We start from the raw sequence: 114358 nt of genomic DNA, 5'->3' as shown, positions 1-114358 counted from the left end.
CTTCAACCTGCATCCGCGCGCCAAGGAAACGATCACCGGCATCGCCGCGCACATCCTCGAACACATCCGCCTGACCGCGAGCCAGCAGCTCGGCACCACGGTGCGCACGGCGACGCTGGGGCGGCCGGTGCGTTTTCGCAGTTCGCTCGGCGAGGCCGGCGGCGAACAGGCGCTGGCGTTGCTGCGCGACGCCGCGGCCCAGGCCGGCTTCGATTCGATCGAGTTCCTCGAAGAGCCCGCGGCGGCCGCGTTGCACTATCACGCCGAAAGTCCGCAGCGGCACACGACTCTAGTTGTCGACATCGGCGGCGGCACGACCGACATCGCGCTGGCGGAAGTGGGCGGCGACGGCGCGCCGCGCGTGCACCGCGCCTGGGGCGTCGCCAACGGCGGCACCGACGTCGACCTCGCGCTGAGCATGGCCCAGGTCATGCCGGTGTTCGGCAAGGGCGCGAGCCGCATTCCGGTGCATCATTTTGTCGAAGCGGCGACGGTGCAGGACATGCCGCGGCAGCGCGATTTCCACAAGCGCGACTTCGGCCATGTGGATGCGCCGTTCGGCGCGCGCCTGCAGGCCCTGCAGCGCGACGGCGGCACCACGCGCCTGTACCGCGGTGTCGAGGGCATGAAGGTGCGCCTGAGCGCACACGACGAGGCCGGCCACGCGCTGGACTACATCGAACCGGGCCTGCGCGTGGACGCGACGCGTGCTGCGTTGGAGACCGCCAGCGCACGCTTTCTCGACACCATCGGCGCCTTGCTCGACGACGTGCGCGGAGATCTCGACGCGCCGCCGGACAGCCTGTTCCTGACCGGCGGCATGTCCGGCGCGCCTTACGTGCAGGCGGCCGCGCAGGCGCGTTTCCCGGATGCGCGCATCGTGCGCGGCGATCCGTCGCTGGGCGTGGTGTCCGGCCTGGCCGAGCACGCGCGCAACTGAGCGACTAGGGCCGGCTCACGCGCCGGCCCGCAACATGCGCGTGGAATAATCGGACCGCGCCGCACCTGCCGCGGCCGGGGAATCGTGCATGCGCAAATGGATCCTGCGGGCGGTGCTCGCGCTCGTCGTGCTGTTGGTCGCGGCCGCTGTGTTTGCCTGGCTGTCGATGCGCGCAAGCCTGCCGACACTCGACGGCGACCAGTCGCTAATCGGACTCACCGCGCCTGCGACCATCGAACGCGACGCCGCCGGCGTGGTCACGATCACCGCTGCCAGCGAGACCGACGCGATGCGCGCGCTCGGTTTCGTGCACGCGCAGGAACGCTACTTCGAGATGGATCTGATGCGGCGCGTGCCGTCGGGCGAACTCTCGGCGCTGTTCGGCGAACGCGCGCTCGAGACCGATCGTCGCAATCGCGTGCATCGCATGCGCGCGCGGGTAGAAGCCGATCTCGCCGCAGTCGCCGGTGATCGTATGCCGCAGCTGCAGGCGTATGCAGACGGCGCGAACTCTGGGCTCGCGTCGCTGGGCGTACGACCGTGGGCCTATCTGCTGCTGCGACAAACGCCGCAACCGTGGGCGCCGGCGGATTCCGCGCTGACCGGCTTCGCGATGTACTTCGATCTGCAGGACGCGACCAACGCGAGTGAGCTGGCGATGCACCGCTTGCGGCCTGCGTTGCCGCCGGAACTGTTCGATCTGTTCGCGCATGACGGCAGCCGTTGGGATGCGCCGCTGTTCGGCGCTGCACGTGGCGATGCGGTACTGCCGGGCGCGGGTGTTGTGGATCTGCGGTTGCTGGATGTGGTGGAGGGCGATGGCGCGCTTCGGGAACGTTCGCCGTTCGCATCCGTCGAGTCTTCGCAGGCCGGGGCCTCACACCCGGCATCTCGGCTGGCCCTCACTCCACCGTTTGTTTCACAAACGGTCCCCCTCTCTCCCACGTTGCGGGAGAGTGGCGTTGGTGCGCCGCCTGCGGCGGCGGACCTCAGGGCTGGCAGCAACAACTTCGCCGTCTCCGGTGCCTTGACGGCCGACGGTCGCGCCCTCATTGCCGACGACATGCACCTGGGTCTACGCGCGCCCAACATCTGGTTCCGCGCGCGCCTTCGCTATCCCGACCCACGTGCGCCGGGCGGACAGGTCGACGTCACCGGTTTCACCCTGCCCGGCCTGCCGGCGATCATCGTCGGCAGCAACACCCTCGTCGCTTGGGGGTTCACCAACAGCTACGGCGATTACCTCGACTGGCAGCGCGTGGTGCCCTGCAACGACGGCGCGCCTGCGGGCTGCACGCCGCTGAGGCGACATGAAGAGCGCATCGAGGTCGCCGGCGGCGCGCCCGTCACGCTGGTCGTCGAAGACAGCGACTGGGGCCCGCTGGTCCACCGCGAAGACGACGGCAGCGCGCTCGCCTTGCGCTGGACCGCGCATCAGCCCGGCGCATTGAATTTCGGCCTGGCCGACTTCGCCCACGCGCGCGATCTCGACGATGCGCTGGCCATCGCCGACCGCACCGCGACACCGACCCAGAATCTCGTGATCGGCGATCGCAACGGCCGCATCGCCTGGCGTCTGCTCGGCCCGGTTCCGGTGCGCGCCGCCGGCTGCGACGGCCGTACCGTTTCCGTGCCGCTGACGGCCGATGCCGCGACCGACGGGAACCGCTGCGCGCCGTGGTCCATCACGACCGGCGCCTCGCCGCTGCTGCGCTCGCCCGATACCGATCGGCTGTGGACCGCGAACAGCCGCGTCGTCGATGGCACGGATTTCGCACGCATCGGTGATGGCGGCGCCGCACTCGGCATGCGCGCCTGGCAGATCCGCGAAGGCCTGCAAGCGCGCACGCAGTTCGCCGAACGTGACCTGCTGGCGATCCAGCTCGACGATCGCGCATTGCTGCTGTCGCGCTGGCACGCGTTGCTAGACTCGATCGCGAACGAAGCGGGCGAAGACATCGCGCTGCGCGCCCTGGCCGATGCTTCGCGCGACTGGAGCGGTCATGCAAGCGTTGATTCTGTCGGCTATCGCCTGGTCCGCGCCTGGCGCCTCGCCGTGCACGAACGTCTCGCAGACGGCCTCGCCGCACCCGCGCGCGCCGCGCTGGGCGACGCCTTCGAAACGCCGGATCCGCCGAACTTCGAAGGCGTGGTCTGGCCGCTGGTCGGACAGCGTCCCGCGCATCTGCTGCCGCGCCGCTTCGCCTGCACACCGGACACGCAGCGCGGCGTCTGCACACCGGCCGACAACGGCTGGCAGGCACTGTTCGAAGACGCGGCCCGCGACGCGCGCGACAGCGTGGCCGGTGATGGCCCGCTCGCCGGACGCACTTGGGGCGAGCGCAACACCACCGCGATCTGCCACCCGCTCGCGTCGGCGATTCCGCTACTCGGCAAGCGCGCGCTGTGCATGCCGGCCGAGCCGCTGCCCGGCGACGGCACCGTGCCGCGCGTCCAAGGCCCGGCCTTCGGCGCCTCGCAGCGCATGGTCGTCGCACCCGGACACGAGGCCGACGGCATCACCCACATGCCCGGCGGCCAGAGCGGACATCCACTCTCGCCGTACTGGGGCGCCGGCCATGGTGACTGGGCGCAGGGTCGTCCCTCGCCGTTCCTGCCGCAGACGACGGTGCATACGTTGCGGCTCGTGCCCGAGGCTTCCCGCTGACACAGCTCACTGTCGCATCCGATCTTTCAATCTGAACCAGACTCTTCATGCCCGACCGCCGCGCGCAACTCGACACACTGCGGATCCACCTTGGTGCGCTCGTCGCGATGCTGCGACTTGACTGGGACTGCACGTGGACGCGCCACTTCGAGTCGTGCCTGTCCCGCGCCGAATTACTCGCGAAGGACGCCCCGGATCAGGACGCACTCAACGCGCTGTCCGGTGCGGTAATGCATGTCTTCGGCGGCATGGGCAGCTTCAACGACTACGCGCCGTGGCGGAACGGACAGGTCATTCGTGGCATGGAGGGGCTGGATGCGGCCAGTGGGGCTGTGTATGACGCCGCTCTTGAGTTGCGGCGTATCGACGCCTGAGATGTCGCGCCAGTTGGTGCAGCTTTCCACCGGATACGAGTGATCGCTGGCGGTGCGTAGCTCCAGCTTTGTCTTTGTCTTTGTCTTTGTCTTTGTCTTTGTCTTTGTCTTTGTCTTTGTCTTTGTCTTTGTCTTTGTCTTTGTCTTTGTCTTTGTCTTTGTCTTTGTCTTTGTCTTTGTCTTTGGCGCTGGCGCTGGCGCTGGCGCTGGCGCTGGCTCTGGCTCTGGCTCTGGCTTTGGCTTTGGCTTTCAGCCTTTGACTTGAATCGAGCCGTAGAGCGAGCCGAGCATCGCAGGGCGGCGGGGTCGAAGAGCAGCCCATGTCTGAGCGCAGCGAGTTTGGGCTGCGTGCCCCGACGTCCGAGAAGCGCAGGGGACCGTCGCGGCTGCATCGCGGCGGATCGCGTCTGGCGAAGGGACCTTTTGGTTCCTTTTGGGTCCATCCAAAAGGGACTCGCACGCGCAGCGGGCGAAAGCCCTGCACTTGCTTTTCGCTTCTCAGTCGTGGCGCTGGATTTCGATGCGCCGCCTGACGAAGTGCTCGCAAGGCGAAGATCAAGTACAGGGCTTCCGCGCTGTCGCGCGGCTTACTTTTGTCTTGGCAAAAGTAAGCAAAACCGTCTTCGCCGGACGCGAGCCGATGCGATGAAGCTGCATCGGTCCCCTCCGCTCCTCGCCTGACGCGGCACGCAGCCCAAACTCGCTGCGCTCAGACATGGGCTGCTCTCCGGCCACGCCAGGCTCCGGTGCTCGGCTCTCTTTACGGCTCGATTGAAGATCAAAAGCCAAGGCCAAGCCAAAGCCAAAGCCAAAGCCAAAGCCAAAGCCAAAGCCAAAGCCAAAGCCAAAGCCAAAGCCAAAGCCAAAGCCAAAGCCAAAGCCAAAGCCAAAGCCAAAAGCTAAAAGCTAAAAGCTAAAAGCTAAAGCCAAAAGCTAAAGCAACAAATCCCAGAACATACACCCCGGCAACAGCACATCAAACGGATTACCAACACACACCCTGCGTCACCACGATGGCGCAGCCCCATCAGAAAAAAACCCCGCATAAGCGGGGCTTTTCCAAGCGTGCAGACGCGATCAGTCGCGCAATTCGATCACATCGAACTCCGCCACCGGATTCACTTCCGCGTCGTAATCCACATCACTGCGCTCGAAACCGAACAGTTTGAGGAACTCGTGCTTGTACCCGGCGTAGTCGGTCAGCGCGAACAGGTTCTCGCTGGTGATCTGCGGCCACAGCGCCTTGCACTGCGCCTGCACGTCGTCGCGCAGTTCCCAGTCGTCGAGGCGCAGGCGCGCTTCGTCGTCGACTTCGGCCGGTGCGCCGTCGGCGCGGTACATGCGTTCGCGGAACAGGCGGTCGAGCTGGTCGAGCGTGCCCTCGTGCAGGCCCTTTTCCTTCATCACCTTGAAAGCGATGGCGATGTACAGCGGCAGCACCGGAATCGCGGCGCTGGCCTGGGTGACGACCGACTTGAGCACGGCGACGTTCGCACTGCCGCCGGTTTCGGCGAGCTGCGCATCGATGCGACGCGCGGTCGCGTCGAGGTCGGCCTTGGCCTTGCCCAGCGCGCCGTGCCAGTAGATCGGCCAGGTGATCTCGGTGCCGATGTAGCTGAAGGCCACGGTCTTCGCGCCGTCGGCCAGCACACCGGCTTCGCGCAGCGCGTCGATCCACAGCTGCCAGTCTTCGCCGCCCATCACGGTCACGGTGTCGGCGATCTCCTGCTCGGTCGCGGGCTCGATCGACGCTTCGATGATCTGGTCCTTGTTGGTGTCGATCGCGGTCGAGGTGTAGGCCTCGCCGATCGGCTTGAGCGCCGAGCGCTTCACTTCACCGGTACCGGGCAGCTTGCGCACCGGCGAGGCCAGCGAATAGACGACCAGATCGACCTGGCCGCCCATCTCGTTCCTGATCAGGTCGATCGCCTGCGCGCGCGCGGCGTCGGAGAACGCATCGCCGTTGATCGAGCGGCTGTAGAGACCAGCCTCCTTGGCGTAGCGATCGAACGCGGCCGAGTTGTACCAGCCGGCCGTGCCGGCCTTCTTGTCGGTGCCGGGCTTTTCAAAGAACACACCGAGCGTGTCGGCGCCGAAGCCGAACGCCGCGCTGATGCGTGCCGCCAGGCCGTAGCCGCTGGACGCGCCGATCACCAGCACCTTTTTCGGACCGTCGTCGCGAACGCCGCGCGCGCGCGTGGCGGCGATCTGGTCGCGCACGTTGTGGTCGCAGCCGGTCGGATGCGTGGTGGTGCAGATGAAGCCGCGGACCTTGGGATGGATGATCACTGTGCTGCTCGTGTGTCTGGAAACGTGACACCCAGTTTACGGGCTGGGGTCGCCGCGGTCCCGTACGGGGGTCAATGGTGGATCGGACCGGTCGCAGTTTCGAATCTACTCTGTCCTTCATCCGCGCGAACGAACGCACACGCGCGATTGACAGCACGCGGGCGCGCGGCTGAACTGTGCGTCGGATCTCCGCCTTGGATGCACCATGTCGTCTCGCTGGACCGACTCACCGCTGCGCTACGGCCTGGTCACGCGGGTGCTGCATTGGGGCATGGGCGCGTTGTTCGCGTGGCAGTTCACCGGCATGGGCGTGAAGCTCCTGCTCGGTCGCCATCCACTGACCGCCCTTCTCGTCGGCAGCCACAAGCCGGTCGGCACGCTATTGATGCTGGCAATCCTGCTGCGCGGCGCCTGGGGCCTGTCGCAATGGCGCAAGCGCCCGCCGCATCCGGCGACGCTGGTCGGTCGTCTCGCGCTCGCGGGGCATGCACTGCTCTACGCCCTGATGTTCTACGTGCCAACCGTCGCGCTGCTGCGGGAATACGGCAGCGGCCGCGGTTTCGCACCGTGGGGGATTCCACTGTTTCCCGCGACCGGCGAGAAGTTGGAGTGGCTGATGGCGCCGGCGAACCTGTCGCACGGCGTCATCGCCTGGACCCTGCTGGCCGTCGTCGCCGGCCACGTCGCGATGGTCGCGCTGCATCACTTCTTCTGGCGCGATAAAACGCTGGCGCGGATGGCGGGAAAGCTTTAAAGCCGGCGGCTGCAAACTGCTCGCACGATAAAGCTGCGGGCCTGCTGATCGTTCGCCCCCTCCCAACCCTCCCCCGCACGCGAGGGAGGGCTCAAGACTCAGGCTGCCACCGCCGCGTTGTGCACGCCGGCGACCGCGCGTCCCGATGGATCGGCCGCATTCGCGAACGCGGCGTCCCAGGCGATCGCAGCAGGCGACGAACAGGCGATCGACTTGCCGCCCGGCACGGTGGCCGCTGCAGCCGGCGACGGGAACACGCGCTCGAACACGCTGCGGTAGAAGTACGCCTCCTTCGTCAGCGGCGGGTTGTGCGGGAAGCGGCTCGCCGCAGCCGCGAGTTCGCGATCGCTGACCTGCGCCTCGGCATGCGCCTTGAGCCCGTCGATCCAGCCGTAACCGACGCCGTCGCTGAACTGCTCCTTCTGCCGCCACAGAATTTCGTCCGGCAGATGGCCGTCGAACGCGGCGCGCAGCACGCCCTTCTCCATGCGCTGATAGCCGTCGCTGCCGCGGTGGATCATCTTGTGCGCGGCGTCGAAACGCATCGCCACGTCGAGGAACTCGCGATCGAGGAACGGCACGCGCGGCTCCACGCCCCAGGCCATCATCGATTTGTTCGCGCGCAGGCAGTCGTAGTTGTGCAGCGCGTCGAGCTTGCGCACCAGCTCCTCGTGGAACTGCCGCGCGTCGGGTGCCTTGTGGAAGTAGAGATAGCCGCCGAAGATTTCGTCACTGCCCTCGCCCGACAGCACCATCTTCACGCCCATCGCCTTGATCCGGCGCGCGAGCAGGAACATCGGCGTCGACGCGCGGATCGTGGTCACGTCGAAGGTTTCGACGTGGCGGATCACATCGGGGATCGCATCGAGGCCTTCCTCGAACGTGTACTCGTATCCGTGATGCACGGTGCCCAGCGACTCCGCGGCGATTGCGGCAGCCGCAAGATCGGGCGACCCCTTGAGGCCGATCGCGAACGAATGCAGACGCGGCCACCAGGCTTCGCTGCGGTCGCCGTCCTCGACGCGATGCCGCGCATAGCGCGCCGCGACCGCGGCGACCAGCGAGGAATCCAGACCACCCGACAGCAGCACGCCATAGGGCACGTCGGTCATCAGCTGGCGGTGCACGGCGGCCTCGAAGGCCTCGCGTACGTCGTCGAGCGACACGTCCACGCCTTCCACCGCATCGAAGTCGCGCCAGGGCCGCTTGTAGTACTGCGTGAGCACGCCGGTCGCGCTGTCGTACCAGTGCCCGGGCGGGAACTGCGCGACATCGGCGCAGGTATCGGCCAGCGCCTTCATCTCGGATGCGACGCGCAGGCGGCCTTCCCGGTCATGGCCCCAGTACAGCGGCACCACGCCGATCGGATCGCGGGCGATGATCGCGCGGCCGCTGTCGCGGTCCCATAGCGCGAACGCGAAGATGCCGTTGAGTCGCTCGAGAAACGCAGACGGGCCGGTGCCGTCGGCTTCGTGCTCGCGGTAGAGCGCGCTGACCACTTCACAGTCCGACGCGGTCTGGAACGCGTACGGCACGCGCAGCTCGGTCTTCAGCGTCTGGTGGTTGTAGATCTCGCCGTTGACCGCGAGCACCAGCGCGCCATCCTCGGACAGCAGCGGCTGCGAGCCGCCCGCTGGATCAACGATCGCGAGACGTTCGTGCACGAGAATCGCGCGGTCGTCGACGTGCACGCCGCTCCAGTCCGGGCCGCGGTGGCGCTGGCGCTGCGAACACTCGAGCGCCTGCCGGCGCAGAACGGTTGCGTCGTCGCCGGGTTGCAGGCCGAAGATGCCGAAGATCGAACACATGGTGAAGCTCCTGGGATGTCGTGGATTGCGATGTCGGTGGAGCCGGATGCGGACACAAAAAAACCCGCATCGCGGCCGATGCGGGTTCGTGTTCCGGTGCCTGCGCGTCTTGCTTTACTGCTGCGCCTGCTCCCACACCCGCATCGGCCGCGCACGATTATTCGTGCGCAGTGCGTTGCGGTTGCGATTGTTGGCGGCGATGCGGGGCATGTGTTGCAACCTAAAGGCTCTGCGGTGGACGCGCAACCGTTGCGTGCGCAACGGCTGCATCTACCCGTTCAACGCACGCGGCGTCGGCGGGCGGCCATCGGGATCATTTGACCGGCAAGGCGTTGATCGGCGCCGCTGCTTCGGCAGCGTTCTTCTCGGCGAGCAGACGGTCGGGATCGACCAGCGACGGACTGTCGAGCACCTCGTCCAGACGCTCGCGATCGAGCTGTCCGGTCCAGCGTGCGATCACCAGCGTGCCGATACCGTTGCCGGTCAGGTTGGTCAGCGCACGGCCTTCCGACATGAAACGGTCGATACCGACGATCAAGGCGATGCCCGCGAGCGGAATCACGCTCTCGAACGCGGCCAGCGAGGCCGCCAGCGTCACCAGGCCCGCGCCCGACACACCGGCTGCGCCGTTCGACGAGATCAGCATGAAGACCAGCAGCGCGATCTGCGTGCCCAGCGGGACTTCGATACCGAAGGCCTGGGCGATGAAGATCGCGCCCATCGACATGTAGATCGCGGTGCCGTCGAGGTTGAACGAATAGCCGGTGGGAATCGTCAGCCCGACGACCGACTTCGGGACGCCGGCCGCTTCAAGTTTCGCCAGCATGCGCGGCAGTACCGTCTCCGATGAGGACGTGCCGAGCACGATCAGCAGTTCGTCGCGGATCATGCGGATGTACTTGAAGATGTTGAAGCCCGACCACCAGCAGATCGGTCCGAGCACCAGGAACAGGAACAGCAGGCAGGTCAGCCAGAAGCTCACCATGAAGTAGCCGAGCGAACCGAGGATCGCGCCGCCGTACTCGCCGATGGTGAAGGCCATGCCGCCCATCGCGCCCAGCGGGGCGAACCACATGACGATCTTGATGACGCCGAACATCACCTGGGCGATCGTGTCGAGCGCGGCGACGGCAGGTTTGCCGCGCTCGCCGAGCATCGTGATCGCGCAGGCGACGAGGATCGCCATCACCAGCACCTGGATCAGCTGGCCTTCGACGAAGGCACCGAAGAACGAGCTGGGCACCAGATGCAGCAGGAAGCCTGTGAAGCCGCTGCCCGCAGCTGCGCCGGCGCTGCTGAGCGTGCCCTCGGCTGCCGAGGCATCGAAGGTAGCGATGTCGAGGCCGAGCATGCGGCCCGGGCCCAGCAGGTTGATGACGACCAGGCCGATGCCCAGCGCGAAGACGGTGGTGACGTTGAAGTAGATGACCGTCTTGAGCGCCAAGCCGCCGGCCTTGGCGAGGTTGCCGAGTCCGGCGATGCCGACCGCGACGGTCGCGAAGATGGTCGGCGCGATGACGACCTTGACCAGCTTGATGAAGAGATCGGCCAGCCATTTCATCTGCGCGCCGACTTCCGGCGCGGCGAGACCAATGATGATGCCCGCGGCGATTCCGACCAGTACCCAGAAGTACAGGTGGTGCCACAGCTTCTTGCGCTTCGGCGCGGGCCCGGGTGTCGGGGCTTTGACAGCGTTCTGGGTGGGGGTATCGGTCTGCATGCCGCAAGCCTGCCAGATGAACAAGAATTGCAAACTCACACCATGGGACTAGGTGGCGCAGTCAGGTTCGTGCGGGAACGGCGTCGAAGGGCGTTCTTTTGCGGGGATTTTCAGGGATTTCAGCGGATCCGGCAGCCGTCGAAAAATGCATCAGGTGCAGCTGCATTGGGACGTCAGCGGAGGTAGGAACCGCATCCGTAGGATGGGTAGAGCGCAGCCAAAGCCATCGTCGCGCCGACTCGCGAAGCCCGCGGTGTATCTGGTGTCGCGATGCATCCGCGCTTGCCCATCCACCGGGCGGACTTGTGTCCGTGGCGGCCGGTCTTTCGACAAAGGCCGTCGCGGGCGCAGCTGATCGGTCAGGTAGACCCCGCTCGCAATCTCGAAGAGCGATGGGTTTCGCCGCGCTCTACCCACCTGCGTGCGCGGCCCGGCCTCGATGCGAGTTGTGAGACGCGTGTTCGAAACCGACCGGACGCCACAACGAAAACGGGCCGCTTGCGCGGCCCGTTTCCTTGTCACATGCAACGCTGGCGATTACTCGGCCGGCGTGCCTTCACCTTCTTCGACAGCCTTCATCGACAGGCGGATACGGCCCTGCTTGTCGACTTCCAGCACCTTGACCTTGACCACGTCGCCTTCCTTGAGCACGTCGCTGACTTTCTCGACGCGATCGTTGGAGATCTGCGACACGTGGACCAGACCGTCCTTGCCGGGGGAGATCGTCACGAATGCACCGAAGTCCATCAGCTTGACGACCTTGCCCTCGTAGATGCGGCCCGGCTCGACGTCCGACGTGATCTGCTCGATGCGTTCCTTCGCGGCGCGGCCAGCGGCGGCGTCGACCGACGCGATCGTGATCGTGCCGTCGTCCTGGATGTCGATCTGGGTGCCGGTTTCCTTGGTGATGCCCTGGATGACCGAACCGCCCTTGCCGATGACTTCGCGGATCTTGTCGGGGTGGATCTTGATCGTGATCAGGCGCGGCGCGAACTCGCTGAGTTCGGTACGGGCCGTGGTCAGCGCGCTGCTCATCTCCTGGAGGATGTGCAGACGGCCCTGCTTCGCCTGGGCCAGCGCGACCTTCATGATCTCTTCGGTGATGCCCTGGATCTTGATGTCCATCTGCAGCGCCGAGATGCCGTTCGTGGTGCCGGCAACCTTGAAGTCCATGTCGCCGAGGTGATCTTCGTCACCCAGGATGTCCGACAGCACGACGTAGTCGTCGCCTTCCTTGACCAGGCCCATCGCGATGCCGGCGACCGGTGCCTTGATCGGCACGCCCGCGTCCATCAGCGCCAGCGAGGAACCGCAGACCGACGCCATCGACGAGGAACCGTTCGACTCGGTGATCTCCGACACGACGCGGATGGTGTACGGGAATTCTTCCATCGTCGGCATCACGGCGAGCACGCCGCGCTTGGCCAGACGGCCGTGGCCGATCTCGCGACGCTTCGGACCCATCATGCGGCCGGCTTCGCCCACCGAGTACGGGGGGAAGTTGTAATGGAACAGGAAGTGCTCTTTGTACTCGCCGGCGACGGCGTCGATGATCTGGCCATCGCGCGCGGTGCCGAGGGTCACGGCGACGATCGCCTGCGTCTCGCCACGGGTGAACAGCGAGGAGCCGTGCACGCGCGGCAGGATGCTGACCTTCGATGCGATCGGACGCACGGTGTCGAGCGCGCGACCATCGATACGGACCTTGGTCTTGAGGACCGAGTCGCGCATCGTCTGGTATTCCTGCTCGCCGAATTCCTTCGACAGCTCGCTGTTCGACCAGGCGTTGGCTTCGGCGTGCGGCTGCACGGCTTCGAGGATCGCCTTCTTGACCTTGGAGATCGCGTCCTTGCGCTCGAGCTTGTCACGCACCTGGAACGCGCTGGCGAGCTGCTCGCCCACCGCGGTGCGGATGGCCGAGATCAGGCCTTCGTTGGTAGCCGGGGCCGACCATTCCCACTTCGGCTTGCCGGCTTCGGCGACGAGCTCGTTGATCGTGGCGATGGCGACCTGCATCTGCTGGTGGCCGAACATCACGGCGCCGAGCATCACGTCTTCCGACAGTTCCTTGGCTTCCGACTCGACCATCAGCACGGCGTTCGCGGTACCGGCGACGACGAGCTCGAGATCCGAATCCTTCAGCTCCGACACGGTCGGGTTCAGCAGGTACTGGCCGTCCTTGTAACCGACCTTCGCAGCGCCGATCGGGCCGTCGAACGGCGCGCCCGACAGGGCCAGCGCAGCAGACGCACCGAGCAGAGCCAGGATGTCGCCGTCGACGTCCGGGTTCATCGACATCACGGTGGCGATGATCTGGACTTCGTTGCGGAAGCCATCGGGGAACAGCGGACGGATCGGACGGTCGATCAGACGCGAGATCAGCGTCTCCTTCTCCGTGGCGCGACCTTCACGCTTGAAGAAGCCACCCGGGATGCGGCCACCGGCGTAGAACTTTTCCTGGTAGTCGACGGTCAGCGGGAAGAAATCCTGGCCTTCGCGCGCGGTCTTGTTGGCGACCGCGGCGACCAGCACCTGGGTGCCATCGCAGGACACCATCACGGCGCCGCCGGCCTGGCGCGCAATCTCGCCGGTCTCGAGCGTCACCGTCTGGTTGCCGTACTGGAAGCTCTTTGTCACTTTTGCCACGTTGGAATTCCTTGATGTCTCTTGCGATGAACCGTCCGGGACCCATGCCCCGGCGGGCGGACGCTGCCCACGCCCTAAAAAGAACCGCGGCGCATTTCTGCGCCGCGGTGGGTATCAGTCTTAGCGACGCAGACCAAGCTTCTCGATCAGGGCCTTGTAACGACCTGCATCCTTGCGGTGCAGATAGTCGAGCAGGCTGCGACGACGGTTGACCATCATCAGCAGGCCGCGGCGGCTGTGGTGGTCCTTCTTGTGCGTCTTGAAGTGCTCGGTCAGGTGCACGATGCGTGCGGTCAGCAGCGCGACCTGGACTTCCGGGGAACCGGTGTCGTTGTCGCCGCGCTTGTGGTCTTCGATGATCTTGCCGTTGTCGATGGTGCTGGTCATTTCATGCTCTCTGGACGCGGGTCCCGCAGAAGACAGCGACCGGTCTTGTGACCGCCGCGTACCGCCCGGACCGCCTGTGGATGGATGCTGCAGTGTGCCTTGAAAAAGGCGGCGAAATTGTACCGCCGGGCGGACAGCCGGACAAGGCGGCCATTCAGGCCCCGGTGTCGTTCGCGTCAGCGCGGCGGAACATGCGTTGCGGTTTCAGGCGACCATCCTCGGCCACTTGGCCCAGACCTTCGGCGCGGCCGGCCGGCCCGATGATGGCCACCTCGCGCACCGGTGCGTACGCGCCCGGCACATCCTGGCCGTTCTGCAGACGCGCGGCCTGGCGTGCATCGACGTGGACCTTCGGCCAGGCCAGCATGCCGGCTTCGATCTCCAGCAGGCAGGCTTCGAGCTGCGATTCGCCGCGCGCGGCCAGCGCCTGCAGGTCCTCCAGCGTCCACATGCGCGGATCGCGGAAGGGATCGACCCAGAGCCGGCGCAGCTCGGCCACATGCGCGCCACAGCCCAGCAGTTCGCCCAGATCACGGACCAGACTGCGCACGTAGGTGCCCGAACCGCACTCGACGTGCAGGCGCAGCTGCGGCATGCCATCGGGCTCGAGTACCCCGTCGAGCAGATCGGCCGCCGACTGCAGTTCGAATGCGTGGACGTCGACCGGGCGCACGTCGACCTCGACCGTTTCGCCGCGACGCGCCTTGGCATACAGCGGCTCGCCGCCGCGCTTGAGCGCGGAATAGATGGGCGGGCGCTGCTGGATGCGACCGACCAGCTGGCCGAGGGCGGCGTCGAGGGTTTCGATGGTCAGCGCCGGCACCGGGCGCTCGCGAAGGATCTCGCCGTCCGCATCGTCGGTATCGGTGACCTGCCCGAGACGGGCGACGGTGGTGTAGGCCTTGCGTGCGCCGAGCAGACCGCCGGCGATCTTGGTCGCCTCGCCGAAGCAGACCGGCAGCAGGCCGGTCGCCAGTGGATCGAGGCTGCCGGTATGGCCGCCCTTCTCGGCGCGGAACAGGTGCCGCACGCGCTGCAGCGCCTGGTTGGAACTCATGCCACGCGGCTTGTCGAGCAGCAGGATGCCGTCGAGCTTGCGGAACTGCGTGCGCGGACGGTCCGTCTGCCGACGCTTGCCGCGCGGGCGCGGCGGCGTCGCAGACGAGGCGCCGGCGTCAGTCGGCGGAAGGTTCGCCGACATCGCGCAGCAGATTGTCGATGCGCTCACCGCGATCGACCGAATCGTCGTAGTGGAAATGCAGCTCCGGCACGTGGCGCAGCTTCACCGCGCGCGCGAGGCGGAAGCGGATCTCGTGCGCGACGGCTTTCAGACCCTTCATCGCTTCGTCGGCGCGCTCGGACTGCAGCGCGGTCACGAAGACCTTGGCGTGGGCCATGTCGCGGGTGACCTCGACATCGGACACGCTGACCGACGGCAAGCCGTGTTCGGAGACTGCCTCGCGCACGAGCGTTCCGAGCTCACGACGGAGCTGGGCGGAAACGCGATCGGTACGGTGGAAGGATTTCGTGGGCACGGATGGGAAACCTGTTGCGATGGGACGGAAGAAAGTCTGAAGCACTGCGGATGAAGACGCCTTGGAACCGGTTCAAGGTCCGTCGCGAGCGCAGTCGGATGGTGCGTGGCGGCGCGCAGGAAGCGCAGCGTATGGGTGATACGTGAGCATTCCGAGCACCGTACGCGCGCCAGCCGGCAAGCGCAGCAGGACATTGACCGGTTCCGAGACGACGACGGCCGGGTCCGTATCTACGGAGCCCGGCCGCCGGCATTGCATCCGGCGCGTCCTTACAGGGTGCGCTGGACCTCGATGCGCTCGAAGCACTCGATCTGGTCGCCCGGCTTGACGTCGTTGTAAGCCTTGACGCCGATGCCGCACTCGGTGCCGTTGCGCACTTCGTCGACGTTTTCCTTGAAGCGGCGCAGCGATTCCAGCTCGCCCTCGAAGATGACCGTGTTGTCGCGCAGCACGCGGATCGGCTTGTTGCGCTTGACCACACCCTCGATGACCATCGAGCCGGCGACCGCACCGAACTTGGAGCTGCGGAACACATCGCGCACTTCCGCGGTACCGATGATCTCTTCGCGGATCTCCATGCCGAGGATGCCCGAGGCGACCTGCTTGACCTGGTCGATCACGTCGTAGATCACCGAGAAGTAACGCAGATCCAGCGCGCTGTTCTCGATCACCTTGCGCGCCGATGCGTCGGCACGGACGTTGAAGCCGATGATCGTGGCCTTCGCCGCGGCCGCCGAATTGGCGTCCGATTCGGTGATGCCGCCGACGCCGGAAACGATGACGTTGATGCGGATCTGTTCGTTAGACAGTGCGACCAGCGACTGCTTGAGCGCCTCGACCGAACCCTGCACGTCGGCCTTGATGACCAGGTTGAGCGACAGCTGCTGCTCGGCCTGACCCATCTGCGCCATGATGTCTTCCATGCGGTTGCCTGCGGCCTGCACCAGGCGCGTTTCGCGGCGTTTGGTGTCGCGCTGCGAGGCCACGTCCTTGGCCAGACGCTCGTCGGCAACGACGACGAAATCGTCGCCCGCATCCGGCACGCCCGACAGACCCAGCACCTGCACCGGGATCGACGGACCCGCCGTCGGCACCTGGTTGCCGGTTTCGTCGAACAGCGCACGCACGCGGCCGTACTGCACGCCGCAGACGAGGTAATCGCCACGCGACAGCAGACCGTTCTGCACCAGCACCGTCGCGACCGGGCCGCGGCCCTTGTCGAGCGACGATTCGATGACCGTACCGCTCGCGCGGCCTTCGGCCACGGCGCGCAGTTCGAGGATTTCGGACTGCAGCGAGATCGCATCGAGCAGATCGTCGACGCCGTCGCCGGTCTTGGCCGACAGCTCCACCATCTGCGTGTCGCCACCGAAGTCCTCGGCCACGATCTCGTGCTCGAGCAGTTCGTTCTTGACCCGCGACGGATCCGCGCCCGACTTGTCGATCTTGTTGATCGCCACGATCAGCGGCACCTTCGCCGCCTTCGCGTGCTTGATCGCCTCGACCGTCTGCGGCATGACGCCGTCGTCGGCCGCGACCACCAGGATCACGATGTCGGTCAGCTTGGCGCCGCGTGCGCGCATCGAAGTGAACGCCGCGTGGCCCGGGGTGTCGAGGAAGCTGATGACACCCTTGTCGGTTTCGACGTGATATGCGCCGATGTGCTGCGTGATGCCACCCGCTTCGCCCGAGGCGATCTTGGTACGACGGATGTAATCGAGCAGCGAGGTCTTGCCGTGGTCGACGTGACCCATGATCGTGACAACCGGCGGACGCGCGACCTGGTCGCCCTGCGTTTCGCCCACGTGTGCGATCAGCTCGCTCTCGGCGTCGTCCGCATCGGCACGCACCGGAATGTGGCCGAGTTCTTCGACGGCGAGCGCCGCGGTGTCGTGATCGATCGACTGCGTAATGGTCGCCATGACGCCCATCTTGAACAGCGCCTTGACCACGTCGCCGCCCTTCATCGCGAGCTTCTGCGCGAGGTCGGCCACGGTGATCGCTTCGCCGATCGCCACTTCGCGCTGCATCGGCGCAGTCGGACGCTCGAAGCCGTGCGGGCCACCGCCACTGCGCGACGGTGCATTGCCGCGACGCTGCGGACCACCACGCTGCGGCTTGCCGCGCGTATTGCTGGTGCTGCGACGGGCGCGATCGGAGGCGCTGAGGTGCATCTGCCCGGCGAAGCGCGCGGTCTTGTCGTCATCCTCGACGCCACTGACCATCGCGTGCGAACCGCGGTTGCCCTTCTTGGCACCGGCAGGCGCGTTGCGATCGTCGGCACGCGGCGGCGCGGGCGGCTTGTGGCCGTGACCGTGCGCAGCCGGCGGACGACGGGTTGCTTCAGCGGCTTCTTCCGGCGGCGCGGCGGCGGCGGCCACGGCGACCTGGCGCAGGCGCTCGGTCTCGGCTTCCGCTTCGCGCTTGCGCTGCTCGTTCTCGTCGGCGCGGCGCTTGTCGTCCTGCGCCAGACGCTGCTGCTCGGACAGGTTCTTCGCGCGCGACTCTTCGAGCTTGCGCAGGATCTCAGCGCGCTCGGCGTCCGGATCGATCGCACCACCCGCGTTCGGGCTCAGCGTGACCTTCTTGCGCACGACGACGTCGACCGTCTGGCGGTTCTTGCCACCACCGACCGTCAATTCCTGCTTGCGGCTGCGGTTGAGCGTGATCTTCTTCGGCGCAGCGATTTCCTCGACCGGGGCGTCGCCCTTGCCGTGTGCGCGCTTGAGGAAACCGAGCAGCTTGAGCTTCTCGGCACTGGTCACGCTCTGGTCGGGATCGCTGAACGGCATGCCCGCTTCGGACAACTGTTCAAGCAGTTTCTCGACCGGCGTGTTCACCAGTGCGGCCAGCTTGCGGATGGTGGTTTGTTGCGACATTCGTGATTCCGGTTCCTTGCGCGCCGCCGCGAAGTGCGGGGCGCAGTGGATTTGTCATTCTACCGCTGCATGGGATTCGTTCCGAACTGGATCGTCATCCGAGGCTGGCGGCCGCGTTCTGAGCCGGTGCAGGGCACCGGCCCGGCGCGACCCGTCAGCCTTCCCTTTCCAGGCGCGCGATCTCTTCGGCACGGGCGGCGAGGATCAGCGCGGCGGCGCGGGCCTCGTCGAGGTCCTCGATGCCGAACTCGACCACTTCGTCCGCGCCCAGGTCCGACAGGTCTTCACTGGTGCGGATGCCGTTGGCGGCCAGCGCGTACGCCGTCGCCTCGTCCATGCCCTCGAGCGCGAGCAGATCGTCCGCCGGCGCGTTCTCGTCGACGCCCTCTTCGACCGCGAGCGCGTCGTTGAGCAGCGAGTCGCGAGCACGGCCGCGCAGTTCCTCGACGATGTCCTCGTCGAAGCCTTCGACCGCCAGCAGCTCGCCGACCGGCACGTAAGCGATTTCCTCGACCGTGCTGAAGCCCTCGGCGACCAGGATGCCGGCGATTTCCTCGTCGACTTCCAGCTTCTCCTGGAACAGGGCGCGCGCCGATGCCTGCTCGGCATCCGACTTCGCGGTGACCTGGTCCTGGGTCATCACATTGAGCTGCCAGCCCGACAGACGGCTGGCGAGGCGCACGTTCTGGCCGCCCTTGCCGATCGCCTGGGCGAGCTTGTCTTCGGCGACCGCCAGGTCCATCGAGTGCTTGTCTTCGTCGACGACGATCGACTGCACTTCGGCCGGGGCCATCGCGTTGATGACGAACTGCGCCGGGTTGTCCGACCACAGCACGATGTCGACGCGCTCACCGTTCAATTCGTTCGACACCGCCTGCACGCGCGAACCGCGCATGCCGATGCAGGCGCCGATGGGATCGGTGCGGGTGTCGTAGGCCAGCACGGCGATCTTGGCGCGGTCGCCCGGATCACGTGCACAGGCCTTGATCTCGACCAGGCCCTGGCCGACTTCCGGCACTTCGAGCTTGAACAGCTCCATCATGAATTCCGGCGCGGCGCGACTGATGAACAGCTGCGGGCCGCGGGGCTCGCTGCGCACATCGAACAGGAAACCGCGCACGCGGTCGCCGGCGCGCACGACGTCGCGCGGGATCGCCTTGTCCTTGGGGATCAGCGCTTCGGCGTTGCCGCCGAGATCGACGTAGACGTTGCCGCGCTCGACGCGCTTGACCACGCCGGTGACCAGCTCGCCCACGCGATCCTTCCACGCATCGACGACCTGCTGGCGCTCGGCTTCGCGCACGCGCTGCACGATGACCTGCTTGGCGGCCTGGGCGGCGATGCGACCGAAGTCGACGTTCTCGATCTGTTCTTCGATGTAGTCGCCGACCTCGACGCCTTCGGCTTCGTCGATCGCGTCCATCAGGCGCAGCTGGCGGTCCGGCGACTCCATGACGATGTCATCGGCCACCACTTCCCAGCGGCGGAACGTCTCGTAGCTTCCGTCCTTCGAATCGATCGCGACGCGCGTCAGCACGTCCTGGTCCATGTAGCGCTTCTTGGCGGCAGTCGCCAGCGCGGCTTCGATGGCCTCGAGAATCACGGATTCCGGGACGCCCTTCTCGCTCGCGACCGCGTCGACGACCAGCAACAGTTCCTTGCTCATCTTTTCATTCACTCCGCACCGGTCGACGGATCCGCCGACCGCTTGTTGTCACGTGGTGTGTGGTTGGCCTTGCGGGTCGCGCCGGTGGCGCGGCCGTTGTCCTTCTTGTCCTTCGACGCGGCGAGGCCCAGCGCGGCCCAGTCGGGCACCACGCGGGCCTTCTCGATGTTGTCGGCCTGCACGGTGAACGCGTTGCCGTCGACATCGAACGTCACGGTGTCGCCTTCGACCGAAGTGATGCGACCGGTCAGGCGGCGGCGCCCATCCTGCGGCAGCTTCAGGCCGACCTTCGCGGTCTCGCCCTGGAACTGCGCGAACTGCGCGACGTTGAACAGCGGACGGTCAATACCGGGCGACGACACCTCGAGAGTGTAGTTGCCGGTGATCGGGTCCTCGACGTCGAGCTGCGCCGACACTTCGCGGCTGACCGCCTCGCAGTGTTCGATCGTCACGCCCTGGCCGCCCTCTCCTTCCGGATCGGCCTGGCCGACTTCGGCGCTCGCCGGCACATCGATGTAGATGCGCACGAGCGCGCCACCCGGCGCCGTCAGGTATTCGATGCCCAGCAGTTCGAGCCCGAGGGCCTCGACCGTCGGTGCCAGCAATTGCGTCAGTTGTGTCGCTTTGTCCGCCACTGATCCCTCGTCCGTTGCGTATCCGGTATCGCACGATCGTCGCTGTCGTGAAGCGCACCGCGTTGCCCCGGGCGCCTGCGGTTTTCCGATCGCGGAAAACGACAAAGGGCCCGATGGGCCCCTTGTCCGATACCACTGGATGTCGGCGCCGAAGCGAAGCAGTTGCTTCGGCAAAGCCCAGATTCTTCGCGTCGGATGCACCCGGAGGTGCGCCTTCTTTACTGCGTTGAATGTGGTAGCGGGGGCAGGATTTGAACCTGCGACCTTCGGGTTATGAGCCCGACGAGCTGCCAGACTGCTCCACCCCGCATCAGAAGCGGAATTATGAAGATTTCTCTTCGATATTGCAAGAAGTTTCGAACGATTCCGCGTCCCTCGAACTTCCCCCCGATCGCTGCGTTCGCAACGACCGGGCGCGCATCCTAACAGACTCAGGCGGCGAATGCCTGCTGGCACCACGCCATCAGCGGACTGAAGAACGGAACGACGACCAGCAGCACCAGCACATTGAGTGCGAACACCACGCGCATCGGCGTGCCGGGGCGCTGCGCCATCGGCGCTGCCTCGGGTGCGTCGAAGTACATGACCTTGATCACGCGCAGGTAGTAGAACGCGCCGATGACCGCGAACACGATGCCGACGATCGCCAGCCACAGCAGATCACCCTGCAGGGCGCCCTGCAGCACGGCGAGCTTGGCCCAGAAGCCGAGGAACGGCGGCACACCGGCGAGCGACGCCATGATGCACAGCACGAGGCCGGCCATCCACGGGCTGCGCTGGTTCAGGCCCTTGTAGTCATCGATGCGGTCGGCTTCGAAACCGTTGCGCGACAGCATGACGATCGCGCCGAATGCGGCCGCCGACATCACGGCGTAGCTGACGACGTAGAACATCGCCGAGGCGTAGCCCACCTCCCCGCCACCGGCGAGGCCGAGGAACAGGAAGCCGACGTGCGAGATCGTCGAGTACGCGAGCATGCGCTTGAGGTTTGTCTGCGCCAGCGCGAACAGGTTGCCGACCACCAGCGACAACGCGGCGAGGATCGACAGCAGGATCTGCGCCTGGTCGTGCAGCGGGCCGAGCGCGGTTTCCAGCAGGCGCCAAGCCATGCCGAACGCGGCGATCTTCGGCACCGAGCTGATGAAGGCGACGATCGGCGTCGGCGCACCGTGGTAGGTGTCCGGCAGCCACATGTGGAACGGCGCGGCGCCGAACTTGAACGCGATGCCGACGATCAGGAACACCATGCCGGTCAGCATCAGCACGCGGCCGTCGCCCGACAGACCGCCGATCGCATCGTTGATCGCAGGCAGCGACAGCGTGCCGGTGGCGCCGTAGATCAGCGACATGCCGAACAGCAACATGCCCGACGCCAGCGCGCCGAGGACGAAGTACTTCATCGCCGCTTCGGACGCGAGCTTGCTGTCGCGGTCGCAGGCGACCAGCGCGTAGGAACACAGCGCCAGCAGTTCCAGACCGACATAGACCATCGTCAGGTTGTTCGCCGACACCAGCAGCATCATGCCGGCAGTCGTGAACAGGAACAGCACCGGGATCTCGCCCTGATACAGGTCGCGCTCGCGCAACCAGGTCCAGGCGTAGCCCAGCGCCACGGCGCCGACCACGAGACCGGCAACCTTGAGCACATCGGCGCCGCCATCGCGCACGAACATGTCGGCGAGGATGCTGCCGTGACCACCGACGCCGAACACGATCAGCGCCGCGGCGGCAAGCATCGTCGCGACGGCCAACACGTGGGTGATGATCCGGCGGCGCGGGTCGATGAACAGGTCGAGCATCAGCAGGGCGAACGCACCCAGCACGATCACGAGCTCGGGCACGATCGGGCCCAGCTCGGCCAGCGTGCGGATGGGAGGCGTCATCGGGGCAGAAATCATCGCAACGGTGTCCTTAAAGCTTGCTTGCGGCGATCAGGTTCGCCAGTTGCGCGATGGACGGCTCCATCAGATCGGTCAGCGGCTTGGGATACACGCCGATCAGCAGCGTGCCGGCGGCGAACACGCCGAGCACCAGTGCTTCGCGGGCGTTGATGTCCTTGAGCGCCGCGACGTGCGCATTCGACACTTCGCCGTAGAGCACGCGCTTCACCAGCCACAGGGTGTAGGCCGCGCCGATGATCAGCGTCATCGCCGCGAAGAACGCGATCAGCGGATGGCTCTGGAACGCGGCCAGGATGACCATGAACTCGCCGACGAAACCCGAGGTGCCCGGCAAGCCGGAGTTGGCCATCGCGAACAGCACGTAGAACGCGGCGAACCACGGCATCACGTTGGCGACGCCGCCGTAATCCTTGATGTTCCGGGTGTGCATGCGGTCGTAGAGGATGCCGATGCAGGAGAACATCGCGCCGGAGATGAAGCCGTGCGAGACCATCTGCACCATCGCGCCCTGCAGACCCAACCGCGCCGCATCGGAGCCGTCGGGCACGTCGCGCATCAGCGCGAACGCGATGAACACACCCAGCGTCACGAAGCCCATGTGCGACACGGACGAATACGCGACCAGCTTCTTCATGTCCTGCTGGACCAGCGCCACCAGACCCACGTAGACGATCGCGATCAGCGACAGGCCGATGACCAGCCAGGCCCATTCGTGACCCGCATCCGGCGTGATCGGCAGGTTGAAGCGCAGGAAGCCGTAGCCGCCGATCTTCAACATGATCGCCGCCAGGATCACCGAGCCGCCGGTCGGCGCCTCGACGTGTGCATCCGGCAACCAGGTATGCACCGGGAACATCGGCACCTTCACCGCGAACGCGGCGAGGAACGCGAAGAAGATCCACATCTGCTCCGTCGACGACAGGCGCAGTGCGTACAGATCAGGCAACTGCCAGCTACCGGCCTGGATGTACAGGTAGATCAGCGCGACCAGCATGAAGACCGAGCCGAGGAACGTGTACAGGAAGAACTTCACCGACGCATAGACGCGGTTCGCGCCACCCCAGACACCGATGATGATGAACATCGGGATCAGCATGGCTTCGAAGAACACGTAGAACAGCATCGCGTCCACGGCCGAGAACACGCCGACCATCATGCCTTCGAGGATCAGCATCGACGCGAAGTACTGCGACACGCGCTTGGTCACCGAACCCCAGGCACCGATCAGCACGAGCGCGGTGGTCAGCGTGGTCAGGATGATCAGCGCAATCGAGATGCCGTCGGCGCCGAGGTGGTACTCGATGTCGAGCGACGGAATCCACTCGCGCCGCTCGAGGAACTGCAGACCGGCGTTGCCGTAGTCGAAGCCGGTGAACAGCGGAATGCTGAGGACGAAGACGAGCAGCGCGAACGCCAGCGATACCCAGCGCGCCGCGTCGGGGCGGCGTTCGCCCAGAGCGAGCACGCACGCACCGCCGAGGATCGGCAGCCAGATCAGGAGACTGAGAAGAGGCCAGTTCGACACGTATCGTATTCCGTCAGCGCCAGTACTTGATGAGGATGGCCAGAAGCACGATCAGGCCCACGATCATCGCGAAAGCGTAGTGGTAGAGAGCACCGGACTGCAGCCGGCGGACAACGCCCGAGACCAGACCGACGACGCGCGCCGGACCGTTGACGAAGACACCGTCGATCACCTTGGTATCGAACACCCGCGACAGCTTGCCCAGGCCGACACCGCCGCCGGCGAAACCGCCGATCCACAGGTCGTCCATGCCGTACTTGTTCTCGAGCACGCGGATGGGCAGGCGGAACACGTGCGCGGCCTTCGCCGCCAGCTCGGGCTTCCACCAGTACATGACGGTCGCCAGCACGAAGCCGGCGACGACCAGCCAGAACGCCGGCGCCATGAAGCCGTGCAGCGCGAACGCCGCCGGGCCATGCCACAACTCTTCCTTCAGCGCGGTCAGCACGTCGTTGGACGCCAGCACGTGGATCACGCCGTCGAAGAAGCCGCGCACTTCGTGATGGCCGGTCCAGTCGGTGCCGAACAGCATCGGACCCGCGGTGAAGTAACCGATCAGGATCGACGGGATCGCCAGCAGGATCAGCGGCAGCGTCACGACCCACGGGGATTCGTGCGGCTCGTGCGGACCGTGATGGCCATGGTCGTCGTCCGCATGGTCGTCGTGACCCGTCGCGGCAACCGCGTGACCGTGGCCATCGTCGTCCAACGGCGCGTGGTGGGCGTCGTGGCCGTGCGCGTCATGCGTGGCGTGGGCGTCGGACGCATGCGCGTCGCGGAAACGCTCCTTGCCGAAATACGTCATGTACAGCAGACGGAAGCTGTAGAACGAGGTCACGAACGCGCCCAGCAGCACCGACCAGTACGCGTACTGGAATACCCAGCCGCCACCGTCGCTGGCGTGCTTGGCCGCCTCGATGATCGTGTCCTTGGAATAGAAGCCGCTGAAGAACGGCGTGCCCACCAGGGCCAGCGTGCCGATGACGCTGGTCCAGAACGTGATCGGCATGTACTTGCGCAGGCCGCCCATCTTGCGCATGTCCTGCTCGTGGTGCATGCCGATGATCACCGAGCCTGCGGCCAGGAACAGCAGCGCCTTGAAGAACGCATGCGTCATCAGATGGAACACCGCGGCCGAGTACGCCGACACGCCGAGCGCGACGGTCATATAGCCCAGCTGCGACAGCGTCGAGTACGCGACGACGCGCTTGATGTCGTTCTGCACGATGCCGATCAGGCCGGTGAAGAACGCCGTGGTCGCACCGATGAAGAGGATGAACTGCAGCGCGGTTTCCGACAGTTCGAACAGCGGCGACATGCGCGCCACCATGAAGATGCCGGCGGTGACCATCGTCGCGGCATGGATCAGTGCCGAGATCGGGGTCGGGCCTTCCATCGAGTCGGGCAGCCACACGTGCAACGGCACCTGGGCCGACTTGCCCATCGCACCGATGAACAGACAGATGCAAACCAGCGTCGCGACCGACCACTCAAAGCCGGTGATCACTTCGATCGTCTGGCCGCCACCAATGGTGGTGTCAGCCGCAGCGAAGACCGTTGCGTAATCGAGGCTGCCGAACCAGTACAGCACGCCGGCGATACCGAGCAGGAAGCCGAAGTCGCCGACGCGGTTGACCAGGAACGCCTTCATGTTGGCGAACACCGCGGTGGGCTTCTTGAACCAGAAACCGATCAGCAGGTACGACACCAGGCCCACCGCTTCCCAGCCAAAGAACAGCTGCAGGAAGTTGTTGCCCATCACCAGCATCAGCATCGAGAAGGTGAACAGCGAGATGTAGCTGAAGAAGCGCTGGTAGCCCGGATCCTCGGACATGTAGCCGATGGTGTAGACGTGCACCAGCAGCGACACGAAGGTCACCACGACCATCATCATCGCGGTGAGGTTGTCGATCAGGAAGCCGACGTGCGCCGAATAGTTGCCGACCTCGAAGAACGTGTAGACGTTCTCGTTGAAGGTCGGCGCGCCCTGCATCAGCTGCCACAGCGTGTAGATCGACAGCGCGCAGCTGATCGCGACACCCGCAATGGTGACCGTGTGCGCACCGGCGCGGCCGACCTGGCGGCCGAACAGGCCGGCGATGATCGAGCCCAGCAGCGGCGCCAGAACGATCGCGATCAGCGTGGTCTGGGAAATCATGATCTCGGAAACAGCGTTCTCCATGCCCGGATCAGCCCTTCAACGTGTCGAGTTCGGCGACATTGATCGTGCGCCGGTTGCGGAACAGCGTGACCAGGATCGCGAGACCGATCGCGGCCTCGGCCGCGGCCACGGTGAGAATGAAGAACACGAAGATCTGCCCGGCGGCGTCGCCGAACTCGCGCGAGAACGCGATGAAGTTGATGTTGACCGCGAGCAGCATCAGCTCGATCGACATCAGCAGGATGATCACGTTCTTCCGGTTGAGGAAGATGCCCGCGACGGAGATGCAGAACAGCACCGCGCCCAGCGAGAGGTAATGGCCCAGCGCGAGGCCGGTGCCGAACAGCTCGGTCATTTCGCTTCTCCCTCGCCTTCACCCGGTGTGGGCTCGACGACCGGACGCACCGCGTCCATCTTGACCACGCGCATGCGGTCAGACGCCCGCACGCGGGCCTGCTCACCCGGATTCTGGTGCTTGGTACCGGGACGGCGGCGCAGGGTGAGCATCACCGCGGCGATGACCGCGACGGTCAGGATGACCGCGGCGACTTCGAACGGCAGCAGGAAGTCGGTGAACAAGCGGCGTGCGATCCACACCGTGTTCGATACGCCCGCCTCGTCGACCGCATCGGCGGCGAATGGCGCCATCTTCGCGCGCACGCCGATCAGGGTGACGATCTCGACCAGCATCACCACCGCAACGATCAGGCCGACCGGCAGATAGCGAACGTAACCTTCGCGCATCGGCGCAACGTCCACGTCGAGCATCATCACCACGAACAGGAACAGCACCATCACCGCGCCGACGTAGACCAGCACCAGCGCGAGGCCGAGGAACTCGGCACCGACCAGCAGCCAGGTGCAGGCGGTGGAGAAGAACGTCAGCACCAGGAACAGCGCCGCGTGCACCGGGTTGCGGGCACTGATCACCGCCACCGCGGACATCACGGTGATCGCGGCGAAGACGAGGAATGCAATCAGGTCGAAATTCATGACTTACCTGTACGCGGAGTCGGCGGCGCGACGTTCTGCGATCTCGCTCTCGAGACGGTCGCCGATCGCCAGCAGCTGCGGCTTGGTCACGATGTTCTCGCCGCGGTTCTCGAAGTGGTACTCGTGCAGATGGGTCTCGACGATCGAGTCCACCGGGCACGATTCCTCGCAGAAACCGCAGTAGATGCACTTGAACAGATCGATGTCGTACCGCGTGGTGCGGCGGCTGCCGTCCTCGCGCTGTTCGGAATCGATCGTGATCGCCAGCGCGGGGCACACGGCCTCGCACAGCTTGCACGCGATGCAGCGCTCTTCACCGTTGGGATACCGGCGCAGCGCATGCAGGCCGCGGAAGCGCGGCGACTGCGGGGTCTTTTCCATCGGGTACATCAGCGTGTACTTGTCCCGGAACAGATACCGGAAGGTCAGTGCCATGCCGCCGAGCAACTCGAGCAGCAACAGGCCCCTGAACCATGCAACGAACTTGGCCATTACTGCCCTGCCTCGAAGATTCCGAAGTACGCCATCAGCGCGGTGACCACGATCCAGCCGATGCTGATCGGAATGAAGACCTTCCAGCCCAGCCGCATGATCTGGTCATAGCGGTAGCGCGGGAACGAGGCGCGGAACCAGATGAAGCAGCTGGCGAAGAAGAACACCTTCGCGAACAGCCACCACCAGCCGTCGACCGACAGCAGCGGAATGCCCCAGCCCTGGAACGGCGACAGCCAGCCGCCGAGGAAGAAGATCGCGACCAGGAAGCTGATCAGGATCATGTTCGCGTATTCGGCGAGGAAGAACAGCGCGAACGCCGACCCCGAATATTCGACCATGTGACCGGCGACGATTTCTGATTCGCCTTCGACGACGTCGAACGGTGCGCGATTGGTCTCGGCCACGCCGGAGATGAAGTAGATGACGAACAGCGGCAGCATCGGCAGCCAGAACCAGTCGAACAGGCCCTTGCCGCCGGCTTGCGCCATGACGATCTCGGACAGGTTCAAGCTGCCTGCGCCGACCATCACGCCGACGAGCGCGAAGCCCATCGCGATCTCGTAGCTGATCATCTGCGCCGAGGCGCGCATCGCACCGAGGAACGCGTACTTCGAGTTCGATGCCCAGCCGGCGAGGATGATGCCGTAGATGCCCAGCGAGGTCATCGCCAGCAGATACAGCAGACCGGCATTGGCGTTCGACAGCACAAGCTGCGCGTCGAACGGCACCACGGCCCAGGCCGCGAATGCAGGTGCCAGCGTGATCAGCGGCGCCAGCACGAACAGTACGCGCTGCGCGTTGGTCGGCTGGATGACTTCCTTGAACAGCAGTTTGAAGACGTCGGCGAAGGCCTGGAAGATGCCCATGCCCACGTACATCGGACCGTGGCGCTGATGCATCCAGCCCAGCAGCTTGCGCTCCCAGACCACGTAGAACGCGACGCAGATGATCACCGGCATCGCGATCAGCAGGATCTTGAGCACGATCCACAGGATCAGGCCGATCGCGCCCAGCGACATCAGCCAGTCGTACAGCGGCGCCGACAGATCGCCCAGCAGCGATGCGGTGTTGGTCACGCCGGTTTGAGTCGCACTCATGCCGCCACCACCTTGACCTTGCCGACCGACAGCGCCGCCGTGGCGCCGTAGCCCGATTCCACCCACGCCGCGCCCGGTGCGACGCGATCGTCGATCGCCACCTGCAGCGTCGCGGTGCCGACCGCATTCGAAACCTTGGCCATGCCGCCGTCGGCGACCTGGCTCGCGGCCGCGTCGTCGGGATGCAGCACGATGCGCGGACCCAAGGTCAGCGGATGCGACTGCAGCGCGGCAGCGCGACGGGTCAGACCGTCGACGCGATAGATCGCCTGGCTGACGGCCAGCTCGAAGCCATCACCATCGACGACCGGCGCCGCGGATGCGGCAACCGACACCGCCCTGCCCTGCAGCCCCGCACGCAGACCGGCGAGATCGGTGAACTCGAAGCCCGGAGCCTCGAGCGCGCCACCAAGGGCACGCAGCACACGCCAGCCGGAACGCGCGTCGCCGGGCAGCTTGCCGGCGGCGGTGGCCTGCTGGTCGCGGCCTTCGAGATTGGTCAGCGTTGCGTCGATTTCGGCGAGCGCGCCGATCGGCAGGATCACGTCGGCGACGCTGCGCGTGGACTGGCAGGCGAAGTGGCTGAAGGCCACGACCTGCGCCGCGCCCAGTGCCTGCAACGCCTGCGCCTGGTCGGCGAAGTCCAGACCCGGCTCGATGCCGTAGATCACGTACGCGCCGCGGCGCTCGGCCAGCATCGCGTTCGCATCGCGCGAGGTCGGCAGCACGCCGTGACGCGACAGACCCAGCGCATTGGCGCCGTGCGGAATGCGGCACAGCGACGCGCCGGTGTCCGCGGCGAGTGCAGCCGCCGCCTTGCGGATATCGGCCGCGTGCGCGCTGGCTTCCGCCTGCGCACCGACGATGATCGCCGCGTGCTTCGCGCCGCGCAGCGCGTCGCCGAGCTCGGCGACCTGCAGCGTTTCGGCGATCTTCGACGGCGCCACGATGGCCTTGTCTTCGATGTCGAAAGTGAATTCGAAATCGACCGGATTGACCACGTACACCTTGGCGCCGCGCTTCCACGCCTGACGCACGCGGTGATGCAGCAGCGGCACTTCGTGGCGCAGGTTGCTGCCGACCAGCAGCACGACATCGGCCTGCTCGAGTTCGGCGACCGGCATCGCGAATGCTTCCGCGATGGCGCCATCGGACAGGTCGCGCTGGGCGATGCGGTGATCGAGGTTGCCGGTGCCCAGGGCCTCGGCCAGACGTGCCAGCAGCGCGCCCTCCTCGTTCGAGGTCGACGGATGCACCAGCACGCCGAGTTCGTCGGCCGCGTTGTCGCGCAGGATCGTCATCGCGCGGTCGAGCGCCTCGTCCCACGAGGCCTCGCGCCACTGCCCGCCATCCTTGACCAGCGGATGCACCGCGCGGTCATCGGCCGTCAGGCCCTGGTGCGAGTAACGGTCGCGATCGGAAATCCAGCACTCGTTGACCGCTTCGTTGTCGCGCGGCACCGTGCGCATCACGTCGCCGCGGCGCAGGTGATGGAACAGGTTGCTGCCCAGCGCGTCGTGACCGCCGAGCGATTCACGCGCGATCAGTTCCCACGGACGCGCACGGAAACGGAACACCTTGTTGGTCAGCGCGCCGACCGGGCACACGTCGATGACGTTGCCCGACAGTTCGGTCGTCAGCGGCTTGCCGTCGTAGGTGCCGATCTGCAGGTTCTCGCCGCGCTGCATGCCGCCCAGCTCGTAGGTGCCGGCGATCTCAGCGGTGAAGCGTACGCAGCGCGTGCACTGGATGCAGCGCGTCATTTCGGTCGCGACCAGCGGACCGAGGTCCTCGTCGGCGACGACGCGCTTGCGCTCGGCGAAGCGGCTGACCGAACGGCCGTAGCCGAGCGACAGATCCTGCAGTTCGCACTCGCCGCCCTGATCGCAGATCGGGCAGTCGAGCGGATGGTTGATCAGCAGGAACTCCATCACGTTGCGCTGGGCCTTGAGCGCCTTCTCGTTACGCGTGAAGACCTTCAGGCCGTCCATCACCGGCGTGGCGCAGGCCGGCGACGGCTTGGGCGCACCGCGGCCGCCGACTTCGGTGTCGACCAGGCACATGCGGCAGTTCGCGGCGATCTCGAGCTTGTCGTGATAGCAGAAACGCGGGATCGGAATGCCGGCCTTGTCGGCGGCATGGATGATCATCGAGCCCTTGGGCGCGGCCAGTTCGACGCCGTCGATGAAGACGGTGACGTGGTCGGGCGGCAGGTTCGGGTTTACAGGCTGCGCGCTCATGCGGCGACACTCTTCGTCATGGCGACAACGCCCCTCGAGTCGAGGGGCTGGACGCGTTCGCGCAACGCGCGAACGTGTCCGGGGAGCTGGAGACGTGCTGCGCTCATGCGGCGACCGCCTTGGGCACCACGGTGCCGTTGCGCTGGTCGTCGACGAGGAAGCGCTTGTTGACAATCGCGTACTCGAATTCGTCCCAGAAATGGCGCAGGAAGCCCTGCACCGGCCATGCGGCCGCTTCACCGAACGCGCAGATGGTGTGTCCCTCGATCTGGCCGGCCGCAGCCCGCAGCATCTGCAGGTCTTCGACCGTCGCCGTGTGGTCGGCGATGCGGCACAGCATGCGGTACATCCAGCCAGTGCCTTCGCGGCACGGCGTGCACTGGCCGCAGCTCTCCTTGTAGTAGAAGCGCGCGATGCGTCGGCATGCGCGCACCATGCAGGTCGTGTCGTCCATGACGATCACCGCGCCCGAGCCGAGGCCGGAACCGGCCTTCTGCAGCGCGTCGTAATCCATCGTCAGGCCCATCATCGTCTCGCCCGGGAGCACCGGCATCGACGAACCACCCGGAATCACGCCCTTGATCGTGCGGCCTTCGCGCATGCCACCGCACAGCGCCAGCAGATCGGCGAACGAGGTGCCCAGGCGGATCTCGTGGTTGCCCGGCTTGGCCACGTGGCCGGAGACCGAGAAGATCTTGCAGCCGCCGTTGTTGGGCTTGCCCAGATCCATGAACCACTGCGCGCCGTTGCGCACGATCGCCGGCACCGAGGCGTAGGTCTCGGTGTTGTTGATCGTGGTCGGCTTGCCGTACAGACCGAAGTTGGCCGGGAACGGCGGCTTGAAGCGCGGCTGTCCCTTCTTGCCTTCCAAGGACTCCATCAGCGCGGTTTCTTCGCCGCAGATGTAGGCGCCCGCGCCGAGCGCGTTGTAGATGTCGACGTCGATGCCCGAGCCGAGCAGGTTCTTGCCCAGCCAGCCGTTGGCATAGGCTTCGGCGGTGGCTTCTTCCAGATGCTCGAAGGGCTCGTGGTGGAACTCGCCGCGCAGGTAGTTGTAGGCCACGCTCGAGCCGGTCGCGTAGCACGCGATCGCCATGCCCTCGATGACCGAATGCGGGTTGTAGCGCAGGATGTCGCGGTCTTTCGCGGTGCCCGGCTCGGATTCGTCCGAATTGCAGAGGATGTACTTCTGCATCTCGCCCTTGGGCATGAAGCTCCACTTCAGACCGGTCGGGAAGCCCGCGCCGCCGCGGCCGCGCAGGCCCGACTGCTTGACCATCTCGATCACGTCGGCCGGCGGAATCTTCTCTTCGAGAATCTTACGCAGCGCGCTGTAACCACCCGTCTTGAGGTAGTTCTCGTAGGACCACGGCTTGTCGAAATGCAGCGTGGTGTAGACCGCCTGGTGTTCCTGCGGCGCAGGCCCGACGGGCCCGTAACCTTCGGAAGACTTGGGATGGTGATGTGCCATGTCCGCGCGATGCCTTACTTCAGACCGTCGATCAGCTCGTCCACCGTCTCGGGTGTGAGCTTCTCGTGGTAATGACCGTTGATGACCACGACCGGCGCGCCGCAGCACGCAGCGACGCACTCTTCCTCACGCTTGAGGAAGACGCGACCGTCGGCGGTGGATTCACCCAGCTTGCAGCCCAGCTTCTTCTCGGCGTGCGCGACGAGATCCTCGGCGCCGTTGAGCCAGCAGCTGATGTTGGTGCAGAACGCGACGTTGTTGCGGCCGACTTTCTCGGTTTCGAACATCGAGTAGAACGTCGCGACCTCGTAGGCCCACACCGGCGGCAGACCCAGATACTTGGCGACGCCGGCGATCAGCTCGTCGGTCAGCCAGCCGTTGTTCTGCTCCTGCGCCGCGAACAGACCCTGCAGCACCGCGGACCGCTTGCGGTCTTCGGGGAACTTGGTCAGCCAGTGGTCGATGTGCGCGCGCGTATCGCCGCTGAGCACGACCATCGGGTCGACGTTGCGGGCGTTCTCGAAATTGCCAGTCGCCTTCATCGGTCGACTTCTCCGAACACGATGTCATAGGTACCGATCATCGCCACCACGTCGGACAGCATGTGTCCGCTGGTGATGGCGTCCATCGACGAGAGATGTGCGAAACCGGGCGCGCGCAGATGCACGCGGAACGGCTTGTTCGCACCGTCGGAGACCAGATAGCAGCCGAACTCGCCCTTCGGGGCTTCGACGGCGCTGTAGGTCTCGCCGGCGGGCACGCTGTAGCCCTCGGTGAACAGCTTGAAGTGATGGATCAACGCTTCCATGTCGTCCTTCATCGACTCACGCGACGGCGGCGACACCTTGTAGTTGTCCAGCATGACCGGGCCGGGATTCGCCCGCAGCCAGTTGACGCACTGCTGGATGATCTTCGCCGACTCGCGCATCTCGAACACGCGCACGAGGTAGCGGTCGTAGCAGTCGCCGTTGACGCCCACCGCGATGTCGAAATCGACTTCGGCGTACTTGGCGTAGGGCTGGGTCTTGCGCAGATCCCACTCGACGCCCGAACCACGCAGCATCGGGCCGGTCATGCCCCAAGCCTTGGCCAGGTCCGGCGGAATCACGCCGATGCCGACGGTGCGCTGCTTCCAGATGCGGTTGTCGGTGAGCAGAGTTTCGTACTCGTCGACGCGCTTTGGGAAATCCTTCGCGAATGCTTCGAGGTAATCGAGCATCGAGCCGCCGCGCCACTTGTTGAAACGCTTGAGCTTCTCGCCCTTGCGCCAGCGCGATTCGGCGTACTGCGGCATCTGCGCCGGCAGGTCGCGGTAGACGCCGCCGGGACGGTAATAGGTCGCGTGCATGCGCGCGCCCGACACCGCCTCGTAGACGTCCATCAGCTCTTCGCGCTCACGGAACGCGTACAGCATCACCGCCATCGCGCCGAGATCGAGCGCGTTCGAGCCCACCCACATCAGGTGGTTGAGGATGCGCGTGACTTCGTCGAACAGCGTGCGGATCCACTGCGCGCGCTCGGGCGCCTCGATTCCCATCAGGGTTTCGATCGCGCGCACGTAGGCGTGCTCGTTGCACATCATCGACACGTAGTCGAGGCGATCCATATAACCGATGGACTGGTTGAACGGCTTCGACTCGGCAAGCTTCTCGGTGCCACGGTGCAGCAGGCCGATATGCGGATCGGCGCGCATCACGGTCTCGCCGTCCATTTCCAGGATCAGGCGCAGCACGCCGTGCGCGGACGGATGCTGGGGACCGAAGTTGAACGTGTAGTTTCGGATTTCCTGCTTCAGCGCTTCCGCACTCGGCGTCGCGTTGGTGTGCAGCGAGGTGGTCGGCACGGCGCTCACTTGGCAGCCTCCACGCGACGCGCGGCCTGTTCGCCACTCGCGGTCGCGAAACGGGCGTCGTCACGGATCACGCGCGGCACGCCGACACGCGGTTCGACCGAGGTCACCGGCTCGTACACCACGCGCTTGCGCTCGGCGTCGTAACGCACTTCGACATTGCCGATCAACGGGAAATCCTTGCGGAACGGATGACCGACGAAACCGTAGTCTGTCAGGATGCGGCGCAGATCCGGGTGACCTTCGAAGATCACGCCGAACAGATCGAAGGCTTCGCGCTCGAACCAGTTCGCGACCGGCCAGAGCACGGTCAGCGACGACACCACCGGCAGATCGTCGCTGGGCGCGAAGCACTTCAGCATCACGCGCTGGTTGTGCTGGAGCGAGAGCAGCTGCGCGACCGCGGCGAAGCGGCGCTGCGGCACTGGGATATCGGCTTCGCCCTGCGGCTGCGAGACCTGGCGACTACCGGTTTCGCCGAACTTGAAACGACCGGGACCGCGGCCTTCGACGCCGCGGCTGAAGCCTTCGGAGGACACGTCGGTGTCCCACTCGTCGCTGCCGTGACTCAGATAGTCGACACCGCAGACGTCGATCAGCATTTCGAAACCGAACTCGTCGCGCAATGCGCGCGCGGTGTCGAGCCAGTCGCCGGCGGTGATGATCGCCACTTCGCCGCGCGGCAGTGCGACCGCCACGTCGGCGTCGGAAAAGCGCGCGCGCAGGCGCGCCGCGAACGCGGTGGAGGACTCACGCATCGCGCTGCCCCGTCTTGGTGTCGCCGAAATTGGTGGCGCGGCGGATCTTCTTCTGCAATTGCAGGATGCCGTAGATCAGCGCTTCGGCCGTCGGCGGGCAACCCGGCACGTACACATCGACCGGCACGATGCGATCGCAACCACGCACCACCGAATACGAGTAGTGGTAGTAGCCGCCGCCATTGGCGCAGCTGCCCATCGAGATGACCCACTTCGGATCCGGCATCTGGTCGTAGACCTTGCGCAGCGCCGGGGCCATCTTGTTCACCAGGGTGCCGGCCACGATCATCACGTCCGACTGGCGCGGCGACGGGCGGAACACCACGCCGTAGCGGTCGAGATCGAGGCGCGCCGCACCGGCGTGCATCATTTCCACCGCGCAGCAGGCGAGACCAAAGGTCATCGGCCACATCGAGCCGGTGCGTGCCCAGTTGAGCAGCACATCGGAACTGGTCGTGACGAAACCGCGCTCGAGCAGCGGGTTCTCGCCTTCCGGGCGCAGGATGTCGTCCACGCGGCCTTCCGGCAGCGGGTTGTTCATCAGGCGCGCGACGGTCTGGTTCACTCCCATTCCAGCGCTCCCTTCTTCCACACGTAGACGAAGCCGAGCAGCAGCATGCCGGCGAAGATGCCCATCTCGATCAGACCCAGCGCGCCGAGTTCGCGGAACACGGTGGCCCAGGGCACGATGAAGATGATTTCCAGATCGAAGACGATGAACTGGATCGCGATGAGGTAGTAGCGCACGTCGAACTGCATGCGCGCGTCTTCGAAGGCTTCGAATCCGCACTCGTAGGGCGACAGCTTTTCCAGCGTCGGGCGCTTGGGCCCCAGCAGGTTGCCAATGATCAGCAATGCAATGCCGATCCCCGTGGCAACGATCAGGAACAGCAGGGTCGGCAGATATTCGGCCAGCACTCGGATGTTCTCTCGGCTACGGCCGCAATGTGCGGCCTTGGCTCGGCGCCTGTGGACGCCGCATTCTCGAAGCGTCGAAGCGCTTCACGAAGGCCGGGCGATGCACGTGGTGTGCGATCGCCCGATCACGGCAATTGTACCGTTTACAGAACTCGTGAGTAAACGATTTCCAACGCTGCACACGCCGCCTGCGGCCTGCGCCGCGTTGCAGCGAGGCGCATCACGTGAAGTGCGCGCGCGAATGATTCCTGTCCGCGCGTCACCGCACACTTCCACACACGAAAAAGCCCCGCTTGCGCGAGGCGTTTTCGTGTTCGATACGCGTGAAGCGCATCGCTTTTCCGGTTGGTGCCCAAGAGGGGACTCGAACCCCTACGACCTAAGCCGCTACCACCTCAAGGTAGTGCGTCTACCAATTCCGCCACCTGGGCAGGTCAACCTGAAACCTCATCCGTGCCTACTGCCCCGGCGAGCCGCGCATTGTAATCCCAATCAATCGTTCTGGGGAGTGGGCTGCGGCGATTCCTGCGAAGAATTTTCTGCCGCCGGCGGCGCGGCCGGGACTGCACCCTCGGCAGACGGCGCGGCCGGCACGGTGGCGTCGGCAGGTGCGGGCGGTGCAACCGGCGTGGCCGGCGCGCCTTCGACCGGCGCCGTCGGCACCTGGCTGCCCATGACACCCAGATCCATGTCCAGCGCGTTCGGATTGGCGCGGTGCATCGCGTACCAGGCCATGAACAGCGTGATCGCGAAGAAGCTGATCGCCAGCCACTTCGTCGCCTTCGACAGGAAGTTGGACGAGCCGCGCGCGCCGAACACGGTCGCGGAGGCGCCGCCACCGAAGCCGGAACCGGCCGCGGCGCCAGCGCCGCGCTGCATGAGGATCAACGCGATCATCGCGATGGCGATGATGACGAACAGGATGTTGAAGACGGTCAGCAGCATTGCGTGGGCGCTCTGGGGTGCCCGCGGACGGGCCTTGTGTCGGAATCGCCGGCTGCGCTCAGCGCGCGGCCGCGGCGACGATGGCCAGGAAGTCTTCGGCCGCCAGCGAGGCGCCACCGATCAATCCGCCGTCGACGTCGGGCTGCGAGAACAGCGCAGCGGCATTGTCGGGCTTGCAGCTGCCGCCATAGAGCAGCGGCAGCGAATCGGCGATTCTAGCATCCTGTCTGGCGACCACGCCACGCAGGAAGGCGTGCACGGCCTGCGCCTGCTCGGTGCTGGCGGTCAGGCCGGTGCCGATCGCCCAGACCGGTTCGTAGGCGACGATCGCGCCGTCGAACGCGGCCACGCCCGCCTCAGACAGCACGGCTTCGACCTGGGCGGCGATCACTTCTTCGGTGCGGCCGGCTTCGCGCTGTTCGCGGGTCTCGCCCACGCACAGGATCGGCACCAGGCCGGCGGCGCGGGCGGCGATGAACTTCTGCGCGACCAGCGCGTCGTCCTCGCCGTGGTACTGGCGGCGCTCGGAATGGCCGACCAGCGTGTAGACGGCGCCGACGTCGGCCAGCATCGAGGCGGCCACTTCGCCGGTGTAGGCGCCCTTGGCGTGTGCGCTGACGTCCTGCGCACCGAAGGCCACGCCGCGCCCGCCATGCGACTGGGTCAGCAGCGGGAGATACGGGAACGGCGGCAGCACGATCGCCTCCACCCCGCCCGGCAGGCCGGCAGCGATGCCCTCGACGAGTTCGGTAGCGAATGTGCGGCTGCCCTGCAGCTTCCAGTTGCCGGCGACGATCCTGCGACGCATGGGAGACTCCTTGAGACGAGAGGCGCAAGAGGATAGCCGATGCACCCGCCGGCCCGGTTCAGGGACCGACCACATCCCCGTGCATCGGCGCCAACCGGCGCAGCAACCGGTTCTGTGTCGCAACAGGCACGCCGCGCCGCTCCATGACCAGAATCAGGTTCTCGACCAGCGCGTTGAACTGCGCAGTGGTGATGCCGCGGCCGGCGTGCGCCTCTTCCATCGACAGGCCGTCGTAGCGGCAGGGGCCGCCGGAGACACTGCAGAACTGGAGAATGAGCATGCCGCGCAGGCGCACGATATTGGCCAGTGCGAACTGGAAGTTGATGCGCTCGTCCTCGACGACGACGTCGAGCAGATCGTCGACGATGCCCTCGATACCGGTCTGTCCGCCGAGCGCGCGATAGACCGCATCGTCGACCGGCGCGGGTGCGGGCGAATCGGAACGCGTGGCGCAGGCGGAGATGCCCACGGCCAGCACGGCAGCGACCAGCAACGTGCGGATATGGCCGGCGCCCGCCATCAGAAGCTCGCCTGCACGGACAGATAGCCGCCGCGCTGGCGCTGCAGCGTGGCGACGTCGCCCAGATCGGCCCAGGCGCCGACGACGGCGACGCGCTTGTTCGGGAACCAGGCGACGAAGACATCGCGCCAGTCGTCCTCGCGAGCGAAGCCGAGGTTGTCGGGCTTCTGCCGGTATTCGATGCCGACCGCCCAGCGCGGATCCAGCAGCACGGCAGCGCTGCCTTCGGCGACGACGCTGTAATCCGAGCGGCGGTCGCCGCCGAAACCGAGCAGGCCGGTCTGGTTGGCACGCGTCGCGCGCAGGGTGCCGTTGAGCAACAGGTTGCGACCGCCGGCCGCAGCCAGCATCAGGCGCGATGCGCTGAGGTAGACATCGATGCCGTCGTCGTCGCGCGCGCCCACCAGCGACGGCACATGGAAATCCAGCTGGCGCTTGGCCTGCACGCCGAGCGAGATCTGTGGGCCGCGCCCGTAGACCAAATCGCCACGCAACCGCAGCTTCGCGCCGAGCACGTCCTGGCGGAAGCGCGCGGTCGGCAGCGACAGGGTGTCGCGCAGGGTGTCGAGCGAGAACGTCTGCCGCGCGATCGACAGTTCGATGCGGTTGTTCCAACTCCAGGCCGCGCCGATGACGTCGAGCCCGTAATCGTCGGTGCGCACTGCAGTGACGAAGGCAGCGCCGCCCTGCTGGTCGTCGGTGCCGTAGCCGGCGAGGACCGCCCAGGGCACGAGCCCGCCGCCAGCGGCGCCTTCGATCTGGCCGGCGCCGCCCGTCGCAAGCAGACGCCCGTCGCCGGCCTGGCAGGCCAACGCCGGCAGACACGCCAGCGCCGCGAATGCCAGCGCGCGCAGGTATCGCGTCATGCGTCCGCCTGCTCGCGCTGGAAGCGCGTGCACCAGTCGACGAATGCGTCCGGCGGCAGCGGCCGCGAGAACAGATAGCCCTGCACCATGTCGCAGTTCAGCGCTTCGAGAATCGCGAGGCTCGCCTGCCCTTCGACGCCCTCGGCGATGACCTTGAGCCCCATGTTGTGGCCGATCTCGATCGCCGAACGCACGATCACCGCATCGCCGCTGCCGTCGCCCAGATCGGCGACGAAGCTCTTGTCGATCTTGATCTCGTCCACCGGCAGACTACGCAGCTGCGCGAGCGAGGAATGCCCGGTGCCGAAGTCGTCGATCGACAGCCGCACGCCCTGTTCGCGCAGCCGGTGCATCGTGGTGCGCGCGGCTTCGAGATCGCGCATCACCGTGTGCTCGGTCACTTCCAGCACCAGGCTGCGCGACGACACGCCGTGCATCTGCAGGCGCTGGGACACGTATTCGGGCAGATCGCCGTCGACGAGATCCATCGGCGACAGATTCACCGCAACGCCTTCGATCAGGCCGTCGGCGATCCAAGGCGCTGCCTGACGCAGGGCCTCATCGACGACGTGGCGGGTGATCGCGCGGATCATCCCGGAGCGTTCGGCGAGCGGAATGAATTCATCGGGCGTCACGTCGCCGTACTCGGGCGTGGTCCAGCGCAGCAGCGCTTCGACGTGCACGACACGGCGGCTGGCCAGATCGATCTTGGGCTGGAACACCAGCCGGAACTGCTGCAGTTCCAGTGCGTAGCGCAGAAGACCCATCAGGCCGACCTGACGCAGATGGTGTTCGTCGTCGCCGGCGCGATAGACCAGCACGCGCACGTGCTGCTGCTTGGCTTCGTACATGGCGATGTCGGCGCGGCGCAGCAGTGTGGCCGCATCGTCGGCATGGCCCGGATAGACCGCGACCCCGATGCTGGCCTCCAGTCCGACCTGGGTGTTCTCGAGCCGAAACGGCGTCTCCAGCACCCGCGCGAGCTGGCGCGCGCGTTCGCAGGCCGCGTCGGCATCCGCGTCGTCGAGCAGCACCAGGAATTCGTCGCCACCGAGCCGCGCGAGCAGATCCTCGCCACGCACCGCTGCACGCAGACGGTCGGCGACGCCGGTCAACACCGCGTCGCCGAAGGCGTGGCCGAGCGCGTCGTTGATCTCCTTGAAGCGGTCCAGGTCGAGGATCAGCACCGCGCAGTTGCGGCCCTGCTGGCGGGCGCGTTCGATCGTGCGTTCCAGCACGCCGAGCGCGTGGCCGCGACTGGGCAGACCGGTGAGATCGTCGTGCGTGGCTTGGAAGCGGATGCGTGCTTCGCGCTGGCCGATCTCGCGCTGCATGCCGTTGAAGGCGCGCGCGAGATCAGAGAGTTCGTCGCGGCCGCGCACCGGCAACGTGGTGTCGTAATCGCCGGCGCCGATCCGCCGCGCGGCGTCGGCCAGACGCTGCACCGGCCGGGCGATGCCCTGCCCCACCAGCACCGCCAGCACGGCCGCGACCAGCACCGCGAGACCGGCCAGCCACAGAATCTGGTCGCGCAGGCGGTGATACGGCGTCAACGCCTCGTCGAGATCCGCCAGCAGCATCACCTGCACCTGGCGGCCGGACATCAGCGCGGCGCTGAACGCGTGCGCGGCGTAGTGGCGGCCGTCGAGTGCGAGATCGACATCGGCGCCATCGATGGCGCGCGCGGCCTCGCGGTTGAGGCGCAGCGCCGCGGTCTGCGCGTCGGGCAGGGTCGAGGCCAGCACGCGCACGAACGCGCCATCGCCTTCGACGAACACCACGTCCATGCCGATGATGCCGCGATAGCGCCGCGCCAGCGCTTCGCCGTAGTGCAGGCCGACGGCCGCCCACGCCACACGCCGCGGCGCCATGACCGGCACGACCGCCATCAGGAACGGGCGCGCGTCGAGCATCGCGACGCCGGTGGCGTGCCCGTTGGCCTCGGCCTCCGCCAGCAGCGGCGCCATCGCGCGCACGGTTTCCTGATCGTCCTCCGGACCGATCGACACCTGCACCGCGCCATCGGGCGCCAGCAACAACGCGACATCCGCGTCGATGCGCATGCCGTGGTTGAGCAGCGCGATTTCGGCGGTCGGCTGGTCCTGCGTGGCGACCGCGGCGCGGAACGCGAAATCGTTGGCCAGCACCGACACCGATTCCTGCAGCCGCTCGGCGCTGGCCGCCGACAGTTGCGCCCAGACGCGCTCGCTGACCTTGAGCTGGTCGCCCAGCTGCTCGCGCACCGCGCGCTCGGCGGCAATGCCGACGATCGCCAGGGTGGCGATCTGGGTGCCGATCAGCAGCAGCAGGAAGCCGAGGACGATGCGACCGCGGAACCCGAGTCCGCGCCTCGGCAGCAGCGCCTCATCCACCACGCTTGAGGCTCCGGAACCGCTCCTGCAGATGGCGCAGACGCGCGTCGGCAGGCTGCGGCGGCGCGCGTGCGGCCTCGAGTTCCAGCGTGACCCGCTCGATCCGCGGGGCGCCCACGTGCACGCGACGTGTCACCCGCGCACCGGGACCGTCTTCGAGCCGCTCGTGCCAGACCTGCAGCGTGTAGTCGCCCGCCGGCGCCTCGATGCGCGCATCACCGTCGGCGCCGGTGGTGGCGAAGTACGGCGTGTCGAGCACGATCACATAGCCGAGCATCCAGTCGTGGATGTTGCAGCCCAACTCGACCACGCCCGGCGTGTCGAACACGACCGGCTGTGCCTGGCGGCCGCTGTAGAGCGGCAGTTCGAAACGTTGCGCGGGCGAGAACGAATAGACCTGGTGGCGGAAATTGTCGCTGTTGGGAAACCGGACCCGGCTGCCGATGGTCACCGGCAGGACGTGCGGCACGAACTCGGCCTGGCGTTGATCCATCTCCGCCGACATCGGTCGTATGGCAGCGCGTGCAGCCGCCGAATGCAGACTCACGACCGCACCTTCTAGACGTTCGCCGGCGCCATCCACAGCCACGGTCAGCGACGCTGCCGCCGCGCTGTCCACCGCGCAGACGGCCAGCGCACACAGGCACCACTGCCCCAACCACAGGCGCAGTCTGTTCGACGCAATCATCCCGGATTCCCCATTACCGCCGCATGCGGACGGCGCATGCATTGCACCAGAAGCGCTAACGCTGCGCCACCGGTATTTGGCGCTTCGCGTCACGGTTCCGCAGCGGTTGCAGATCCATTCAAGCGTCGGCGCACGCGGGAAAAACGCACGTATCTGACGCTGCGGGTTCAAACCACGCGGTCCACGTTGCAAAATGGACGTGCACCGGCACTCGCCGGTGTTTTCGTGTGTGTCGAACCGTGTCCGTTTCCGATGGAGATCCCAATGCGTCTACCCGTTCTCGCTGCGCTCGCCTGCGCCCTCGTGCCGCTTTCCGCATCCGCCGTCGAAGAGGGCTGGAGCGGCAGCGGCGAACTGGGTCTGGCGATTTCCAAGGGCAGTACGGACAGCGAGACCGTGGTCGGTAAATTCAAACTCGCCCGCGAGGACGACACCTGGAAGCACGCGGTGCTCGCCTCGTTCCTCTACGGCACCAGCGACGGTCTTGAGAACGCACGTCGCTACGAACTGTTCGGCTCTTCCGGCTACCGCTTCGCCGAGCGTCACTACGTGTTCGGCTCGGGCCGCACCGAGCGCGACCATTTCAGCAGCGACGAGTACCAGACCACGATCGCCGGCGGTTATGGCTTCGAGGCATTGATGTCCGAGGAGACGAAGCTGGTGTTCGAGATCGGCCCGGGTTACCGCTGGTCCAAGGAACAGGACGTGCGCGTGCACAACAACGAGGCCATCGCGCGCGGCTTCATGGATTTCAGCCACCAGCTGACCGAGACGACACGGCTGTTCGACACGCTGCTGATCGAATCCGGTGGCGACAACACCTTCGTCCGCAACGAGTTCGGCGTGCAGGTGCGGATGACCGATGCGCTGGCGCTGAAGGCCGGCTTCGAGATCCGCCACAACACCGATGTCTCGGACGATCGCCGCCGCACGGACCGCCTGACGACGGTCAACGTGGTCTACGGCTTCTGAGAATCGCAGTCCCACTGACGGAAACGGCGCCCTCGGGCGCCGTTTCTGCTTGCGTCTGACGCCACTGACGCCCTACTTCAGCTTGATCTCGCGCAACCGCTCTTCGAGATAGCCCTGCGCGGTGATCGCTTCGGGATAGCGGCTCGGGTTGTCGGCGGTCACCGTCGACGGCAGCACGTCGATGACGAAATCCGGATTCGGGTGCAGGAAGAATGGCACCGAATAGCGCGGCTTGCGTGCCTGCTCGCCCGGCGGATTGGTCACGCGGTGCGTCGTCGACGGATACACGTGGTTGGTCAGGCGCTGCAGCATGTCGCCGATGTTAACGACGATGGTGTCGGCGTCCGACGTAAACGGCACCCACTCGCCACGCGACGACTTCACTTCCAGACCCGCCGCCGATGCGCCGACCAGCAGCGTGATCAGGTTGATGTCCTCGTGCGCGCCGGCGCGCTCGTTCGGGATGTCGTCCGAGGTGATCGGCGGGTAATGGATCGGGCGCAGGATCGAATTGCCGTAGTCGGTCTTGTCGACGAAGTAGTTCTCCGGCAGACCGATATGCAGCGCCAGCGCCGACAGCACCTTCGAACCGAGCGAATCGAGCGTCTGGTACAGGCCATAGCCATGCTCGCGGAAGCCCGGCACTTCGGTCGGCCACAGGTTCGGCTGCATCACCTCGCGGTACTTCGAGTCGTCCGGAATCTCGCGGCCGATGTGCCAGAACTCCTTGAGGTCGAAGTGCTGGGCGCCCTTCGCGGTCTCGACGCCGAACGCGGTGTAGCCGCGCGCGCCGCCACCGCCGGCCACGTGGTACTTCTTCTTGGTGGCTTCGGGCAGCGCGAAAAACGCCTTGAACACATCGTAGGCGCCGTCGATCTGCGCCTGCGGAATGCCGTGGCCGTTGATGCCGGCAAAGCCCCACTCGCGGTAGGCGGCGCCGAGTTCGGCGACGAAGGCCTCGCGGTCCGTATCGAAGCGGCGGATATCGAGCGTGGGAATACGGGGGGTCATCGCGGACTCCTTGGAATCAGGCGGCGGCCGCGCGCACGGCGGCGGCCAGTTGGTCGAGTGTCGATTGCATCAGGGCGTCGTCGTCGGCTTCGACGGTCACACGCACCACCGGCTCTGTACCCGAAGGGCGCAGGAACGCGCGACCGCGGCCCTGTACGGCGGCCTGCGCGTCGGCGAGGGCGGCCTGCACGGCCGGCGCCTCGGCGGGTTTCGACGCACCTTCGTAACGCACGTTGACGGTCTTCTGCGGCACCTTGGACAGACCGTGCAGCGCTTCCTGCAGCGACTCGCCGCGACGGCGCAGCACTTCCAGCACCTGCAGCGCGCTGATGATGCCGTCGCCGGTTGTCGCGCGATCCAGGCACAGCAGATGCCCGGAGGTTTCGCCGCCGAGCACACCGTCGTGTTCAAGCAGCATCTGGTGCACGTAGCGGTCGCCGACCTTGGCCCGCGCGAAGCCGATACCGGCCTCGCCGAATGCGCGTTCCAGGCCGAAGTTGCTCATCAGCGTGCCGACGACCGGGCCCTGCAGGCGACCCGACTGCTGCCAGTCGCGCGCGAGCACGTACAGCAGGTCGTCGCCGTCGCGCACAGTGCCGTTGGCGTCGACGAACAGCACGCGATCGCCGTCGCCGTCGAATGCGATGCCGAGGTTCGCGCCGCTGCGGCTGACGCGTTCGCTCAGGTGTTCGGGATGGGTGGAGCCGACGCCGTCGTTGATGTTGACGCCGTTGGGTTCGGCGCCGATCACCTCGACCTGCGCGCCGAGTTCGCGCAGCACGATCGGGCCGACCTGGTAGGTCGCACCGTTCGCGCAGTCGACGACGATGCGCATGCCGTCGAGATCGAATCCGCGCGGCACCGAAGCCTTGCAGGCTTCCACGTAACGGCCGACCGCATCGCGCGTGCGCACGGCCTTGCCGAGTTTCTCGGAAGCCACGGTGCGGAACGGCTGGTCGAGCGCGGCTTCGATCGCGAGTTCGGTCGCGTCGTCGAGCTTCTCGCCCTGCGCGCTGAAGAACTTGATGCCGTTGTCGTGATGCGGATTGTGCGAGGCGGAAATGACGATGCCGCCGTCGGCGCCGAGCGAGCGCGTCAGATGCGCGACGGCCGGCGTGGGCATCGGGCCCATCAGCTGCACGTCGACACCGGCCGCGACCAGTCCGGCCTCCAGCGCCGCCTCGAACATGTAGTTCGAGATGCGCGTGTCCTTGCCGATCAGCACCTGCGGGCGACGCCAGTCGCCGCCGCGTCCACGCAGCGAATGGCCGTAGGCATTGCCCAGGCGCAGCACGAAATCGGCGGAGATCGATCCCTCACCGACCCGCCCGCGAATGCCATCGGTACCGAAGTACCTGCGGCTCACGCAGCGGCCTCAGTCGGCATGACCTGCTTGCTGAGCAAGGCCACTAGGCGGGCGATGCGGTCGCGCATTTCGCGGCGGTCGCAGATCTGGTCGATCGCGCCATGCTCGAGCAGGAATTCCGATGTCTGGAAACCTTCGGGCAGCGTCTCGCGCACCGTCTGTTCGATCACGCGCGGGCCGGCGAAGCCGATCAGCGCTTCGGGCTCGGCGATGTTGATGTCGCCCAGCATCGCGAACGACGCCGAGGTACCGCCGTAGGTCGGATTGGTCAGCACCGAGATGTACGGCAGGCTGGCTTCGCGCAGACGCGCCAGCGCGGCCGATGTCTTGGCCATCTGCAGCAGCGAGAACATGCTTTCCTGCATGCGCATGCCGCCGCTCGCGGCGAAGCTGACGAACGGCGTGCCCAGCGCGAGCGCCTGCTCGGCGGCGCGGGCGAACTTCTCGCCGCCGACCGACCCCATCGAGCCGCCCATGTAGGCGAAGTCCATCGCGCAGGCGACGATCGGGCGCTGCATCAGCGTGCCCTGCATTGCGATCAGCGTGTCGCGCTCACCGGTGGCGCGCTGCGCGGCCTTGATGCGGTCCGAATACTTCTTCTGGTCCTTGAACTTCAGGATGTCGGTCGGGCCCAGATCGGCCGCGATTTCCTGCAGGCTGCCCGCATCCAGGAACGCCTTCAGGCGCGCGCGCGCGCGGATCGCGCGGTGGAAGTTGCACTTCGGGCAGACCTCTAGATTCTCTTCGAGCTCCGGGCCGTACAGCACGGTGCTGCAGCGCTCGCACTTCTCCCACAGACCCTCGGGAACGCTGCGCTTCTTGGCCGCGGGCGCATCGGTGCGGATGCGCGGCGGCATGATTTTCTGCAACCAGGACATGGGCGTATTTCTCCCGACGGCCGCAACGGGGCCGCAAAGCGCGGAAGTGTAACCGACGGGCCGTTGGGCTTCCGGCGGGGGCCGTACGGCGTTGATGCGCCTGGCGCGGGACCGAATCCGGTCACCGAGCGGCGTCTGAAGCCCTCCCCCGCGTCACGGGGAAGGGTTGGGCGGGGGCAAACTTCCAGATCGAGCAATGCGGGAATCTCATGTGGAATTCCGTATGAGACCGCGTTCGCGCGACCGGCCTGATCGCCCCTCCACCCGTGAGGGGCGCAATGCCCGCACACGGAGGAGTGCTCCGTGTCCCGCGCTCGCTCACCCTGCGTCGAGCGCTTCTCGCAAAGGCGCGAGGAACGCCTTCGCCCGCGCAGCTGCGTCGTCCGCATCCGCCGCGCCATCGAGCGCCGCGACCAGCGCACTGCCGACCACGACGCCATCGGCATCGACCGCCATCGCCGCGGCGCTGGCGGCATCCCGGATGCCAAAACCGGCCACGACCGGCGCACGACTGGCAGCGCGGATCGTCCGCAACCGGGACGACGCCTGCGTGGTATCGAGCCGGTCGGCGGCACCGGTGACACCAGCGAAACTGACGTAGTACAGATAGCCCTGCGCGCCCGCGCACAGCGCTTCGATGCGCGCATCGGTCGTCGTCGGCGAGGCCAGCAGCACCAGCGCGATGCCGGCGGCATCGAAGGCGACGCGGAACTCGTCGGCTTCCTCCGGCGGCAGATCGACCAGCAGCACCCCATCGACGCCGGCGTCGCCCGCCTGTCGCGCGAAGGTGTCCGCGCCGCGGATGTCGACCGGATTGAGATAGCCCATCAGCACGACCGGCGTGGCGTCGTCCTGCGTGCGGAACGCGCGCACCGCATCGAGTACATAGGTCATGCCCGCGCCCCGCCCCAGCGCGCGCTCGGAACTGCGCTGGATCGTCGGGCCATCGGCCATTGGGTCGGAGAACGGCACACCGAGTTCGATGACATCGGCCCCGGCCGCGACCAGCGCGTGCATCACCGGCACCGTCGCCTCGAGCGAGGGATCACCGGCGGTGAAGAAGGGGATCAACGCCTTGCGGCCGGCGGCGCGAAGTGCGTCGAAACGGGTGTCGATGCGGTTCATGGTGGCTCGTGGCAATGCGGTGCGCTGGGCCGCCGCGCTCGACACGCCCGCTTCGATATCGATGCGCGCGCTCACAGGGCAAACCCTTCGCGCTGCGCGATCGTGTGCACGTCCTTGTCGCCGCGGCCGGACAGGTTCGCCAGCACGATCGCGTCCTTTGGCAATTCGCGCGCGAGCTTGATCGCCTGCGCGATCGCGTGGCTGGATTCGAGCGCGGCGAGGATGCCTTCGGTCTTCGCGAGCTGGTGGAAGGCGGCCAGGGCTTCGTCGTCGGTGATGCCGACGTACTGCGCGCGCCCGGCGTCGGCGAGGAAGGAATGCTCGGGTCCAACGCCTGGGTAATCGAGGCCGGCGGACACCGAATGGGTTTCGGTGATCTGGCCGTCGTCGTCGCAGATCACGTAGGTGCGGTTGCCGTGCAGCACACCCGGTCGACCGGCCGCGATCGAAGCCGCATGGCGCCCGGTGTCGATGCCGTCCCCCGCCGCCTCGGCGCCGACGATGCGCACATCGCGATCGTTGAGGAACGCATGGAACAGCCCGATCGCGTTGCTGCCGCCGCCGACGCAGGCGGTGATCGCATCGGGCAGGCGGCCGTACTCGGCCAGCATCTGCTCGCGCGCTTCGCGGCCGACGATCGCATTGAAATCGCGGACCATGCGCGGATACGGATCAGGACCGGCGACGGTGCCGATGATGTAGAAGGTGTCGGCGATGTTGGTGACCCAGTCGCGCATCGCCTCGTTGAGCGCGTCCTTGAGCGTCGCCGAGCCCGAGGTCACCGGCACGACTTCCGCGCCCAGCAGGCGCATGCGGTAGACGTTGATCTTCTGCCGCTCGATGTCGGTCGCGCCCATGTAGACGACGCATTCCAGGCCAAGCCGCGCGGCCACGGTCGCCGATGCGACGCCATGCTGGCCGGCGCCAGTCTCGGCGATGATCCGGGTCTTGCCCATGCGGCTGGCGAGCAGCGCCTGGCCGATGGTGTTGTTGATCTTGTGCGCGCCGGTGTGGTTCAGGTCCTCGCGCTTGAGCAAGATGCGCGCGCCGCCGACGGCATCGCTGAGCCGTTCGGCGTGATAGATCGGGCTCGGCCGGCCGACGTAATGCGCGAGGTCCTTGTCGAAAGCCTGCTGGAACGCGGGATCGGCCTTGGCGGTGTCGTAGGCCGCCGCGAGTTCGGCGATCGGCCCCATCAGCGTTTCGGCGACGAAGCGCCCGCCGTAGCGGCCGAAATGGCCGTTGGCATCGGGATAGGCGTGGAAATCGGTGATCGGTGACTGTGACATCGGGGCGGGCACGGTGCGGGCTGACCTGCACTCTAACGCACACGTCGCACCGCCAGAATCGATAAGATCTGACACATATGTCAGGAAATCTCACATGACCGACACCGACCTGCCGCCGCTCAACGCCTTGCGTGCCTTCGAGGCCGCCGCACGCCTGGGCAGTCTGAGCCGCGCGGCCGAGGCGCTGCACGTGACCCACGGCGCGGTCAGCCGCCAGGTGCGCCTGCTCGAAGAGGCGCTCGGCACGCCGCTGTTCGTGCGCGCCGGCCGCGGCCTGCGGCTCACGCCGGCCGGCATGCGTATGCGCGACGCCGCCGGCGATGCATTCGCACGCCTGCAGGGCGCAGCCGCGGCGATCCGTCGCTCGGGCACGTCGCCTGCGCTGGTGCTCGGCTGCCCGGGCAGCCTGCTCGCCCGTTGGATGATTCCGCGACTGCCGCGACTCAACGACGCTCTGCACGATCTGAAGCTGCATCTGTCGCCGCATGAAGGCGCGTTCCCGGCGTCACTCGAGGGATTCGACGCGGCGCTGCTGATCGGCACGTCGCCGTGGCCGGCCTCGTGGACGGTGTGCGCACTCGCGTCGGAGCGGATCGGCCCGGTACTCAGTGCGCGCCATGCCGACGCGACACGCCTCGCAGCACTGACGCCCGACGCGCTGCTGCGCGAACCGCTGCTGCACACCACCTCACGCCCGCAGGCGTGGCCGACGTGGGCCTTGCTGCAAGGCGCCGCATCACCCGACGATCTTGGCACCGGATTCGAGCATCTGTATTTCCTGCTCGAAGCCGCAGCCGCTGGCCTCGGTGTCGCCATCGCACCACAGGAACTCGTCGCCGACGATCTCGCCGCCGGCCGCCTGCTCGCGCCCTGGGGGTTCGTCGAAACCGATGCGCAGTGGATTCTGGCGACGCGTCGCGACGACGACGATGCGCGTCTCGATGCGCTGGCGGAGTGGCTCAAACAGGAACTCGCCTGACTTGATTGCCCGCGCGTCGACGCTCGAGCGACGGCCCGACAGGCCTGACGATCAGCGCGTGGCGCGCACCGCGTCGACGAACGCGCGCATCCGCGTTGCATCCTTGATACCCGGCGCGGATTCGATGCCGCTGGACACGTCGACGCCCGCCGGGCGCGCCACGTCGATCGCCTTCGCGACGTTGCCCGCATCGAGTCCCCCCGCAAGCCAGAACGGCCGATCGAGCGACGCCGGCAGCGCCGCCCAGTCGAAGCGTTCGCCACTGCCGCCGGGCTCGCCCGCCGCGTGGCCGTCGAACAGGAATGCCGACGCATTCGGCCACGCATCGAGCGTGCGCAGCGCCGCAGCCGGATCGCCGCCCATCGCGATCGCCTTCCAGTACGGCAGACCGAACCGCGCGCAAAACGCGTCGTCCTCGGCGCCATGGAACTGCAGGATGTCCGGCCGCACGGTCGCAACGATCGCGTCGACTTCATCGGCCGGATTGTCCATCGTCAACGCGACAACGCGGATCGACGCAGGCACCGCATCGCGCAATCCGCGTGCAGCGTCCAGCGTCAGCCGACGCGTACTGCGCGTCGCGAACACGAAACCGATGCAGTCGACGCCGAGTGCAACCGCTTCGGCGACGTCTTCGGCGCGGGTCAGGCCGCAGAACTTGATCAGCGTGGACGTCGCAGCGCTCATGGCGTCAGCGTCACTTCCGCCGGCAGCGCCCACTCCGGCGGATACAACGGCCCCAGGAACACAAGGCCCGCGGCCGGTGCAGTCGCACCGGCGACGCTGCGATCTCGACCCGCCAGCAGTTCCGCGATCCAGCCCTCAGGCTGTTCACCGGCGCCGACATCCAGCAGCGAACCGACGATGTTGCGCACCATGTGGTGCAGGAACGCATTGGCCTGCACTTCGACGATGACTTCGTCGCCATCACGCGTCACGCAGATCCGCTGCAGGTCGCGGCGCGCATGCGGGGCTTGGCAGTGCACGGTGCGGAAGGCGGAGAAATCCTGTTCGCCCAGCAGCGCCTGGGCGGCGCGGTGCATGGCATCGGCATCGAGTGGACGCAGGTCCCACGACAGGTATTGCCGGTGCAGCGCAGGCCGCACCGGCCGGTTGATCAGGCGATAGCGGTAGTGCCGCGCGCGCGCGGAAAAGCGGGCGCTGAAATTGTCAGGCACCGGCTGTGCCCAGCGCACGCAGACCGCGGGCGGCAGATGCGCGGTAGTGCCGAGCATCCATGCGCGCGGCGTGCGCACGGCGTCGGTGTCGAAATGCACGACCTGGCAGCGCGCGTGCACGCCGGAATCGGTGCGCCCCGAACACGTGGTCACGACCGGATGCGCGGCGACGCGCGACAGCGCTTTTTCGAGCGCGGCTTGCACGGAACCCGGACCGGTCTCGGCAGCCTTGCCCAGCCGCTGCCAACCGTGGAACCCATGGCCGTCGTACTCGACGCCAATCGCGACCCGCATCGTGTGGCTCAGCCCAGGGTGCGCAGCAGCTGCGCGGCCTGCGCGGCCGCCGCCAGATCGTCGCCTTCCACCACTTCCAGCAGCAGGCTGCGCGCGGTGTCGGTGTCGCCCAGATCGATGTAGGCGCGCGCCAGCTCGATGCGCTCCACGCCGATCGGCGTCTCGACGGCGTCGCCGCTGTCGAGTTCGACCGGCGCGTTGACCGCCGGCGTCGCGTCGATCACCGGCACGGCCTCGGGCTCGATCGGTTCGACCGGCGATGCCGGCGGCGCGTGCCAGGTCGGACCGCCGGACACGGGCGGCGCGACGACCGGTGCGGGCTCGACCACAGGTGCCGGCGCTTCACGCACGAACGCCGGCGGCGTCGCCGGCTCCGGCACGGTGACCACGGGCGTAGCCGGTTCGACGGTCGACGTCGGCAGGCCGGCCGCCAGCGCGGCGCTGTCGAACGGACGCTTCGCGGTCGGCGTGCGGCCGCGACGGCCGAGCAGGAATGCGAGCGCGGCGACGATGAGGATCGCAACGCCGAGCCACAGCCACGGCATCGGCGCGGCCACGCTGGTCTGCTGCTGGTTGCTCGCTTCCATGCGCTGCTGCGCGGCGGCGAGTTCGGCGTCCTTGAGCTGGATCAGCTGCTGCTGTTGCTGCTGCAGCTGCTGGAGATCATCGAGGCGGGCCTTGAGTTCGTCGATCTCCGCAGTGCGCGCAGCGACGGTCTCGTTGGCCTGTTGCAGTTCCTGACGCAGCATGTCGCCTCCAGCGCCGGCAGCGATGCCGGATTGGGTGCCCGCCGGCTGGCTGTCGCTGGCGGGTGGTGTGATTTCGAGTCGTGCCTCGGGGGTGCGCGGGGCAGCGGCCGGCGGCGTGGTGGCCGCCGTCGTCGGCGTCGCATCGGCCACGGGGTCCGCGGGCTGCGGGGCCGGACGGCGCATCTCGCGCCACTGGCCCACCTGCTCGCGCACCACGGCATTGGCTTCAGCGGCGCTGAACTGGGTCCAGGCATCGCGCGCCGGCACCCGCAGCACCGCGCCCTGACGGATCAGGTTGAGGTTGCCGCCGATGAAGGCGTCCGGGTTCGTGCGCAGCAGCAACAGCATCGCCTGGTTGACGCTGATGCCGGCTTGGTCGGCGAGCGGCGCGGCAATCGAAGACAGCGTCTGTCCGGCGCGCACCGCGGGCAGCGCATCGCCCGGCGCGACGGCTGCAGCGGCAGGACGCGCCGCAGGTGAGGGTGTCGGTGCAGGTGCAGGCGTCGGAGTCGGCGGGGGCGGTGTGGTCGCGATCGCATTGCTGGCAGGTGCCGGCTCGGCCGGCGCAGCGGCCTGCTGCGGCGGTGGTGCGGGCGGCGCCTGCACGGGCGCGGGCGCGACCGGCGGACGCACGATGCTCGGTGCAGGCGCGGCCACGGGTGCCTGGATCGTCGGCTGCGCGGGCGCGGCGACAGTGTCGGGCACGGCAACCAGCGCGGAGTATTCGCGGACCAGACGGCCCTGCCCCCAGTCGACTTCGACCAGGAACGTCAGCGCTTCCTGCGTCACCGGTGCGGCGCTGGTGACACGGATCACCGGACGCCCGCTCCGGTCGAGCGCGACATTGAACTGCAGATCGGACACCACACCGCGCGGCGGCTCGAGGCCGATGCGCGCGAAGGTTTCGGGCGATGCGAGGCGCGCCTGCAGCTGGCGCAGCTCGGCCGGATCGCTGGAGACCACCGGAATTTCGGCCAGCAGCGGCTGGCCCTGCTGCGACCGGACCTCGATGCGGCCCAGTCCCAGCGCGAGCACGGGCCCGGCCAGGGCCAACAGGCCACCGGCCAGCAACAGACGCTTCAAGGTGCGCGACACGAACATCCCCTGTTTCTTGCGGGCTTGCCCCACCCGGCATTGCCGGGTCTGCTGCCGATGATCCGGATTCATCCGGCGACTGTAGCGGCGCGGACTCCCGCTCCGCAACGCGCGATGCGTCCACCGCATCGCGCCAGTATCCACGCAATACGCCGCAGCCGTGGCTGCGACGCGGCATCGCGCGGGCTCAGCCCTCGGCGGCGACCAGTTCGGCGACCTGCACCGCGTTGAGCGCGGCGCCCTTGCGGATGTTGTCGGCGACGATCCACAGGTTGAGGCCGTTCGGGTGCGAGAGATCCTCGCGGATGCGGCCGACGAAGACCGGGTCGCGACCCGAGGCGTGCGTGACCGGCGTCGGCCAGCCACCGCTCACGCGCTCGTCGACGACTTCCACGCCCGGCGCGGTCGCGAGGATCGCGCGCGCTTCGTCAACGGTGATGCGCTCGCGCAGTTCGACGGCGACGGATTCCGAATGGCCGTAGAACACCGGCACGCGCACCGCAGTGGGATTCACCAGAATGCTGTCGTCGCCGAGGATCTTGTGGGTCTCCCAGACCAGCTTCATCTCTTCCTTGGTGAAGCCGTTTTCGAGGAACGCGTCGATCTGCGGGATCAGGTTGAACGCGATCTGCACCGGAAACTTCTGCGGATCGATGCTGCGGAAGTTCAGCAGGTCGCCGGTCTGGCGGCCGAGTTCTTCCATCGCGGAGCGTCCCGCGCCCGATACTGACTGGTAGGTCGACACGTTGATGCGCACGATGCCTGCCTTGCGATGCAGCGGTGCGAGCGCGACCAGCATCTGCATCGTCGAGCAGTTGGGGTTGGCGATGATGCCGCGCGGACGCTGGCGGGCCGCTTCCGGATTGACCTCGCTGATCACCAGCGGCACGTCGTCGTCGTAACGGAACGCGGAGCTGTTGTCGATGACAACGGCGCCGGCTGCAGCGAACTTGGGCGCGTAGGCCTTGCTGGTGTCGCCGCCTGCCGAGAACAGGGCGATGTCGATGCCGGCGGGATCGAAGGTGGCGAGATCCTGCACGACGATGTCGTCGCCGCCGAACTTCACGGTGGTGCCGGCCGAGCGCTCACTGGCGAGCGGCACGAGTTCGGACACGGGGAAATCACGCTCGGCGAGGATCGACAGCATGGTCTCGCCGACGGCGCCAGTGGCACCGACGACGGCAACGCGGAAACGGCGGTTCTGGGAGCTGGACATTGCACACTTCTCTAAAGATCTGGACGTAGGTCGCGCGGAACGCGCGGGCGCTGCATTGCGTGGGCTTCGGGGAACCGCCCGCCCCTGACGCTCAGGCGGTTCCCGGACGTTTCACGTCGATGGCGTCTTGTTTAGCCGGCGCGATCGGGCTCGGCGGATGACCCGCATCCGGACCCGCGCCGAGCGCGGCGATCAGGTTGTCGACCGCGAGCGTGACCATCGCGCGCCGCGTGGCGAGACTGCCGCTGGCGATGTGCGGGGTGAGCACGATGTTGTCCAGCGCGAGCAGGCGTGGATCGACCGCGGGCTCGCCTTCGAACACGTCGAGTGCGGCCGAGGCCAGGCGGCCGTTCGCGAGCGCATCGGCCAGCGCGACTTCGTCCACGATGCCGCCACGGGCGATATTGGTCAGCGTCGCCGTGGGCTGCATCTTCGCCAGTGCGGCCGCGTCGACGATGTGGTGGCTGGCGGCCGAGTACGGCAGCACGAGCACCAGGTGATCAGCCTGCGCGAACAGCGTGTCGAAATCGACATACGACGCGTTGAATGTGCGCTCGACATCAACCGGCAAGCGGCTGCGGTTGTGATAGATCACGCGCATGTCGAAGCCGGACGCACGCTTCGCAATGCCCTGCCCGATCCGGCCCATGCCGAGAATGCCCAGCGTGCTGCCGTGCAGATCGGCGCCGAGCAGACCCTTGAAGTTCCAGCCCTGCCACTTGCCCGCGCGCAGATTGCGCTCGGCCTCGGTGACGCGGCGTGCGGCGGCCATCATCAGCGCGAAGCCGAAATCGGCCGTGGTCTCGGTCAGCACGTCGGGCGTGTTGGTCGCCACGATGTCGCGCGCATGCAGCGCCGGCACATCGAGATTGTTGTAGCCGACGCCGACGTTGGCGACTGCGCGCAGCTTCGCTGCATCGGCGATCGCGTCGCTGCAGATGCGCTCGTTGAGCGTCACCAGCGCGCCATCGACCTCCCGCAGCGCGGCGGCGATGGCAGCGGCGTCGTGTTCACTGACGTCCGGCACCTGCACCACATCGAAATGCGCGTGCAAGCGCTCGACGATGTCGTCGAACAGCGGCTGCGACACCCAGACCTTCGGACGCGACTCAGCCATCGATGCGCCCCGGAATCCGCGGCGTCACGGTGCCGACATCGCCGCACTGCGCGCGATGGCGCAGCGCCTGGTCCATCAGCACCAGCGCGAGCATCGCCTCGCAGATCGGCGTCGCGCGGATACCGACGCAGGGGTCGTGGCGACCGGTGGTGATCACTTCGACCGTGTGGCCGTCGGTGTCCAGGCCATGGGCCGGCAGACGCAGGCTGGACGTCGGCTTGAACGCCGTCGACACCACGATCTGCTGGCCGGTACTGATGCCGCCGAGCACGCCGCCAGCATGATTCGACGCGAAGCCCTGCGGCGTCATCAGGTCGCGGTGCTCACTGCCTTTCTGCGCAATCGAGGCGAAACCGGCGCCGATGTCGACGCCCTTGACCGCATTGATCGACATCATCGCCGCGGCCAGATCGCCATCGAGCTTGCCGTAGATCGGCTCGCCCCAGCCCGGCGGCACACCGTCGGCGACGGCGGTCACGCGTGCACCGACGGAATCGCCGGATTTGCGCAGCGCGTCCATGTAGGTTTCGAGCTCGGGCACCTGCGCGGCGTCGGGCCAGAAGAACGGATTCGATTCGACGACGTCCCAGTCGATCGCGGCGCTGTCGAACTGCACCGGCACGATCTCGCCCAGCTGCGACAGATAGCCATGCACGCGCACGCCGAAGCGATCATGCAGCCACTTCTTGGCGATCACCGCCGCGGCGACGCGCATCGTGGTCTCGCGCGCCGACGAGCGGCCGCCACCGCGCGGATCGCGGATGCCGTACTTCTGCCAGTAGGCGTAATCGGCATGCCCGGGCCGGAACTGCCGGGCGATGTTGCCGTAGTCCTTGCTGCGCGCATCGGTGTTGCGGATCAGCAGCGCGATCGGCGTACCCGTGGTCACGCCTTCATAAACGCCGCTGAGGATCTCGACCGCGTCGGCCTCGCGCCGCGCCGAGGTGTGCCGGGTCTTGCCGGTCGCGCGCCGGGCCAGATCGTGTTCGAAATCCTCGACCGCGAGCGCGATGCCCGGCGGGCAGCCATCGACCACGCAGCCGATCGCCGGACCATGGCTTTCGCCGAAGGTCGTGACGGTGAACAGTTGACCGAAGCTGTTGCTGGACATGGGACGGGCGTCGGGCGACGCAGCACGAAAACGCGGGCCGGCAAGCTTAACGCGAGCGGGACGCGCGTGGACGCATGGTTTCGGAGCGAACCGTTGGGGTTCGGAACGCTTCCCCCTGGAGCGATGTTTTTTCGCTCGTCGCCCCAGCGGCTTTCAACAGACGCATGTCTACTCAAGCTGGGGCCCATTTTGATCTGGCCCATTCCGGGAAAATCAAACTGGATCCCAGCTTTCGCTGGGATGACGACGCTTTAGGCGTTCGCGCGAATGAACTGGATCTTGAGCTTCATGCCAAGCGCGGAACACTACGCGCTCAGAACAACCCCGCCCCCGCACTCACCGTCGCCGCGACGGCAGCCGCAGTCTTGCCCTCGCGCGCCGCCGCCAGTTGCGTGATCTTCGCGCTGTGCGTGACCAGGTCGTGGCGCTCGACGACGAAGATCCCCATCTGGCCGACCTGGAATTCGATCCAGAACAGCGGCAGCTCGGGCAGCAGCTTGATCAGGTGCTGCTCGGACTCGCCGACTTCGCAGATTAGCAGGCCGTCTTCGGTCAGATGCAGCGGAGCGTCGCGCAGGATCTTCAGCACGAGGTCCAGGCCGTCGTCGCCGGCGCGCAGGCCCATCTCGGGCTCGTAGCCGTATTCCTGCGGCAGCGCGTCGGTCTCGTCATTGGTGACGTAGGGCGGATTGGTGACGATCAGGTCGTAGTGCTCGCCCTGCAGGCCGTCGAACAGATCGGATTTGAGGAAGCGCGTGTTGCGCACTTCGAGCCGCTTTTCGTTCTCGGCGGCGAGCGTCAGGGCTTCGTCGCTGAGATCGATGCCGTCGACGTGCCAGTCCGGGTTGTGGTGCGCCATCGCGATCGCGATGCAGCCCGAACCGGTGCACAGGTCCAGCGCGCGGCGCACTTCGCGGCCGCCGAGCCAGGGCTCGAAGCCGGCGAGGATCAGTTCGGCGATCGGCGAACGCGGCACCAGCGCGCGCGCATCGGACTTGAAGCTCAAGCCGGCGAACCAGGCCTCGCCGGTCAGATACGCGGCCGGCATGCGGTCCTCGATGCGGCGCAGGAACAGCGCCAGCACGTCTTCCTTCTCCGCCAGCGTGACCCGCGACTGGCCGTAGACGGGGCTCAGGTCGTGCGGCAGATGCAGCGCGTGCAGGGTCAGCTGGGTGGCTTCGTCGATCGCGTTGTCGTAGCTGTGGCCGAAGGTGAGGCCGGCGGCGTTGAAGCGGCTGGCGCCGTAGCGGATCAGGTCGACGATCGTCTGCAGTTCTTCGGTCATGGCGCGCGGAGCTCGGGACGGCTTGATGGACGCGGATTATAGGTCACCGCCCCGCCACGGCCCCGACAGGCGCGCCGGTTATCATGCCCGGCGCTCGAACCGGACTTCGCGATGTTCAACAGGACCACCCTCGTCATTCTCTGCGTCGCGCTCGCCGGCGGGCTCGGCCTGCTGGTCGCGCAGAAGTATTTCGCCTCGAGCGGCAGCGCCGCCGCGCCGCAGCTGGAGGTCGTGCAGCTGTATCCGGCGCCGCGCGATCTGCCCGATTTCGCGCTGCAGCAGTCCGATGGCACCCAGCTACTGCCGGGCGAACTCGCTGGTCACTGGACACTGGTGTTCATCGGCTTCACCCACTGTCCCGACATCTGCCCGATGACGCTGACCCATCTCGCCCAGGCGCAGCGCCAGTGGGAAGCGCTGCCCGAAGCAACGCGTCCGCGCGTGCTGTTCGTGTCCGTCGATCCCGATCGCGACACCCCCGAACGCCTCGGCGACTACGCGCATGCCTTCCACCGCGACACGCTGGCCGCGACCGCGGACATCCCGTCGCTGGAGCGCTTCGCGCGTTCGCTGTCGATGGTGTTCGCCAAGGTGCCGTTGGACCGCGACGCGCCTGACGGCGCCTACACCGTCGACCACAGCGCCTCGCTGGCCGTGCTCGATCCGCAGGGCCGCATGGCAGGCGTGGTCTCGGGCAGCGTGCTCAACGCCGAAACCCCGCGCCCCGAGGCCGTGGCCGCCGATCTGCTGCGCCTGACCGCCGAGCACCGCCCATGAGTCTCGTCACCTCGCTGACCTACGCCCTGCCGCACCGCTATCTGTCGTCGCTGGCGCGGCGCCTGGCGTATTCGCAGAACCCCGGCACGCGCCGCTGGCTGATCGACACCGTGGTGCGCAAGTTCGGTGTCGACCTGTCGGAAGCGGCGAATTCCGATCCCGAGTCATACGCCAGCTTCAATGCGTTCTTCACCCGCGCCCTGCGCGAGGGCGCGCGCGTTGCCGATCCCGATCCGCGTGCACTGGTGATGCCGGCCGATGGCCATATCAGCCAGTGCGGCCCGATCGAAGCGGGCCGCATCTTCCAGGCCAAGGGGCAGTCGTTCACCGTCGCCGAACTGCTCGGCGATGCGGCCGACGCCGTTCCGTATCTGGACGGCAGCTTCGCGACGGTCTACCTCTCGCCGCGCGACTACCACCGCGTGCACATGCCGTGGACCGGCACGCTGCGCGAAACCGTGCACGTGCCCGGCCGGCTTTTCAGCGTGGGCACCGCCGCGGTGTCGAAGGTGCCGCGCCTGTTCGCCCGCAACGAGCGTCTGGTCTGCCACTTCGACACCGACTTCGGCCCGATGGTGCAGGTCATGGTCGGCGCGCTGCTGGTCTCGGGCGTGGAAACGGTCTGGAGCGGCGAGGAAATTCCCGCCTATGGCGACCGCATCCAGCGCAAGGACTGGCGCGGCCGGGGCATCACCCTGCAGCGCTTCGAAGAAATGGCGCGCTTCAATTACGGCTCGACGGTGATCGTGCTGTTGCCGAAGGGTGTGGCCGATCTGGAGCCGTCGCTGCACGCCGAATCGCCGGTGCGGTTGGGGCAGCGGCTGGCGGTGCGGACAGCCGACTGAAAGCGGCGCGCGGCGCCGATTTCAGCAACGCGAAGATCTCCGCAATCCCGAGCCCCTCTCCCGCCGGGAGAGGGGTTGGGGTGAGGGTGCTTTTGTCGCTTTGCAAGACAACCCCGCCCTCACCCGACGCGCTGCGCGCGCCGGCCCCGAATCAAGTCCGGGGCAGGCTCTCTCCCAAAGGGAGAGGTGCAGGTTTCCAGGCTAGTGAGAGTTGGCGAGCACGTCGAAACGACGCCACCCTCAGCGCGAACACCCCTCCAACGTCAACGACTGCCCCTGCCGCAGTGCATACGCCGGCGCGCGCAGGCCGTTCGCACGCGCCAGCACCGGCACATCGCAGCCGTAGCGCTGGGCGATGCTGCCGAGCGTTTCGCCACGCGCCACGCGATGCGTGCGTGCGGGTGCGGGCGCCGGTGCAGGCGCAGCCTCCGGCGGACGCGGCGCGGCAGCGGACGGCGGCACCGCAGCCGGCGGCGGGTCGCCCTCGGTCGACAGCACTTCGATCGCACCGGTGCGCACGATCGCCGCGCGTGGATCACTGTTGACCAGTTCGGCCGCTAGATCGGCGCGTTCGCCGCGCACGCACCAGCGCTTGTACAGGCTGGCCATGCGCGTGGTGCCGGCGAGCGTGGTGCCGACCGGGAGCAGGCTCTCGGCTTCATAGCTGGGGTTGAGGTTGCGCAGCGCGCGCATGTAGCCGTCGCGGGTGTTGCCGTTGCCGAGGCAGATCGTCAGCTCGTAGATCGATGCCGGGCGCTCGAGGGTAAACGTCGCCGGGCGCGTGTCGATCTTCGGGAACGTCAGGCCGTATTCCTGCGGGTGCAGATACAGCCACGCCGCGGCGATCACCATCGGCACGTAGTCCTTGGTCTCGGCCGGGAACTGGTTGTAGACGTCCGGATCCCAGAAGCTGCGGCCTGCCGCTTCGCGATACACGCGCAACGCGCGACCTTCGCCGCCGTTGTAGCCGGCGAGCCAGTATTCGATCTCGTTGCCGTGCTGGGCGAAGCGCTCGTTGAGATACACCGCGGCCGCGTCGGCCGACAGGCGCGGGTCGTAGCGCGTGTCGAAACCGGTGCCGTCCGGGCCGAGGCCGAAGCGGCGCCCGGTCGCCGGCATGAACTGCAGCGGACCGGCAGCGCCTGCGCGCGAGCGCGCATGCACGCGGCCGTTGGACTCCTTGGCCATGATGCCGAACAGCAGCGCCTCGGGCAGACCGCTGCGCTTGAACGCCGGCGACATCAGGTGCTGCATGTACTGGTAGTTCTCGTGGCTGGTCATCAGCGACACGCGCATGTCGGTGAGCCAGCGGCGGATCGACGCCTGCACGGCGGGATTGAGCTGGACCATGCGCTTGAAGCGCTCGTCCTCGGCCAGCAACGCCGAGGCGCTGGCGGCGGCCGGCACATCGGCGGTCGGCAGCGTGCCTTCGAGGCCATCGACGTCGGCGTCCTCGGGCCCCTGCCCGGCCTGCGCATCGGCATCGGACTTGAGCAGGCGCTTGTAGGTCGTCAGCAACTGCGGAACGCTGCAGCCGCGCTGCTTCTCGCAGGCCAGCATCACGTCTTCCATGTCCTCCAGCGCCGCATTGCTGGCCGTCATGCCTGCCGGATCGTCGTTGGCGATCTGCACCAGTGCCTGCCGGTAGCGGGCTTCGGCATCGAGCATGCGCTGGTTGAGCGCCTCGCCGGCTTCGCGGTCGCGGCGCGACTGCGCGTTCGCATCGGTAGCCGTAGCGGCCAGCGCGAGCGCCAGCGCGAGGGCGCCCAGGCGCAGCGTCGTGGAAACGGAATCTCGCATCGTGACGGGGGTCCAGCAGACAGGGCCCGCAGGGTAGCCCTGCCCGTCGCGGCGCGGCAAGGCGCGCAGTGCGAACTGCAACGCAGTCGCTAGAATCGCGGCATCCACCTCATGGAGCGCGCACGCGATGGACCCGATCCTGCTCGGCAAAGCCGTCACCACCCCCGAGGCCGGGCCCGTCCACCTGCTGCCGAAGCTCGGCAACCGCCACGGCCTCGTCGCCGGCGCGACCGGCACCGGCAAAACCGTCACCCTGATGACGCTGGCTGAAGGCTTCTCGCGCATCGGCGTGCCGGTGTTCATGGCCGACGTCAAAGGCGATGTCGCCGGACTGGGGGTCGCGGGCACATCGAACGACAAGCTGCTCGCACGCGCGGCCGAGATCGGCGTCGCCGACTGGGCGCCGGCCGCGAGCCCGGTGGTGTTCTGGGATCTCTACGGCAAGCTCGGTCATCCGGTGCGCACGACGGTCAGCGAAGTCGGCCCGCTGCTGCTCGCGCGCATCCTCGAACTCAACGACACCCAGTCGGGCGTGCTCGACATCGTGTTCAAGCTCGCCGACGACCGCGGCCTGCTGCTGCTCGATCTCGCCGATCTGCGCGCACTGCTGGGCGTGGTGACCGACGAGCGCAAGGATATTTCCACGCAGTACGGCCTGGTCAGCCCGCAATCAGTGGCCGCAATCCAGCGTTCGCTGCTGCGGCTTGAACAGGACGGCGGCGATCATTTCTTCGGTGAGCCTGCGCTGGAACTCAACGACCTGATGCGCACCTCGACCGATGGTCGCGGCGTGATCGGCATCCTCGCCGCCGACCAGCTGATCCTGCGCCCGCGGCTGTATTCGAGCTTCCTGCTGTGGCTGCTGTCGGAATTGTTCGAGACGCTGCCGGAAGTCGGTGATCTCGACAAACCCAAGCTCGTTTTCATCTTCGACGAGGCGCACCTGCTGTTCAACGATGCGCCGGCCGCGCTGCAGCAACGCATCGAACAGGTGGTGCGTCTGATCCGCTCCAAGGGCGTGGGCGTGTACTTCTGCTCGCAGTTTCCCGACGACGTGCCCGACAACGTGCTCGGCCAGCTCGGCAATCGCGTGCAGCACGCACTACGTGCGTTCACGCCCCGCGACCAGAAGGCGGTGCGCACGGCGGCCGAGACTTTCGTGCCGAATCCTGCGCTCGATGTCGCCAGTGCGATCTCCCAGCTCGGCACCGGCGAAGCGCTGGTGTCCACGCTGCAGGACAAGGGCGTGCCGATGCCGGTCGAGCGCACGCTGATCGCGCCGCCACGCTGCCGCATGGGCGCGATCACCCTGGAAGAGCGTGCGCAGGTGCGTGCGAACAGCCCGGTCGGCGGCAAGTACGACACCGCCATCAACCGCGAATCCGCGGCCGAGCTTCTCGCGAAACGCGCCGAGGACGCAACCGCGCAGGCCAAGGCGCCGCCGGCGAAGACCGCACGCGACGCCACGCCTGCCGAAGGCGGCGCCGGGCAGAAGATCAACGACTTCCTGTTCGGCACTGGCCGTCGCCAAGGTGTGGTGGAGGCGGCCGGCAAACAGGCCGCGCGCACGATCACCAACCGTCTTGTGCGCGGCCTGCTGGGCAGCCTGCTCGGCGGCAAGCGCTGAGCGGAACGCGATGAGCCGCTGGCGCCCGCCTGCCGAGAAAAGCACTGCGTTGATCACGCCCGAAGGCCACGCGCGTTTGAAGGCCGAACTCGACGATCTGTGGCGCGTGCGACGGCCCGAGGTCGTGCGCGCGTTGTCCGCGGCAGCTGCCGAAGGCGACCGCTCGGAGAACGCCGAGTACACCTATCGCAAGAAGCAGCTCGGCGAGATCGACCGGCGCGTCCGTTATCTGTCGAAGCGGCTGGAATCGCTGCGCGTGATCGATGCGGCGCCCAGCGATCCCGACGCCGTGTTCTTCGGCGCGCATGTCGAGCTGGAAGACATCGACAGCGGCGAACTCGCGCATTACCGCATCGTCGGGCCCGACGAGACCGACGCCAAAGCCGGCTGGATCAGCATCGATTCGCCGCTGGCGCGCGCGATGCTGAAGAAACGCGTCGATGACGAGTTCGAGGCGCAGCTGCCGAGCGGTCTGGTGCGCTTCGCGGTGCTCGCCGTGGACTATCGCGCGGCGTGAGCGCGACTGATGTCCCTGCGTCGCGATGGCGCTCGAAAGCGTGCCTCGTGAGCGTGTGGCTGCTGCCGGTCGTATTGCTCGCCCTGCCCGGCTGCACGCGAGACGCGCCGAAACCCGTTCCATCGCAGGGCAACGCAGCGCGCCCCGCGTCCGACGCGAAGACGCTGGCGCACGCGGATCTCGCGCACCGACTGCGGCGATTCCTGATCGAGCGCAGCCTGCCCGGTGTCGCGCGCGGCCAGACCGCGGCCGATGACGAGCGCTTCCGGCTCGGCGCGTTCTGGCGCGCACGCACCGATACCCATCACTTCGGGGCCGACTTTCACGCACGGGCCAGCGCCACTCTCTCCACGCCCGGTTCGGCGCCCGTGGCCGACGCCGCGCTGCGCCGGCTGCGCGACACCGTCGATGCGCGGCTGCCTGCGTGGCAGGCGCTGGTCGACTACAACGCCGCGGGCACGATGCGCGACGACGGCGGTGAGGAAGGCCGGCGTCTGCTGCCGTGGGCGATCGCATCGATCGATGCGATCGAGGTCGCGACCTGGGACTACGTGGACGCGATCGAAGCGTCGCGCCGGGACGCGACCACGCGCTGAAGCGGGTCGTCGGCGCCGTCCACGCGCGTCATCAATCGACGCGCCGCATCTCGAAGATGCCGTCGTCCGACAGCGCGGTGAAATACCCCGTCGTCGAGGTGAAGTTCTTGTCCGGAAACGCGGTGCCCGGCGACACGCGGCAGAACAGGAACGCACGCGAATACGCGCATTGCAGGCGTGCCTCGGGACCGATATCCGGGAACAGACCGTGCTGCTCCATCGCGCTCAGCGGCAACAGCGCGAGACCCTCGCCGCGGAACATCGCAAGCCAGCCGCGGCCTTCGGCGCGCACCACCAGCTGCGCGTCGGCGGGAAACGCCGCACCGGCGTCGCCGGCCGGCTGATACGTGCCGCTCAAGCCATCGGCGGCGAGCGCGACACCGGCCGCGCACATCGCGGCGGCGAGCACCGCCGCGCGGCGGATCACGCCAGCACCTGCGCGACCTCGCCGTAGAGATCGTGCTCGTCGCTGCCCATGATCGCGACATCGACGAAATCGCCGGGCTGCAGGTCGGCCTCGCGGCCATCCTGGATCTGCACCACGCCGTCGATCTCGGGCGCATCGCCCATCGAACGTGCGATCGCCAGATCGCCATCGACCATGTCGACGATGCACATCTGCACCGTGCCGACCTTGGCCTCGAGCCGCGCGGTCGAAATCTCCGCCTGCTTCTCCATGAAGCGCGCGAGGCGCTCCTGCTTGACCTCTTCGGGCACCGCGTCGGGCAGCGCATTGGCGGTCGCGCCGGTCACCGGCGAATACGCGAATGCGCCCACGCGGTCGAGCTGTGCCTCGTCGAGGAAGTCCAGCAGCTGCTGGAAATCGTCCTCGGTCTCGCCGGGGAAGCCGACGATGAAGGTGCTGCGGATCGTCAGTTCCGGGCAGATCTCGCGCCAACGCGCGATGCGCTCGCGGGTCTTGTCGATGGCGCCCGGGCGCTTCATGAGTTTCAGAATGCGCGGGCTGGCGTGCTGCAGCGGCACGTCGAGATACGGCAGCAGCTTCGGCATGCCGTCGGCGTGGCGCTCGGTCATCAGCGGAATGATGTCGTCGACGTGCGGGTACGGATACACGTAATGCAGGCGCGTCCACACGCCCAGTTCCGACAGGCCCTCGCACAACGCCTTCATGCGCGTGGCGTACTGGCGCTCGCGCCAGGTGCGCTCGGCGTAACGCACGTCGACGCCATAGGCCGAGGTGTCCTGCGAGATCACCAGCAGTTCGCGCACGCCGCCACGCACGAGCTTCTCGGCTTCGCGCAATACGTCGTCGACCGGGCGCGAGACCAGATCGCCGCGCATCGACGGAATGATGCAGAAGCTGCAGCGATGGTTGCAGCCTTCGGAAATCTTCAGGTACGCGTAGTGCTTGGGCGTCAGCTTGATGCCGATGTCGTCGAGCGCCGCGCGGCGCGGCACCAGATCGATGAAGGGGTTGTGCGTCTGCGGCGCCGCCGAGTGCACCGCGCGCATCACCGAGCCGTAGTCCTGCGGGCCACTGATCGACAGCACGCCGGGATGCGCCTCGCGGATCACCGCTTCGCGCTTGCCCAGGCAACCGGTCACGATGACCTTGCCGTTCTCGGCGATGGCCTCGCCGATCGCGTCCAGCGATTCGGTGACCGCCGAATCGATGAAGCCGCAGGTGTTGACGACGACGACGTCGGCATCGTCGTAGGTCTGGACGATGTCGTAGCCCTCGACGCGGAGCTGGGTGAGGATGCGCTCGGAGTCGACGAGGGCTTTCGGACAGCCGAGGCTGACGAACCCGACCTTGGGATTGGCTGCGGACATGGGAACCGTGGCTAGAAGATGGCCGCCGGGGGCGGCTGGGATCGCGGTCGCGCGGCGTGACGCCCGCGCGCGATGGCCGCGCAGTATACCGCCGGCCCGCCTGAGGACCGGCCGCACGGATTCGCCGTTCGCGACTCGGTTAGACTCGGGGCGCCACCTGAACAGGGATTCCCCATGGGCCGGGACGTCATCCTCGCCACGCCCTCCGGACCGGTGAATGCCTGGCGCGCGGATCCGCCTCATGGCGCCGCCGCGCTGGGCGCGGTCGTCGTGATCCAGGAGATCTTCGGCGTCAACGCGCACATCCGCAGCGTCGCCGATGGCTACGCGGCTGCGGGCTACGTGGCATTGGCACCGGCACTGTTCGACCCGGTCGCGCGCCACGTCGAACTCGCCTACGACGCCGACGGCTTCGCGCGCGGCCGCGAAATCGTTGAAGCGCTGGGCACCGAACGTGCCGTCGGCATCCTCCGCAGCTGCCGCGGCGCGCTGCACACCGAAGGCCATCGCGGCATCGGCGTGGTCGGCTTCTGCTGGGGCGGCACGCTGGCTTTTCTCGCCAATACGCGTCTGGCGCTGCCCGCGGTCAGCTATTACGGCGCGCGCACCGTGCCGTTCCTCGACGAACCGCTGCAGGCACCGATGCTGTTCCAGTTCGGCGCCGAAGACTCCGCAATCCCGCCCGAGGACATTGCGCGCCATCGCAGCGCCCAGCCCGACGCCGAATTCCTGGTGCATCCCGGGGAGCACGGCTTCAACCGCGATGTCGACCCGGACCACTACCACGCAGCCAGCGCAGCCGCCGCGCGCCGCGCCACCCTCGCTTTCCTCGATGCCGCCTTGCGGCAGGATGCGACGCCATGACCCACACCGCCTTCGCGCTGCATCCGCAGCTGGCCGACGACACCCATCCGCTGGCGACGCTCTCGCTGTGCGAGCTGCGACTGATGGACGACGCCAACTATCCGTGGCTGGTGCTGGTGCCGCGCATCGCCGGCGCCCGCGAGATGATCGATCTCGATGCCGACCAGCGTCGCCAGCTGACCGACGAGATCGACATCGCCGCGCGCCTGCTGCGCGATGCATTCCGGCCCTGCAAGCTCAACATCGCCGCGCTCGGCAACATGGTCGAGCAGCTGCATGTGCATGTGATCGGCCGCGAACAGGATGATCCCGCGTGGCCGGCACCTGTGTGGGGTCGCGTCGCCGCACGGCCCTATACGCCCGAGCAGCTTGTGGAACGCATCGGCCAGTTGCAGGCCGCGTTGCCGCGCTGACTCAGCGCGCGCGGACCACGCGCGTCCCGGCGACGAAGTCGTGCCCGCAGCGCCGGTCCTGGCGGAAAATCATGCAGATATTGATCATCATGAGAAATGCGCCGACGAAGGGAATCCCACTCACCGCCCTTACCGGGAGATGACGCGCGAGGATCACCCGCAACGGTGCTACCTGTTGGCCATCAAGAGTGACGATCTGGATACCGACGATGCGCTTGCCCCACGTTTGGCCACCTGTTTTCAATGGCCACCAGTGAACTGCTGCAAAGACGGCTGTTCCGATCGGGATCCAGAGCAGAATCAGGCCAATATGAAGCTGCTCGCCGCGCTGCGCCGACTCGATCACCGCAGGGAGATATCCCCCGAACCACATAAGGGGGACCATCACGACCCAGATGATGGCGCTATCGATCAGCGATGCGCCTAATCGCGTCAGGCGATCCGCCATGACCTCGACATCGTGGAGTTGCAGGGGCGCCGATGGCGCCGCATACGGGTTTGAGTCGTGCATCTCGCATCCTTGCGTGAAGTGGGGCTGGTGATTGCGATCAGGTGCGCGGCAGAGTGACGCCGCGCTGGCCCTGGTACTTGCCGCCGCGATCCTTGTACGAGGTCTCGCACACGTCGTCGGCATCGGACTGGAAGAACAGCATCTGCGCGACACCTTCGTTGGCGTAGATGCGCGCCGGCAGCGGCGTCGTATTGCTGAATTCCAGCGTGACGTGACCTTCCCATTCCGGCTCCAGCGGCGTCACGTTGACGATGATCCCGCAGCGCGCGTACGTGCTCTTGCCCAGACACACGACCAGCGTGTCACGCGGGATGCGGAAGTACTCGACCGTGCGCGCCAGCGCGAACGAGTTCGGCGGAATGATGCATTCGTCCGCTTCGATGTCGACGAAGCTGCCGGGATCGAAATGCTTCGGATCGACGATCGTCGAGTTGATGTTGGTGAAAATCTTGAACTCGCGCGAGCAACGCACGTCGTAGCCGTAGCTCGATGTGCCGTAGCTGACGATGCGCTGGCCGGCGGGGTCCTGCTTGATCTGTCCCGGCTCGAAGGGCTCGATCATGCCCTGCTCGGACATGCGGCGGATCCAGCGGTCGCTCTTGATGCTCATCGTGGGGTTCCTGCGGCGCGGCGGCCTGGACGCGCATTGTCGCCGCGCAGCCCGCCTGCGTCACCCCGCCACAGCCGCGGTGTCAGACCAGCGACGCGGAAATCGACATCGGCGCCCGCGGCCGCTTCTCGAGTTCCTCCACCAGCCGGCGCGCAGTGGCGCGATAGGCCTGCGCGGCAGGCGAATCCGGCGCCGCGACGACGATCGGCACACCGGCATCGCCCTGCGCGCGGATGCCGATCTCCAGCGGCAGCGAACCCAGCAGCGGCACGCCGTACTGCGTCGCCATGCGCTGACCGCCACCGTCGCCGAACAGATGCTCGACGTGCCCGCAGTTCGAGCACACGTGCTGCGCCATGTTCTCGACCAGCCCGAGCACCGCGACCTCGACCTTCTCGAACATCTTCAGTGCCTTGCGCGCATCAAGCGTCGCCACATCCTGTGGCGTGGTCACGATCACCGCGCCGGCCACCGGAATCTTCTGCGCCAGCGTGAGCTGGATGTCGCCCGTGCCCGGCGGCAGATCGACCAGCAGATAGTCGAGCGCCTCGTCGCCACCCCACAGCGTGTCGTTGAGCAGTTGCGTCAATGCCGACGTCGCCATCGGCCCACGCCAGATCATCGGCGTGTCCTGGTCGACCAGCAGCCCGATCGACATCGCCTCGATGCCATGCGCGCGCATCGGCAGGATCGACTTGCCATCCGGACTGTCCGGCTTGCCCGACAGGCCCAGCATCATCGGAATGCTAGGGCCGTACACATCGGCGTCGAGCACACCGACCCGCGCGCCATCGGCCGCCAGCGCAAGCGCGAGGTTCACCGCCGTCGTGGATTTGCCCACGCCACCCTTGCCGGAGCCGATGGCAATGATGTTGCGGATGCGGGGGAGTGAGGCGAGCCCGCCTTGCGGAATTCTGGAAGGAACTGTCACGCGCGATTGGCCGATATGACGGAGACAGATTGTACTTATCTCGCAGAATTCTTGATTTCGCTGCAGCGCAACACTTGCAAACATCATTTTGATGTGGCAGTAATGTTAATCGTCCGTTAACAAATTATTGCGAGTCATCCTGCGCTCATGCAGGGATGGGGGACGCAATACGCCGGACGATTTCAATGACTCCAGGGGATCCAACTCAATGATCTATCGCAAGAGCCTCCGTCCGAGGCTGAACCCGCTGAGCACCGCCGTTGCCGGTGCCATGTTCCTGACGTTCGCTGCGCCTGCCTTTGCACAGGATGCAGATGAACAGACGACCTCGACGACCACCAGCTCCTCGGCGTCGCGCACGCTCGACACGGTCACGGTCGTCGGCTCGCGAATCAAGCGCGCCGAGATCGAAGGTCCCGCGCCTGTCACCGTGATCACGCGCGCCGAGATCGACCGGGAGGGATTCCAGACTGTCGGCGACATGCTGCAGACGCTCAGCCAGAACACGACCAGTTCGTTCACAGGTGATCTGGCGGTCAACGGCTTCACGCCGAACGCCCAGGTCGTCAATCTGCGTAACCTCGGCCCTGGCTATACCCTGACGCTGATCGACGGTCGTCGACCGGCCCAGTATCCGCAGCCGTACAACCGCGACAACAACGTCACCAACATCCAGGCGATTCCGACCTCGATCGTCGAGCGCATCGAAGTCCTGACCGGCGGCGCTTCGGCGATCTACGGTTCCGACGCGGTCGCCGGCGTGGTGAACATCGTTCTGCGCAAGAATTTCGAAGGCAACTTCGCGCGCGTGACCACTGGCACCACTGCCGAGGGCGGTGGCGACTCGGTCAACGTAGAGTTGACCGGTGGCAAGACCGGAGACCGCTGGAGCGGTCTGTGGGCATTCCAGTACGCCGAGCAGGAGCCGGTCTTCGCCAGCCAGCGCGAGTTCCTCGCGGATAACCGTAATGGCCCGCTCGGTGCACAGTTCACCAACCCGGCGCTGTCGCTGATTGCGATCCGCGGCCTTGCGTCTGCCAATGGCCCCGTGAACCACAACGCTTTCTACCCCGGCGAAGACGCCTGTGACGCGCTCGGCTTCGAGTCGCGCCGGACCGCAGCACGCGGCCTGTATTGCGGCTCCTACACCACCAACGCAAGCCGTTCGATCTCGAACAAGCGTCAGTTCTACTCGGCTTACGGCCGCGGCACCTTCGATCTGACCGACACCACGCAGCTCTGGGCATCGGCGAACTACTACACCACCGAAGCCAAGGCCGGTTCGGGCACGGAGTTCTGGGGCACCAGCGGCGACCGCTTCAACCAGCTTTCGACCGGTGGCACCAGCGCGTTCTACTACGACTCCGGTCTGCGCGACATCGTGCAGCTGCAGCGTGTGTTCACCCCGCAGGAACTGGGTGGCAACGAAGCTGCTACGAGCGTGTTCGAGGAGTACACCTACGACATCGCGGCAGGCATCACCGGCAGCTTCGCCGACCGTTTCGACTGGGAAGCGAGCGCGAATTACGGGTACTACAACTACGAGCGTGACCGTCCGCGCCTGCTTGCCCAGTCCGTGCACGACTATTTCCTCGGCCCGCGTCTGGGCTGGAGCAATGCGCAGGGCACAGCAGCGGGCATCTACCCGGTGCACCAGCTGAATCTCGCGCGCTGGTCGAGCCCGATCACGCCGGAGATCTATCGTTCGTTCGCGACGCGCGTCATCGACAGGTCCGAGACCAGCGTCGCAGGCGCCACGTTCAATGTCAGCGGCGATCTGTTCGAACTGCCGGCAGGCGCTGTCGGTTTCGCAGGCGTCCTGGAATGGAACCAGCAGAAGCTGGATCTGGTCAGCGACTTCCGTACCGATCAGCTGCGTCCCCTGGACAACCAGACGATCTACAACCTGACCAGCTCGGGCGAGACGCACGGCACCCGCGATCGTTACGCAGTAGGCGCGGAGTTCCGCGTGCCGATCCTGAACTCGCTGGCGGCCAACTTCGCCACGCGTTGGGACAAGTACGACGACATCTCGTCGGTCGACGCGGCGACAACCTACAACCTGGGTCTCGAGTGGCGTCCGTGGGACAGCCTGCTGTTCCGCGGCTCGTACGCGACCAGCTTCCGCGCGCCCGATATGCAGCTGATCTATGCAGAAGGCGCGGCGTCGTTCTCGAGCATTCTCGACGAGTTCTCATGCCGCTCCGGCACTGGACCCGGCGCTGCGCAGGGTCCGCGTACCCGTCCTGCCTGCAACGTGAGCGGCGACCCGACGATCTATTCGGCACAGACCATCATTGCCGGCAACCCGGGTCTGAAGGAAGAAGAAGGCGAGTCTTGGACCGCCGGTTTCGTGTGGGACATCATCGATGGCATGTCGCTGTCGGTTGACTGGTACCGCATTCGTCTGACGGACGCCGCGTCCCAGTTCGACTCGACCACGCTTCTCGCACAGGAAGCCGCGTGCCGCATCGGCGCATACGCGGACGGCAGTGCGCCTCCGAGTGCAGCGATCTGCGGCAACCTCTACCAGCTGATCACCCGTACAAACGCCCCGGGCTCGCCCGACGACGGACGTATCCAGCGCATTAACAATTCCTACATCAACACTGCGCTGCAGGACACCACCGGCGTCGATGCGACCTATCGCTACCGTTGGGACACCGATCGCGTGGGCCGTTTCAACGTCGATCTGGCGTACTCGCTGCAGCTCACGAACGAGTACAAGCAGACCGCCGATGAAGAGCTAGTCGATTACCGCGACGTGCCGCCGAGCCAGAACTTCTGGTATCCGGAGCGCAGCCGCGTGCGCGGTAGCGTGAGCTGGACCTACGGGGACTGGACCACAACCGTATTCGGAACGCGTTACGGCTCGGCTTTCACCAACGCCGAAGTGGACGGTGTGAACGCTGCAGGCGGCGCTTACGGCCGTCGTCTCGCGCCCTACATGCTTTACAACCTGAGTGTCGGCAAGCAGTTCACGCCGAACCTTCTGGCGCAGCTGCAGGTCGTGAACGTGCTGGACAACCAGTACCGCAAGGACAACAGCTTCACCGGCTATCCGTTCTTCAACAACTACCTCGGTGCGGATCCGCTGGGCCGTCGCTTCTACGTGAGCCTCTCCTACAAGTTCTGATCAGCGTCCGACGCAATCCAGAAGAGCCCGGTGCAAGCCGGGCTTTTCTTTGGGACACAACACCTTAAAGGAATGCCAACTCGATGAGAATTTCGCTACTTGCGCTCGCCATACTTGCTTCGGCAGGAATGCCTGAAGCCGCAGCTGCACCCTCGAACACGATCCAGGACTTCGTCAGCCATCCCAGCTACGGCGCGGTCAAGATTTCTCCCAACGGCGACTATCTGGCGATCACGGTCGATCGCGGCGATCAGGATGTCCTGACGATCATGCGGACCAGCGATCTGCAGATCGTCAAAGTCAACCAGTTGCCCGACAAGAAGAGCGTGGGCAGTTTCCACTGGGTCGGTCCAGAGCGCCTGATGTTCAACGCAGTACGCAAGATGGGTGGCTACGCGCAGCCTTTCATGACGGGCGAGTGGTTCGCGGTCAATGCCGACGGATCACAGCCCCGGCCCTTGATCTTCTACGGAACGCGTGACGCCACACAGCGCAGTCGTTCGGTCGGTAACGAGCGTTTCAACCTCCTCGACACGCTCAAGAACGATGACCAGAACGTCATCATGAGTGCCAACACCGCACGATCGTCGGAAGGTGTCGGTACGCAGCTGGTGATGATGGATACCGTGAGTGGACGACGTACTCCACTTGCACGGGCGCCCAAAGAGAACTGCAGCATCGTCCTTGACGAAGCGAAGGAACCCAGGTTCTCGGTCTGCTCGTCGAGCAGAAACGAAGAAGGCGAGTTCGAAGAACGCTCCGAGCTGTACCGTCGTGACGGCCGCAGCTGGACGCTGGTAAACGCGTCGAAAACCGCAGGGAAGCATCTCTCGGTGGTCCGGACGACCGAGAGCGGAACCGTTTACGCCCTGCAGAGCGACAAATCCGCGCCTGAAGCACTTGGCACGCTGGATGTCGCGACCGGCGAATTCACACAGCTCTTCCAGGATGAGACGGCAGACATCTCAGACTACATCTGGTCGACAGACGATTCGACGCTGATCGCCGTCGCAACCGAAGCCGGCGCTCCGAAAGTCACCCTTATCGATGAGGAACATGCAGACGCCGCGCTTTACGCTTCACTGTCTTCTGCATTCCCGGGGCAGATGGTGGATTTCACCAGCCACACCCAAGATGGCCGCAAGATCATCGTCTCGGTGGAAAGTGACAGCAATCCGGGTGAGTTGTATCTCTACGATCGCGACACCGGAAATGCACGCTTCCTGATGCAGCGTCGCCCGCAACTCGATGCCGCGAAGATGGCATCGGTGAAGCCTTTCAGTTTCCGCTCCACTGACGGTATGCAGATCCATGGCTACCTGACGATTCCGAACGGGGCAGAAGGACGCAACCTTCCGATGATCGTGAATCCACATGGCGGCCCGATCGGCCCTCGCGACAACTGGGCGTTCAACTATGAGACGCAGCTGTTGGCAAGCCGTGGATATGCTGTTCTCCAGGTGAACTACCGCGGATCCGGCGGCTACGGCCAGGGGTTCCAGGATGCCGGCCATCTGCAGTGGGGCCAGGGCATCCAGAACGACATCGTCGAGGCCACCCGATGGGCGATTCAGAACGGACACGCCGACGCCGAGCGCATCTGCATCTACGGGGGCAGCTTCGGCGGCTACTCGTCACTGATGGCGCCGATCCGTGCGCCGGGACTTTTCAAGTGCACATTCGGTTACGTCGGCGTCTACGACATCGACATGATGTTCAAACGTGGTGATATCCCGCAGAGCGACGCCGGCCTGCGTTTCCTGCGTCGTACACATGGCACGAACGCAACGGAATGGACAGCCAGCTCTCCAGCCCGGCGGGCGGGCGAGGTCAAGATTCCGGTCTACCTCGCCGCTGGTGCACGTGACGAGCGCACCCCGCCCGAGCAGACCGAGCTGATGAATCGTGCGCTCATTGCAGCCGGGAATGCCCCGGAAGGCATGATCATCCAGTCAGGAGAGATGCACGGCTTCTACGACGAGAAGGCGCGCGTGAACCTCTACACGGAGATGCTGGCGTTCTTCTCCCGACACATCGGTGGACAGGCGACCGTCGGGGCCGCGGAATCCGTGGATTGAGCAGCACTGCGCTAAGGCACAGCCGCCGCTGAACTGGCTTCAGCGGCGGACGTTTTTCAGACGCAGATCGGCTATAACTCCGCCATCTGCGCAGGCGCTGTGCTGGTCGCAGCTTCGAGGGAGGGATCGAAATGTTGGACAAGAAGAAGATGTGGCTGATGGCCGTGGTGGGCATGCCGTTGATGCTCGCATCCATGGTCGCGGCTGCGCAGTCGCCGGTGGGGCGCTGGAAGACCATCGACGACGAGACCGGTCGAGTGAAGTCGATCGTGGAGATCTCACAGGCGGCGAACGGCACGCTGAGTGGTCGTGTGGCCCAAGTGCTGCAGTCCGATCGCGGGCCGAATCCGGTCTGCGACAAGTGCAGCGGCACACGTCGCAACCAGCCGATCACCGGCATGACGATCCTGTGGGATCTCAAACCGAATGGCAGCGAATGGTCGGGCGGCACGATTCTCGATCCGGCCAACGGCAAGACCTACAAGTCCAAGGCCAAGATGCTCGATGCCAACCGCATCGGTGTGTCGGGCTGCATCGCGTTCATCTGCCGCGAGCAGGTCTGGCAGCGCGAGTGAAATCGGCTTCGAATGTGTGAGTCAAAGGCCCGGCAACTGCCGGGCCTTTTTGTTTCTGATGGCAGGGGCCTGCCGTCGCTACAGGAGACGTAGCGGAGTGCGCAGGCAAACAGCGGCACCACGCTTCCTATGCGCGTTTTGCGCGCAGGTCGTATCGAACCCAAGTCCTGGCACCCGATCCACAGGAGAGCTTCGATCACGGTTCCTCTCTCGCATTGGCAGGGCGGCTGGAGTCAGAGGCCTCGCTATTCGACGGCGCCAACGAAGGCCCGCGCCGACCCCATGCGATAATCCCGCTCTGCCCGCTCTTCCAAGCCCCGTCCCATGTCGCGCATGCTGCTCGTCACCACCGCCCTGCCCTATGCCAACGGGCCGCTGCACCTTGGTCATCTGGTCGGCTATATCCAGGCCGACATCTGGGTGCGGGCGCGGCGCATGGATGGGGATACGGCACGCTTCGTCTGCGCGGACGACACGCACGGCACGCCGATCATGCTGGCAGCCGAGAAGGCGGGGACGACGCCTGAAGCCTTCATCGCGGACATCCAGGTCGGGCACGAACGCGATTTCGCGGCGTTCGGCGTGGACTTCGATCACTACGACTCGACCCACTCGGCGGGCAATCGCACGATGGTCGAGACGATCTACGCGCGTCTCGATGCGGGCGGTCACATCGCGCGCCGCGATGTCGCGCAGCTGTTCGATCCGGTGCGCGGCATGTTCCTGCCGGACCGCTACGTCAAAGGCATCTGCCCGAAGTGCGGCACGCCGGACCAGTACGGTGACAACTGCGAAAACTGCGGCGCCACCTATTCGCCGAGCGACCTGATCGACCCGGTCTCGGTGGTCAGCGGCGCGACGCCGGAAGTGCGCGAGTCGGAGCACTTCTTCTTTGAGCTCGGCCATTTCGAAGCGTTCCTGCGCGAGTGGCTGGCAGGCGACGTCGCGGTGTCGGGCGTCAAAGCGAAGCTGGCCGAATGGCTCGACGGCGAAGGTGGTCTGCGCGCCTGGGATATCTCCCGTGATGCGCCCTACTTCGGCTTCGAGATTCCGGGCCATCCGGGCAAGTTCTTCTACGTCTGGCTGGACGCGCCGATCGGCTATCTCAGCAGCTTCAAGGCGCTGTGCGCACGTGAAGGTTTGGACTTCGACGCGTGGCTCGCGCCCGATGGCGGCGCCGAGCTGCATCACTTCATCGGCAAGGACATCGTCAACTTCCACGGCTTGTTCTGGCCGGCAATGCTGCACGGCGCCGGTCTGCGCGCACCGACGCGTCTGCACGTCAACGGTTATCTGACCGTCGACGGCGCGAAGATGTCGAAGTCGCGCGGCACCTTCGTCATGGCGCGCACGTATCTCGACCAGGGTCTGGATCCCGAGGCGCTGCGCTACTACTTCGCCGCGAAATCCTCGGGCGGTGTCGACGATCTCGACCTCAACCTCGGAGACTTCATCGCGCGCGTGAACAGCGACGTGGTCGGCAAGCTGGTCAACCTCGCCAGCCGCTGCGCCGGCTTCATCGGCAAGCGTTTCGAAGGCCGTCTGGCCGACGCATTGCCGGATCCGGAGACCTACGCGCGCTTCGTCGAAGCATTGGCGCCGATCCGCGAATCCTATGCGCGTAACGAGCCTGCAAGCGTATTGCGTCAGGTGATGGCGCTGGCCGACGAGGCCAACCGCTACATCGACGACCGCAAGCCGTGGGTGATCGCGAAGCAGGACGGCAGCGACGCCGAACTGCAGGCGGTCTGCACGCAGGGTCTGAACCTGTTCCGCGTGTTGGCGACGGCGCTGCGGCCGGTGCTGCCGCGCGTGTCGCGCGAAGTCGATGCGTTCTTCGCCGCGCCGGCCGACACGTGGGCCGCGCTCGACGCGCCGCTGCTCGGCCACATCATCCAACCATACGCCCTGCTCTTCACCCGAATCGACCCCAAGCAGATCGACGCCATGACCGACGCCTCCAAGGACACCCTCGCCGCCGCACCGACCGCACCCGCCGCACCGAAGAAGCCGGTCGAAGCACCTGTCACGACGCCCGCGAAAGCCACGGACGCGGATGCGCCTGCGCATATCTCGATCGACGATTTCGCCAAGCTCGATCTGCGCATTGGCAAGGTCGTTGCCTGCGAGTTCGTCGAGGGTTCGGACAAGCTGTTGCGCTTCGAGCTGGACGCCGGCGATCTCGGCACGCGCCAGATCTTCTCCGGCATCCGCGCGAGCTACGGGGAGCCGGACGCACTGGTCGGCCGCAACGTGGTGTTCATCGCCAATCTCGCGCCGCGCAAGATGCGCTTCGGCATCAGCGAAGGCATGATCCTGTCGGCCGGTTTCGATGGTGGTGCGCTCGCGCTGCTGGATGCCGACACCGCCGCGCAGCCGGGCATGCCGGTCCGCTGAGCCGGCGCGGCATCGCCGCGAACCCTGCCAAGCCCGCACGCCCAGCCGAACGCCACGCATGCCGCCGTCTCTCGTCGAACGCCTCGACCGCCTGTTGCCGCAGACCCAGTGCGGCCAGTGCGGTTTCGACGGCTGTCGTCCCTATGCCGACGCGCTGGCGCGCGGCGAGGCCGACGTCGACCGGTGTCCGCCGGGCGGCGATGCCGGCGCACGCGCGCTGGCCCGCGCACTCGAGACCGTCGCGCTGCCGTTCGATCGCGAACGCGGCGAGCACCACGCGTTGCCGCCGGTCGCGCTGGTCATCGAGGCCGACTGCATCGGCTGCACCAAGTGCATCCAGGCCTGCCCGGTCGACGCGATCATCGGCGGTTCGAAGCTGATGCACACCGTGCTCGTCGATGCCTGCACCGGCTGCGCGCTGTGCGTGCAGGCGTGCCCGGTGGACTGCATCGAGATGGTCGCGGCCGCCTAGACGGCCGGCGCGTCAGGTGCCCGGTTCGGGCTGCACCGGTGCAGGTGTCGCAGGCAGCGTCGCATCGGCCGGCGCACAGGCCGAACACACGCGCTCCACCGCATAGCCCTTCGCCGCGAGCTTCTCGACGACACCGTCGGGCCCGACCAAGTGCAGTGCACCGACGACGACGAGGATGTCGCCCTGCTGCTGCAGCATCTGTTCGAGCTTGGGCAGCCAGGCGTCGTTGCGCTCGGTGTTGATGCGCGCGTAGAGCGCGGGAAAACGTGCCTGCATGTCGAGGCCCATTTCCTGCCACAGCGCGTCGGCGTTGCCGGCGCGCCAGGTCCCGTGCAGGGCCTGGATCGATTCAGGACCCGCGCCCGCCTGCTCCAGCGCTTCCTGCAGCATCTGCGTCTGCTCGACGCGGCCCATGCCGTCGAGCAGTTCGATCTGCTGCTGCGCGGATTCCAGACCGGCAGTCGGCGTGCCGGCGGCCTGGGCCTGACGCGCAAGTTGCGCGTCCATGCCCAGCTTCGCCTCGAGGCCGAAGCGGCCGAGTTCGGTGGTCGTCACCAGCAGCGAGACGAACCAGGGCTCGAACAGCTGCAGGTTCGATGCGCCGCCTGCGCCCTGCAGAGACGCTGCATTCGTGTCGGCCCATGCGCGCAGTTGCGTCGCGGTCTGTGCGGGAATTTCGTCGTCGAGCTGGCTGCCATCGTTGCGCAGCCCTGCCTGCATCATCTGCAAACCCAGCGTCGGCGAATGCAGTTCTTCGGGCGCGAGTTCGAATACCACTTCGCCGGCACCGGACACGACGCGCGCGACGTCCTCCGACAGCGGGTAATCCGCTGGCGTCAGGAAGTGGAAGGAGCCCAGCAAATACAACGCGCCATGCTCGCCGCTGACCCGCCACAGCAGCGGCACCGGCGCCGGTGCCAGCGCGCCGTAGCCGATGGCCGGTGTCTCCTGCAGACCGTCGGCCGGCAAGACCACCGGCGACAGCAGAATCGCGGGCGCTTCCAGCGGTGGCAGTTCGGCCTGGCTCGCGCCGCCTGCGAGCAGGCAGATCACCACTGCACACGAGCGGAGGAAACGGATTGGCGTGGCTCGACGCATGCGGGAGCGGTCCTGTTCGGAGTTCGGGGTCATACCGTGGTCGCGGGTACGTAGGTCTTCTCGCCCGCGGGAATCGCGAGATCGAGGCGATTGCCGGCAGGCGGCAGCGGACATGTCGCGAACGCGGTGAACGCGCACGGCGGGTTGTAGGCGCGGTTGAAGTCGATCTGCAGACGACCATCGTTGCCCGGCGCCGGCGCATCGAGATAACGCCCTGCGCTGTAGCTGCCGTGGCCGCTGGTGCGATCGGCGAAGATCAGGAACAGCATACCGTCGCCGCCGTCGATCGCCTGCAGCGTGTAGCGCGTGCCGTCGCGTTCGAAGGCAATCGAGCCCGGCGTCGGCGTGTCTTCAACCATGCCCAAGATGTTGGCGATCGGCAGCGTCGCACCGGCCGCCGCCGGCACGAACTCCGCATCGACCTGCCAGTCGCGCGCGGTCGGCCAGTACTCGATGCCTGTGAAGCGCCGTCGCGTGGGCGCCTCTTCGTGGCGCGCGCGCACGAACGCCGACCCGCCACGTTCAATGATCGTCAGCGCACCTTTGCCGGCGTCGAAGCCCAGCACGCTGGGCGCTGCATCGGCGTCGGTCTGCAGCGACACGCGGCCACGCACCGGCGCGTCGTCGAGCGTCACCGCGACGCCGCGCTCGGGCGTGAACGCATACGCGCCGTTGTCGGATTGCAGCAAGCCGAGCTTGTCCGGCCCCATCGACAGGCGGATGCCGGCCGTCTCACCGCTGCCGATGAAATGCGATTTCAGTTCGATACGATGCAGGCCGATCAGGCTCAGCCAGCCATCGGGCGCGACCAGTTCCGCGCGGCGCGTGTCCTGCCAGACGCGGGTCTGCGCCGAGAACATCACGTCGAGCCGCGCCGCATCCGCGCGCGCGGATGGATCCTCGGGCGCGGACGTCTCGCCGCAGGCGGCCAGCAACGCCACCAGTCCGATCGTGCAGCAGTGGCGCCATCGCAGCATGTCAGCGTCCTCGCAGGAACCAGCGGTCGATCTCGGCGAGCGGAAAATGCGCCCACGTCGGACGACCATGATTGCATTGCCCGGAGCGCTCGGTGGCTTCCATCTGCCGCAACAAGGCGTTCATTTCAGGCACCGTCAGACGCCGGTTCGCGCGTACCGCGCCGTGGCAGGCCATGGTCGACAGCAGTTCGTCACGGGCCGAGCGCACGCGCAGGCTTTCGCCGTGCTCGCGCAGGTCGGTCAGCACGTCACGCAGCAGCGCTTCGGTGTCGCTCTGCGCAAGCAACGCAGGCACGCCCCGCAGCAACAGCGACTGGATGCCGGCGCGCGAGACCTCGAAACCGAGGTCGGCGAGGGTCGCGGATTCGGCTTCGGCAACATCGGCTTCGCGCTCGGACACGGCAACCGTCTGCGGTACCAGCAGCGGTTGCGTGCGCACGCCTTCGCCGTCGTGTGCGGTCTTGAGCTTTTCGTAGCCGATGCGTTCGTGCGCGGCGTGCATGTCGACGACGATCATGCCGTCGGCGGCCTGGCTCAGGATGTAGATGCCGTGCAGCTGTGCGACCGCGTAGCCGAGCGGCGGGACCAGCGTGCCGGCATCGTCGACCGCGGCGTCGGGCGCCATCGGCGACGGTGCCCAGGTGTCGGCACCCGATGCGATCTGCGCCGGCGTCGGCCCGTAAAGGCCGGCGTAGGCCGCACGCGTTTCGTCGACGCGCAGCGCGAGGTTCGGCTGCGGCATCGGTCGCGACCAGTCGGGCATCGACGCGGTACCGGATGCGGGCATGGCGGCGAACGCCGTCATCGCCGCGTCCGCTGGTGCGTGATTCGTCTGCCCGGCGCGGGTATCGGCCAAGGCCTCGTGCAGCGTGCGATAGACGAAATCGTGGATCAGTCGCGCATCGCGGAAGCGCACTTCGTGTTTCGCAGGATGCACGTTGACGTCGACGCGCGTCGGATCGAGTTCGAGAAACAGCACATAGGCCGGCTGGCGACCGTGATACATCACGTCCGCGAATGCCTGCTTCACCGCGTGCGCCACGCTGCGGTCGCGGATTGCGCGGCCGTTGACGTAGAGGTACTGCTGATCCGCGCTCGCACGCGAGTACGCCGGCTTGGCGATCCAGCCGTGCAGGCGCAGACCCGCGGCGCTGTGATCGATGCGCAATGCGTTGTCCGCGAATTCGCGGCCCACGGTTTCGACCAGGCGCGCGCCGGAGAACAAATCCTCGTCGCCCTTGTAACGCCGCGACGCCTTGCCGTTGTGGCTGATGCGCAGTTCGACATCAGGCCGCACCAGTGCCAATGCGCGCAACCATTCCTCGATGTGGCCGAGTTCCGTGCGTTCGGCGCGCAGGAACTTGCGGCGCGCCGGCACGTTGTAGAACAGATCGCGCACTTCGACCGTCGTGCCGCGCGGGTGCGACCGCGGCGTGACGTCGCCGACGCGGCCGCCCTCGACTTCCAGCGCAGAGCCGTGGGTTTCGTCTTCGCGGCGCGAGATCAGCGAGAAGCGGCTCACCGACGCGATCGACGGCAGCGCCTCGCCGCGGAAGCCGAGCGTGGCGACGGCTTCCAGATCATCGAGCGAACCGATTTTGCTGGTCGCGTGTCGCTGCACGGCCAGCGGCAGTTCCTCGGGCGGAATGCCGCCGCCGTCGTCGCGAATGCGGATCAGGCGGACGCCGCCTTCTTCGAGATCGATGTCGACGCGCAGCGCGCCTGCGTCGAGCGCATTCTCGACGAGTTCCTTGACCACGGACGCAGGGCGTTCGACCACTTCGCCGGCGGCGATCTGGTTGACGAGGATGTCGGGGAGCTGGCGGATCGGCACGTGGGCATCGGCGACGCAGGCGCGTCGCGGCAGGAATCAACGTGGATGATACCGGCTCGGACGTCGCGCCCGGCCGATCAGGGGCTGCCGCCGGCCGCCACGCCCGCATCGGCCGCAGCCGCCGCGCGCGCGGCATACAGCGTGCCCGGCGGAGGTTGCGCAGTGAAGTAGGTATTGATGCCGTTGAGCACGGCGCTGGCGAGGCGGCGCTGGTGCGCGGGATCGAGCAGACGCTGCTCTTCCTCGGCATTGGAGATGAAGCCGGTCTCGACCAGCATCGCCGGCATGTCGGCGTTGCGCAGCACCGAGAAGTTCGCGTACTCGACGTTCGCCTTGTGCGTCTTGCCGACGTTGCGCAGGCCCGAGAGCACGTGCGTTGCGGCGTCCTGCGAGGCGCGCATGTGGCCGCTCTGCGCCATTTCCAGCAGCACGTTCGACAGGGTGTCCTGCGACAGCGACACGCCGCCGACCAGATCTGCGCTGTTCTCGCGATCGGCCAGCCAGCGCGCCTGCTGCGACGAGGCGCCGCGCGTGGACAGGGTATAGACCGAGGAGCCGTAGGCCGCGCGGTTGTGCGCGGCGTCGGCATGGATCGACACGAACATGTCGGCCTTGGCCCGGCGGGCGCGCGCTGCACGCTGCGGCAGTTCGATATAGCTGTCGTTCTCGCGCACCAGATGGGCACGCATGCCGGGCGTGGCGTTGATCTGGCGCGCGAGTTCTCGCGAGATCGCCAGCACGACGTTCTTCTCGTGCGTGCCGGCCGGACCGATGGCGCCGGGATCGCGACCGCCGTGACCGGGATCGATCGCGACCACCAGCGGACGCATGCCGGGACCGACCGCAGCGGGCATCGGCACCTGCGGCGCAGGCGCGATCTCGCGCTGCACGGCAGGCGGCGGCGTCGGAATGGGCGCGGGCGGCAGCTGCGTGGCGGGCGCCTGCGCGGTGGCCGTCACAGGCGCAGGCGCGGACGGCGCAGGGCCCTGCTGCGGGCCCATGCTCGAAATCAGCCGCGAGGTCGCATCGTTGGACGCCAGCGAAGGATCGGCTGCAGGCGTCGCCACGGGCGCGGCGCCGGCAGCGGGCGTCGACGCGGTCGACGCAGCGATACGCGCGATCGGATCGGCAGCGCCGTCGCCGGGCCATTCGATGACGAGTCTTGGACCGTCCGGGCTGTCTTCGAGCCGCGGCGGCATCGCCTTCACCGACGAGGACAGGTCGAACACGATGCGTGTGGTGCCGGCCACCGGCTGGCCACTGCGTACGGACTTGATCGTGCCCGCGCCAGCCGGCATTGCCGTCGTCCGCAGGCGGGTGCCGGGCAGATCGACGACCAGGCGGTCGGGATTGGCGAGAGAGATCACCGAATACTCGGCGCGGGCATCGAGTTTGAGTTCGGCGCGGGTGCCGGTGGCACCGGAGCGCACGTCGACCCCGCGCAGCTCGGCGCCGTAAGCGATGTTCCAGCACAGCGCGGCGATCAGGGCGACCGCCAACGCGAGCTGAGACAGATTGATTCCCCGGATGCGCATGGCGGCTAGTCAATCACCGCCTCTGGAACATTGCAAGCCGTTTTCCCTTTCAAATCCGTGGCCTGCAGATCCTTTCTATGGTTTCGGTTCAGGAAGCGTCGACAAACGGGGATCGTCGAGAAGTGCGGCCAGCCAAGCGTTACCGCCCTGCCCGTCGGGCACGAGTTCGACCGAGCGGCCCGCGCCGTCGATTGCCAGGTGGATCTCCAGATCGGCAGGCGCCAGCGCCGCGGCGCCGCGCTCCGGCCATTCGATGAGCCACAGCGCAGCGTCGATGTCGTCGAGCCCGAGAAAATCCAGCTCGCCTGCATCGCCGATCCGGTACAGATCCAGATGCAGGGCCTCACCGCCATCGACCGGATAGCGCTCGACGAGCGTGTAGGTCGGGCTGCGCACCGTGCCAGTCACGCCGAGCGCGCGCAGCCAGGCGCGGGCCAACGTGGACTTGCCGGCGCCGAGGTCGCCCTGCAGGTACACGACGGCGCCGCGCGGCTGATGCGCGGCGAGAAGTTCGGCGAGCAGGCGGGTCGCCGCGTCGTCGGGAAGGTGGCGTCGGATCATGCGTTCGGTTCCGGATTCGCGCAGGCGCGCAGCACGTCGATGAGGTCGCCCGGCAACAGGCCGCGTTCGCCGGACGTGCGCGCGGCGGTATCGCCGGCCACGGCGTGCAGCAGGGCGCCACAGGCGGCCGCGTGTTCGGCGTCGAGTCCCTGCGCGCGCAGCGCGGCGATCACGCCGGTCAGCACATCGCCCATGCCGCCGGTGGCCATGCCGGGATTGCCGGCAGCGATGAGCCACGGCAGGCCGCCGGGCGCGCAGACCAATGTGCCGGCACCCTTGAGCACGACGACCGCATTCCAGCGCGCAGCGAGTGCGCGCACCGCAGCCGGGCGATCGCGCTGGATCGCGGCGGTATCGAGATCGAGCAACCGCGCGGCTTCGCCCGGATGCGGGGTGAGTATCGCGCCTGCCGGCAACGCGCGCGGACGCGCGGCAAGCAGATTGAGCGCGTCGGCATCGAGCACCAGCGGCGTGCCGGCGGCGCTGGATGCGTCGAGCGTTTCGTCGAACAGCGCGTACCCCCAGCTGCCTTGGCCGAGGCCCGGACCGAGCGCGATGACATCCGCAGCATCAAGAGCGCCGGCCAGCGCGGACACGTTGTCGGTACGCCGGACCATCGCCTCGGGCCAGCGCGCGAGCAGTGGCGCGACGTGCACGCCCTGGGTCGCAACTTCCACCAGCCCCGCGCCTGCGCGCAGCGCAGCGCCGGCCGCGAGCAGCACCGCGCCGCCGGTGCCGTGATCGCCGCCGATGCACAGCACGCGGCCGTGGCGGCCCTTGTGCGCATTGCGCGAACGTGGCCGCAGCCAGTGCGCGAGATCGTGCGCATCGATCCGGCGCGCGTTTGCCTGCGCATTCGTGAAGCAGCGCGTGTCAACGCCGAGCGTGTCCAGCGACAGCGCGCCGGCATGATCCGGACCATCGCCGGTCTGCAGTCCGATCTGCGGCGCGAGGAACTGCAGCGTGTGCGTCGCGCGCACGGCAGCGCCCGCCGCGCTGCCGCGATCGCCGGACAGGCCGCTGGGCGTATCCAATGCGAGCACCGGCACGCCCGCGGCGTTGATCGCATCGATCAATGCAGCGGTCGCGTCGTCGGGCGCACGGGACAGGCCGATACCGAACACCGCATCGACGACGACGTCGGCAACCGGCAACGCGCGATCGAACGCAAGGATCCGGCCGCCTGCGGCCTCGAACGCGGCGCACATCGCCTGCGCTGCATCGGTCCGCGGTGCATGCGATGCGAGCCGGACGACGACCGCGTCGCGCCCCGACGCCAGCGCTTGCGTCGCGAGCACGTAGCCGTCGCCGCCGTTGTTGCCCGGCCCGCAGACCACGACGATGCGCCGCGCCTGCGGCCAGTAAGACAGCAACGTGCGCCAACCGGCCTGCCCCGCCCGTTGCATCAGCGTGGTGGCATCACTCGCGTGCGAGAGCGCCGCGGCCTCGATCGCGCGCAGCGCGGTCGCGTCGTACAGCGGGGTGCCCGGCAGCGGAGCGCCGGGCGCAGGCGTGGCACAGGAAGCACTCATCGCGCGGATTCTATACTTCGCGCATCGTGATGCCGTCCGCCGCCACCGCCGCTCCGCCCCCCGCATCGCCTGACGCGCTCGCCGCGCGCATCAAGGCGATCGCGGGCGAGATGGGCTTCCAGCGTTGCGGCATCGCCGGCATCGACCTGCGCGAGGACGAAGCGCATCTGCGCGACTGGCTCGCGCAGGGGCTGTACGGAACCATGGACTGGATGGCACGCCACGGCGACATGCGCGCGCGTCCGGACGAACTGCTGCCCGGCACCGTGCGCGTGTTGTCGGTCGGTCTCGACTACGGCCGCAACGACGACGACAGCGCCTGGGACACGCTCGCCGATGGCAGCCGCGCCTACGTGGCGCGCTATGCGCTGGGCCGCGATTACCACAAGCTGATGCGCAACCGGCTGCAGAAGTTATCGCATCGCATCGCCGAGGAAATCGGTCCGTTCGGCCATCGCGTGTTCGTCGATTCGGCGCCGGTACTGGAACGCGCGCTCGCGCGCAACGCTGGCCTGGGCTGGATCGGCAAACACACCTGCCTGATCGACAAGAACGGTGGCTCGTGGTTCTTCCTCGGCGAGATCTACGTCGACGTGCCGCTGCCGATCGATCCCCCAGCGACCGCGCATTGCGGCAGCTGCGTGCGCTGTATCGACGTCTGCCCGACGCGCGCGATCATCGCGCCGCACCGCCTCGACGCGCGACGCTGCATCGCCTATCTCACGATCGAACACGAAGGCGCGATCGACGTCTCGCTGCGTCCGTTGATCGGCAACCGCATCTTTGGCTGCGACGACTGCCAGCTGGTCTGCCCCTGGAACAAGTTCGCCAAGCGCACCGACGAACCCGACTTCCGTGCGCGCAACAATCTCGACACCGCGAGCCTGGCCGAGCTGTTCGCCTGGGACGAGGACGAGTTCCTGCAGCGCACCGAAGGCTCACCGATCCGCCGCAGCGGACATCGCCGCTGGCTGCGCAATCTCGCGGTCGCGCTGGGCAATGCGCCGACGACGCCGGAGACCATCACCGCGCTGCGCACGCGCCGGAACTCCGGCGATCTTCTGATCGAAGAGCACGTGGACTGGGCGCTGGCGCGCCACGGCGTGGACTGACTTCGCAGGCGCGGGAAGCGCCCGCGCGAACAGCGATCGATCAGCGCGCGCGACGCGCGCGGATCTCGTCCAGCAACGCGCGCGTGACCGGGTCGGCCACCGCCACGTCATCGCCCTGCACCGCCGGCATCAGTTCGCCGGCAATGCGCTTGCCCAGCTCGACGCCCCACTGGTCGAAGGCATTGATGCCCCACAGCACCGACTGCGCGTAGACGCTGTGCTCGTAGAGCGCGATCAACGCGCCGAGGCTGCGCGGATCGAGACGGTCGAGCAGGAACAGCGTCGAGGGGCGATTGCCCGGATACGACTTCTGCGGATCCTCGGCCGAATAGCCGTTGGCCAGCGCTTCGGTCTGCGCGAGCAGGTTCGACAGCAGCGCGGCGTGGTTGTCGGCATGCGGATGCGCAGGATTCACCACGCCAATGAAATCGGCCGGCACGGTCTGCGTGCCCTGGTGCAGCGCCTGGAAGAAGCTGTGCTGCGAATTGGTCCCCGGCCCGCCCCACAGCACCGGCACGGTGTCGATACCGACGGCCTCGCCATCAGGCGTGACCGACTTGCCGAGGCTTTCCATCACCAGCTGCTGCAGATAGGCCGGCAGCAGCGCGAGGCGCTCGTCGTAGGGCAGCACGGCATGCGTGGCGAGGCCGAGCGCGTTGCGGTTCCACACGCCCGTCAGCGCATGCAGCAACGGCAGGTTTTCGGCGATCGGCGCCTGCAGCGCATGCGAGTCCATGTCGGCGGCGCCGGCGAGCAGCGCCTCGAAGCCGTCCATGCCGACTGCGAGCGCGATCGAGAAACCGACGGCCGACCACAGCGAATAACGCCCGCCCACCCAGTCCCACATCGGCAGCACGCGCTCGGGCGCGACGCCGAAGGCTTCGGCACGCGGCACGTTGGCGCTGACCGCATACAGGCGTTCGCTGCCGCCGAGCCAGTCGCGCACGACCGCGCCGTTGAGCAGGGTTTCCTGCGTGCCGAAGGTCTTGGAGACGAGAATCGCGGCGGTCTTCGCCGGATCGAGTTTCGCAAGCCGATGCTGCGCATCGCTGCCGTCGACGTTGGTCAGGAAATGCACGCGGAAGCGACCGGTGCCGAAATCCTTCAGCGCATCGACGACCAGGCGCGGACCAAGATCCGAACCGCCGATGCCGACATTGACGATGTCGGTGACGTCGGACGCTTCGAGCTGCGCGACCAGTTCCGCCATGCGCACGCGCGCTTCGGCCGCCTGCGCATGCGCGTCACGCGCGATCGCGGCGTCAGACAGCGCGGACCGCAGCGCGACATGCAGCGCAGGACGGTTCTCCGAAGTGTTGACGGTGACGCCGTCGAACAGCGCACGGAACGCCTGCGGCAACTCTGCGGCTTCACCGAGTGCGACCAGCGCGTCGCGCGCCTCGCGGTCGAGCCGCTGGCGCGCGAAGCTGGCGTAGAGCCCGCCGATGCGCAGCGCAAAATCGTGCGGGCGCGCCGCATCGGCTTCGACGAGGTCGGCGATGCGCGCCGAATCGAGGCGACGCGCGTGCGGCGCCAGCGCCTCGATGATCCGCCGCGCCGCTGTCGTCATCAGGCGGCCTGTGCGGGAATCGAATCGTTGGTGTGGGTCATGCGGTTGTCGCGGTCCACGTACACCAGCTTGGGCTTGAACTTCGCCACTTCGGCTTCGTCCAGCGCGCCGTAGGCGCAGATGATCACCAGATCGCCCACGCCGGCCTTGTGCGCGGCGGCGCCGTTGACCGAGATGATGCCGCTGCCGACATCGGCGCGGATCGCGTAGGTCGCGAAGCGCTCGCCGTTGTTGATGTTGTAGATCTCGATGCGCTCGTACTCGCGGATGCCCGACAGGTCAAGCAGGCGGCCGTCGATCGCACACGAGCCTTCGTAATGCAGCTCGGCGTGGGTGACGGAGGCGCGGTGGATCTTGGCTTTCAGCAGGGTGAGTTGCATGACGGATGCGGCCGGATCACGGCATCGGACAACGCGGGAAGCCCGCAGGAACCGCGAAGTATAGGGACCATCTGCGGCATCGCAACATCACCGCCTGCCGCGGCGACGGGAGATTCAGCGGGCCGTCGGCGTGCCGTCGATGCTGAATTCGAGGTTGTCGATCAGGCGTGTGGCGCCGAGGCGCGCCGCGGCCAGCGCGACCGCGGCCTGCTGGCCGTCGACATACGGCGCCAGGTCGGGCGCACGCACCTCGACGTAATCGACCACGAAGCCGGCCTCGCGCAGCGCCGCCGCGGCGTTGCCCGCCGCGCCCGCTGCAGTTGCGCCGCCCTGCATGGCGTCGCGAAGTGCGCGCAACGCCGCATGCATCGCCGGCGCACTGGCCCGCGCATCGGCGTCGAGATACTGGTTGCGCGAACTCATCGCCAGGCCGTCGGCCTCCCGGGCGATCGCGACCGGCAGCAGTTCCACCGGAAATGCGAGATCTGCGACCAGATGCGCGATCACCGCCAGCTGCTGGTAGTCCTTGCGCCCGAACGCGGCGACGTCCGGCTGCACCTGGTTGAACAGACGCGCGACCACGGTCGCCACGCCGTCGAAATGACCCGGACGATGCGCACCGTCGAGCACTTCGGTCACGCCCGGTACCCGCACGGTCACCGTGTTGTGCAGGCCCAGGGGATACATCGCCTCCACCGATGGCAGCCACAGCAGATCGCAGCCCGCGGCGGCGAGACCCTGCGCGTCCTGCTCCGGCGTGCGCGGATAGCGGGCGAAGTCCTCGTTCGGTCCGAACTGGGTAGGATTGACGAACACGCTGGCGACCACGCGATCCACGCGCGAGCGCAATGCCCCCACCAGCGAGAAATGACCCGCGTGCAGATTGCCCATCGTCGGCACGAGACCGATGCGCAGGCCCGCGCGCTTCCAGTCGGCGATCCGCGCACGCAGCGCGGCGAGGTCATGGACGGTGTCGATCACGGCGGGTCCGGCAAGGGGGAGGCGTCGATCTTCGCAGATCGGCGACCCCGGGCGTCAGCGCGCACCGCTGCAGGTCATCGCTAGGCGCACGTGCTCGCATGACCGGCCACGACGCTCCGCTTATTTGTACGAGTGTTCCGGCCCCGGGAAGCTGCCGTCGCGCACCGCCTCGATGTAGGCGCGCGCGGCGCTAGCGATCGAGCCGCCTTCGACGAGGAAATCGCGGACGAACTTCGGCCGGCGATGGCCGCTGTCCAGACCCAGCATGTCGTGCAGCACCAGCACCTGGCCATCGCAATCCGGGCCGGCGCCGATGCCGATCGTCGGCACCGGCGAGGCGGCGGTGATTTCGGCAGCCAGCGATGCCGGCACGCCTTCGAGCACGATCAGCGTCGCGCCGGCTTCGGCGATCGCGCGCGCATCGTCGCGAAGCGCCTGCGCCGCGGCATCGTTACGCCCCTGGATCTTGAAGCCGCCGAAACGCAGCACCGATTGCGGGGTAAGCCCGAGATGCGCGCAGACCGGAATCTCGCGATCGACGAGGAAGCGCACGACCTCGCATTTGTTGGGCGTCGCGCCTTCCAGCTTGACCATGCCGGCACCGGCCTGCAGCAGCCGCGTCGACGCGTCGAGCGCGCGTTCGGGCGTCGCGTCGGCTTGGAACGGCAGATCGGCGACGATCAACGCGCGCTGCACGGCACGGGCCACGCAGGCCGTGTGATACGCGATGTCGTCGACGGTGACCGGCAGCGTCGAGCCATGCCCCTGCACCACCATGCCCAGCGAATCGCCGATCAGCAGCAGGTCCACACCTGCGGCATCGAAGGTGCGGGCGAAGCCGGCGTCGTAAGCGGTGAGCATCGCGAGCCGGCGACCGGCGGCGCGGGCCTCGAACAGCGCGGGCACGGTGACCGGCGCGGAAGATGAAGTGTTCATCGCATTAGTGTCGCACCAATGCCGAAACGCTGGTCGCGCGCGCCGGCACCGACGCGTCGAGCGGTGCAGCGCCGCGGATCAGCGAACGACGGCCCGACGCGAGATCAGGGCAGCGCTTCGATGCCGGCGCGATCCACGTGTACGAGCGCATCGGCCGCCGCGCCGATACGTGGAATCACGATGTCGGCGTCGAGTTCCAGCAGCGGCACGAGCGCGAATGCGCGCTGGTGCAGGCGCGGATGGGGAACGGTCAGTCCCGGCAGCGTGATCAACGCGTCGCCATAGAGCAGCAGGTCGAGGTCCAGCGTGCGCGGCCCCCACTGGTCGCCAGCCTCGTCACTGCGGGTGCGGCCGAATAGACGTTCGATATCGAGCAGCGCGTCGAGCAGATCCATCGGTGCGCGGTTGGTGTCGAGCACCGCAACCGCGTTGACGAAATCGGGCTGGTCGGTGCGGCCCCAGGCCGGCGTGCGATACAGCGACGACAGCCGGAGGTCTTTGATATCGGAAAGCGCCGACAGCGCCGCTGCGGCGTCGCGCAGTACCTGCGGCACATTGCCCAGATTGCCGCCGAGCCCGATCCAGGCGCGCACGCTCACGCGCGGGCGCCTGCCTGCACGCCGCGCGCGGCGCGCGGTGTCATCCAGCCGCGGCCGGCGTACGGCGGCGACGGCGACGGCGACGCGGTGCGTCTTCATCGCCACCCGCCTCGTCCTCGCCCGGATACAGCGCGATCGCGTGGTCAGGATCGTGCTGGGCTTCTTCCCAGAACGCGACGTCAGCGGCATGCGCATCGGACGCGGTCTGGCGCAGTACGAGAAAATCGAATGCGGCGCGGAAACGCGGATGCGACAGCGTGCGCGTGACGCGCTTGCGCTGGCGCAGCGGGAAGCGTGCCTGCAGCAGCCAGATTTCCTGCATAGGCAGCGAGAAGCGACGCGGCAGCGCGACCGTCGTCACCTGATGCAGCGTGACGCGATCGGCCGCGCGGCGCTGCGCTTCGACCGGCTGCACGCCGTCGGCCTGCAGCTTCATCCAGGCGCGGCAGAACGCCGGCCACAGCAAGGTCGCGAACAGGAACGCCGGCGACACCGGATCGCCCGCGGCGATGCGCGCATCGGTCGATGCCAGACCCGCGAGCACCATCGCGCGCAACGCGCCGCTGCGGTTGCTGGCGAGAGCGGCCGCTGATTCGGGGAACAGCGCCGGCAGCAGGCCGTGCCGCTCGAGACCTTCGAAACTGGCGACCGCATGCCCGGACAGGAACAGCTTCAGGCATTCCTCGAACAGCCGCGCCGGCGCGGCTTCGGCCAGCAGCGAGGCCAGACGCGGAATGGGTTCCGCGGTGCCGGGTTCGATCGTGAAACCGAGCTTCGCCGCAAGACGCACCGCACGCAGCATGCGCACGGGATCTTCGCGGTAGCGCGTATCGGGATCGCCGATCAGGCGCATGACCCGGTTCTGCACGTCCTCGAAGCCGCCGGTGTAATCACGCACCGAGAAATCGGCGATCGCGTAATACAGCGCGTTGGCGGTGAAGTCGCGGCGCACCGCGTCGTCTTCGATGGTGCCGTAGACGTTGTCGCGCAGCAGGCGGCCGCCGTCGTGGACTTCGCGGTCACCGCTGCCGTCGTCGACGTTGGCGCGGAACGTGGCCACCTCGATGATCTCGCGGCCGAACACGACATGCGCCAGACGGAACCGGCGGCCGATCAGGCGGCAGTTGCGGAACAGCCCTTTGACCTGCTCGGGCGTCGCGTCAGTTGCGATGTCGAAGTCCTTCGGCGTCAGGCCGACCAGTACATCGCGCACCGCCCCGCCGACCAGATAGGCCTCGTGGCCGGCCTCGTGCAGGCGGTACAGCACGCGCAGCGCGTTCTGGCTGATCTGCCGCCGCGAGATGGTGTGCTGGTCGCGCGGAATCGTCCGCAGCTCGGCGGAGATGGCGCTTTGAATCGGAGCGGAATCGGTATGCATCAAGTCTGAAAAAATTCTCAGGCGGCCGTTGCGGCGCCAGCAAGCCTGATATACTAGCAAGCTGCACACGTCTTAGACGCGTTTGCAGACCGGTCGTCCAACCGGAGCCGCTCGCGGCGCCCAGCTCCCTTCGTCTAGAGGCCCAGGACGTGGCCCTCTCAAGGCTAAAACACGGGTTCGAATCCCGTAGGGAGCACCATATCAAAGTCGACAGCCCATGCCGCAAGGTGTGGGCTGTCTGCATTTGTGCCTCCGAAAGCCGGCCAAGCACTAGCAGTCCGCTGACAAGCAGCAGCGCCTCGCCCATGTCGCCTTTCGTCGACCCGCGCGCGCCGCTCGGTCTGGCCGCTCTCGACCAACCCGCCGCAGACCACGCGGCGGCCGCGCTCCCGACACAGGCCTCTGCCGTACGACACGATCCAGGACCAGTAGCGGCTGCGGGTGATCCGAAGCTACGACTTCGGCGCGCGCCACAGGACGGAACACCTGCCCGCCATCCGTCGCGGGCGATGCGCGACACACCATCTCTTCCGCAAATGCGAACACTTCGCACCGGCGCCGCGGGCGCTGCCTTAAACTGCAGCCCGTCATCGCCCCGCCCGATCCGAATTCCATGCCTTTCGTCGTCACCGAAAACTGCATCAAGTGCAAGTACACCGACTGCGTCGAGGTCTGCCCGGTGGACTGTTTCCACGAAGGGCCGAACTTCCTCGTCATCGATCCCGACGAGTGCATCGACTGCACGCTGTGCGAGCCGGAATGCCCGATCAACGCGATCTATCCCGAGGACGACGTGCCGGCGGGCCAGGAAGCGTTCGTCGCGCTCAATGCCGATCTGGCCAAGGCGTGGCCGGTCATCACCACGCGGAAAGACGCGCTGGCCGACGCCAAGGACTGGGAAGGCAAGCCGGACAAGCTGCCGCTGCTGGAGCGCTGATCCGCGCAGCGCGATCGCACTACGAAAAACGGGCGCCGAGGCGCCCGTTTCCGTATCCGGGGGTCGACGACGTCCGAACCTCGGACGCCGCCTGCCCGTCTTTACTGTGCCAGCGCAGCCTGCAGCGCCGCGATCAGACGCGTCGGCGCATCGCCGGTCGCGGCCACGCCTCGCGGATCGACTGCCGAGACCACGGCGCCACCCTGCTGCGATGCCACGCGAACCAGAAACTGGCTGCCGGCGTAGGACACGTCGTAGGTGCCCAGCACCTGCGAACGGCTGTTGACGGTCACACCGTCGGTGGCAGCCAGCGCTTCGCCGACCTGCGCGAACACCGCATCGCGCGCACCGGTGGCGCTGAAGGACACGTTCGAATCGGCCGGCGCCGCTGCCGTGCCCGAGCGGGTCACCGACGTGGTCGCTTCGGGCAGTGCCATCGCACCGTCGGTACGCGGACGGTCGAGATCCGGCGGGACTTCGAGCGGACGGGTTTCCGGGCTCTGCGCGTACAGCGCGTTGTCCTTCTTGAACCAGCGGCAGCCGCTGGTGCCCACGACTGCGACCGCGACGACGGCAATGGCGAGATAGCGCATGGAGGAACGGGGTGGACGCATCGTGGAATCTCCTGGGAAATCAGGCGGCGCGGGCACGGCAGGACGTTTCGAGGTCCGCCGCGAGTCGCGTCGCATCGTCGGCCTGCGCATCATGCGCCTGGGCCAGTGTCGTCAAAGGCAGACGCAGGCCATGGCCGAGGCCCTGTCTGCTCAGCACCGCCTTGACGGGAATGGGGTTGGGTTCGATGCCGCAGAACGTGTGCAGCGGCTGCAGGCGCGCGTCCCAGTCATGCGCAGCGTCGGCCTGACCACTGCGGGCCAGATCGCAGAGCTTGCGGAACGCGCCGGGCACGAGGTTCGACACGACCGAAATGACGCCATCAGCGCCGGCGAGCATCGCGCGCGCGGCGGTCGGATCGTCGCCGCTGAGCACCGCGAAATCCTCGCTCTGCAGCGCGAGCAGCGCCTGCATGCGCTCGACACCGCTGTGCGCTTCCTTGATGCCGACGATGCGCGGATGCCGCGCCAGTTCGGCGACGGTCTCGGGCAGCATGTCGGTGCCGGTGCGACCGGGCACGTTGTAGAGCAGCACCGGCAGGCCGCCGGCATCGGCAACCGCGCGGTAATGCGCGAGCAGGCCTGCCTGGGTCGGCCGCACATAGGCCGGCACGACCACCAGCGCGATATCCGCGCCGAGTTGCGCGAGCCGCTGCGTCGCGGCGATCGTCTTCGACGTCGCCGACAGGCCGGTGCCGGCGAGCACGGGCACGCGGCCGGCAGCCAGTTCGACCGCGCTGCGGACGAGCCAGTCGTATTCATCGTCTTCCAGCGTCGCCGCTTCGCCGGTCGAGCCGGCGACCACGAGTCCCTGCGTGCCCGCGGCGAGCTGCCACTCGACCAGCCGTTTCCACGCCGCGCGGTCGAGTGCACCGGTGGCGTCGAAGGGGGTGGCAAGTGCGGTGATGCTGCCTGAAAGTCGCAAGATGGGAGTCCGATGGGCGGCCGCAGTGCGGTCGCAGAGAAACGTGGAGCCGGGAAACACGCAGTTTGGCCCGGAAAATGCTGGCCGATGTTACTTGCGGCCACGAAGCGCGGGCAAGTATGCTGGCCGCCGCATCCGGCCCTGCCCGGACCGCCGTTCACCCTCCAGTCGCCATCGACCCTCGCAGTCGAACAGATTTTCCGCCGCGGACGCCCCCTTGACCGAATCCGATACCGCTGCCCGGCCCTCGCCGAACGAGAATTACCTGCTGATCAACGCGTACACCACGCATCCGGCGTCGCCGCTGCTGTCTGTGTCGCGTCGTATCGCCGACAGCGGTTGCAACATGGTCGACACGCGTCTGTCGACCGTGGGACGGGACGTTTCGGTCACGGCACTGGCGAACGGTCCGTGGGATGCGGTCGCCAAGCTCGAGGCGATGCTCACGCGCCTGGAGCGCGAGGAAGACCTGAAGCTGGTGTGGTATCGCACGGGCCCGAAGCCGATCCAGTCGAACCTGCTGCCCTACGTGGTGGAAGTGGTCGCCGCCGACAAGGCCGGCATCCTGTTCCAGCTGGCCGACTTCTTCGATCGCCAGGGCATCACGATCGAAAGCCTGCACTCCTCGCGCTATCGCGCGATGCAGACCGGCGCCGACATGTTCTCGGCGCAGATCACGATCGGCATCCCGGCGAACATGCACATCGCTGCGCTGCGCGACGATTTCCTCGAGTTCTGCGACCACCTGAACCTCGACGCGATCATGGATCCGATGAAGTTCTGATCCGATGCGCGCGGACGCTTGCGAAAGCAGGAACACGCGCGCATTGTGATCACGACCGTCGCAATGGAACGCCCGTTCGAACGATGAGCGGAACACGCAAGAAGCTCGCAAAGGCCACCCTGCAGCTGCCACTGGCGCTGTCGGGCGGCGCGAAGGCCACACTGGCCGACCACGCCGGACGCTGGCTCGTCCTCTACTTCTACCCGAAGGATTCCACGCCCGGTTGTACGACCGAGGGCCTGGATTTCAGCGCGCTGTTGCCGCAGTTCCAGGCGCTCGACGCCGACGTGCTGGGCGTCTCGCGCGACTCGGTGAAATCACACGACAATTTCTGCGCCAAGCAGGGCTTCGCGTTTCCGCTGGTCAGCGATGCGGACGAAGCCTTGTGTCGCGCGTTCGACGTGATCCGCGAGAAGAACATGTATGGCCGGACCGTGCTGGGCATCGAGCGCAGCACGTTCCTGATCGATCCCGACGGCCGCATCGCGGCCGAATGGCGCAAGGTCCGCGTGCCGGGCCATGCGCAGGCCGTACTCGACGCACTGCAGGCTGCGCAGTCGCAGTGACGGCCACTTCCGAACGTGCCACTCGCCGTCCCGCATCGCGGGTCACGGCGGCGCGGCCGTGCGTGTGCAACGAAAGCTCCACTCCCGTCATCCCTTTTCAACACGGAACGCCGACACTCCGATGATGACCAAAGGCAAGCGCGTCTACGTTCTCGACACCAACGTGCTCATGCACGATCCCACGGCGCTGTTCAAGTTCGAGGAGCACGATGTCTACCTGCCGATGCAGGTGATCGAAGAACTCGATAACGGCAAGAAAGGCACTACCGAGGCCAGCCGCAATGCGCGGCAGGTCAGCCGCTTTCTCAACGAACTGATCGAAGCGGCGGGCAGCGACCAGATCGCGACCGGCCTGCCGTTGCTGCGTCCGCAGGGCCTGCAGCTGCGCGGCGCGCAGAGCGTCGGCAAACTGCGGTTCCAGACCACGACGCCCAGCGAAGACCCGACCTCGTTCGGCGCAGCCGCGCCCGACAACCGGATCCTCGGCGCGATCCTCGACCTGGTGCGTACCGAGCCGGATTACCCGGTCGTGTTCGTCTCGAAGGACATCAACCTCCGGATCAAGGCGGCGATCGCCGGCATTCCCAACGAGGACTACGAGAACGACCGCGCGCTCGACGATTTCAGCCTGCTCTACACCGGCGCAACGGCGTTGCCGGCGGATTTCTGGACGATCCACGGCAAGGACCTGCGTTCGTGGACCGACAAGGGCCGCACGTATTACGACCTCTCGGTATCGGAAGAAGACGGCTGGTACGCGAACCAGTTCCTGTACCTGCCGGGTGACGAGGAATCCGAGTTCCGCGTAACGAAGGTGGAAGACGGCCGCGCGACGCTGCAGATCGTCGACGACTTCCGCCACAGCCAGCACGCGGTGTGGGGCATCAACGCGCGCAACCGCGAGCAGAATTTCGCGCTCAACGCACTGATGGATCCGGAAGTCGACTTCGTCACGCTGCTCGGCACCGCCGGCACCGGCAAGACGCTGCTCGCACTCGCGGCAGGGCTGGCGCAGACGATGGACCAGCAGCGCTACCGCGAGATCATCATGACCCGCGCGACGGTCAGCGTCGGAGAGGACATCGGTTTCCTGCCCGGCACGGAAGAGGAAAAGATGACGCCGTGGATGGGCGCGCTGACCGACAATCTCGAAGTGTTGACGCACAACCAGGAAGGCGGCAGCTGGGGCCGCGCGGCGACCAACGATCTGCTGGCGTCGCGCATCAAGATCCGCTCGATGAACTTCATGCGCGGGCGCACGTTCCTGTCGCGGTATCTGATCCTCGACGAGGCGCAGAACCTCACGCCCAAGCAGATGAAGACATTGATCACCCGCGCCGGTCCCGGCACGAAGATCGTGTGTCTGGGCAACGTCGAACAGATCGACACGCCCTACCTTACCGAAACGACGTCGGGCCTGACCTACGCGGTCGACCGCTTCAAGAACTGGGCGCACAGCGCGCACGTGACGCTGCGTCGGGGCGAGCGTTCGCGCCTGGCCGACTTCGCGTCCGAAGTGCTTTGACCTCCGCACGACCGGCCGCACACGCGGCCGGTCGATGCGTGCACGCTGCATTCCGCGCCGGGCGCTGTTGCACAATGTGCGCATGACCGATCCGTCCGCGCCCCGCCCGCCTTCCGTGCTCACGATCGCCGGTTCCGATTCCGGCGGTGGCGCCGGCATCCAGGCCGACCTCAAGACCTTCGCCGCGCACGGCGTGCACGGCCTGTCCGCGATCGCCGCGTTGACCGCGCAGCACACCCGCGGCGTCACCGCGGTGCACGCGCCGCCCATCCAATTTCTGCGCGCGCAGATCGACGCCTGTTTCGACGACTTCGACGTGCGTGCGGTGAAGATCGGCATGCTCGCGACCGCGGAGATCGTCGACGCCGTGGCCGACGCGCTGGCGCTGTGTCCCGACGTGCCGGTGGTGCTGGACCCGGTGATGATCGCGACCTCGGGGGCGAAGCTGCTCGACGACGACGCGCTTGGCGCGCTGCGCACACGCCTGATTCCGCGCGCACGCGTGCTGACACCGAATCTGCCGGAAGCCGAACTGCTGCTCGGCCGCCGCATCGCCGCCGGCCCCGACGCCGAAGCCGCACTTGCGGCGCTGCGCGCGCTCGGCGCCCACGGCGTGCTGCTCAAGGGCGGCCATCTCGATGAAGGCGACGAAGTCGTGGATCGCTACGCCGATGCCGGTGCGGCCTTCGCACATCGCGCGCCGCGGCTCGAGATCGACGGCCACGGCACCGGCTGCACGCTGTCGTCGGCGATCGCCGCACGCCTCGCGCTGGGCGACGACGCCGCGACTGCATGCCGCGCCGGCATCAACTACGTGCACCGCGCAATGCGCGACGCCTACCGCCCCGGGCGCAGTGCGGTCAGCGTGCTCGGCCATCTGGGCCCGCTCGCGTCGTGAGCACGGTGGCTGACCGCGTCGAACCACTCGACAGCGGCGACGGCCATCGCTTCGAACTGATCATGCGCGTGCCCGACGCGCCGACGCGCCGGCTGTTGTGGCTGCCGGCGATGGGCGTGCCCGCGAAGCATTACCTGCCGTTCGCCGACGCGCTGGCTGCGCGCGACATCGCCGTCGGCCTGCACGAATGGCGCGGCATCGGCTCGAGCAGCCTGCGCGCCGGCCGCACGCACGACTGGGGCTACCGCGAACTGCTCGCCGACATCGCGCGCAGCGAGGCAGCGCTGGATGACGCCGTGCCGGGCGCGACGCGCGTCATCGGCGGGCACAGCCTCGGCGGGCAGCTCGCCTGTTGCCATCTCGCGCTGCAACCCGATGCGGCCGACGCGCTGTGGCTGGTCGCCAGCGGCGCGCCCTACTGGCGCGCGTTCCCGCCGCGCGTGCGCTACACGTTGCCACCGCTGTACCGCTTCATGGCGTGGCTCGCGCGTACGCGCGGCGTGCTGCCGGGGCGCCGGCTGCGCTTCGCCGGCAATGAGTCGCGCGGCGTGATCGCCGACTGGACGCGCAGCGGATTGCGCGGGCGTTATGCGGCAGCCGGCGTGGATGTCGACATCGATGCGGCGATGGCGCGTGTCGATGTGCCCGTCCGCGCGGCGTGGCTCGACGACGACTGGCTCGGCCCGCCGTCGTCGCTGCGTTTCCTGCTCGGCAAACTCGGCAGCGCGGACACCGCGATCGATGGTTTCGACGCCGCGCGCCTGGGTGCGAAGGCCGACCATTTCGCGTTGATGCGCGCACCGGACGCGATCGCCGCCTGGCTCGCCGACACCTGAAGCCGTTTGCGGGCGTCCGCTACACTGCGCCGATTGCCCAACGAGCGACTCCCTGCATGACCGCACCGCTGCCCGCACGCGACGACATCCGCATCGCCGTCATCGGCCTCGGCTACGTGGGCCTGCCGCTCGCGGTCGCATTCGGGCGTCGCCACGCGACGCTGGGTTTCGATATCGACCAGACGCGCGTGGCGGGCCTGCAGCGCGGCGACGACCACACCCGCGAACTGTCGCCCGACGAACTGCGCGCGGCCGCGCATCTGCGCTACAGCGCCGACGCGGCCGATCTCGCAGGCTGCAACGTACACATCGTCACCGTGCCGACGCCGGTCGATGCCTACAAGCGTCCCGACCTGTCGGCACTGGAAGCTTCTAGTCGCGCGGTCGGCGCCGCCCTGCAACGCGGTGGCGTAGTGATCTACGAATCGACGGTGTATCCCGGCGCGACGGAAGAGATCTGTGTGCCGATCCTCGAAGCCGTGTCGGGCCTGCGTTACCGCGACGACTTCCACGTCGGCTACAGCCCCGAACGCATCAACCCGGGCGACAAGCAACACCGGCTGGAGAACACGCTCAAGGTCACCGCCGGTTCCAGCGACGCGGCAGCAGGTTTCGTCGACGCGCTGTATCGCGACATCGTCGAAGCCGGCACGCATCGCGTGTCGAGCATCCGCGTGGCCGAAGCGGCGAAGGTCATCGAGAACACCCAGCGGGACGTCAACATCGCCCTCGTCAACGAGCTCGCGCTGATCTTCGACCGCCTCGGCATCGACACGCACGAAGTGCTCGAAGCCGCGGGCACGAAGTGGAATTTCCTGCCGTTCCGCCCGGGCCTGGTCGGCGGCCACTGTATCGGCGTCGATCCGTATTACCTGACGCACAAGGCGCAGGAGATCGGTTACCACCCCGAAGTGATCCTCGCAGGCCGTCGCATCAACGACAGCATGGGCCTGCACGTCGCCCAGCGCGTGGTGAAGCTGATGCAGCAGCGCGGCATCCAGACCGCCGGCGCGCGCGTGCTCGTGATGGGCCTCGCGTTCAAGGAGAACTGCCCCGACCTGCGCAACACGCGCGTGATCGATGTGGTGCGCGAACTGCAGAGCTACAGCATCGAAGTCGACGTGCACGATCCATGGGTCGCGGCGGCCTATGCGCAGCACGAGTACGGACTCACGCCGATCGGCACGCCGGAGACGGGCGCCTACGACGCGATCATCCTCGCAGTTGCACACACCCAGTTCCGCGAACTCGGCGCAGATGGCCTGCGCGCGTTCGGCAAGCCGGGCGCGGTGCTGTTCGACGTCAAGGCCGTGCTGCCCGCCGACGCGGTGGACGCGCGGCTGTAGCGCGCCACTGCGGCGCGCCCGCGTCGGCCACGCCCGGAGACATCCGGTCGTATGCGCGGGTCCATGGATGAACCGCCCTATGGGCTGGTGTAAAGCACTTCGCCTCTGCGCGGGGATCACTTGAGCTGGTCGATCGCGTCGCGCTATTGGATGGCGTGGCGTGCGCAGTCTCGTTTTCCCGACGCGCTCTTACGGCGAGCTGTCGCATATCGCACCAGCCGGCGTCCCTACACACGCGTTCGAGACGGCGCTCCAGACGCGATCACGCATCGGCATGCGACGTTGCGCGCGGGTCCCGCAACGTCTGACACATGCGAATAGATGCGTCATTCACAACGCGCAACCATGGTCATCGAAGACGCGCGGCGTCGCCGCAAGAATCGCCAGCCGATGCACAGCGCGACATCTGCGATGTAAATGCACCGCCCGATGCGTGACTGATCGAAACCGTCGCACACGCCCCGGCAAAAACACGCGCGCAACAAAAAAGCCAGCGATCGCTCGCTGGCCTCTTCGTTGTTCTGGTGCGCCCGGAAGGATTCGAACCTCCGACCCCCAAGTTCGTAGCCTGGTGCTCTATCCAACTGAGCTACGGGCGCCTTGAACAGAAGCGGAATTTTCTAGCAAAACGTTTGCTTCGTCAACCACTATCAAGAATTTTTCTCTGCGATTTCCGGGGAAATCCGATCGAATTCGAGCAGTGGCGGAGAGTGAGGGATTCGAACCCTCGATGGAGTTTTAAGCCCCATACTCCCTTAGCAGGGGAGCCCCTTCAGCCACTCGGGCAACTCTCCGAAGCAACACGTTCGACGCAAGCGCCGAACGCGGTGCGAAGGATAACGGCTCAGGGCGTCTGCGGCAAATCTTCTTGCGCTTCGGCACCATCGCCTTCGCGATGGATGCGCTGATAGATCTCCTCGCGGTGCACGGCAACGTCCTTGGGTGCGGTGATACCGATGCGCACCTGGTTGCCCTTGACGCCCAACACGGTGACCGACACCTGGTCACCAATCATCAGCGTCTCCCCGACGCGGCGGGTCAAAATCAGCATAGCAATCTCCTGGAACCGGCCCGTTTCGACGCGCCGGCGTGGACTGTATTCGGACCGTTCTCGACCTTGGAAACCGATTACAGACCTCGTTAGGCCGTGAAGCATGTCCCCTGCCGGGCGGCCGGTCAACAACCGGGGACGGGCGTTTAGCGCCCGCTTAGCCGAGGCGTTCCGCCACCCACTGGCGAACTTCGCCGAGCGCCGCGAGCAGCGCCGGGCCGTCTTCGCCGCCGCCCTGTGCCATGTCGGGTCGACCGCCGCCCTTGCCGCCGGTCTTCGCCGCGACATGCGACAGCAGCTCGCCCGCCTTGACGCGACCGGTCGCGGCGCCGCCGACGCCGGCGACCAGTGCGGCCTTGCCGTCGCTCGTGCCGGCCAGCAGCACGACGACATCGCCGAGCTGTTGCTTGAGGCGATCCACCGCATCGCGCAGCGCCTTGGCGTCGAGACCTTCGATACGCGCGGCGACGACCTTGATGCCGTCGACATCGATCGCAGACGCGCCGAGGTCCGCGGTCGCGCCACTGGCGGCCTTGGCCTTGAGCGATTCGAGTTCGCGCTCCAGCTGCTTCTGACGATCGAGCAGTGCGCGCAGGCGCTCGCCGACTTCGCCGGCAGTGCCGCCGAGCAGACCAGCCGCCTGACGCATTCGCTCTTCGTCGCTGCGCACGTGATCGAGTGCAGCCTGGCCGGTCAGCGCTTCGACACGGCGCACGCCAGACGACACACCGCCTTCGGACACGAGCTTGAACAGACCGATGCGACCGGTGCGATCGACGTGCGTACCGCCACACAACTCGACCGATTCGCCCATCGTCACAACGCGCACGCGCTCGCCGTACTTCTCGCCGAACAGCGCCATCGCGCCGGAATCGAGTGCGGACTGCATGTCCATCTGCTCGATGCTCACCGGATGGTTGGCGCGCACCTCGACGTTGACGCGACGTTCGATCTCGGCGAGTTCGTCCGCGGTCACCGGCTGGAAGTGCGAGAAGTCAAAGCGCAGGCGCTCGGGCGCGACCAGCGAGCCCTTCTGCGCGACGTGCGTGCCGAGCAGATCGCGCAGCGCGCCGTGCAGCAGATGCGTCGCGCTGTGGTTGAGCACGATGGTGCCGCGGCGTGCGGCATCGATCGCGCCGCGCACCTGACCACCGCGCTGCAGCGTGCCCGACGCCAGACGGCCGACGTGGCCGTGGAACTGGCCCGCGAATTTCTGCGTGTCGTCGACTTCGAAACGCACACCGTCGGCTTCGATCACGCCGGTATCACCGACCTGGCCGCCGGACTCGCCGTAGAACGGCGTGCGGTCGAGGATCACAACGACCTCGTCGCCGGCCGATGCGGACTCGACCGGACGCCCGCCGACGAGCAGCGCAAGAATTTGCAGGCCATCGGCTTCGTTCTGGTCGTCGCCGACGAACACGGTCGGCGACAGCTGCGCAACGAGATCGGCCGACAGGCCGGCGCTCGAGGTGAACTTGCCTGCCGCGCGCGCGGTCTCGCGCTGGCGCTGCATGGCGGCATCGAAGCCGGCCATGTCGACCTCGAGGCCACGCTCGCGCGCGATGTCCTGGGTGAGGTCGAGCGGGAAACCGTAGGTATCGAACAGGCGGAACGCGTCCGCGCCCGGAATCGCACCGCTGCTGCGCGAGGCGATGTCGTCGAAGATGCGCATGCCGGCGTCGAGCGTTTCGGCGAAGCGTTCTTCTTCGGCCTTGAGCGCGCGTTCGACCAGGTCGCGCTTCTCGCGCAGCTCCGGATACGCATCGCCCATCACCTCATCGAGCGTGCCGACCATCGCGCTGAAGAACGGCTGGCGCACGCCCAGCATCCAGCCGTGGCGCAGTGCGCGGCGGATGATCCGTCGCAGCACATAGCCGCGGCCCTCATTGGACGGCAGCACGCCGTCAACGATCAGGAAGCTGCAGGCGCGGATGTGATCGGCGATCACGCGCAGCGACTTGTTCTCCAGATCCTGGGTGCCGGTGAGTTCGCCGGCCTTGCGGATCAGGGCCTGGAACAGGTCGATCTCGTAATTGCTGTGCACGCCCTGCAGGATCGCTGCGAGGCGCTCCAGGCCCATGCCGGTGTCGACACACGGTGCAGGCAACGGCACCAGCGTGCCGTCGGACTGCTTGTCGAACTGCATGAAGACGAGGTTCCAGATCTCGATGAAACGGTCGCCGTCCTCGTCGGGCGAGCCCGGCGGGCCGCCGAAATGCGCAGGACCGTGGTCGTAGAAGATCTCGGTGCACGGGCCGCAGGGACCGGTGTCGGCCATCTGCCAGAAATTGTCGGACGCGAACGGCGCGCCCTTGTTGTCGCCGATGCGGACGATGCGCTCTTCCGGAATGCCGACCATGTCGCGCCACAGCGCGTAGGCCTCGTCATCGGTCTGGTAGACGGTGACCAGCAGGCGCTCGGCCGGCAGCTTCCAGAGCTGGGTGAGCAGTTCCCAGGCCCAGGCGATGGCGTCCTTTTTGAAGTAGTCGCCGAACGACCAGTTGCCGAGCATCTCGAAGAAGGTGTGGTGACGCGCGGTGTAGCCGACGACGTCGAGATCGTTGTGCTTGCCGCCCGCGCGCAGGCAGCGCTGGACGTCGGCCGCGCGCACGTAGCTGCGCTTCTCGGCGCCCAGGAACACGTCCTTGAACTGCACCATGCCGGAGTTGGTGAACAGCAGCGTGGGATCGTTGCCGGGCACCAGCGGCGCCGAGGGCACGATGGTGTGGCCCTTGCCCTTGAAGAACTCGAGGAAGTCGCTGCGGATCTGGGCGGTGCTGGTGGGGGTCTGCGTGGTCATGGGCCTGGCGTGACGGACGTACTGGAGGGATAGGGCATCCCCGGCAGCCGTGCGCGCCCGCCATCTAGACAGGTGCAGGTCCGGAGCGGTGCCCACAGCCGCAAAGGGTAGCAGGCCGTCCGGGGGCCACGCGCGCCGCCGCGCCGGGCGCAGTCCGCGTGCTTCTTCGCCGTGTCTCAATCGCCCCGGAAGGCGCGGACCGCGCCAAAGGCGGTTTCGCCGTCGAATCCACGACGCAGCAGGAAATCCACGGCCTTGCGCCGCAGTGCCGGATCGTCCGCGAACGCGGCTACGTCGTAACGGCGCTCGATCAGATCGCGCGCGCGTTGCGGCCAGTCGGCCTCGCCGTCGGCCGCCAACGATTCGAAGGCCGCAGCGATCTTGCCTGCATCGAGCCGATGGGTCGCGAGTTCGGCCTCGATCCGCAGCGGACCATGGCCACCAGTTGCGCGGCTGCGTGCGAGGCTCGCGGCAAACCGGCCATCGTCCTGCCAGCCGGCCTCGCGCATGCGTTCGACGGCATCGGCAGCCGCCTCCGGCTCGATGCCCCGCGCCGCGAGCTTGCGCAGCAGCTCAGGCTGCGAATGCTCGCGCCGCACCAGTAACGACAACGCCCGCTGGGCGGGCGTCAGTTCGCGGCGTTTCTTGCGCCTGCCTGCGGCAGGCGCATCACCATCGGGGGTCAATCCAAACCCGGCAGCGTCTACGCGTTCCGCGGACCCGCCAGCCGGCAGGTCCGTGTCATGCGATTCGCCACCGCCGGGCAGGCCCGACGCGGCCAGCTCAGTCGTCGTCGTTTTCTTCATTGCCCGCCGCTGCGGCCGCCAACACGGCTGCAGGCAGCAGCTTCTCGCGGATGCCCGCCTCGATGCGCGCGGCCACTTCCGGGTTGTCCTTGAGGTACTGGCGGGCGTTCTCCTTGCCCTGACCGATCCGCTCGTCGCCCGCGCTGTACCAGGCGCCCGCCTTCTCGATCAGCTTGGCTTCGACGCCCATGTCGATCAGCTCGCCCTCGCGGCTGATGCCTTCGCCGTAGAGGATTTCGGTAATGACCTGCTTGAACGGGGGCGCCATCTTGTTCTTGACGACCTTGATGCGGGTCTGGTTGCCGATGATCTCGTCGCCCTTCTTGATCGCGCCGATGCGGCGGATGTCGAGACGGACCGAGGCGTAGAACTTCAGCGCGTTGCCGCCGGTCGTGGTCTCGGGGCTCTGGCCCGGCATCATGATGCCGATCTTCATGCGCAGCTGGTTGATGAAGAACACCATGCAGTTGCTGCGCTTGATGTTGCCGGTCAGCTTGCGCAGCGCCTGGCTCATCAGACGGGCCTGCAGGCCCGGCAGCTGGTCGCCCATCTCGCCTTCGATTTCGGCGCGCGGCGTCAGCGCGGCGACGGAGTCGATGACGACCATGTCGACCGAGTTCGAGCGCACCAGCATGTCGGCGATCTCGAGCGCCTGCTCACCGGTGTCGGGCTGCGAGACCAGCAGATCCTCGACGTTGACGCCGAGCTTCGCAGCGTACGTCGGATCCAGCGCGTGCTCGGCATCGATGAACGCCGCGACGCCACCGAGCTTCTGGCACTGCGCGATCGTCTGCAGGGTCAGCGTGGTTTTGCCGGACGATTCCGGACCGTAGACCTCGATGACGCGGCCGCGCGGCAGGCCGCCGATGCCGAGTGCGAGATCGAGCTGCAGCGAACCGGTCGGGATCACCGGGACCACTTCCGACACGCGGTCGCCCATACGGATCACCGAGCCTTTGCCGAACTGCTTCTCGATCTGGCTCAGGGCTGCGGAGAGCGCGCGCTTCTTGTTCTCGTCCATCGTGGTGGTCCTCGTCATTCGTGTTCCGGTCTGGTGGAGGCATCCTCGCAATCGCAGGTCGCACGGGCTGCGACGCTGCGGAGAGGAAGCAAAATTAAGTGGGTGGATGCGTGCCGGTCAGCGGCGCGCGACGCGGATACCCGTCGGGGAACGCCGCGCGCGACATGCGCTTGAGCGGCAACGCGCTCAACGGTTCGGCCTGACCAACCCGCAATACAGGCCTTCGATCGCGAAGTCCTGGTCGGGCAGCACCTCGATCGGTGCGTAATCGGGATTGCGCGGCATCAGACGGATGCGGTCCTTGCCGATCTTCAACAGCTTGACCGTGATCGCGTCATCGACGCGGGCGACGACGATCTGGCCCGAGCGCGCATCCCGGGTGCGGTGCACGCCGATCAGGTCGCCTTCGAAGATGCCTTCATCGCGCATTGAATCGCCCTTGACCTTGAGCAGGTAGTCGGGCGACGGCGAGAACAGTACGCGGTCGAGCACGAGGTAATCGTCGGAACCGATGTCGGCACCGATCGGCGCGCCGGCGGCGACCTGCCCGAGCACCGGCAGGCGGAGCGCGTCGCTTGGCGTCGCGCCCAGAGCCAGCGCGTGCTGTGCCTGCTGCACCGGTACCAGCACACGGATGCCGCGCGCCCGGCCCGGCACCCGCTCGATGGCGCCCGCAGCTTCCAGTGCATCGAGGTGGTACTGCGCGGCGCGGACGCCACTGAAGCCGAAGGCGCGGGCGATCTCGGCCTGCGAAGGCGGCATGCCTTCGGCCGCAATGCGCTCGCCGATCATCTCGAGAATTGCGTGCTGGGTCTGGGTCAGGTCCATGGTGAGTAGTATTACTACTAACGCATGGAGGCTGCAAGCTCTGGCGTGAGACAACCCGCGTCGAGCGTCAGTCGGTCAGCGGGGGACCGCAAGGTGGGTGGCGTCGAGTGCCGTGCCCGCGCCACGCGGGATGGTCGGAATCGAGGCATCCGCCGGCGACGCGCCGTTGCCGTCCAGATGCGCATCTACGCGATCGAGCGCGGCATACACATACGGCAGCAGCGGCACGTAGCGCGAGGCGTAGTCCGGGAGGCCGAGGAATCCATCGAAGTGCTGCGCGTTGGCGACCTGCCACAGGCGCACGTCGCGCCCGGCCGCCTGCGCCCATCCGACATAAGGCGTGCTGGTGAAGGCCATCGGGATCAGCCCGTCATCGGCGCCGTGGACCACGACCACCGGCAGGCCTGCGCGCGGCAGGCCGACCTGCGTCTCGGCGATGCCGGCCTGCACCCGCTTCGCGGCCGCATCATCACCGTCGTTGAGCGCGCGCAGGCACTGCAGGCCCGGCAACAGCGGATCCGCGCCGGCCATGCGTGTGTCGACGACGCCGACACCCGCGCCCGGCGGAATGCCGCTGCCGTCGCTCCACCAGGCCGCGCGTTCGGTCGCGGTTGAAGGACGCGGACCGCCGTCCGCGCCCTGCGCCGCGTAGCGGTAACCGCAAGGATGCGCGTCGGCATCGAAGCGGCCATACGCGGATGCATAGGTCGCGGCGATCGCGCGCCACAGATCGAAGCCGGCTGACAAGGCGCCCGCGCGTAGCGCGCCGTCGGTCCAGCCATGCGTGCGCAGGATCTCCAGGGCCGACCGCGACTGCGCCCCAGCGTCACTGCCTTCGACCAGGCCGGCCGCGCGCAGCGAGGCGCAGCGCGCGGTCCATAGCGGTGCGACCTGCGCGGTCAACGGCGGCTGCGGCAGGTTGTCGACGGCGAGCAGCGCGCACGGCATCAGCAGCGCGGCTTCGGTGGTGTAGTCGTAGAGCGAACGCGCGCCGGGTGCATCGACGTGGATGCTGGGCTCGCCGGCGACCACGGCATCGAGCCAGTCGCCTTCGAGCTCCGCCGCGCGCAGCACCGCGCCGCCGCCATTGGAGATACCGACCGCGATGACACGAGTGCTGTCGAAATCGAACGGCGCGTCGTCCGGATACGCCTCGCCCAGCGCCTGCAGCGCGAACTCGGCAGCCTGGCGCACGTGGCGGCCCCAGTCGGCCTCGGGGTTGTCGCCGGAATGCGCATGCTTGAACGCAACGCCCTGCCCCGCACCATCCGGCGCGAAGACGGCCTGCGTGCGATCGGCGGACGGCGTGCCATCAGCCGCGATGCCGATGCCCGCATCGGCGTCGAAGTAATCGGTGCCCGCGCCCTTGTCCGTGTAGGCGACGGCGCAACCCTTCGGCAGACCCCAGGCGCCGGCGACGGCGATCGCGCCGTAAATGCCGCGCGAGCCGGACGAAGCGGCGACCACGATGCAGCGGCGCGTGCGGTCGAAGCCGTCGGGCACCTGCACCAGCACGCGGTGCGGCTGCGAGGCGCCGGGTACCGTCGCCAGCGCGTGGAATTCGCGGCCGGGGACACTGGCCAGACTGCCGTAGAGCGTGCCGTAGCCGCCGCCCGGTGCGAGGTCGGCGATGCCGCGCCAGTTCGCCCACAGCGCGCGCCGGCGTGCTTCGGCAGCGAGCGGATGTTCGGGATCGACGAACGTCGGGGGCGTCATCGCCTGCAGGCCGGTCAGACCGAGGCCGGCGGTCAGCAGATCGTCGTCGCCCCGGTGGAGGCTGGTGCGCTGGGCGCTGAACATCGTGGCGTCGTCTCCGCGCATCGAGGCAGGATCGCTGCGCGTCGCACTGCCGGCACAGGCGGCGAGCGAGAGCGCGAGGGTGGCGAGGCACAGCGGCCGGAGCATGCGGGTCTTGGTCATGCAGGCACCGTAGCAGCGCGTTCGCCGGCGGCCATCGTACTTTGGTACCAGCCGCGCGCCCCGCCCGGGCTTGCTAGTGTGGCGATCGGATCCGGACGCGGGAGTCGAAGCCAGCGTCCACTGCCACCGCGCCGAATCTCCGATTCCGAATTCTCATTCCGGCCCCCGAATGCCCAAGCTGCTGATCGCCGACGACCACCCGCTGTTCCGCGCCGCCCTGCGCGGTGCGGCAGCCGACGCGGCGCCCGACGTCACCACGCGCGAGGCCGAAACGCTCGACGGCGTGCTCGAAGCGCTGGAGAACGAGGACGACATCGACCTCGTACTGCTGGACCTGCACATGCCCGGCAACCATGGGCTGGCCGGACTGGCCGCGATCCGCGCGCAGTTCCCGGCAGTGGCGGTGGTGCTGGTGTCGGCGAACGAGGATCCGCTGGTCGTGCGCCGCGCGCTCGATCACGGCGTCGCCGGCTACATCCCCAAAAGCGCCGGCCTCGACGAACTGCGCGAAGCGATCCGCGCGGTGCTCGATTGCGAGCAGTGGTTGCCGCCTGCGTTGCGCGGCGCAGTCGCCCGCGCGCAGTCGGCGCCGGCCGACATGGATCTCGCCGCGCGCCTCGCGAGCCTGACGCCGCAGCAGTTCCGGGTGCTGCGCCTGGTCGCCGAAGGCCTGCTCAACAAGCAGATCGCCGATCGCCTCGACGTGCAGGAACGCACGATCAAGGCGCACATGTCGGCGATCTTCGAGAAGCTCGGCGCGCGTAATCGCACGCACGCGGGCGTGATCCTGCGCGGCTTGGAAATCAGCGATCCCGCGCTGCGCGTCGCCGGTTGAACGCGATCAATTGGTCCGCCGCACCGGCGGATTGATCCATTGCACATGCAGACCGCGGCGCTGCGCCTCGCGGTTGACCCGCGCGACATAGTCGTCGTCGGTCGTGATCCGCAAAGGATCCGCTGACTGCATCCGGAGGTCGGCGGGCGGCGCATCCGTCAGACGTGGCGAGTTGCTGGCGCAGGCCGCCAGCGCACAAGCCGACAGGACGATAGTGGTTCGGAGGAAGGACGGCATGGTCGGACTCCGCGGCGACTGGCTCGGCGCAGGCGCGCCGCCGTTACGCACCTGCCCCTGCGCTATACACCCACGTCGCGTACGCCGATCAACCGCCGGTCGGCGCGTCCGGTGCGGGCCGACGGGCGGCGACATTGCCGATGGTGCCGAGTTCGGCGAGCACCGAGGTCGCGTAGCAGCCGGCCGGCAACACGAACGACACCTGCAGCTGGTCCCTTGTCTGCCAGGTCCACTGCAGCTCGCCCGGTTGCAGGCGCGTCGCGCGACGTTCCTGCGACAGGCCTGCGGTTTCCAGACCTTCGCGCAGCGCGAGCGCCTGCGGATCGTCGAGCGCCGCGGCTTCGCGTGCGCGTGCTTCGCCGGTGCTGCGCAGCGCGCCGCGGCCCCACAGCGGTGCGGTGGGATGGATGTCCTGCGCGGCGACGCGTGCGTCGAGCTCGGCGCTGGCTGGCTCGGGCCCGAACACGCTGCGGCTGCCGTCGAGCATCCACACCTCGCCATCGAGACCGGTGTCCCAGTCGCCGGCATCGACGCGCGCCGCGAGCACGCGGTTGAACAGCGCCGAGCGTGCCGCCGACAGCAGCATCGCGCGCTGGTCGCGGTCCATGCGCCGGCGCGGCGCGGCGAACATGCGCAGCGCCTTGTCGATGTTGCCGCCGTCGTGGCCGAAGCGTTGTTCGCCGAAGTAGTTCGGCACGCCGCGCGTGGCGATCGTCTGCAGGCGCGCCTCGATCGCCGCGACATCACCGGCGACATCGCGCAGCGTCAGCATGAAACGGTTGCCCGCCAGCGCACCGCGCGGCAGCTTGCGCGCATGGCGCGCCTGCGCCAGCACGCGCAGCGACTGGCCATGACCGGTGGCCATGGCTTCGAGCGCGGCGATGTCGGGCGCGTCGCGGCCCGGCAGCTGCACGGTGAAACGCTGCGTCGTCAGTGCGTGGCGATCCTTTAGCCCCGCGTAGCCGACCGCGCGACCGTCGACGTCCGCCCACTGCGCGAGCAGGCGCGCGACGAACGCGGTGTTCATGCCGGTCTTCTCGATCGTCAGCAGCAGGTGTTCGCCCGCGCCGCTGGCCTCGAAGCCGTCGATCTCGTCGACGCGGAAATCCGACGGATGCTGGCGGATCGTCGCCGACAGCACCGGCGCGCCATGCGCGGTCGGCGTGCCGGCCGCGATGTCGGCGCTCCCGCCGGGCTCAGCCGCCATCGCGCACCAGCAGGCACACCGCCTGCGCGGCAATGCCTTCGCCGCGGCCGGTGAAGCCGAGCTGTTCGCTGGTCGTCGCCTTGACCGACATGCAGTCGAGCGCGATACCGAGGTCGTCGGCAATCGCGGTGCGCATCGCCGCCGCATGCGGGCCGATCTTCGGCCGCTCGCAGATCACGGTGACGTCGGCGTTGCCGACACGCCAGCCGCGCTCCGCCAGCAAGGCATTGCAATGGCGCAGCAGCGCGCGACTGTCGGCGCCCTTCCAGCGATCGTCGGACGGCGGGAAATGCACGCCGATGTCACCAAGCGCGAGCGCGCCGAGCATCGCATCGCACAGCGCATGCAGCGCGACATCGCCATCGCTGTGCGCGAGTACGCCGCGCTCGAACGGGATGCGGACGCCGCCGACCATGACGTGGTCGCCGTCGCCGAAGGCGTGGACGTCGAAGCCCTGGCCGATGCGGAAATCAGGCGTGGCGGTCATGGGGCGGACCCTGCAGGAAAACGGGACGGCAGCTTGCCATGGATCGGCGCTCGGGCAAGGTCTGAAGCGGGAAGCGAAAACGCATGCGCGATGCTGGATCGCGGCGGCTACCGAGCCGCCTGTCCGGATCCAAGCCTCACCCGAAGGGCAAGGCGACAGGTTCGACGAGCGTCACGATCTGCGCGACAGCTCGAACTCGAACCGCGCGAAATCGGCGGGCGTGGTGATCTTGAAGTTGTCCCCGCGGCCTTCGACCAGCAGCGGGCGCGCACCCTGACGTTCCATGGCCATGGCTTCGTCGGTGACGGCGATGCCTTCAGCGTCGGCGGCTTCCAGTGCGCGGCCCAGTTGCAGGCGGCGGAACAGCTGCGGGGTCAGCGCGCGCCACAGGCGTTCGCGGGGTTCGGTACCGTCGATGCCGCCGTCGTCACCTGCCCGCTTGAGGGTGTCGCGCACGGGTGCGGCAAGGATCGCGCCGACCGGATCCATGCGCCCGCGTTCGAGCAGCGCATCGAGATCGTCGGCGTGCAGGTTCGGACGCGCGGCGTCGTGCACCAGCACGAAGTCGTCGGGGCGGACCGATTCGGGCAATGCGTGCAGACCGGCAAGCACCGATGCCGCACGTGTGTCGCCGCCCGGTGCGCGGACCAGCGGCTTGCCGTGCAGCGCGGCTTCGGGCAGCACCGGCACGTCGTCGGCACCGAGCACCAGCACGATGCCGCCGATGCCGGAATGACTGGCGAGCGCGTCGAGCGTGTGCGCCAGAACGCTTCGCCCGCCGACCTCAAGAAACTGTTTCGGGACAGCGCCACCGAACCGGCTGCCGCGACCGGCGGCCGGCACGATCACCCAGAGCCCGCCCCGGACCCGATCCGGGGTGCTCACGGCGTCTGGTCCTGCGCGCGGCGCTGCGCGTCCGGATCGAGCGCGTGCTCGGCCGGCAGCGGCGCGATGCGTGCATCGTCGACGACGCGGTAAAAGGTTTCGCCCGGCTTGATCATGCCGAGCTCGCCACGCGCGCGCTCCTCGATCGCCGCCTCACCGGATTTGAGGTCGGCGACTTCGGCCGCGAGTGCGGCGTTGCGTTGTTCCAGGCCTTCGTTCTGGCGCGCCTGTGTCTCGACACGACCACGCAGTTCTTCGACCTGCTCGGTCCCGCCCACGCCGAACCACAGCCGGTACTGCAACCAGGCCAGCAGCGTGGCGAGCACCAGCAGCACGACGAGCAACGCGCGCATCGAATTGTGTCCTGTGGAATCAGCGCTTCAGCGACACGAACGCATCGCGGCCGGCGTACCGGGCAGCACTGCCCAGGGCCTCTTCGATGCGCAGCAGCTGGTTGTACTTGGCGACACGGTCGCTGCGGCACAGCGAACCGGTCTTGATCTGCGTGGCCGTGGTGGCGACCGCGATGTCGGCGATCGTCGTGTCCTCGGTCTCGCCCGAACGATGCGACACGACCGCGGCGTAACCGGCCGCATCCGCCATCGCGATGGCTTCGAGCGTCTCGGTCAGCGTGCCGATCTGGTTGACCTTGATCAGGATCGCGTTCGCGGTCTTGGAATCGATGCCTTCCTTGAAGATCTTCGGATTGGTGACGAACAGATCGTCACCGACCAGCTGCACCTTGTCGCCGATGCGGTCGGTCAGCTGCTTCCAGCCGGTCCAGTCGTCCTCGGCCATGCCGTCCTCGATCGTGACGATCGGGTACTGCGCGGCCCAGTCGGCGAGGAAGTCGACGAACTGCTCGCCGGTCAGGCGCTTGTTCTCGCCGACCAGGTGGTACTTGCCGTTGTCGTGGAACTCGCTCGACGCGACGTCCAGACCCAGCAGCACATCGTCGCCCGCGGCGTAACCGGCCTTGCCTATCGCCTCGAGGATCGTGTCGAGCGCTTCGACGTTGCTGCGGAAGTCCGGCGCGAAGCCGCCTTCGTCACCCACCGCCGTGCTCAGGCCGTGGCTCTTGAGCACGGACTTGAGCGCGTGGAAGATTTCGGTGCCCGCGCGCAGCGACTCGGAGAAGCTCGAGAAGCCAACCGGCAGCACCATGAATTCCTGGAAATCGACGTTGTTGTCAGCATGCGCGCCGCCGTTGATGATGTTCATCATCGGCACCGGCAGCACCGGCGCGCGGTCGCCGCCGAGCAGCTTCCACAGCGGAATCCTCTTCGACGCCGCCAGCGCATGCGCGTTCGCCATCGAGACACCCAGCAGCGCGTTCGCGCCCAGGCGGCCCTTGTTTTCGGTGCCGTCGAGATCGATCAGGCGCTTGTCGAGACCGGCCTGGTCGGCGGCGTCGAAGCCCTTCAGCGCTTCGGCGATCGCGCCGTTGACGTTGCCGACGGCCTTCTGCACGCCCTTGCCGAGATAGCGCGTCTTGTCGCCATCGCGCAGTTCCACCGCCTCACGGGCGCCGGTCGAGGCGCCGGACGGCACCATCGCACGGCCGAAGCTGCCGTCTTCCAGCGTCACTTCGGCTTCGAGGGTCGGATTGCCGCGGGAGTCGAGGATCTCGCGGGCGTGGATCTTGGCGATGGCGGTCATGGTCGGGTCGAAAGTCTCGTTCGGGAAAATGGGAGTGCTCAGGCGTCGACGAAGCGCGCTTCCTGGGCCAGGACGTGTTCGGGAATCGGGTGGCCGTCGCGGCGGGCCACGGCCATCTGCGCACGGGTGCCGAAGCCCCCGAGGATACGGCCGTCGTCGAGGAACACCTGCCAGTCCTCGAT

Annotated in this window: 104 protein-coding genes and 5 tRNA genes (2 of these 109 cut by a window edge); 30 read left to right on the top strand and 79 right to left on the bottom strand. The window is 67.3% G+C overall.

All coding sequences use genetic code 11. The features are described from left to right. From LU699_RS14705 to LU699_RS18345, 5 genes are all read left to right on the top strand, one after another. Positions 1-940: the 3' portion of an Hsp70 family protein gene (locus LU699_RS14705; RefSeq protein ID WP_232136139.1), read on the top strand. Its footprint begins 419 nt before the window's first position; the window shows 940 of its 1359 coding nt (coding positions 420-1359); the start codon falls outside the window, past its left edge; it ends in the stop codon at positions 938-940. Positions 941-1028: 88 nt separating this feature from the next. Next, positions 1029-3608 (top strand): penicillin acylase family protein, encoded by a 2580-nt coding sequence (locus LU699_RS14700; RefSeq protein ID WP_232149925.1) that lies wholly within the window; start codon positions 1029-1031, stop codon positions 3606-3608. Positions 3609-3655: 47 nt separating this feature from the next. Continuing rightward, entirely contained in the window at positions 3656-3982 is a 327-nt protein-coding gene (locus LU699_RS14695; protein ID WP_232136141.1) for a DUF6966 domain-containing protein, read from the top strand. A gap of 52 nt (positions 3983-4034) precedes the next feature. Further along, positions 4035-4247 (top strand): hypothetical protein, encoded by a 213-nt coding sequence (locus LU699_RS14690; RefSeq protein WP_232580222.1) that lies wholly within the window; start codon positions 4035-4037, stop codon positions 4245-4247. 506 nt (positions 4248-4753) lie between these two features. Beyond that, positions 4754-4885, top strand: coding sequence for a hypothetical protein (locus tag LU699_RS18345; protein WP_269781280.1), 132 nt, complete (start codon positions 4754-4756; stop codon positions 4883-4885). Between the two features lie 174 nt (positions 4886-5059). On the opposite strand, the gene fabV is transcribed toward LU699_RS18345, so the two are convergent. Then, positions 5060-6271, bottom strand: coding sequence for an enoyl-ACP reductase FabV (gene fabV / locus LU699_RS14685; protein WP_232136860.1), 1212 nt, complete (start codon positions 6269-6271; stop codon positions 5060-5062). A 205-nt stretch (positions 6272-6476) separates the two neighbouring features. On the opposite strand from fabV, the gene LU699_RS14680 reads away from it, so the two are divergent. After that, a complete protein-coding gene (locus LU699_RS14680; protein WP_232136861.1) occupies positions 6477-7025 on the top strand; it encodes a cytochrome b in 549 nt (182 codons plus the stop codon). A gap of 98 nt (positions 7026-7123) precedes the next feature. On the opposite strand, the gene asnB is transcribed toward LU699_RS14680, so the two are convergent. The 31 genes from asnB to LU699_RS14525 form a co-directional block, all read right to left on the bottom strand. Further along, on the bottom strand, positions 7124-8833 hold the full coding sequence (gene asnB, locus LU699_RS14675; RefSeq protein ID WP_232136862.1) for an asparagine synthase B: 1710 nt from the start codon (positions 8831-8833) through the stop codon (positions 7124-7126). 313 nt (positions 8834-9146) lie between these two features. Then, positions 9147-10553, bottom strand: coding sequence for a C4-dicarboxylate transporter DctA (gene dctA, locus LU699_RS14670; protein ID WP_232136864.1), 1407 nt, complete (start codon positions 10551-10553; stop codon positions 9147-9149). Positions 10554-11090: 537 nt separating this feature from the next. Beyond that, the gene (gene pnp / locus LU699_RS14665; RefSeq protein ID WP_232136866.1) at positions 11091-13199 is read right to left on the bottom strand and encodes a polyribonucleotide nucleotidyltransferase; all 2109 of its coding nucleotides are present in this window, start codon (positions 13197-13199) and stop codon (positions 11091-11093) included. Between the two features lie 120 nt (positions 13200-13319). Beyond that, entirely contained in the window at positions 13320-13586 is a 267-nt protein-coding gene (rpsO, locus tag LU699_RS14660; RefSeq protein WP_232136867.1) for a 30S ribosomal protein S15, read from the bottom strand. A 154-nt stretch (positions 13587-13740) separates the two neighbouring features. Beyond that, positions 13741-14787, bottom strand: coding sequence for a tRNA pseudouridine(55) synthase TruB (truB, locus tag LU699_RS14655; RefSeq protein WP_268738769.1), 1047 nt, complete (start codon positions 14785-14787; stop codon positions 13741-13743). Continuing rightward, entirely contained in the window at positions 14762-15121 is a 360-nt protein-coding gene (gene rbfA / locus LU699_RS14650) for a 30S ribosome-binding factor RbfA (RefSeq protein ID WP_232136869.1), read from the bottom strand. Before rbfA ends, truB begins: the two co-directional genes overlap by 26 nt. Before the next feature lie 269 nt (positions 15122-15390). Further along, on the bottom strand, positions 15391-18000 hold the full coding sequence (gene infB, locus LU699_RS14645; protein WP_232136871.1) for a translation initiation factor IF-2: 2610 nt from the start codon (positions 17998-18000) through the stop codon (positions 15391-15393). Between the two features lie 154 nt (positions 18001-18154). Continuing rightward, entirely contained in the window at positions 18155-19666 is a 1512-nt protein-coding gene (nusA, locus tag LU699_RS14640) for a transcription termination factor NusA (RefSeq protein ID WP_232136873.1), read from the bottom strand. Between the two features lie 8 nt (positions 19667-19674). Next, positions 19675-20271: a ribosome maturation factor RimP gene (locus LU699_RS14635; RefSeq protein WP_232136875.1), complete on the bottom strand. Its 597-nt coding sequence runs from the start codon at positions 20269-20271 to the stop codon at positions 19675-19677. 263 nt (positions 20272-20534) lie between these two features. Then, positions 20535-20611, bottom strand: a tRNA-Met gene (locus LU699_RS14630). Between the two features lie 121 nt (positions 20612-20732). Then, the gene (gene nuoN, locus LU699_RS14625; RefSeq protein ID WP_425491118.1) at positions 20733-22196 is read right to left on the bottom strand and encodes an NADH-quinone oxidoreductase subunit NuoN; all 1464 of its coding nucleotides are present in this window, start codon (positions 22194-22196) and stop codon (positions 20733-20735) included. Positions 22197-22212: 16 nt separating this feature from the next. Beyond that, positions 22213-23727 (bottom strand): NADH-quinone oxidoreductase subunit M, encoded by a 1515-nt coding sequence (locus tag LU699_RS14620; RefSeq protein WP_232136877.1) that lies wholly within the window; start codon positions 23725-23727, stop codon positions 22213-22215. Positions 23728-23740: 13 nt separating this feature from the next. Then, positions 23741-25885, bottom strand: a complete 2145-nt coding sequence (nuoL, locus tag LU699_RS14615) for an NADH-quinone oxidoreductase subunit L (RefSeq protein ID WP_425491219.1) — start codon at positions 25883-25885, stop codon at positions 23741-23743. 31 nt (positions 25886-25916) lie between these two features. Then, complete coding sequence (nuoK, locus tag LU699_RS14610) at positions 25917-26243, bottom strand: NADH-quinone oxidoreductase subunit NuoK (RefSeq protein ID WP_055247260.1); 327 nt, start codon at positions 26241-26243, stop codon at positions 25917-25919. Further along, positions 26240-26881 carry an NADH-quinone oxidoreductase subunit J gene (locus tag LU699_RS14605; RefSeq protein ID WP_232136879.1) on the bottom strand — a complete coding sequence of 214 codons (642 nt, stop codon included), beginning with the start codon at positions 26879-26881 and terminating at the stop codon, positions 26240-26242. Before LU699_RS14605 ends, nuoK begins: the two co-directional genes overlap by 4 nt. A 3-nt stretch (positions 26882-26884) precedes the next feature. Then, positions 26885-27373 carry an NADH-quinone oxidoreductase subunit NuoI gene (gene nuoI, locus LU699_RS14600; protein WP_232136880.1) on the bottom strand — a complete coding sequence of 163 codons (489 nt, stop codon included), beginning with the start codon at positions 27371-27373 and terminating at the stop codon, positions 26885-26887. Continuing rightward, the gene (gene nuoH / locus LU699_RS14595; RefSeq protein ID WP_425491117.1) at positions 27373-28395 is read right to left on the bottom strand and encodes an NADH-quinone oxidoreductase subunit NuoH; all 1023 of its coding nucleotides are present in this window, start codon (positions 28393-28395) and stop codon (positions 27373-27375) included. The genes nuoI and nuoH overlap by 1 nt, the downstream gene beginning before the upstream one ends. A gap of 74 nt (positions 28396-28469) precedes the next feature. Further along, positions 28470-30713: an NADH-quinone oxidoreductase subunit NuoG gene (gene nuoG, locus LU699_RS14590; protein WP_232149919.1), complete on the bottom strand. Its 2244-nt coding sequence runs from the start codon at positions 30711-30713 to the stop codon at positions 28470-28472. Positions 30714-30816: 103 nt separating this feature from the next. Next, positions 30817-32184 carry an NADH-quinone oxidoreductase subunit NuoF gene (gene nuoF / locus LU699_RS14585; protein ID WP_232136884.1) on the bottom strand — a complete coding sequence of 456 codons (1368 nt, stop codon included), beginning with the start codon at positions 32182-32184 and terminating at the stop codon, positions 30817-30819. A 14-nt stretch (positions 32185-32198) separates the two neighbouring features. Further along, complete coding sequence (gene nuoE, locus LU699_RS14580) at positions 32199-32726, bottom strand: NADH-quinone oxidoreductase subunit NuoE (RefSeq protein WP_232136885.1); 528 nt, start codon at positions 32724-32726, stop codon at positions 32199-32201. Then, positions 32723-34027 (bottom strand): NADH-quinone oxidoreductase subunit D, encoded by a 1305-nt coding sequence (locus LU699_RS14575; protein WP_232137349.1) that lies wholly within the window; start codon positions 34025-34027, stop codon positions 32723-32725. The genes nuoE and LU699_RS14575 overlap by 4 nt, the downstream gene beginning before the upstream one ends. 5 nt (positions 34028-34032) lie before the next feature. Continuing rightward, the gene (locus tag LU699_RS14570; protein WP_232136886.1) at positions 34033-34791 is read right to left on the bottom strand and encodes an NADH-quinone oxidoreductase subunit C; all 759 of its coding nucleotides are present in this window, start codon (positions 34789-34791) and stop codon (positions 34033-34035) included. Continuing rightward, positions 34784-35362, bottom strand: a complete 579-nt coding sequence (locus tag LU699_RS14565; RefSeq protein ID WP_159679482.1) for a NuoB/complex I 20 kDa subunit family protein — start codon at positions 35360-35362, stop codon at positions 34784-34786. Before LU699_RS14565 ends, LU699_RS14570 begins: the two co-directional genes overlap by 8 nt. Further along, positions 35353-35709, bottom strand: a complete 357-nt coding sequence (locus LU699_RS14560; RefSeq protein WP_232136887.1) for an NADH-quinone oxidoreductase subunit A — start codon at positions 35707-35709, stop codon at positions 35353-35355. Before LU699_RS14560 ends, LU699_RS14565 begins: the two co-directional genes overlap by 10 nt. 346 nt (positions 35710-36055) lie before the next feature. Then, a tRNA-Leu gene (locus tag LU699_RS14555) sits at positions 36056-36140 on the bottom strand. 61 nt (positions 36141-36201) lie between these two features. Next, a complete protein-coding gene (secG, locus tag LU699_RS14550; RefSeq protein WP_232136888.1) occupies positions 36202-36654 on the bottom strand; it encodes a preprotein translocase subunit SecG in 453 nt (150 codons plus the stop codon). A gap of 58 nt (positions 36655-36712) precedes the next feature. Then, positions 36713-37462: a triose-phosphate isomerase gene (gene tpiA / locus LU699_RS14545; protein WP_232136889.1), complete on the bottom strand. Its 750-nt coding sequence runs from the start codon at positions 37460-37462 to the stop codon at positions 36713-36715. Positions 37463-37520: 58 nt separating this feature from the next. Beyond that, positions 37521-37982: a group I truncated hemoglobin gene (locus tag LU699_RS14540; protein ID WP_232136890.1), complete on the bottom strand. Its 462-nt coding sequence runs from the start codon at positions 37980-37982 to the stop codon at positions 37521-37523. Continuing rightward, on the bottom strand, positions 37982-38848 hold the full coding sequence (locus LU699_RS14535) for a DUF3034 family protein (protein WP_232136891.1): 867 nt from the start codon (positions 38846-38848) through the stop codon (positions 37982-37984). The genes LU699_RS14540 and LU699_RS14535 overlap by 1 nt, the downstream gene beginning before the upstream one ends. Further along, positions 38845-41223 carry a putative bifunctional diguanylate cyclase/phosphodiesterase gene (locus LU699_RS14530; RefSeq protein WP_232580221.1) on the bottom strand — a complete coding sequence of 793 codons (2379 nt, stop codon included), beginning with the start codon at positions 41221-41223 and terminating at the stop codon, positions 38845-38847. Before LU699_RS14530 ends, LU699_RS14535 begins: the two co-directional genes overlap by 4 nt. Further along, positions 41213-41908 carry a methylamine utilization protein gene (locus LU699_RS14525; RefSeq protein ID WP_232136894.1) on the bottom strand — a complete coding sequence of 232 codons (696 nt, stop codon included), beginning with the start codon at positions 41906-41908 and terminating at the stop codon, positions 41213-41215. The genes LU699_RS14530 and LU699_RS14525 overlap by 11 nt, the downstream gene beginning before the upstream one ends. Before the next feature lie 264 nt (positions 41909-42172). Here LU699_RS14525 and LU699_RS14520 point away from each other — a divergent pair, with 264 nt between their 5' ends. Beyond that, the gene (locus LU699_RS14520) at positions 42173-42880 is read left to right on the top strand and encodes a DUF481 domain-containing protein (RefSeq protein WP_232136895.1); all 708 of its coding nucleotides are present in this window, start codon (positions 42173-42175) and stop codon (positions 42878-42880) included. 72 nt (positions 42881-42952) lie between these two features. Here LU699_RS14520 and LU699_RS14515 read toward each other — a convergent pair whose 3' ends face one another. The 5 genes from LU699_RS14515 to trpB form a co-directional block, all read right to left on the bottom strand. Further along, complete coding sequence (locus LU699_RS14515; protein ID WP_232136896.1) at positions 42953-43891, bottom strand: isopenicillin N synthase family dioxygenase; 939 nt, start codon at positions 43889-43891, stop codon at positions 42953-42955. A gap of 16 nt (positions 43892-43907) precedes the next feature. Further along, the gene (gene glmM, locus LU699_RS14510; RefSeq protein ID WP_232136897.1) at positions 43908-45257 is read right to left on the bottom strand and encodes a phosphoglucosamine mutase; all 1350 of its coding nucleotides are present in this window, start codon (positions 45255-45257) and stop codon (positions 43908-43910) included. Beyond that, positions 45254-46135, bottom strand: a complete 882-nt coding sequence (gene accD, locus LU699_RS14505) for an acetyl-CoA carboxylase, carboxyltransferase subunit beta (protein WP_232136898.1) — start codon at positions 46133-46135, stop codon at positions 45254-45256. Before accD ends, glmM begins: the two co-directional genes overlap by 4 nt. A gap of 318 nt (positions 46136-46453) precedes the next feature. After that, positions 46454-47260, bottom strand: coding sequence for a tryptophan synthase subunit alpha (gene trpA / locus LU699_RS14500; protein WP_425491220.1), 807 nt, complete (start codon positions 47258-47260; stop codon positions 46454-46456). A gap of 71 nt (positions 47261-47331) precedes the next feature. Next, a complete protein-coding gene (gene trpB, locus LU699_RS14495) occupies positions 47332-48549 on the bottom strand; it encodes a tryptophan synthase subunit beta (RefSeq protein WP_232136899.1) in 1218 nt (405 codons plus the stop codon). 94 nt (positions 48550-48643) lie between these two features. Here trpB and LU699_RS14490 point away from each other — a divergent pair, with 94 nt between their 5' ends. Continuing rightward, entirely contained in the window at positions 48644-49528 is an 885-nt protein-coding gene (locus LU699_RS14490; RefSeq protein WP_232136900.1) for a LysR family transcriptional regulator, read from the top strand. A 51-nt stretch (positions 49529-49579) separates the two neighbouring features. Here LU699_RS14490 and LU699_RS14485 read toward each other — a convergent pair whose 3' ends face one another. The 7 genes from LU699_RS14485 to prmB form a co-directional block, all read right to left on the bottom strand. Then, positions 49580-50215 carry a phosphoribosylanthranilate isomerase gene (locus LU699_RS14485; RefSeq protein WP_232136901.1) on the bottom strand — a complete coding sequence of 212 codons (636 nt, stop codon included), beginning with the start codon at positions 50213-50215 and terminating at the stop codon, positions 49580-49582. Continuing rightward, positions 50212-51000 carry a tRNA pseudouridine(38-40) synthase TruA gene (truA, locus tag LU699_RS14480; RefSeq protein ID WP_232136903.1) on the bottom strand — a complete coding sequence of 263 codons (789 nt, stop codon included), beginning with the start codon at positions 50998-51000 and terminating at the stop codon, positions 50212-50214. The genes LU699_RS14485 and truA overlap by 4 nt, the downstream gene beginning before the upstream one ends. 8 nt (positions 51001-51008) lie before the next feature. Beyond that, positions 51009-52916 carry a FimV/HubP family polar landmark protein gene (locus LU699_RS14475; RefSeq protein ID WP_484497509.1) on the bottom strand — a complete coding sequence of 636 codons (1908 nt, stop codon included), beginning with the start codon at positions 52914-52916 and terminating at the stop codon, positions 51009-51011. A gap of 115 nt (positions 52917-53031) precedes the next feature. Beyond that, positions 53032-54060 carry an aspartate-semialdehyde dehydrogenase gene (locus LU699_RS14470; RefSeq protein WP_232580220.1) on the bottom strand — a complete coding sequence of 343 codons (1029 nt, stop codon included), beginning with the start codon at positions 54058-54060 and terminating at the stop codon, positions 53032-53034. A gap of 91 nt (positions 54061-54151) precedes the next feature. Then, entirely contained in the window at positions 54152-55177 is a 1026-nt protein-coding gene (locus LU699_RS14465) for a 2-hydroxyacid dehydrogenase (protein WP_232136907.1), read from the bottom strand. Beyond that, the gene (gene aroC, locus LU699_RS14460; RefSeq protein ID WP_232136908.1) at positions 55170-56288 is read right to left on the bottom strand and encodes a chorismate synthase; all 1119 of its coding nucleotides are present in this window, start codon (positions 56286-56288) and stop codon (positions 55170-55172) included. The genes LU699_RS14465 and aroC overlap by 8 nt, the downstream gene beginning before the upstream one ends. Positions 56289-56601: 313 nt before the next feature. Then, on the bottom strand, positions 56602-57573 hold the full coding sequence (prmB, locus tag LU699_RS14455; protein ID WP_232136909.1) for a 50S ribosomal protein L3 N(5)-glutamine methyltransferase: 972 nt from the start codon (positions 57571-57573) through the stop codon (positions 56602-56604). 111 nt (positions 57574-57684) lie between these two features. Here prmB and LU699_RS14450 point away from each other — a divergent pair, with 111 nt between their 5' ends. Together LU699_RS14450 and asd are read left to right on the top strand one after the other, a co-directional pair. Next, positions 57685-58350 (top strand): SCO family protein, encoded by a 666-nt coding sequence (locus tag LU699_RS14450; RefSeq protein WP_232136910.1) that lies wholly within the window; start codon positions 57685-57687, stop codon positions 58348-58350. Continuing rightward, on the top strand, positions 58347-59195 hold the full coding sequence (gene asd / locus LU699_RS14445) for an archaetidylserine decarboxylase (protein WP_232136911.1): 849 nt from the start codon (positions 58347-58349) through the stop codon (positions 59193-59195). Before LU699_RS14450 ends, asd begins: the two co-directional genes overlap by 4 nt. A gap of 240 nt (positions 59196-59435) precedes the next feature. On the opposite strand, the gene LU699_RS14440 is transcribed toward asd, so the two are convergent. Continuing rightward, the gene (locus tag LU699_RS14440; RefSeq protein WP_232136912.1) at positions 59436-60995 is read right to left on the bottom strand and encodes a transglycosylase SLT domain-containing protein; all 1560 of its coding nucleotides are present in this window, start codon (positions 60993-60995) and stop codon (positions 59436-59438) included. A gap of 127 nt (positions 60996-61122) precedes the next feature. On the opposite strand from LU699_RS14440, the gene LU699_RS14435 reads away from it, so the two are divergent. From LU699_RS14435 to LU699_RS14425, 3 genes are read left to right on the top strand one after another with little or no spacing between them, the layout of a single operon-like run. After that, positions 61123-62622, top strand: a complete 1500-nt coding sequence (locus LU699_RS14435; protein WP_232136914.1) for a helicase HerA-like domain-containing protein — start codon at positions 61123-61125, stop codon at positions 62620-62622. A gap of 10 nt (positions 62623-62632) precedes the next feature. Beyond that, positions 62633-63139 (top strand): transcription elongation factor GreB, encoded by a 507-nt coding sequence (gene greB / locus LU699_RS14430; protein ID WP_232136916.1) that lies wholly within the window; start codon positions 62633-62635, stop codon positions 63137-63139. A gap of 47 nt (positions 63140-63186) precedes the next feature. Further along, complete coding sequence (locus LU699_RS14425; RefSeq protein WP_232136917.1) at positions 63187-63735, top strand: hypothetical protein; 549 nt, start codon at positions 63187-63189, stop codon at positions 63733-63735. A 31-nt stretch (positions 63736-63766) separates the two neighbouring features. Here LU699_RS14425 and LU699_RS14420 read toward each other — a convergent pair whose 3' ends face one another. Both LU699_RS14420 and rimO read right to left on the bottom strand, forming a co-directional pair. After that, entirely contained in the window at positions 63767-64162 is a 396-nt protein-coding gene (locus LU699_RS14420) for a hypothetical protein (protein ID WP_232136918.1), read from the bottom strand. After that, complete coding sequence (rimO, locus tag LU699_RS14415; protein ID WP_232136919.1) at positions 64159-65529, bottom strand: 30S ribosomal protein S12 methylthiotransferase RimO; 1371 nt, start codon at positions 65527-65529, stop codon at positions 64159-64161. The genes LU699_RS14420 and rimO overlap by 4 nt, the downstream gene beginning before the upstream one ends. A 174-nt stretch (positions 65530-65703) precedes the next feature. On the opposite strand from rimO, the gene LU699_RS14410 reads away from it, so the two are divergent. Continuing rightward, a complete protein-coding gene (locus tag LU699_RS14410) occupies positions 65704-66393 on the top strand; it encodes a dienelactone hydrolase family protein (protein ID WP_232136920.1) in 690 nt (229 codons plus the stop codon). Continuing rightward, on the top strand, positions 66390-66806 hold the full coding sequence (locus tag LU699_RS14405) for an HIT domain-containing protein (RefSeq protein WP_232136921.1): 417 nt from the start codon (positions 66390-66392) through the stop codon (positions 66804-66806). Before LU699_RS14410 ends, LU699_RS14405 begins: the two co-directional genes overlap by 4 nt. Position 66807: 1 nt before the next feature. Here the strand turns inward: LU699_RS14405 and LU699_RS14400 are convergent, their stop codons facing one another. The 3 genes from LU699_RS14400 to apbC form a co-directional block, all read right to left on the bottom strand. Continuing rightward, a complete protein-coding gene (locus LU699_RS14400; protein ID WP_232136922.1) occupies positions 66808-67317 on the bottom strand; it encodes an RDD family protein in 510 nt (169 codons plus the stop codon). 37 nt (positions 67318-67354) lie between these two features. Then, the gene (gene dcd, locus LU699_RS14395) at positions 67355-67927 is read right to left on the bottom strand and encodes a dCTP deaminase (RefSeq protein WP_232136923.1); all 573 of its coding nucleotides are present in this window, start codon (positions 67925-67927) and stop codon (positions 67355-67357) included. Positions 67928-68009: 82 nt separating this feature from the next. Beyond that, a complete protein-coding gene (gene apbC, locus LU699_RS14390; RefSeq protein ID WP_232136924.1) occupies positions 68010-68858 on the bottom strand; it encodes an iron-sulfur cluster carrier protein ApbC in 849 nt (282 codons plus the stop codon). 271 nt (positions 68859-69129) lie between these two features. On the opposite strand from apbC, the gene LU699_RS14385 reads away from it, so the two are divergent. The 5 genes from LU699_RS14385 (at position 69130) to rnfB (ending at position 77516) form a co-directional block, all read left to right on the top strand. Further along, on the top strand, positions 69130-71994 hold the full coding sequence (locus LU699_RS14385) for a TonB-dependent receptor domain-containing protein (RefSeq protein WP_232136925.1): 2865 nt from the start codon (positions 69130-69132) through the stop codon (positions 71992-71994). A gap of 83 nt (positions 71995-72077) precedes the next feature. Beyond that, complete coding sequence (locus tag LU699_RS14380; RefSeq protein WP_232136926.1) at positions 72078-74072, top strand: alpha/beta hydrolase family protein; 1995 nt, start codon at positions 72078-72080, stop codon at positions 74070-74072. A gap of 149 nt (positions 74073-74221) precedes the next feature. Further along, positions 74222-74647, top strand: coding sequence for a DUF2147 domain-containing protein (locus LU699_RS14375; protein WP_232137353.1), 426 nt, complete (start codon positions 74222-74224; stop codon positions 74645-74647). A gap of 324 nt (positions 74648-74971) precedes the next feature. Continuing rightward, a complete protein-coding gene (gene metG, locus LU699_RS14370) occupies positions 74972-77044 on the top strand; it encodes a methionine--tRNA ligase (RefSeq protein ID WP_232136927.1) in 2073 nt (690 codons plus the stop codon). A 58-nt stretch (positions 77045-77102) separates the two neighbouring features. Next, positions 77103-77516 carry an Rnf electron transport complex subunit RnfB gene (rnfB, locus tag LU699_RS14365; protein WP_232136928.1) on the top strand — a complete coding sequence of 138 codons (414 nt, stop codon included), beginning with the start codon at positions 77103-77105 and terminating at the stop codon, positions 77514-77516. Between the two features lie 12 nt (positions 77517-77528). Here the strand turns inward: rnfB and LU699_RS14360 are convergent, their stop codons facing one another. The 6 genes from LU699_RS14360 to LU699_RS14335 all read right to left on the bottom strand — a co-directional run bounded on the left by LU699_RS14360 (position 77529) and on the right by LU699_RS14335 (position 85053). Beyond that, positions 77529-78614 carry a TraB/GumN family protein gene (locus LU699_RS14360; RefSeq protein WP_232136929.1) on the bottom strand — a complete coding sequence of 362 codons (1086 nt, stop codon included), beginning with the start codon at positions 78612-78614 and terminating at the stop codon, positions 77529-77531. A gap of 29 nt (positions 78615-78643) precedes the next feature. Continuing rightward, entirely contained in the window at positions 78644-79591 is a 948-nt protein-coding gene (locus LU699_RS14355) for a DUF1684 domain-containing protein (RefSeq protein WP_232136931.1), read from the bottom strand. A gap of 1 nt (position 79592) precedes the next feature. Then, positions 79593-81425: a DNA mismatch repair endonuclease MutL gene (gene mutL, locus LU699_RS14350; protein WP_232136933.1), complete on the bottom strand. Its 1833-nt coding sequence runs from the start codon at positions 81423-81425 to the stop codon at positions 79593-79595. 77 nt (positions 81426-81502) lie between these two features. Beyond that, positions 81503-82960, bottom strand: a complete 1458-nt coding sequence (locus tag LU699_RS14345; RefSeq protein WP_232136935.1) for an N-acetylmuramoyl-L-alanine amidase — start codon at positions 82958-82960, stop codon at positions 81503-81505. A 75-nt stretch (positions 82961-83035) separates the two neighbouring features. Next, entirely contained in the window at positions 83036-83521 is a 486-nt protein-coding gene (gene tsaE, locus LU699_RS14340; protein WP_232136937.1) for a tRNA (adenosine(37)-N6)-threonylcarbamoyltransferase complex ATPase subunit type 1 TsaE, read from the bottom strand. Then, positions 83518-85053 carry an NAD(P)H-hydrate dehydratase gene (locus LU699_RS14335; protein ID WP_232136938.1) on the bottom strand — a complete coding sequence of 512 codons (1536 nt, stop codon included), beginning with the start codon at positions 85051-85053 and terminating at the stop codon, positions 83518-83520. Before LU699_RS14335 ends, tsaE begins: the two co-directional genes overlap by 4 nt. Before the next feature lie 29 nt (positions 85054-85082). Here LU699_RS14335 and queG point away from each other — a divergent pair, with 29 nt between their 5' ends. Then, positions 85083-86165 (top strand): tRNA epoxyqueuosine(34) reductase QueG, encoded by a 1083-nt coding sequence (queG, locus tag LU699_RS14330; protein WP_232136940.1) that lies wholly within the window; start codon positions 85083-85085, stop codon positions 86163-86165. Positions 86166-86205: 40 nt separating this feature from the next. Here the strand turns inward: queG and pgi are convergent, their stop codons facing one another. From pgi to pcnB, 6 genes are all read right to left on the bottom strand, one after another. Continuing rightward, a complete protein-coding gene (pgi, locus tag LU699_RS14325) occupies positions 86206-87735 on the bottom strand; it encodes a glucose-6-phosphate isomerase (RefSeq protein WP_232136943.1) in 1530 nt (509 codons plus the stop codon). Further along, positions 87735-88115, bottom strand: a complete 381-nt coding sequence (gene panD, locus LU699_RS14320; RefSeq protein WP_232136944.1) for an aspartate 1-decarboxylase — start codon at positions 88113-88115, stop codon at positions 87735-87737. The genes pgi and panD overlap by 1 nt, the downstream gene beginning before the upstream one ends. A 114-nt stretch (positions 88116-88229) precedes the next feature. Further along, positions 88230-89096, bottom strand: a complete 867-nt coding sequence (gene panC / locus LU699_RS14315) for a pantoate--beta-alanine ligase (RefSeq protein WP_232136945.1) — start codon at positions 89094-89096, stop codon at positions 88230-88232. Between the two features lie 120 nt (positions 89097-89216). Further along, the gene (gene panB / locus LU699_RS14310; protein ID WP_232136946.1) at positions 89217-90032 is read right to left on the bottom strand and encodes a 3-methyl-2-oxobutanoate hydroxymethyltransferase; all 816 of its coding nucleotides are present in this window, start codon (positions 90030-90032) and stop codon (positions 89217-89219) included. Between the two features lie 104 nt (positions 90033-90136). After that, positions 90137-90631 (bottom strand): 2-amino-4-hydroxy-6-hydroxymethyldihydropteridine diphosphokinase, encoded by a 495-nt coding sequence (gene folK / locus LU699_RS14305; RefSeq protein WP_425491112.1) that lies wholly within the window; start codon positions 90629-90631, stop codon positions 90137-90139. 40 nt (positions 90632-90671) lie between these two features. Then, complete coding sequence (gene pcnB / locus LU699_RS14300) at positions 90672-92009, bottom strand: polynucleotide adenylyltransferase PcnB (RefSeq protein WP_232136947.1); 1338 nt, start codon at positions 92007-92009, stop codon at positions 90672-90674. 123 nt (positions 92010-92132) lie between these two features. Here pcnB and LU699_RS14295 point away from each other — a divergent pair. Beyond that, positions 92133-92208 (top strand) — tRNA-Glu (locus LU699_RS14295). Positions 92209-92622: 414 nt separating this feature from the next. Continuing rightward, positions 92623-92946 (top strand): ferredoxin FdxA, encoded by a 324-nt coding sequence (gene fdxA, locus LU699_RS14290; protein ID WP_232116506.1) that lies wholly within the window; start codon positions 92623-92625, stop codon positions 92944-92946. Between the two features lie 101 nt (positions 92947-93047). Here fdxA and LU699_RS14285 read toward each other — a convergent pair whose 3' ends face one another. Both LU699_RS14285 and dapA read right to left on the bottom strand, forming a co-directional pair. Then, complete coding sequence (locus LU699_RS14285) at positions 93048-93560, bottom strand: hypothetical protein (protein WP_232136948.1); 513 nt, start codon at positions 93558-93560, stop codon at positions 93048-93050. A 19-nt stretch (positions 93561-93579) separates the two neighbouring features. Beyond that, entirely contained in the window at positions 93580-94482 is a 903-nt protein-coding gene (dapA, locus tag LU699_RS14280) for a 4-hydroxy-tetrahydrodipicolinate synthase (protein ID WP_232136949.1), read from the bottom strand. A 217-nt stretch (positions 94483-94699) separates the two neighbouring features. On the opposite strand from dapA, the gene LU699_RS14275 reads away from it, so the two are divergent. The 6 genes from LU699_RS14275 to LU699_RS14250 all read left to right on the top strand — a co-directional run bounded on the left by LU699_RS14275 (position 94700) and on the right by LU699_RS14250 (position 100437). Continuing rightward, on the top strand, positions 94700-95266 hold the full coding sequence (locus LU699_RS14275; protein WP_232116503.1) for a glycine cleavage system transcriptional repressor: 567 nt from the start codon (positions 94700-94702) through the stop codon (positions 95264-95266). Between the two features lie 83 nt (positions 95267-95349). Continuing rightward, positions 95350-95832, top strand: a complete 483-nt coding sequence (locus LU699_RS14270; protein WP_232136950.1) for a peroxiredoxin — start codon at positions 95350-95352, stop codon at positions 95830-95832. Positions 95833-95956: 124 nt separating this feature from the next. After that, complete coding sequence (locus LU699_RS14265; protein ID WP_232136951.1) at positions 95957-97357, top strand: PhoH family protein; 1401 nt, start codon at positions 95957-95959, stop codon at positions 97355-97357. A gap of 82 nt (positions 97358-97439) precedes the next feature. Then, positions 97440-98255 carry a bifunctional hydroxymethylpyrimidine kinase/phosphomethylpyrimidine kinase gene (thiD, locus tag LU699_RS14260; RefSeq protein ID WP_232136953.1) on the top strand — a complete coding sequence of 272 codons (816 nt, stop codon included), beginning with the start codon at positions 97440-97442 and terminating at the stop codon, positions 98253-98255. 62 nt (positions 98256-98317) lie between these two features. Next, a complete protein-coding gene (locus LU699_RS14255; protein WP_268739099.1) occupies positions 98318-99091 on the top strand; it encodes an alpha/beta hydrolase family protein in 774 nt (257 codons plus the stop codon). A gap of 56 nt (positions 99092-99147) precedes the next feature. Beyond that, a complete protein-coding gene (locus tag LU699_RS14250) occupies positions 99148-100437 on the top strand; it encodes a nucleotide sugar dehydrogenase (RefSeq protein ID WP_269781278.1) in 1290 nt (429 codons plus the stop codon). Between the two features lie 522 nt (positions 100438-100959). Here the strand turns inward: LU699_RS14250 and LU699_RS14245 are convergent. From LU699_RS14245 to LU699_RS14210, 8 genes are all read right to left on the bottom strand, one after another. Next, positions 100960-101036: transfer RNA gene (locus LU699_RS14245), tRNA-Arg, on the bottom strand. 102 nt (positions 101037-101138) lie between these two features. After that, positions 101139-101231 (bottom strand) — tRNA-Ser (locus LU699_RS14240). A 50-nt stretch (positions 101232-101281) separates the two neighbouring features. After that, complete coding sequence (gene csrA / locus LU699_RS14235) at positions 101282-101488, bottom strand: carbon storage regulator CsrA (RefSeq protein ID WP_232116495.1); 207 nt, start codon at positions 101486-101488, stop codon at positions 101282-101284. Positions 101489-101645: 157 nt separating this feature from the next. Further along, on the bottom strand, positions 101646-104291 hold the full coding sequence (gene alaS / locus LU699_RS14230) for an alanine--tRNA ligase (protein ID WP_232136957.1): 2646 nt from the start codon (positions 104289-104291) through the stop codon (positions 101646-101648). A gap of 176 nt (positions 104292-104467) precedes the next feature. Continuing rightward, a complete protein-coding gene (locus LU699_RS14225) occupies positions 104468-105097 on the bottom strand; it encodes a regulatory protein RecX (protein ID WP_232136959.1) in 630 nt (209 codons plus the stop codon). Continuing rightward, on the bottom strand, positions 105075-106118 hold the full coding sequence (gene recA, locus LU699_RS14220) for a recombinase RecA (protein WP_232137357.1): 1044 nt from the start codon (positions 106116-106118) through the stop codon (positions 105075-105077). The genes LU699_RS14225 and recA overlap by 23 nt, the downstream gene beginning before the upstream one ends. A 186-nt stretch (positions 106119-106304) precedes the next feature. Further along, positions 106305-106946, bottom strand: coding sequence for a transcriptional repressor LexA (lexA, locus tag LU699_RS14215; protein ID WP_232136960.1), 642 nt, complete (start codon positions 106944-106946; stop codon positions 106305-106307). Between the two features lie 75 nt (positions 106947-107021). After that, positions 107022-108866 carry a 3-hydroxybutyrate oligomer hydrolase family protein gene (locus tag LU699_RS14210; protein ID WP_232136961.1) on the bottom strand — a complete coding sequence of 615 codons (1845 nt, stop codon included), beginning with the start codon at positions 108864-108866 and terminating at the stop codon, positions 107022-107024. 169 nt (positions 108867-109035) lie between these two features. On the opposite strand from LU699_RS14210, the gene LU699_RS14205 reads away from it, so the two are divergent. Beyond that, positions 109036-109701 (top strand): response regulator transcription factor, encoded by a 666-nt coding sequence (locus tag LU699_RS14205; RefSeq protein ID WP_232136962.1) that lies wholly within the window; start codon positions 109036-109038, stop codon positions 109699-109701. Positions 109702-109707: 6 nt separating this feature from the next. On the opposite strand, the gene LU699_RS14200 is transcribed toward LU699_RS14205, so the two are convergent. The 7 genes from LU699_RS14200 to LU699_RS14170 all read right to left on the bottom strand — a co-directional run. After that, positions 109708-109938, bottom strand: coding sequence for a hypothetical protein (locus LU699_RS14200; RefSeq protein ID WP_232136963.1), 231 nt, complete (start codon positions 109936-109938; stop codon positions 109708-109710). An 88-nt stretch (positions 109939-110026) separates the two neighbouring features. Continuing rightward, positions 110027-111145, bottom strand: a complete 1119-nt coding sequence (truD, locus tag LU699_RS14195) for a tRNA pseudouridine(13) synthase TruD (protein ID WP_232136964.1) — start codon at positions 111143-111145, stop codon at positions 110027-110029. After that, the gene (gene ispF, locus LU699_RS14190) at positions 111135-111632 is read right to left on the bottom strand and encodes a 2-C-methyl-D-erythritol 2,4-cyclodiphosphate synthase (RefSeq protein WP_232136965.1); all 498 of its coding nucleotides are present in this window, start codon (positions 111630-111632) and stop codon (positions 111135-111137) included. Before ispF ends, truD begins: the two co-directional genes overlap by 11 nt. Before the next feature lie 171 nt (positions 111633-111803). After that, positions 111804-112517 (bottom strand): 2-C-methyl-D-erythritol 4-phosphate cytidylyltransferase, encoded by a 714-nt coding sequence (gene ispD / locus LU699_RS14185; RefSeq protein ID WP_232580219.1) that lies wholly within the window; start codon positions 112515-112517, stop codon positions 111804-111806. Further along, complete coding sequence (gene ftsB / locus LU699_RS14180) at positions 112514-112870, bottom strand: cell division protein FtsB (protein ID WP_232136968.1); 357 nt, start codon at positions 112868-112870, stop codon at positions 112514-112516. The genes ispD and ftsB overlap by 4 nt, the downstream gene beginning before the upstream one ends. A 19-nt stretch (positions 112871-112889) precedes the next feature. After that, complete coding sequence (gene eno, locus LU699_RS14175) at positions 112890-114176, bottom strand: phosphopyruvate hydratase (RefSeq protein WP_232136970.1); 1287 nt, start codon at positions 114174-114176, stop codon at positions 112890-112892. Positions 114177-114214: 38 nt separating this feature from the next. Then, on the bottom strand, positions 114215-114358 hold the 3' end of the coding sequence (locus LU699_RS14170) for a DUF2314 domain-containing protein (RefSeq protein ID WP_232580218.1). The gene runs 291 nt beyond the window's last position; 144 of the gene's 435 nt are visible here — the last part of the coding sequence; its start codon lies off the right edge, out of view; its stop codon occupies positions 114215-114217.

This window comes from Luteimonas fraxinea, from assembly GCF_021233355.1.
Lineage (GTDB): Bacteria > Pseudomonadota > Gammaproteobacteria > Xanthomonadales > Xanthomonadaceae > Luteimonas > Luteimonas fraxinea.
Note: the sequence above shows the minus strand (reverse complement) of the source record. Positions and strands in the feature narration are given on the sequence as shown.

Bases quoted from the DNA above. Each gene is read 5' to 3' on its own strand.
- LU699_RS14700 (WP_232149925.1), top strand. From the start codon at position 1,029: ATGCGCAAATGGATCCTGCGGGCGGTGCTCGCGCTCGTCGTGCTGTTG.
- LU699_RS14695 (WP_232136141.1), top strand. From the start codon at position 3,656: ATGCCCGACCGCCGCGCGCAACTCGACACACTGCGGATCCACCTTGGT.
- LU699_RS14680 (WP_232136861.1), top strand. From the start codon at position 6,477: ATGTCGTCTCGCTGGACCGACTCACCGCTGCGCTACGGCCTGGTCACG.
- asnB (WP_232136862.1), bottom strand. From the start codon at position 8,833: ATGTGTTCGATCTTCGGCATCTTCGGCCTGCAACCCGGCGACGACGCA.
- dctA (WP_232136864.1), bottom strand. From the start codon at position 10,553: ATGCAGACCGATACCCCCACCCAGAACGCTGTCAAAGCCCCGACACCC.
- rpsO (WP_232136867.1), bottom strand. From the start codon at position 13,586: ATGACCAGCACCATCGACAACGGCAAGATCATCGAAGACCACAAGCGC.
- truB (WP_268738769.1), bottom strand. From the start codon at position 14,787: ATGTCGGCGAACCTTCCGCCGACTGACGCCGGCGCCTCGTCTGCGACG.
- infB (WP_232136871.1), bottom strand. From the start codon at position 18,000: ATGTCGCAACAAACCACCATCCGCAAGCTGGCCGCACTGGTGAACACG.
- nusA (WP_232136873.1), bottom strand. From the start codon at position 19,666: ATGAGCAAGGAACTGTTGCTGGTCGTCGACGCGGTCGCGAGCGAGAAG.
- nuoL (WP_425491219.1), bottom strand. From the start codon at position 25,885: ATGATTTCCCAGACCACGCTGATCGCGATCGTTCTGGCGCCGCTGCTG.
- nuoK (WP_055247260.1), bottom strand. From the start codon at position 26,243: ATGACCGAGCTGTTCGGCACCGGCCTCGCGCTGGGCCATTACCTCTCG.
- LU699_RS14605 (WP_232136879.1), bottom strand. From the start codon at position 26,881: ATGAATTTCGACCTGATTGCATTCCTCGTCTTCGCCGCGATCACCGTG.
- nuoI (WP_232136880.1), bottom strand. From the start codon at position 27,373: ATGGCCAAGTTCGTTGCATGGTTCAGGGGCCTGTTGCTGCTCGAGTTG.
- nuoH (WP_425491117.1), bottom strand. From the start codon at position 28,395: ATGTCGCTGGGCGCGATCGGCCTGATCCTGTGGATCGTGCTCAAGATC.
- nuoG (WP_232149919.1), bottom strand. From the start codon at position 30,713: ATGAGCGCGCAGCCTGTAAACCCGAACCTGCCGCCCGACCACGTCACC.
- nuoF (WP_232136884.1), bottom strand. From the start codon at position 32,184: ATGGCACATCACCATCCCAAGTCTTCCGAAGGTTACGGGCCCGTCGGG.
- nuoE (WP_232136885.1), bottom strand. From the start codon at position 32,726: ATGAAGGCGACTGGCAATTTCGAGAACGCCCGCAACGTCGACCCGATG.
- LU699_RS14570 (WP_232136886.1), bottom strand. From the start codon at position 34,791: ATGCGTGAGTCCTCCACCGCGTTCGCGGCGCGCCTGCGCGCGCGCTTT.
- LU699_RS14565 (WP_159679482.1), bottom strand. From the start codon at position 35,362: ATGGGAGTGAACCAGACCGTCGCGCGCCTGATGAACAACCCGCTGCCG.
- secG (WP_232136888.1), bottom strand. From the start codon at position 36,654: ATGCTGCTGACCGTCTTCAACATCCTGTTCGTCATCATCGCCATCGCG.
- tpiA (WP_232136889.1), bottom strand. From the start codon at position 37,462: ATGCGTCGCAGGATCGTCGCCGGCAACTGGAAGCTGCAGGGCAGCCGC.
- LU699_RS14540 (WP_232136890.1), bottom strand. From the start codon at position 37,982: ATGGCGGGCGCCGGCCATATCCGCACGTTGCTGGTCGCTGCCGTGCTG.
- LU699_RS14535 (WP_232136891.1), bottom strand. From the start codon at position 38,848: ATGACGCGATACCTGCGCGCGCTGGCATTCGCGGCGCTGGCGTGTCTG.
- LU699_RS14525 (WP_232136894.1), bottom strand. From the start codon at position 41,908: ATGATTGCGTCGAACAGACTGCGCCTGTGGTTGGGGCAGTGGTGCCTG.
- LU699_RS14520 (WP_232136895.1), top strand. From the start codon at position 42,173: ATGCGTCTACCCGTTCTCGCTGCGCTCGCCTGCGCCCTCGTGCCGCTT.
- LU699_RS14515 (WP_232136896.1), bottom strand. From the start codon at position 43,891: ATGACCCCCCGTATTCCCACGCTCGATATCCGCCGCTTCGATACGGAC.
- accD (WP_232136898.1), bottom strand. From the start codon at position 46,135: ATGTCCTGGTTGCAGAAAATCATGCCGCCGCGCATCCGCACCGATGCG.
- trpA (WP_425491220.1), bottom strand. From the start codon at position 47,260: ATGAACCGCATCGACACCCGTTTCGACGCACTTCGCGCCGCCGGCCGC.
- trpB (WP_232136899.1), bottom strand. From the start codon at position 48,549: ATGTCACAGTCACCGATCACCGATTTCCACGCCTATCCCGATGCCAAC.
- LU699_RS14490 (WP_232136900.1), top strand. From the start codon at position 48,644: ATGACCGACACCGACCTGCCGCCGCTCAACGCCTTGCGTGCCTTCGAG.
- LU699_RS14485 (WP_232136901.1), bottom strand. From the start codon at position 50,215: ATGAGCGCTGCGACGTCCACGCTGATCAAGTTCTGCGGCCTGACCCGC.
- truA (WP_232136903.1), bottom strand. From the start codon at position 51,000: ATGCGGGTCGCGATTGGCGTCGAGTACGACGGCCATGGGTTCCACGGT.
- LU699_RS14475 (WP_484497509.1), bottom strand. From the start codon at position 52,916: ATGAATCCGGATCATCGGCAGCAGACCCGGCAATGCCGGGTGGGGCAA.
- LU699_RS14470 (WP_232580220.1), bottom strand. From the start codon at position 54,060: ATGTCCAGCTCCCAGAACCGCCGTTTCCGCGTTGCCGTCGTCGGTGCC.
- LU699_RS14465 (WP_232136907.1), bottom strand. From the start codon at position 55,177: ATGGCTGAGTCGCGTCCGAAGGTCTGGGTGTCGCAGCCGCTGTTCGAC.
- aroC (WP_232136908.1), bottom strand. From the start codon at position 56,288: ATGTCCAGCAACAGCTTCGGTCAACTGTTCACCGTCACGACCTTCGGC.
- prmB (WP_232136909.1), bottom strand. From the start codon at position 57,573: ATGACCGAAGAACTGCAGACGATCGTCGACCTGATCCGCTACGGCGCC.
- LU699_RS14450 (WP_232136910.1), top strand. From the start codon at position 57,685: ATGTTCAACAGGACCACCCTCGTCATTCTCTGCGTCGCGCTCGCCGGC.
- asd (WP_232136911.1), top strand. From the start codon at position 58,347: ATGAGTCTCGTCACCTCGCTGACCTACGCCCTGCCGCACCGCTATCTG.
- LU699_RS14440 (WP_232136912.1), bottom strand. From the start codon at position 60,995: ATGCGAGATTCCGTTTCCACGACGCTGCGCCTGGGCGCCCTCGCGCTG.
- LU699_RS14435 (WP_232136914.1), top strand. From the start codon at position 61,123: ATGGACCCGATCCTGCTCGGCAAAGCCGTCACCACCCCCGAGGCCGGG.
- greB (WP_232136916.1), top strand. From the start codon at position 62,633: ATGAGCCGCTGGCGCCCGCCTGCCGAGAAAAGCACTGCGTTGATCACG.
- rimO (WP_232136919.1), bottom strand. From the start codon at position 65,529: ATGTCCGCAGCCAATCCCAAGGTCGGGTTCGTCAGCCTCGGCTGTCCG.
- LU699_RS14410 (WP_232136920.1), top strand. From the start codon at position 65,704: ATGGGCCGGGACGTCATCCTCGCCACGCCCTCCGGACCGGTGAATGCC.
- LU699_RS14405 (WP_232136921.1), top strand. From the start codon at position 66,390: ATGACCCACACCGCCTTCGCGCTGCATCCGCAGCTGGCCGACGACACC.
- LU699_RS14400 (WP_232136922.1), bottom strand. From the start codon at position 67,317: ATGCACGACTCAAACCCGTATGCGGCGCCATCGGCGCCCCTGCAACTC.
- dcd (WP_232136923.1), bottom strand. From the start codon at position 67,927: ATGAGCATCAAGAGCGACCGCTGGATCCGCCGCATGTCCGAGCAGGGC.
- LU699_RS14385 (WP_232136925.1), top strand. From the start codon at position 69,130: ATGTTCCTGACGTTCGCTGCGCCTGCCTTTGCACAGGATGCAGATGAA.
- LU699_RS14380 (WP_232136926.1), top strand. From the start codon at position 72,078: ATGAGAATTTCGCTACTTGCGCTCGCCATACTTGCTTCGGCAGGAATG.
- LU699_RS14375 (WP_232137353.1), top strand. From the start codon at position 74,222: ATGTGGCTGATGGCCGTGGTGGGCATGCCGTTGATGCTCGCATCCATG.
- metG (WP_232136927.1), top strand. From the start codon at position 74,972: ATGTCGCGCATGCTGCTCGTCACCACCGCCCTGCCCTATGCCAACGGG.
- rnfB (WP_232136928.1), top strand. From the start codon at position 77,103: ATGCCGCCGTCTCTCGTCGAACGCCTCGACCGCCTGTTGCCGCAGACC.
- LU699_RS14360 (WP_232136929.1), bottom strand. From the start codon at position 78,614: ATGCGTCGAGCCACGCCAATCCGTTTCCTCCGCTCGTGTGCAGTGGTG.
- LU699_RS14355 (WP_232136931.1), bottom strand. From the start codon at position 79,591: ATGCTGCGATGGCGCCACTGCTGCACGATCGGACTGGTGGCGTTGCTG.
- LU699_RS14345 (WP_232136935.1), bottom strand. From the start codon at position 82,960: ATGCGCATCCGGGGAATCAATCTGTCTCAGCTCGCGTTGGCGGTCGCC.
- tsaE (WP_232136937.1), bottom strand. From the start codon at position 83,521: ATGATCCGACGCCACCTTCCCGACGACGCGGCGACCCGCCTGCTCGCC.
- LU699_RS14335 (WP_232136938.1), bottom strand. From the start codon at position 85,053: ATGAGTGCTTCCTGTGCCACGCCTGCGCCCGGCGCTCCGCTGCCGGGC.
- queG (WP_232136940.1), top strand. From the start codon at position 85,083: ATGCCGTCCGCCGCCACCGCCGCTCCGCCCCCCGCATCGCCTGACGCG.
- pgi (WP_232136943.1), bottom strand. From the start codon at position 87,735: ATGACGACAGCGGCGCGGCGGATCATCGAGGCGCTGGCGCCGCACGCG.
- panD (WP_232136944.1), bottom strand. From the start codon at position 88,115: ATGCAACTCACCCTGCTGAAAGCCAAGATCCACCGCGCCTCCGTCACC.
- panB (WP_232136946.1), bottom strand. From the start codon at position 90,032: ATGAACACTTCATCTTCCGCGCCGGTCACCGTGCCCGCGCTGTTCGAG.
- pcnB (WP_232136947.1), bottom strand. From the start codon at position 92,009: ATGCATACCGATTCCGCTCCGATTCAAAGCGCCATCTCCGCCGAGCTG.
- fdxA (WP_232116506.1), top strand. From the start codon at position 92,623: ATGCCTTTCGTCGTCACCGAAAACTGCATCAAGTGCAAGTACACCGAC.
- LU699_RS14285 (WP_232136948.1), bottom strand. From the start codon at position 93,560: ATGCGTCCACCCCGTTCCTCCATGCGCTATCTCGCCATTGCCGTCGTC.
- LU699_RS14270 (WP_232136950.1), top strand. From the start codon at position 95,350: ATGAGCGGAACACGCAAGAAGCTCGCAAAGGCCACCCTGCAGCTGCCA.
- LU699_RS14265 (WP_232136951.1), top strand. From the start codon at position 95,957: ATGACCAAAGGCAAGCGCGTCTACGTTCTCGACACCAACGTGCTCATG.
- thiD (WP_232136953.1), top strand. From the start codon at position 97,440: ATGACCGATCCGTCCGCGCCCCGCCCGCCTTCCGTGCTCACGATCGCC.
- LU699_RS14255 (WP_268739099.1), top strand. From the start codon at position 98,318: ATGCGCGTGCCCGACGCGCCGACGCGCCGGCTGTTGTGGCTGCCGGCG.
- LU699_RS14250 (WP_269781278.1), top strand. From the start codon at position 99,148: ATGACCGCACCGCTGCCCGCACGCGACGACATCCGCATCGCCGTCATC.
- csrA (WP_232116495.1), bottom strand. From the start codon at position 101,488: ATGCTGATTTTGACCCGCCGCGTCGGGGAGACGCTGATGATTGGTGAC.
- alaS (WP_232136957.1), bottom strand. From the start codon at position 104,291: ATGACCACGCAGACCCCCACCAGCACCGCCCAGATCCGCAGCGACTTC.
- LU699_RS14225 (WP_232136959.1), bottom strand. From the start codon at position 105,097: ATGAAGAAAACGACGACGACTGAGCTGGCCGCGTCGGGCCTGCCCGGC.
- recA (WP_232137357.1), bottom strand. From the start codon at position 106,118: ATGGACGAGAACAAGAAGCGCGCGCTCTCCGCAGCCCTGAGCCAGATC.
- lexA (WP_232136960.1), bottom strand. From the start codon at position 106,946: ATGGACCTGACCCAGACCCAGCACGCAATTCTCGAGATGATCGGCGAG.
- LU699_RS14210 (WP_232136961.1), bottom strand. From the start codon at position 108,866: ATGACCAAGACCCGCATGCTCCGGCCGCTGTGCCTCGCCACCCTCGCG.
- LU699_RS14205 (WP_232136962.1), top strand. From the start codon at position 109,036: ATGCCCAAGCTGCTGATCGCCGACGACCACCCGCTGTTCCGCGCCGCC.
- LU699_RS14200 (WP_232136963.1), bottom strand. From the start codon at position 109,938: ATGCCGTCCTTCCTCCGAACCACTATCGTCCTGTCGGCTTGTGCGCTG.
- truD (WP_232136964.1), bottom strand. From the start codon at position 111,145: ATGGCGGCTGAGCCCGGCGGGAGCGCCGACATCGCGGCCGGCACGCCG.
- ispF (WP_232136965.1), bottom strand. From the start codon at position 111,632: ATGACCGCCACGCCTGATTTCCGCATCGGCCAGGGCTTCGACGTCCAC.
- ftsB (WP_232136968.1), bottom strand. From the start codon at position 112,870: ATGCGCGCGTTGCTCGTCGTGCTGCTGGTGCTCGCCACGCTGCTGGCC.
- eno (WP_232136970.1), bottom strand. From the start codon at position 114,176: ATGACCGCCATCGCCAAGATCCACGCCCGCGAGATCCTCGACTCCCGC.